Genomic DNA, 91,940 nt, shown 5'->3' on the forward strand with positions numbered 1-91,940 from the left:
TTAACTTAATTTGGCAACGGAGATAAGGAGATATTTATGCCAAAGATCTACGAGTACCTTGGGTTGATATTGTTTTTCTATAGCAATGAGCACGAACCCATTCATATCCATGCAAAGTATCAAAAGCCGAGATTCATATGCTCAGCGGTCGAATACAAAAGATCGTCATCAAAGATAAAGGGACTGGCCTAGACTCGAAAAAGCGCAAGGAATTCGAAGAGTTTGTAAATGCCTATGCTGAGGATATTGTGAACAAATGGGTAGATTACTTCGTGAAGAAAAAGCATATCAGCCCGCAGATTATTAACCAAAAGGTGAAAAATGTCCGAATTATCAGTGGTTGATACAAGACACCTTACTGGCCATATCCTGGAAATAACATTCAACGATGGCCATAGGTCTGTAGTCGATTTTGCTCCTTTCATTTTTAGTGTCGGGCATCCCGACTATGAACCGTACAAGAACGTCGATAAATTTCTTACTTTCGAAATTGAGGACGGCAATCTCAACTGGGACGACTATACGATGATCTTCCCTGTTGAAGACCTGTATTCAAATCGAATTGTTAGGGGTCGTTAAAGCGTTTTATAACAAGGTGTTGTAGCAATTTAGTCGTTACGCTCCTTTGGGGCTGCCGCACACGGCGCGGTAACCTCTTCGTTATCCTTCAAATAGTGACTCATTAGGAATTGAGGTTGTAGGTCGATTTAACAAAACTACAAACACCTTTGAACGACCAACAAATGAACAATTTAAATCATTGAAGCTGTTAGTTGATATATTAATAAAGGAGTTCTCTTTAAATTTAAATAAAGATGTTTACGCACATGGTGTAATTGCTAGGAAAAAGAAAGAAGAAGGAATTCAATTGCTTCAATACTTAAAAGTTGGGGTCGCTCCATGATAAAGAGTATCATTTGTATAAGTGCTGTTTTTTTTATTACATCTTGCGCCTTTAATCATGAAAGTAAAATTCAAATATTGACTTCAGAAAAAATTGTAGATATTACCAAGCAGGGATTTGAGCTTTGTGATAACTTTCAATTGACAGAAAGCGAAATTAATTTGTACTTCCAAACAGCCGAGGAAGTCAGTAATGAAGAGGCCCATGGAGCGTCAATTATTATGCCATGTAAATATTCAGGGGAATTAATAATAAATAAGAAAGTCTATTCATATGAAATTTTTGCTGGGGGCGCTGGTTATATTTTCGATGATAAAGGGTGGGTTCTAAAAAACTTCATTTGCAAAAATAATAATTGCTGTAGTAATTTTTCAAACCTGTGCTAATACGTTTAGAGGTTAACAACAAATGAATAAGGCACTTAAACGGAACTGAATCGGTGAGTTAGTTTTAACTTCACTATACAAGTCCGTTTAGTGCACTTCACTATATAACTTCGTTTGGTGCGGCGTTACCGAATAAATATTCTAACATTTTTTATGTCCAAAAACGAGCTGACCTGGCCGTTCATCCTCACTCATAGCTAACCGTCGGGTCTCTTATAAACTAACTCACTTTGATGCAAAAATCAGCGGCATAATGCAGCTGTTTTTTTATTGCTCCAATGAAACATGGACATGATTATTAGGTGGTTAGGCATCATTTACCTCAATCGCTACTTTCGAACTTTGTGCTATTGTTTCCAACTTTATTTCGCATCCTCAGCAGCGAAAGCAAAGACTATCTAGGCTCAAATGGTGCACTGTGCTAGGGTTAGTTTTTTATATTCGCCATGGAGGCTTGTTCAGTGCGTACACCTCGCAAACTTGCTGCCCACTACCGGGCCATCGTCAGCAGCATTGGCTTCTACCCTGCTATTATCATCACCTTGCTGTTGTGTTTAGCGATGCTTTTGACGAGCATCGAATATCATGAGCTGATGATGGCCTTAAAATCACAGTGGCCGATGTTGTTTGTTGCTGATTTAGACACCGCAAAAACGGTGCTTAACATTCTCGCCGGTGGTCTTATCTCGTTGACGGTGTTTAGTTTTTCTATGGTGATGGTGGTACTTAACAACGCCTCATCCACCCTCTCGCCTCGGGTATTGCCCGGACTCATTACCATGAAGTCGCACCAGTATGTGCTCGGGGTGTACTTAGGCAGTATTGTCTTTACCTTGGTCACCTTGATGAATATCCACGCCGAAAATGGCGATACCCAACCGCCGTCCCTGGGCACCTTTATAGCCTTGATGCTCGGGCTGTACGCCTTAGCGCTATTTGTATTTTTCATTCATTCTATTTCCCGCTCCATACAAGTGGACAATGTGCTCAATACGCTGTTTTCGCAAACTCAGCAACAACTGCAAGCCATCGCCCAAGCACAACAGCCCGACATCGCGAAAAAACGCTCTGACTATACCCAGTGGTATCGTATAAAAAGCCCTCAAGCCGGCTACTTTAAAGGTGTACATACACAGCAATTAAGTAAAATCTTGGCACAACATGACCTTGAACTGGTGGTTGAGATTGAGCCTGGCTTTTTTTGTGTTGAAGGCTTTCCCTACTTAGCGGTGAATAAAGATATCAGCGATGACAGTGAACTTTGTGAGCAAATTTGTAAGTGCAGTGTTTTTTATATCGAAGAGTATATTGGCGATCATTACAGTTATGGCATTCGCCAAATTGCTGAAATCGCCATTAAAGCGTTAAGCCCAGGGATAAACGACCCCGGCACCGCTGTTAAAGCGGTAGACATGTTGAGTATTTTAATTATCACTCGCCTGCGCATTGCCGATCACAATTACACCTTGGCGCACAGCGAGGAAGAAACGGCCCCTAGATTGTGGTTCTATGAGCCCAGTGTCGCTACTTTGTTAGAAGATAACTTTGACCCAATCCGCCACTATGGGCGCGAAGACACCACTATTTTGGTGAACCTTCTTGAGGCGCTAAAAAACATTCTGTTTGTGTGCGATGGTAATAAAGCTTACGTCGATGCTTTGTATCGCTATGTGCAAGCCACCGTATTCGATGCAGAGCACAACATCACTAACCCGTATGAACGAAAACGTATTGATGAGATGCTTGAACGTGTCAATGAAGTCGCCAAGCGGCGCGGTGATGATGTTCATTTAGCACTATCACCGCAGCAACAAAGCTAAAGCTGCCAAGCGTAGCTGATTTTGGTAAAAAATGTACGCTCAGTGCGTTGCAGCTCATCCAGTGAGTCATCTTGGTAGCCGCTATCGGAATAACCGAGATAGAATACCGACTGCGGATTCATTTTGTAGGAATACACCATTTGCGAGCCAAAATCGCGATTACGCTTATGCACTTGCGAGTAAAGGTAGGCTTGTTGGTTGCGGTCAATATCTTCAAACTGCCAGATGACCTTAAGCATGCTGCGAATATTGAATTTATAGTAAAGTCGCAGGTCCCACTGCTGAGCACGATAAACGGATTGCTCATCAACATCGAGCTCACCGTAATTGTAATTCACCTTAAGCTGCAAATGTTGGTTCACATCCCAGCTCAGGGAGTTTTCAATATCGGCTCCCTCACCAAGGCGAGCATTGCTGTAGTCGATACGTGAACCGTAATCGGCATAAAGCACATAGGTTAAATCTTGATGCGGGCGAATAGAGAACTGCACATACCCATTATTTTGGATAAAGTACTCGTCGTAATAAAGCTCTTCGCTATGCCACATACCGAGCTCGTAAGTAGAGACTAAGGGCCCTTCAGCATATAGATAGCCTTCAAATTCTTGCTCAAGTAAATCGCCATCTAAATCAAAGCTTTTGTCCCACTCTAAATCATATTGCCACTTAGTGATGCGGGCGCCATCGTCACCGTACCAAGTTTGCCCGCCACCGAGCACGTACTCGCGAAAATCAGCTTTAGGCTGATAGCCCATATCGGCGCGATAGTCTTCATCAATCTGTTGATACTCGCCGCGCAAGTTGTAATCACGCTTCGTGCGCTCAAGCGCTAAACTAATCGCCTTGCCGGACTGGTTGTCAGCAACGTCCCAGTTATCGACAAACAGCGCGCTATTATCGGTATCGGCATAAGACAGTCCGTAGTTAAAGGAGTCGCTGGCATTAAGGGCATAGGTGCCATCGAGGGCTGCGACGGTATTATGATAATCTCCCCCTTGGCGCTGCGTAAGCGTCACCCCTACCCCACTGCGCTGTCCCCAGTCATAACGGTAACGCGCCACCGCATTGGTGACATCATCTTGCAGTTGCGCCAGTGATGAGCCTTGATTACCCGGCAATAAAACAGAGGGGTTGGCATCATCGGCCACTAACGTGGCATAGGTATGCGCGCCCTGCTTGCCGGTGACTTTCACACCATAATCCGGCTCGGCGATGGTGCGGCTGTAAAATAACTCTTGCTGGTTGGTGCGGAAATACGAGGAACCATCCAAGAAAAACGGTCTTTTTTCGGCGTAATACAATGAAAAGTTGGTGTTTACATCGAGCTGCACAGCGTCAGCTTCTACCTGCGAAAAGTCCGGGTTAACCGTGGCATTAAGCAAGGTTTCATCATTGATACGCCAGCGTAAATCGGCGCCCACTTCAACATCAACATCGCCACTTTGCCAATCACCGGGGACGTGTTCTTTACTATCATGGCGGCTAGCACTGATATGCGGCGTGAACAACACATCACGATGCTCAGTGCGATTGGCAAGCCCAGTGAGTTTATCAAACTGACAAAAACTGCATTTTATATCAAGATCAAAGCCGACATTAGACAAGCGATAGAACACGTCTCGTGGGTAATTACGTGCAATGGAAATGCCCCAGGTGATGGGTTCATTTGTTTTTGGCAGGTTTAATACCGTCAGGGGTATTTTCATTTCTACCACATACCCATCGCTATGAATTTGCGCAGCACTGTACCAAATGGCATCCCAGCTGGGGTCTTCAACCCAGGTGTCAAAGTCGGTCGCGAGAATATCGCCTTGAGCACCATAAGCATTAACGAAAAACTCAAAGGCATTGCGTTCATCATTTAGGCTATCGATGATGATACCGACATTGTCGTCCTGCCATAACTCATCTCGGTCTCGCAAAGCTCCGCGAATAGCTTCGGGATTAGGATCCTTGGCATCGATGCCTAAATATAGGAATTGGCCATCATCGAATAAATAGGCGGTTGTATTGACTGGGGAGGCAGCGCGCTCAAGGGGCTCATTCTGAGTGTTAACAGCGATTTGCGTGGCATTTTTCCACACATGCTCGTCAAGATTGCCATCGAGTTTTACTTGCTCTTGCAGGTGTGCCAGTGCAAATTGTTTTGCTGGAGGGTATGCAACAACCGTTGCGCTGAAAAGGCTGCAACACGCAGCCAATAATAACACGAAGCGCGCCATAAACGTCCTTATTGGTACTCCACCACTGTCTGTGTGGTAATTTTACTTTATGTTAACAAACAAAAAACAAATTACCACCCCTGTGCGATGAACTTTGTACCTTTTTTAATTTATAGCGCGTGGACTGTCGTGTGCGGTTTTATAGCTTAACTAACGTGCCCTTAAGAGCCACACCGGCCATTAAAAAGCCAGCCCCACACTCAAATTGTTCACTGCTTTTAAATTCACGTTTTTTATAGTATGACTCTATACCCACGACGGCATTCATGCCTTCGCGCTGAGCGCGCTCTTGCAGTGCTTTAAGCGCACTGAGCATCACCCACTCACACGCTTCTTTGTCTGATTTATTAAAGGCATTGGTTTTCTTATTGGTCATAACCTCACCGAAGGTCTCTTTCGCCGCGCTGTGTGGTTGATCGGCAAAGTAAAGGGGCACATCCAATAGCGCATCCTTGGCTTTCGTGGTCGCTAACAAGTCGGCAATAGAGTACTTGCCGATATCATCTCGAGCCGCCGCATTGTGCGATGTTGCGGCCACAAGCGCTGCCATTAATAAATATTTTTTCATTTCTTATCCTCTGTTGTTATAGAACTTCCATGCCAACCCAAAGCCAAAGGCAACACTGTGGTTGCGCTCCACCAATGGGCTATCACGCCACTTTGCATCCTTGATGCGATAATACTTTACAAACCCGCCAAACCACCAGCGTCTTGAGTCATAACTTAGCCCCATAGACACTTCTTCACCGCCATATCCGTTACCACTGGTGTATTCGCTGCGCAGTGAATTAGCGGCCGCCGCTGGCACTGCATAAAAATAGTCGGCGTATTGTGAACTGGCATAATTAATTGCCACGCGGCTGGTTAACGTGATGCTTTGCGCTCCTTGTTGCCACAACCGCTGCCGCCACTGGGCATAAGGTCCCGCCTTAAAGCCAATATCATCAATGCGGGTGAAATCCGTTGCCAGTGCCTTACGAGTAAACACGCCAAGCTTAAAGTAACTAGGTTGGTTATAGTGGCCGACAACATAATAATCCAATGCTGGGCCCAACTCGAACACCCAGTCCAAATCATCCATGCCATCGCGGGCTTTACTCTCACCGCTGTCTACTGCAATTCCAGCGGTGGCAGAGATATCCAAATGCCAGTTATTATGCTGCCATAAGTAACCGGTGGCGCTGCGCCTATCAAGGTTTAAGCGTTCAGAGCGATAGCGCACATAAGGCACTGGCAACGTGTAGCTTTTTGACTCACGGGCACCGATATAAAGCGGAATATTAGCATGAAATACCCCCGCTCCAAGCTCAAGCTCTGCACTGACACTCGAAGCGCTGTACAGCGCTAAAACAAACGCAAAGCACCGCGTTATCACGCTCATGGCATGCGCTTAAAAATCAGGGATGTGTTAATGCCACCAAACGCAAAGTTATTACTCATGACATAGTCACACTGTAATTTGGTTGGCTGGCGCAGATAATCCAGCTGTGCACACTGTGGGTCAACACTCTCCAGGTTAACGGTGGGCGCAAACCACCCCTCACGCATCATTTCGATACTGGCCCACGCCTCGATGGCTCCACACGCACCTAACGTGTGGCCCAGGTAGCTTTTTAGCGAACTAATGGGTTTACGGCCAAGGGCATTAAAGGTGGCATGAGATTCGGCAATGTCACCACGATCGGTGGATGTGCCGTGAGCGTTAACATAGCCTATTTGTTCGCCATTGAGCTGGGCATCATCAAGGGCCATGGTAATTGCTGTTTGCATGGTATCGCTGGTCGGCTGGGTCACATGCTCACCGTCGGAATTACAACCAAAGCCGACAATTTCCGCATAAATCGTCGCGCCACGAGCTTTGGCGTGCTCGTACTCTTCTAAAATCAGTGTTCCCGCACCCTCACCTATCACTAGCCCATCGCGGTTTTTATCAAATGGCCGAGGCGTATGCTTAGGTGCGTCATTACGACAACTGGTGGCGTATAAGGTATCGAATACGGCGGCTTCGGTCACACAGAGCTCTTCGGCGCCACCGGCAACCATCGCTTTTTGTCGACCGAACTTAATGGCCTCATAGGCATAGCCAATGCCCTGTGAGCCCGAGGTACAGGCGGAGCTCGTGGTGATCACCCGGCCTTTGATACCAAAAAACACGCCAATATTAACCGGCGCCGTATGGGCCATCATCTGAATATAGCTGGTTGCCGTCACCCCACTCATCTGCCCCGATTTCATCATATCAGCGAAGGCAATAAGCGGCGGCGTTGAGCCGGTTGACGAACCATAGGCAATGCCGGTATCGCCATTGGTAAGCGCCGGGTGCTCAAGCAAGCCTGATTGCGCCAATGCCCGCTCGGTGGCCACCGTGGCCATCAATGCGACGCGGCCCATAGAGCGCACCATTTTACGTTTATAGTGGCTAGGGCGCTGAAAGTGCGTCACCGGCGCCGCTAATTTAGTATTCAAATCAGCTACATCTTGCCATTGCTCCATCACCTTAACGGCGTTGTCGCCCTTCTCTAGCGCACTACGCAGGCTCGGCCAGTCATCCCCTAGTGCCGTAATACAAGACATCCCTGTAACCACAACCCGTTTCATTACACTAACCCACCATTGACTGAAATAACTTGGCGGGTAATGTACGCCGCCGGATCAGAGGCTAAAAATGACACCGTTGCCGCGACCTCTTCAACATTGCCCATACGCCGCATCGGCACATGTTTTAATAGCTCCTTGGTATCGAGCTGCTCGGTCATTTCCGTGGCAATCAACCCGGGCGCGACACAGTTGACGGTGATTTTACGTTTTGCCAACTCCAGCGCTAATGCTTTTGTGGCACCGATGATCCCTGCTTTGGCGGCGCTGTAATTCACTTGTCCGCGATTGCCAGCAATGCCCGATACCGAAGCCAACGTAATAATACGCCCACCCTGACGGGCACTGACCATTGGCATGACCGCCGGGCGGACAACATTATAAAAACCATCTAAGCCAGTGCGAATAACCGTGTCCCATTCGTCGTCGGTCATCGCCGGAAAGGCGGTGTCGCGCGTGACTCCGGCATTACACACCACACCGTAATAAGCACCATGTTCGGCAATATCTTGCTCTATGCTTTGGCGTGCTGAGTCTCTATCAGTGACATCAAAACACAGGACTCGCGCACTGCGGCCCATAGCTTGGATTTGCTCACTGACTTTTTGCGCTTGGTCACGCTGGGTGCGACAATGCAAGATAATGTCAAACCCTTGCTCGGCAAGGGCCAGCGCGATGGCCTTGCCTATACCTCGGCTTGAACCGGTGACTAAAATCGCTCTACTCATTGGTTTTCCTTAATAAACTTCATCGGGTCGGCAGGCTGAAATACATTAATTTTGGCTTCGAGATAACGCTCGTTATCACATTCAATGGCGCAGTCGAAAACACTGAGCCCGGACTCGTCCTGCACCACTTGCGTGACATAAATATCCAGTGTGCTGCCAAGCTTAAAGACCGGCTTTAAACAGCGAATTTTTCGACTGCCTAATAAGAAGCCAATTTTAACACCACGCTGGTGCTGACAATCGTGAGCACCGGCATAGGCGGCGATACTCTGCGCCATATATTCGCTGCCGATATAACTTTGCACCCCATTGATATCACGCTGGTAAAAAGCACTGTCTGGGGTAATGGTCACTTGGCAATGGGCGCTGTCACTATCAAACGAAATCAGCTCATCAATCAACACCATGGGGGGGCGATGCGCCAGCAATTCGCTTATAGGTCGATGGTTGTTGGTCACGCTATTTCTCCAATAATGATACTGGCGTTATTGCCGCCAAAAGCAAAAGAGTTACTCATACATGTTTTCGGCCGTTCCCGAGTGGGTTGTTGTACAAGATTAATTGTCGCCAAGGAGGCATCAAGGGCGTAGCCGCTATGATATGGCAGCGTTAGGGTCTTCCCTAAACGTTGCTGCTCTATCAGCAACCAACATAATCCAGCCTCTATTGCGCCGGCGGCACCCAAGGTATGGCCGGTAAGATGCTTCGAGGAGCTCACCGGCGTTTGCGCGCCGATGACATCGGCAATGGCCCGTGCTTCCATGGCATCATTTTTTACCGTTGCAGTACCGTGGGCGTTGATGTAATCAATATCTGTGGCTGTCAAAGCCGCCTCGGCCAGCGCCTGGTGCATTGCCGCTATGGCACCTTGACCTTGCGGCTCGGGTGCAGACATATGGTACGCATCGGAGCTACTGCCACAGCCTAATAACGCACAGCGCGCTGAGCCAAAATCCTCTGAGCGAGTCATAATGAATAAACCCACACCTTCGCCAATATTAATGCCATCACGCTGCTGAGCAAACGGTTGGCAAATCCCGGCGCTGGTCGATGCCAGTGCTTTAAAGCCATTGACGGTCAATTGGCATAAACTGTCTGCGCCGCCACAAATGACCGCATCGGCCAGCCCTGCTTGTAACATTGCTTTGGCGCTGCTCAGTGCTTTACTGCTAGAACTACAGGCGGTAGAAATACTGTAGCATGGCCCCTCTAAGGCAAGCTTGTTGCGAATATACTGCGCGGGGGCATCCAATGATTGCTGGTGGTAGTGATAATGCTTCGGCCAGCTACCATGGCGGGCTTGCTGTGCTCGAGCACGCTCACCATCATAAATATCAGCGGTGCTGGTGCCGATGATTACGGCAATACGGTGCGCTGCTACGCGGCTGCGCAGCTTATCTAAGGTATTAGTTAATTGCGCCAAAGCAAGGTCAATCATGGCGTTATTGCGCCCGGTGCTATCAAGGGGCAAATTAGCGACCTGACCTAAGTAGGGAGTCATGCCCTCATTATCTAGCCCAGCGACTTGAGCCAAACCACTGCGCTGTTCGCCGCTCAGGGCATCGAGATGGGCGCTGGTATCCGCTCCTAATGCGCTGACAAGCGCGAGGTCGTTTAACCAGGCGTTCATAACCCCACCTCGGTAAATATAATTTGGTATTGGTGCATATAATTAGTTAACGTTGTTGTGGCGCCTTGGTACTCTATGCGCAGTAATAGCGTGTGTGCACGTTTAATTTCCCTCACTCGGGTCGCGCCGCGCTGGAATTCCTGTATTTGCGCCCCCCTTAACTGCGCCTTGAGTTGCTGCATGGGCCAATGCACCAACTGTACATCGGCCAAAATGTACTCCGGATCAATCGGCAGCGTGGCTAGCTGAGTGCTCACGCTGATTTTCTCATCATCACTATAGGCCATGGACAACAGCGGGATACCTGCCCCCGAGGTTAACACTAAGCGCAGCTCACCGCTTTGATTGACGGCCAGTTGGCTCAGTAGTGTAGCACTGCGATCAGCCCGAGAAAAAGTCAGCTTTTTTTGCCACTGTTGCTGATGTAATGACGGCGGGGCAACACCCATATCGAAGCTCACCCCAGCGGCCAAGTCAACGCTGTTGGCGTTGCGCTCTGGCACCGTAGTACAGGCCGATAACACGGTGACAATAATTATCCATACGGCCCGCATCATTGAGCTTCCATGTTACACAAGGTCGCAAGCACATCAAGACGACGCTCACTTTGTGCCACATAGGGATTAGTTTCATCCCAGGCATAGCCTGCCAAAATGGCGCTGATCATACGCCGCACATCACTGCGCTGCTGTGGGTAAAAAATAACATCCTGAAAGCGGCCATCGTACCAAGCGAGGACAAAGGTTTTAAAGCACTCAACCCCTTGTTTAAGTGGTTGGGCAAAGTCTTTGTCAAAATCCACTTTTTCGCCACGCAAAAAGCCATCGACAACCGGCGCTGCCAATGACGCCGATTTCAACGCAATCGTCACCCCGGATGAAAACACCGGATCAAGAAACTCCCCAGCATTCCCCAATAACGCATAGCGCTTGCCATATAAGCGACTGACATCCGCAGAATAGCCGCCTAAGCGCTGGGTATCAGTGATTGCCTGCGCCGAATCAAGCAACGCCGCTAGATTCGGCTCTTGGCCTACCAAGCGCCATAAGTTTTGTTGCTCACTGAGGGCCTCGTCGAAGTATTCGGGCTCACCCACCACTCCTAAGCTGGCGCTACCATCGGCAAAAGGGATAAGCCAATACCAGATGTCGCGATGCTGCGGGTGCACGGAAATTAAAATTTTGTTTCTATCAAAATTTGCGGCGCTGATATGGTCGTTGATATGACAGAAGTAGGCCGTTCTTGTGGGCAAACTAGAGCGGCGCTCTAGCTCAAGTAAGCGCGGCAACACCCGGCCAAAACCACTGGCGTCGAGCACAAATCGCGCTTGCAGCCGATAACTTTGCTGTTCGCTGGCCACGGACAGCTCGATATGCTCATAATGTTCTTGCAGCGCTTCAACTCGATGGCCGTAGCGAATCTCCACCCCCTGGGCCTGGGCGGTATCGGCGAGCAACTTGTCAAACGCTGCACGTTTGACTTGATAAGTAGTGCCACGCCCTGCAGAGAACTTGTCGGTAAAGTCGATAGCGGTATCCGTTCCTTGATAATGAAACGCGGCGCCATTTTTAAACTGAAAACCCAGCTCTTCGGCATGCTTGTCCACGACCTCGTCCATGCCGGCTTCGCTAAGGTAGGCCATGCATTGCGGCAGTAGGCTCTCGCCAATGGAAAAGCGCGGAAAATGCTGACCTTCAAGCACCACCACGTGCCAACCACGCTGGCGCAATAAGGCACTGACTAACGCCCCAGAGGGACCAGCACCGATGACCACAACGTCCGTCTGTTCAGTCTGATTTATCATTTTTATTCTCAATACTTAGTGGCGCTACCCAGTAAACAACAATAAGCCCGATCAGCACGGCAGCACCAAATTGGCTGATAGCGGGGGTATTCGAAAACACTAACATCGCGAATACCGCCAAGGACGACAACGCTGACAGGCTAATGGCAACAAAGGTGGTCGGCTGGCGCCCTGATTGCTGATAAAAAATAAAATAATCAACAGCTAACGCTAACACTAAGATAAGCCCCAAGGTATGAAATACCGACAGTGGCATAACGACCGCAATAAGGGTTACCACCAGCAACGCGCCGAGTGCCAACCAAGCAACCATGGCAGCCCCTCTGCGCAGGCCAAAAAACGCTATAAATACAATGGCTATGGCCAGGACTGCGAGCGCTAAAGCCCAATGAATACTGTGATGAAAGTGCGCTAACATGGCGCTCAGCTGGCCGGGCACATCCACCAACTGCATATCTTCAAACTCTGCCAGATAACCGCTCAGCGAGGCATGTTCAAGCGCGCTGACGGTGCTCAATGAATAAAAATATGGGCCTTGTTTGATAGGCGCAAGAAATACATCGGCCAGTGGCCCTTGAGCAAACTGCTCATAGCTCAACAGTGTATTGGCATCCGCTGGTAGCGCAGCGCCGCGTAATTGCGCCAAAAAGCTAAACCGGCCCTGCTGCTGCGCCTGGCGATAAAGAGTTAAAGCCTGTTGTTGGCTTTGCTGGCTAGGCAGGGCCACGCTGAGACCCTGAAATCGCCCTTGATGCAGTTGCACAAAACTGCGCACGCGCTCTTCGTTTATTAATAACTGCTCGATGCTTTCGCCTCGCACTAGCACCTGAAACGTTGGCCCATCACCATTTAAGTACAAGTGATGGCGCTTTTGCGCTTGCATAAGCTGCGCTGAGCTTGCATTAAAGCTGGCGATAGAATCGTTGACTTGTGGCCATTGCACACTCAGCAACAGGCCACTCACGCCCGCAAGAGTCAAAGCGATGGCACCTTTGCGCCGGCGCAGTCGAGCAAACAAGGTTAATGCGCAATCAGCAGTACTCAGTGCCAAGGGGCGTAATTGCGTAGGTCGCTGGGCGCGGATCACCACAAAGCGCACGAAAAACCAAGCGCCGCACAATCCAGCAACAATAAAAATAGCGACATCTTGCAATAAGCTCATCGGCGCGGTGAAAAAGCAGGCGTAGCCGAGTGCTGTCGAGCCAAGAGCCAGCAATAACCCACGTTTCAGTGCTACGCTGTAGCTATTGCTTTTTTTGGCTCTGTCGCTCAGCGCATGCAGCGCGTAATCGATGGCGACACCAATTAACGTCGTGGCGAACACTAAACTCAACACATGCAGTTGTTGGCGTAGCAATAAAAGCGCTAGCGCGCCTGCGAGCACTGCACTGCTTACGGTTAATAAACTCACCCACAGTGGCCAAACGCCGCGTATGGCGAGCAATACAAAAACAGCGAGTAACACCAGGCTCGCCAAGCCAAAGCGATTCATCTCCCATTGCGCTTGCTCCGCGTTTTCACTGTTGTGGAATAGCACTCCAGAGTATTCAATCTCGGTTTCTGGGTGGGCTTGGCGAAGCGCACGAACCGCGTTTACAAGCTCCGCTGCCAGGGCATTGTTTTGCCATATTGTTGCTGTCGTCACCTCACTGACCAGCAGCCAAACGGGAGGCTTATCTCCTTGACGCCATTGTAACTTACCATCGACGAGCCCTAATTGCTGACCTGTTGCAAAGGTGTCTAAAAAGCTAAAGGTTGCTAAGGATGGGTCATCACTGATACTGCTTGATAACCAAGGTGAGGCAGTCTGCGATAATTGCCGCTGAGCATAGTGACTAAAGGCCGTGGGTGAGCGCAGCGCTTGTTGATAGCCCTCGCTCATGAGCGCACCACGATAAGGCTGGTAGAACTCGGCGATACGCTTAAGTGTGGGTTGTACTTTAACCTTAAGCGACGGGTGTTGTTGCAGTTGCTGCGCCAGCTCATGATAAGCATTGACCGCCGTTTTGCCACTGAAGGAAAACACCAACTGGTTTTGCGCCGTACTTGATAGCTGCTGTTGCGCGTTATAAAACTGCGCATCGAGGGCTTGAGTGGGCTGGCGCTCCAATAAGGCCATCATATCAGCACTGATACGCACTTCTTTCAGTGTCCACACCGCTACTGTGCAAAGCAGCAGGAAGGTGGGCCAAAGCACGATGCCTACAGACCTTGCCCAGCTGCTCACTGCGTCGCTCCATCAGGGGTGAGGATGATTTCAGTGCGAGTACCTTTTTGCTCATACAAGCCAATAAAACGCACCTGCTGTTGGTTGTCTTGGCAGCTGACAAGATGCGTGAACAAGCTTTTTAACTCTTGGCTTTGCGCCAGCAGTTTAAGGCACGACCAAGACTTAGCGGCGATCCGCTCGGGCCGGGGCGCAGGTTCGCTAATAAAAAACTGCGCCAGTTGCTGCGGGTCCTGCTGTAATAGTGCCTGTAATAAGGAGCTATAAGCACCACTTTGCGCCTGTTTAACAAACTGATCCTCACCTTGGCGCTCGAACACGCCCTCACTATCAATACGCAGTACATTTTCTATCGGCGTTTGGGTGTGCCACCAAAGTTGCTGCGCCGTAAGGCGATAACTGCCGGTGCTGACAAAGGCGTTATCAAAGCCAGCGAAGTGCTTATGTTGCTCAAACTGCCCTTGCTGCGCCGCAGCCATAAAAGAGCACAGCATCATCAACCCCGATAGCCACTTAGTCACGATAGCACCTGCGCTAGCTTGTCACCGATAATGCGTGGCGACACAAATTGCATTTCTTGGGTGGCTCTATCGACCGCCACTTGCACGGTATAGGCCTTCGTGAGGCGCTTATTCGAGGCACTGTCGAAGATCACATAGTCAATTTTTAGCCGCGTTTCATATTCTTTTAGGTAAGCCTCTACGCGAATGCGCTGCGTAAAAGAGGCCGAGCCTACGTACTTAATACGCATATCGACAATAGGCCAATCATAACCAGAATCGCGCATTTGCAAATAGTCGTAATCGAATTTGCGCAACAACTCACAACGCGCAACCTCAAGGTAGCGGGCATAATTGCCATGCCAAACAATTTGCATTGGGTCGCAATCGTGAAATGGGATCTCAATATCAACGGCTGCGCTCAATAGCGTATTTTTATTATTCATAAAGGGTCCAACGCTGGTTTTGAATGTACTCGACGGTTTGCCGCAGGGTGCTCTCCAGTGGTCTGTCTTCTTCGAGATTAGCAAAATAACCACTGATGTCTTGATACATGCTAGCAATGTCAGCGCTGAGCGCGCTTTGTTGCAACTCGCCGCGCTGAATACGTAGCCGCAGACCTTGCACTGCGGCCAACAGCGTGCATGCTAATACTTGCTCGGTCAACTCCAACACCCGCAGGCAATCCCTAGCGGCGATGGTGCCCATACTCACCTTATCCTGATTGTGACATTCGGTGGAGCGGGAAAAAACACTCGCCGGCATGGTTAACTTCAACGCCTCTGCGGTAAACGCTGATGCGCCGATCTGCACTGCTTTAAAGCCGTGGTTAATATAGCGGCGCTGCTGTTGGGCATCACTGAGATTACTGGGCAAGCCGTTGTTATAACGGGTGTCCACCAAGGACGCTATTTGCCGGTCGGCAAGATCGGCTAAATTAGCCACCGCATTTTTCATGCTGTCCATGGCCATGGCGATATGGCCGCCATAGAAATGCCCGCCGTGCAGCACATGCTCCCCTTCACCATCAATTATGGGATTATCATTCGCAGAGTTCAGCTCATTTTCAATAAATTGTCGGAACCACGGCAAACTATCAGCCAACACGCCAATAATATGTGGCGCGCAGCGAATAGAGTATCTATCTTGCAAGCGGTCGGCATTGCGGGGGTGGCTATAGTGGTTAAGATCGTCACGGATCCATTTTGCCACTTGCTGTTGGCCGCTGTGCGGTTTCACCGAGAACAGAATCTCATCAAAGTGATGGCTATTGCCCTTGAGGGCGATAGAGCTCAAGGCGGTAATACGAGTGGCTAGCTTTACGGCATAACTGGCACGCTCAAAGGCAAGGCAGGCCACTGCGGTCATCACCGCTGTGCCATTCATCATCGCTAAGCCTTCTTTAGGACGTAGCGTAATCGCCGTTAAGCCGCTTTGTGCAAATGCCTCTTGGGCGCTCATTACTTGCTCGTTAAAGCGCACCTCACGCTCACCAACTAAAGCACCGGCCACGTAAGACAAAGGCGTTAAATCGCCACTGGCCCCCACCGACCCCTCTTGCGGGATAAGCGGTAAAATGTCGTGGTTAATCATATCACGCAGTAAGTGCAACAGCTCCCAGCTAACACCTGAGTAGCCTTGCGTCAGTGATGCTAAACGGGTCGCAAGAATCGCCCGTGTTTGCGCAGCACTGAAGTGTGCACCTAAGCCGCAGCCATGAAAGCGGGTTAAATGCAGCGGCAGCTCTTTCACCAAATCAAGAGGAATATCTACGGTCACCGAATCGCCATAACCGGTGGTCACCCCGTAAATCACCCCTTCTTTTTCCAGGAGTTGATCTAAAAACGCAACCCCTGCATCAATCTTGCGCTGCAGATGCGCTGAGGTGCTGATCTCTGCGTTCACTGAAGCATGGGCAAAGGCGACAATATCTTCAATGCGCAACGGCTTTTCGCCGAAATGAATCGTTTGACGGCTAGACACGAATTAGCTCTCCTTGTGGCGCGCGCTGTGCTCATCACGCTGCCAAAAATCAAAAAAATTAAACCATTGGTAAGGGTACTGCTGCACAACAGTCTCTAGCTCCTGCACGTAATCTTGGATTATTTTCTCCAGCGCCTGTTGCCTGCTCTTGCGCGGTAACGACAAGCCGTCGCTGTATTTGTTAAAGTGCACATCAAAGCCGCGTCCGTTGCGCATGCAAAATAGCCAATAAATGGGACACTCCAGTAACGCGGCTAAAATAAAAGGCCCTTGCGCAAACGGCGCGGGGCGGCCTAAAAAAGGACAATATTGCACGCGCCCGATTGCCGTGGTGCTGGTTCTATCACCGACGATAACCACAAACTCTCCCTGCTCGACCTTGGATTTTAGTAAAATCGCCAAGTCCGGACCGAGTTCACTCACCTGGATAAGGTTAACTGAGACATTGGGGTTAATGCGTTGCAAGGTGCGGTTAAACTCCACTGCATGATGGGTAAACACCAACACATTGATTACGCAGTGGCTATGGCGCATACCTAACGCCCGGCACACCTCCAAGTTTCCCAGGTGGGAGCCAATAAAAATAGCCCCTTGCTTATGCGCCACTAAATCATCAAACAAATGCTGATTACGGTAATTGATTTGCGCTGGGCTAATGCGACCTAACCAAGCATCTATTTTATCAAAGGCGCTATCGGCAAAGGTACAGAAATGTTTTAGCCCGGTGCCAAAACGCCACGGTGGCTGGTTGCTGTTGTACCCATGTAAATTCTGCCAGTACTGCTTTGTGGCTGCGCGCGCCTTGCCCCCGGTAAGGTAAAAGTAAAACACCACAGGAAAAAGAAACACCCACAGCACCTTGCGACCAAAGAGCTTGTAGACCGCCAATAAAAACTGCATGCCCCAATAACTGCCGCGTTCCTGCATTTTCGACCAATGTGTTTGGCTCATGAGTCTACCCTGGGTTTGCGCAGCAATAACTTAGGTAACCGAGGCAGCATGGCGAAAAATAATCGCGTATGCAGCCAGCTAATTTTGAGATTATCGTGCAGCGGCTGAAAGTGTGAAACGCCCTGCTCTGGATAGATCACCTGGGTATCGATAAACAGCGAAGGAACACCTCGCCAATACAGACGCACCATGACCTCAATATCAAAATCCATACGCGTCCCCAAGGCACGGCTATCAAACAAGGCGATACACGGGGCCAGTGGATAAACACGAAAGCCACACATGGAGTCTTTAATCGACAGGCTCAGGGTTTCTACCCACACCCAAAAGTGGGTGATATAGCGGCTTAAATAGCGATGCTTGGGCACCGACTCATCATACACCGGACGACCGCTGATAAGGCAATGGGGGTGAGCCTTGGCTTTAGCGATAAGCTTTTGCATATCGGCCAAACAATGTTGACCATCGGCGTCTACTTGCAAGGCATGAGTGTACCCTTGAGCATAGGCCCAGCGCAGTCCGGTTTGCACCGCCGCGCCTTTGCCACCATTAACCTGGTGCCTAAGTAAATGTAAACAATCAAAGCGCTCGTTTAACTGCTGCAAATAACGCTGTGCTGAAACTGCACTGCCATCATCCACCATCACAATATCCAGGCCCATAGGCTCAAGTTCAGCAATGACATCGGCAATCACCTGCGTATGGTTATAGTTGGGGATCACAATGCACAGTTTCATGCGTCACTCGCAAACACAATACGACCGCTGGCATGCTGGCCTTTGTGCGAATAATACCGAAAAGTGAACTTATGCTCGCTTTTTTTCTCAAGCGCTAGGGTCACTTCCAGCCCTGGGGTCATGACCACCTGAAACTTGAGGACTTCGACATTTTCAACCGCATTATGGTAGCCAAAATATTTGCGTCCATAGTGGATGGCCCAATCCAGTTGCACCACCCCGGCCAAAATCGGCGCATCGGGAAAGTGGCCCTTAAAGTAATCAAGCTGGGGCGCAAGCGATAAGGTTAGCAATACCTCATCCGCTTGCTCATCAACGCCAACAATATCGGGGTGAGTGACTTTAAAATCAGTCAAAATACGACTCCAGTTCACTGGGCACTAATTTGCCTTGTGAGTTGTAGGGTAAGCTTTGCAGATAGCGCCATTTACGCGGCAAACAGACCGCTTCGAATTCTAGACCAAGGTGCACTTTTAGGGTTTGGCTAATATGTTTACGCGGACATTGTTCGAACTGTTCTAGGCCCTCGCGAGTGAGCACCACAAGCGCGCCGAGGCGACCCGTACTTAACTGCATAATGGCCGCATGCTTGACCCAGGGGTGAGCTATTAGTCGGGCCTCCATACCCACTAGGTTCACCCGCTTTTCCGCCACTTTAACAGTGCGGTCGGCGCGCCCTAAAAGCATAAACTCGCCGTTGCTTAACAGCTGAACTTTGTCATCTAAGCGCATTGGCTCGTCTAATAATGGCGATTTTAGTGTTAGTTGTCCGTTGTGACGCCCCAAGGCAACACCTGGGAACGGCTGCCAAGGCACAGCGCCGCTGGTGCTGACTTGGCGATAAGCAATGCCACCAGTTTCTGTGCTGCCATACACTTGGATAATGGCGCGCTCGAACTGCTGATACAAGTGTGTTGCGTCGCTGTCCTCTAGCGGTCCACCGGAAGAAAATAGCAGTGCGAGATTGCTGCGCTTGCCACCGAGGACATTATCTTGCACTAACCGCGAATACTGCGCCGGGGAGGCAATCAGTACCCAGTTGTTAGGCGCTTGGGAATCAATATACTGCGCTAGGTGCTCAGGATAGTGGAACATTGGTCCGTGCCAGCAATGGCCGAAACGGGCGGGCCATAATACTTTAAAAAGTAAACCGTAAATATGCTGATGGGACACCATAGCCACAAACCGTGGTGAGTCAGTAGCAAGGCGAGCCATAAAGGTTTGCTCGAGTGTGTTGAGCTCGCGATTTATCGCTGTCCAAGTTTTGTATATGGCTTTCGCAGGCCCACTGCTTCCTGAGGTAAAGAAGATCAACCGACCGCTTATTTTATCATTCGGCCAATAGATATCGTCATTGCGCTGTTCGGCCAATGATGAGCTGGACGTATCGTCGAGCGCCTCATCAATATAGCTAAACCCGCCTTCAGAGGCTGCACTGTGTTCGCCGCAAAAAAATGCGCTTAACTGACGCATTTTCACCAGGGTCTGCGGTTGCGCATTAGGCGGTAAGATAATGTCTATGGGGGTTTGTGCTAACGCCATGAGGCGGATAAAAAATTCAACGCTGTCGCTGTGGTACAGCACCACCGCTGTGCTCATATCTAGCTTTTTATAATGTGCGCTAAACGCATTGATACGCTTAATCAGTGTATCAGCAGTGATGAAGGCGTTCTCGTCACTGGCACAATTTGGCGCCAATAGGTCGATTAATTTATTTAAGCTGTCCATTGCTCTTTAACCACATTCTATAAGCAAACTCACCGCCACCCAAAATGCCCATCGCCATATAGGCGACTAAGCCATTGTACACAGTCCAAAGCACCATATCTTCTAGTAGCACGGTGTAGGCAGCAAGAGCCGCATTGAGCACAAAGAAAACGGACCATATTTGCGTCACTCGATAGGTGTAACGCACGCCTTGGTCGCTTAATTGTGGCTCGCGCAGTCTTGCAAAGCGTTCTATCATGCTGGGTTTATGCACCAGTGTATAAGCGAACGCTGCCGCCATAACAAGATTAACAATCACCGGATACCATTGCAGTCGCTGAGGCTGTGCGCTCACTAAGGCACTGGCCACTAAAATAACGCCTGCCACGGAAGTGGGTAATAGCCAGCCACCCAGCACTTGAATACGCAAGCTCAAAGCGGCACGAATAATAAGCAAAGCCAATAACAGCCACATGATTTGTTGACTATATCCTTGGGATAAACCGAGATACACCAATACAGGGTAAGCCAGCAAACAAATAGACAGCAGCGTGTTAATAATTGCTTTGAGCATGAGGTGCCTTAAGCGACTAGTTTATGTACTTCGTCAACCACATCCGATACCGTGCGTACCTGCTTAAAGGCTTCAGGTTCGATCTTTTTACCGGTGATTTCACGCAGCTTCACGACTAAGTCGACGGCATCAATGCTATCGAGATCGAGATCTTCATACAAGCTGGCTTGCATGGAGATATCATCGGCTTCAATTTCAAAGTCGTTTTCTAAAATGCCACGTAATACGTCGTAAATTTCAGCAGCGGTTTTCATGTCTTCTTCACTCTTAGGTGTTGTTGCGGGATTGTTCGATAAACTCAGCGAGCGCATTAATTGAGGCAAAATGCGCTTTGGTTTGCTCTGAATTGGCATCAATTTTCACATTAAACTCTTTTTTAATCGCCAAGCCGAGCTCTAAAGCATCGATGCTATCTAGACCAAGGCCGTCAACAAACAAAGGTTCGCTGTCATCAATGTCATCAACGCTGACATCTTCCAGGTCTAAACTGTTTATAATTAGTTGTTTTAGTTGTAATTTTAACTCATTCATAATTTTTCTACTTGGTTATGAAAATAGGTTTGCAAATACCGAGTCAGCGCGCGCGATTGCACACTTACCGGTTGTTCATCTTGCAGCCGTGGCTGCGGCTGCTCTTGGGCAACTTGCAGATGCATGTGCGCTTTCACGGGCGCCACTCGATACCAAGGCACCCCTTTAGTTAAGGTGCTCGGCTGCATTGTAATTAACACCGCCCTTATGGGACATTGTGCTCGTAAAGCAATATTTGCCGCTCCACGCTTAAAACGGTTTAGGTTGCCACCTTGAGAGCGCGTACCTTCCGGAAATATAATGAGATTATTACCTTGTGCTAAAGAGCGCTCACAATCTTCGAGCAGACCTTGTGGGTCGGCATTACTTATATAGCCAGTGCTTTTTATCACCCCACGCATAAACGGGTTTTTAAATAAGTGGGCTTTAACAACACAATCAGCATTGGGAATGGCAGATATCAGCACCACTACGTCAATGAGGCTGGGGTGATTAGCCAACACCAACTCCCCTTTTAGCGTTTTCAGCACCTGTTTGTCATACACGTGAAAACCAATAACGCCCAAGGTATCCATCAATGCCACGAAGAAGCGAAAGCTATAATGCACCACTTTTCGAGCCCGAGCTTGACGCACATGTGGGTCGTGATAACACACACGCTGTAGCGGGAAGACCAATACACTGAGCACAACACCGCCAAGACCAAAGACACTGAAACAAAAACCAGTGCCCAGCACACGCCAACAATAGTTCAGTTTACTGAGCATAATGCCAACGCCACTTTCCTACATCTATCGACTGATTGTGGATTGCGGCGTGCGCAAACCGTAGCGCCGATAAAGACGGTTCTGGTTGAGCATCAAGCAACTCTTGAAGGTCATAGCCATGCCCATTGATATTTTTTTTCAGTACTAAGGCAACACAATGTTCCACCTGTTCTTCGTCAGCGTATTGGGCGTATATGTCAGGGAGTGCCCTATCCACATGAAGAAGTAAAACTCGCTCAGTATCACCACTGTGTAGCTGCAAGTAAGCTTCGATGAGCGCACTTGAGAAAGTGCTCCGACCACCTGCGATCGCACTTACTGCAGCGGTATTGTTTGTTAGTATTGATAACAAACCGGAAACTGCATTGTGTACGGAAAGACCAAATTGAGTTGGCGACAATGGCTGCTGTTCAACTAATTGCTCGAGTAAGTCAGACGTTTTATGTAAATCGCCATGACGCGAGGAGAACACAACAGGCATTGCGTGTGCATCTGTATTAACCATATTGGCACAGCTAAGCGCCATTTTCGCAAATAAGCTCAGACGCCGGCGCTGCATCGGCTTCACCCAGCTGACATCAATGTCGCTGTTGATTGTTGCCAAAGAAGCAATAACGTCTGTCATTGCTGGGTCTTTGACCTCAGCCGTCGGCGGCACATACATCGCTAACTTTTCAACAGCACACTTCATCGCTAAAGTCCGTTTTCCACAAGGGCGCAAATAGTACTGGATTGTTATTTAAATAGCAAAAAATGTAGCACTAATTAACTGCAGGTTAAGGGAGTGAAGTGTCCATGCGGTGCCACGGCTATTGCAGGTTCTCAACAAAGAAGTGAATGGCGAGTGCGCAACGCGCACTCTAGCTTTGGGCTTGGTTGCTTTAGATATACACGACGTCCTGTTTATCAATCATTCGCGGCTGCGCGTCGCCAACTAGCTCACCGCGTTGCAATTGCGCCATGAGCGCCTGACCTTGGGCTTGCTGCTGCTCGCTCAGTGGCACATATGGAAGTCTAAACACCGGTTTAACCGCTGCGGTCATCGCCAACGCGGTGTTGATGGCAACCGGGTTGGGTTCGCAAAACAGCCACTGCATGAGCGGCTTAAGCTCCTCATTGCGCTGCGGTTGTGGTGTGCGCATCAAATCGCAAAATAACTCAGGTATCAGGTTAGTTGTTACTGAAATCACACCGTGAGCATCAAACTCATGGATCGCATCATGCGCTTCGTCGTCATTGCCTGACCAGCAAGCAATGCCCTGGCGCTCGTAGGCGGCAATACGTTCATTACCACCGCACTCCTTAACGCCGACAAAGTTTTTATGCTCTGCAAGCGGAGTCATAATATCAGGAGTCAAATCCTGACCCGTACGCCCAGGTACGTTGTAAATAAACGCAGGGCCAATATCAAGAAGGCGGCTAAAGTGCTCCTTCAACCCCGCCTCAGAGGTACGCCCATAATAAGGATTAATCTGCAACGATGCATGCATCCCTGTTGCGAACCCATAGGTGGTTGCTTTAATCGCTTCGCGGGTGTTGTTACTGCCAGTGTTCCCCACTATCAATAACTTATCTGCAAACTGCGAAACACTGTGGGCAATAAGCATCAAGTGCTCTTCCCAATTCATCAGTTGACCTTCACCCGTAGTACCGCCGACCACAATACCATCAACGCCAGCGGCGATTTGTCTTTCAACTAGTTTATCGAAGGTGGATAGGCACACCTCACCCGATTGTGTATAAGGCGTTTTTATCGCCGTGATCACACGAGCTTGGCGTATTTTTTCCATTGAGCGCATAGAAATAATCTCATTTATTCTTTTATAGCAACATTTAATCATATCCATCGTCGCAATGGCAGATGTCTATGACTGATTGACGTGTTTATGCTAGCAAATTATACACCTTGCATCTGAATTGCATTTGAACCACAATAACTGTACATATATACAGTCACCTGAATTTACCAATGCATCTACTCGACTACCTTGAACAGTTCTACTACCGCGAAGAGTCATTGTGTCAGTTGCTCGGTGTAGAGCAAGAACAATTACAACACTGGCAACACTTACGCATATTTCCTCAGGCCAGCTATAGCCTTGAGAACAGTATTCAGTGCCACTCTTACCAAGGGATCTTTCCCTGCCAAGTATTTTGGCAGTATTATCCCGTAGCTATGCAAGATTGGGGCAGACAGCTGCAAAAGTCCGATATTGAAAGTGCTAGTACGGCATTTATTCTATTTGCTCAACGTGCGCAGGGGGCGTTACAAAACCTGCAACAAGACGGCGTATTTATTGATGAAAGTTATACCGAAGACTTTGACGAGCGGCTCACCCACCTTTGGCAACAATTTCTCACTGGCCAATTCGGTACACAAACTCGCAATGGGCAAATAGAAGAAATCATGCAAATGGATGCATTGCGTTATAGTATTGATACTATTACTGAAGGACTCACTGCTCAGGCTCTCGACAAAACCCAACGTCAACAGTTACACCCTATTATGAAACAGTTTTCCAAAGTGTTGATTCAGCCGCCAAGTCATGAATATGACCAGTCTTTGCGTGCTCGCTACCTGGATAAATTGACCATGAAGTACGATTTATCAGTAAAAATGTAGAGTGGCTGTGCGACATCACGTGGTTCGCCAACAAATAATAGTGTGAGGCCAGTACGCCTTTATATAACTTGGCGTGCTCAGCCCTATGTATTTGCCAATCAGGGCGCAAAATAACGCACCCGCCTCTACTAGCTCAGCACTTTAATACTAAACATCACTGTGCACGGCTTCTGACCTGCGCGTTGTAATAAACACGTCAAGCACATTCTTGCCAAGCAAATGAGAATTAGTTGCAACAAACATTAACAATGTGATATGTTATCACATAATTAAGGAGGTATTGCTATGAAACCTAATATTCACCCTCGCTACCAAAAAGTGGCCTTCCATGATACATCAGCTGATCAATACTTTGTGATTGGTTCAACCATTCATACAGACAGAACTGTAACCCTTGATGGCGTTTCCTACCCTTACGTCGCTATTGATATTTCTAGTGCGTCTCACCCCTTCTACACCGGCAAACAAAAAGCCGTAGGTAAAGATGGCCGTATTGCCCAATTTAACCGTCGTTTTAAAGGCTTAGGAGCAAGAAAATGAAAGTATTGAGCTCTTTAAAAAGCGCCAAGAGTCGCCCCGGTACACAAGTGGTAAAACGTCGCGGCCGCGTATTCGTTATTTGCAAAACCAACCCTCGCTTTAAAGCAGTGCAAGGAAAAGGCGGCAAAAACCGCAAATAATATAAAATTGGTGCGTAAATAACCAATTGACTGTTTACGTACCAGTCTAAACTTTACTGTTTGTGGCCCTATGCATACACTTAAACCTCTTCCGCTATTGCATGGTCACGATGAAGTATCTTCTGTTTACACTGCTCTGTTATATCGCCCTCGCCTTTATCAGCCCCCAAGTCGAGGCGCAAGCGGCATCACCAGCGCTAAAAGTCTACTTTGTGAATCCCGGTCATCAATTTAATAATGCCACGGGTTTATTTTGGCGTGATGTGAGCTCCGCCATGAACAGCGTCGCAGAGGATTTAAATATCGAATTGACGGTGAGTTACGCCAACCGAAACCACATCTTAATGAAGTCGCAGCTACGCCAAGCAATGAGCAGTGATGCCGACTACCTTGTTGTGGTTGACGAAAAAAAGGCGGTAACACAGTGGCTCAACGGCGCTCCCGAGATCACTAAGCCTATTTTGTTTATATTTAACGCCCCAGATGACGAGGTGTTAGAAACTAAACCACAATGGTTCATTGGTTATCTTGCCCCCAATAACTTCGACGCAGGCTATCAGTTGGCAAATGCTTTATACCACATTGCGAAGTCGCGCTTTGCTCATGGCACAACCCTCAACTTATTAGCTCTGCATGGAGATTACAGCACTGACTCGGCAATCAGCCGCAAGCATGGCTTAGAACTTTTCTTACGCCAGCACCACGATATTAAGTTAGTACACAGCGATGTCGCTAATTGGTCTCAAGAGGAAGGGTTTCGAAAAAGTATCCGAGCCTTAGCCCGGTTCAAAGAAATTAATATGGTGTGGGCGGCCAATGACCCCATCGCCAACGGTGTTGTGCGTGCTGCCCGTAATGCTCGGGGAGAGACGCAGCCTGTTATCGGCGGTATCAATTGGGACAAGGTCCCAAGCAATGTCAGTGCAGATGTATCTGTCGGCGGGCATGTACTGTTAGGAGCCGCTGCGCTTATTGCTCTTTACGACGCCCATATACTTGAGCGGCCCTTCGGCTCTGATGCCAATTACCCAATATTCGCCGCCAATGATCCGCAATTTACGCCCCTTATTAATGCGTTGCACAATAAGGGACTAGGGGATATCGACTTTACTCGGTTTAGCAAAACTGCAGCGCAACCGTTAGATTTCACTTTATCTAACCTCGCGCAATGCTTAGCATCGCGCTGCCCTTAAAAACGAGTATTAATCGTTAGCCGAACAATAGCTCCCAGAAGCCTGGCGGTTCATGCAGCTCATGATACTTTTTACGCAGCATATCGATGTCTTTGAGAGTTTCACGGGCAGCCTCAAGTTGCCCCTGAGCAAGTTGTTGTTCAGCCGAGGCTATACGCTCAAGCACCTTATCCAACCCCTGTTGTGATTGCTCTGCTGCTTTTGAGAAGCGCGCTCGTTTGGCCTCTTGTACACGCTCTTTCAGGTCCTTCAGAGCATTACTCATGATTGTCGGTTGCTGCGCCTTCATTGCTTGTTTGTAGCTATGGCCCATGTTTTTCATCACCGCTTCAAGGTCGATCTGCTGAGATTGAGCCTGGGACAAACATGGCAAAGTAAATAAAATAAGGGCGCCGAAGCGCTTTAGTAATGGCAACATAGTTACATCTCTTGTCTTTTGAGTCGCTATTGTACCGATGCATCGACAGGACACAAGCGCCCTCTCAATCCCCTTTACACTTCGCCTCAAGCACTGTCGGTTCACTGTCTGGCTGGGCGTAGTGTAAGCGCCCCAGAGCGTGACCCACATGATAGCCATCTAACCCCGCCACCGCGACCGTTTGCAAGCTGTTGAGGTCGATATGGCCATCTTCAAACAAGGCCGGCTTCTTAAGTACCACCTGTTCGATTTCACCGATCAACATGATGGTACCGTTGTACTCTATTGGCTGCTCGCTTAGCAGCTTAACGCTATAACAAAGCTGACTCTCGGCCACACTGGGCGCGGGGCAATCAGCAATAAATTCGGCAGTGAGGCCAGTGGCTGAGAACTCACTCTCACCTGCTGGGTATTTGGCCGATGTTTGATGCGCCTGCTGCCAAAAGGACTGGTGAACTTGGTTCAAGGTGTACCAACCGGTTTCCCGAATATTGGCCAGAGTGTGGCGCTCGACCACATCCGGGCGCATGATCATCCCCACCAGCGGGGGCTGCGCCCCTAGGTGTACCACTGAGCTGACAATGGCAAGATTATGCCGACCTTGATGATCTGCAGTGCCCACTAAATTGGCACTTTTATAGCCAGACAAAGAGTTAATAAAATGAGCGCGATACCGCGATGGCATCTGCTCAATGTCGTGTTTACTAAAATGCATAAAAACGCTCTTAATAATTAAAATTGAATAGCAGATTTGTCCCAGTCAAAGTAGCCACACTCAGGTAAGTCCTGCGTTTCCAAAGTGAGCTCGCGCAGCCGCTGAGCCACAAACGCAGGCGTAAACAACTTGTGTTCGGGAACATTTTTTTGAAAAGGTTTAGACAGTGGTGTATCCGTGGTGCCAGGATGAAACAGCACGAATTTTGCTTGTTTGTGGGTGCGTCGAACCTCCACAGAAGCGGTTTTCACTAACATATTCAGTGCTGCCTTGGAGGCTCGATAACTGTACCACCCTCCCAATCGGTTATCGCTAATGCTGCCAACTCGGGCGCTAAAAATGGTTACCACAGACGGTTCATTACGAGGGACTAATACCGGTGTATGCTTAAGCCACAACATGGGAACGAGGGTGTTGGCTCTTATCACTTCATTGAATTGCTGTTCATTAAAGGCCGATAAAGATTTTTCTGGAGCCACGCCTTGGCCATGCAAAACACCATTGCAGATGTAGATATAGTCAAATCGCTGCCCGTTGAGCTCCTTTACCCATTCATTAATAGCCTCATCATCATAGTCAACGAGGGAATGCGGGCTGCGCTCAAGTTGACTACGCGAAACCGATGTAACCTCCACCTGTTGCTGTTCAAGCTCCTCAATAAGGGCTTTCGCGATTGCGCTGGAAGCGCCGATGATCAACGCCTGTTTCATGACTTGGGATTGCGACATTGGTTATTCGCACACTGACTAGGCATTAATAACCGAGAAACAGGGAGGCGATAACGAGCGAAGAGTCGGTAAGCGATATCCGCAAACCATTTAATGACCGGCCAGCGTAAAACAGCCAGCCATCGCATCTTGCCGACTTGTCGCCACACTCGCACCGTGGCATCTAAACCGAGGTACAATTGCCCCTGTTCGTCCACGGCATGCAAAATACGATTAGCAGCGCTGAATTGCACCTGCGGATAAGCGGCCATGGTATGACTATCGTGAATATCTACGAGCTGAACTTCATCTCGTATATCCGCTTGTTTTAGTTTTCTCATTTCCGCCACACACAGTGGACATTGCGCATCATAGAATAAGGTGATCATACTTACCTCCGCAAACAAATACGCACCATAGATGGGAGAGGATCAAAAAAGCCCTTGGCCGGAGCTCAAGGGCTTGTGTGATGCGTTGGCATCTATCAGTTAACTAGCATTACGCAACGTCGTGGTTTCACCATCGGCGCGCTCACCATTAGGAGTTAATAAGTTCATATCGTAATCAAACTCATCAACACGAATAGCCAGCTCACGCTTGTTGTTATAGTCGATCAGTGAAGCGTACTGCTGCGCGTCAATAACGCTTGCCGCTAACGCATTGTCGAGAGTTTCGCTAAAGCGCACGCCCGAGCGGATCTGTTTCGACTTAATAGCCTTGCGCACTTTCGCTAGGCTGTCTAGGTTAGCCAGTTTTGCTTTGTAAGCTTGCTCATTAATATCATGGCCATCACCTGGCGTTGGCTTAACGAGATGCGTCAGTTGCGCTTTAATATTGGTATCAAGCTGTGCTTGTTTCGCCAGCTCACGTACCAACTCGTCGCCGATAGCAGGCATCTTGTAGCCATACTGCCATGTCAAAAAGCGCATGAACTTACGCGTACCTGACGCGGGGAAGTTATCCAAAAATGCATGCAATGCCTTTTCCGCCTGCTGCAACGCCCAACGAGTTGCATAGTGGAAGTAAGGAGCTGCTTGCTCTCTATCCTCAGCACTGACTTTTTGCTCATAGTATTTAATAGATGCCATAGCTGCATACATGTAGCTCATCACGTCACCTAAACGCGCTGACAACATTTCTGCTTGCTTAAGCTTGCCACCTAACACCAATAGCGAGAAATCTGCGTACACCGCTAAACGAGAGGATAGCTTATGTACCGCTTTTTCATATTCACGCACCTCTGGCAAGTTTGATTGACTTGACGCAGTGAACGGGAGCATGCCGTGCTTAAATGCCCGAAGTGCGTTTGCTGTGCTATAACCCACAGTTTTGCGCAAGATGCGATTGAACGTCGCGTCGGCATCTTTTTCCTGTGAGTGAATCGCCTCAACCATGTTTTGCAGGTACGGGTGACAACGCATTACACCTTGACCAAAGATCATCAGGTTGCGCGTCAAAATGTTTGCGCCTTCAACGGTGATAGCGATAGGCTGCGCCACAAAGCCGCTAGCTAGGGTGTTTTGCGGGCCGCGTTGAATCGCTTTACCAGCTTGGATATCCATTGCTGAGTTAAGCACATCGCGACCAATTTCAGTCATGTGGTATTTGGCAATAGCGGTTACCACTGATGGCTTCAAGCCCATGCCAAGTCCTTCGGTGGTAAGCACTCGCATAGCTTCTTGCAAGTAAGTTTTACCGGCAATATCCGCGAGTTTTTCCTGGATACCCTCAAATTGGCCAATAGCCAAGCCGAATTGCTCACGCACAGCGGCGTATTCTGCTGCGCCTTTAAAGGATACTTGTGATACCGATACGCCCAGTGCAGGTAGTGAAATACCGCGTCCTGCGCCTAAACAGCTCACCAGCATTTGCCAACCACGACCAATATTCTGTTGTCCGCCGATGATGAACTCCATCGGGATGAAGACTTTCTCGCCGCGTGTCGTGCCATTATAAAAACGCACGCCCATCGGGTCGTGACGGTTACCTAATTGCACGCCAGGATGGTCATGAGGAATAAGCGCACAAGTGATACCTAGGTTTTCTTTGCCACCGAGTAGCCCATCAGGGTCAACTACTTTGAACGCCAAACCCAGTACAGTCGCGATAGGAGCTAAGGTGATATAACGTTTGTCCCAAGTGACCTCAAGACCCAATACTTTCTTACCCTCAAACTCGCCTTCTTTAACCACACCAATGTCTGGGATACCACCGGCGTCAGAGCCGGCCTCAGGGCTAGTTAGCGCGAAGCAAGGAATGTCGCGGCCATCAGCTAGGCGCGGTAAATAGTGGTTTTGTTGCTCGTCAGTGCCGTAGTGAAGCAGTAACTCACCTGGGCCTAGAGAGTTAGGCACCATGACCGTCACTGCCACCGCCGAGGATTTCGTTGAGATTGTCGCAACGATAGTAGAGTTTGCATATGGGCTGAACTCTAAACCGCCAAACTTTTTCGGGATGATTAACGAGAAAAAGCGCTCTTTTTTAAGAAATTCAAGAATATGCTCAGGCAGATGATTACCCGATTGGATTTCGGTCTCATCAATCATCTCAAGCAATTGTGCCACTGGGCCGTCGAGGAATGCCTGCTCTTCGGCACTCAAGGTTGCCGCTGGCACATCGCGCAGGGCAGCAAAGTCAGGTTTACCCCGGTAAATCGAGCCCTCTAACCAAACATCACCAGCGTCTAGCGCCTCTTGCTCGGTAACAGAAATACTCGGAAGGATTTTTTTCAATTTAGTACGTAAGCTCATAACCAACTCATCAGACCAGTTAATTTACCCACTATTACGGCATAAAAATACAAACAGATCAATTGGTCCAACCAGTTTTTTAACAGAAATTTCAATTCCCGTTTAAGTTGGTGCAATTAACACATTGAAATTAAATAGCTTTAAGCGCACAGGTGTACGCTGAATTTTTTTGTTTTTTATCTTGGTATCGGCTGAGACAGAAAAGGCGGGCGAGCTGTAAATCAAAACAATGGCCAAAAGCTCGGGTAGTAAAGATAGGAAAAGGCACAGAGCCTGTGTTAGAAGGCACCGAATTTTACTGGGAGTAACTGTGCTAACACATCAGGTGCAATTGCCAGCTCAACGCCCCGCTTGCCTGCGCTGACATAAATACGCGGCTGTTGCAGTGCACTTTGATAAACAAAGGTCGGCAAGCGCTTTTTTTGCGCAAATGGGCTGACTCCCCCAAGCACATAGCCGGTAATGCGCTCAACTTCACTCGCACTGGCCATCGCCACCTTTTTACACCCCACTAATTTTGCCAGCGCTTTGGTATCGACCGTGCGATTGACTGTTGTAATGGCGACAACATAGTCATTATTAGCGGTTTTAAGAACCAAGGTTTTGAACACGCTTTCACAATCTAGAGAGAGCTTGGCAACGACTTCCTGGCCGTAATTGTCAGCCTGAGGGTCATGGTTAAAACTGAGCAACTCGTATGTGTGTTTGTGCTTTTCTAATAGAGTCACAGCGGGAGTCATAGTATGTCCGTATCTTTATCATCTGTAGCTTAGAGCATACTGCGGGGTTAGATCTTTGTCTATGTTTCAGAACCTAGCTAACTACTAGCTAACTATATGATAACAAGGCTCTTATGTTAATTCAGTGTAACTTTAATCCAAGTTTCATAAAAGCTTCGTTAGGATGTCATGAAATTACATATAAGGGGTTGTCTGCGTATTGATTAAGTGGGCCTCGAGGGATATGATAATAGCTATCATTTACACTTATACTTTTCGGTAATCTAATTATGAAAACATGGTCACACTCTATAAAACTCGCGGGCCTTGGCCTTGTTCTAGCCTCTGCCGTCGCCACTCAACCAGCCTTTGCAAACGGCCCGATCGGTGAGCACGTAAATCACCTACAGGAAAACTTAAAAGACTATTCAGAAGAAGTTGAATGGATGGTTGGCAAGGTTGATACCTTAGTCGGCAAATATGAACAGCAAGGCAAGAAGTCAGTAAACAGTGATGAGCTCATTGAATACTGGGAATCGGTTAAGTTCCACAGTGCTATTGAAACTAATTATGTGCCGGTTTATGCCTCGATTTGGCAAGGTTTGTATGGTGTAAAAATGGCCATTGATAATGGCGAACCTAGCAGCAACGTGCGTACCCAGCAACAAGCCATGAATGCAGCCTTGTGGCAGGGTCTTGGGGCTGTTAAACTTGCCGCGCAGTACCAACAAAAAGGCTTGCTTGAGAGCGTTAAAACCACAGCAACGGAGTCCATGACCCAAAGTGCCACCATTGTTGAAATCAAGCACAAATTGGACCGCGTCGTTGCCAAATACGCAGAGCGCCTTAACGAAGAAGCGACCAGCATTGTCCACGATACCTACTTGCACCTTTTTGAAGGCGTAGAGGGCACGCTGATTGAGCAAGACGCTAACCTCGTTGAAGTACTAGAAAAAGATTTTAACGTTACGCTGCCTAAAGCCATCGCCGATGATAAAGGCGTTGATGCGGTGCGCAATGTTGTCGTTGATATGCAAACAAAATTAGACCGCGCTAAGGCGTTGATTGAGAAAGCCGAAAAAGCACGTAAGGATGTATTTTAAGTGAAGCGTAGGACCTTTATTCAAGGCCTAGCTGCGTTAGGGGTGGCTGGTGCCTTGCCGCTGCCTCTGTCACGTGCATTTGCCGCGACCACAGCCAGTCCTGTTTCTGTTGATCAGTTACCGCGTTTAGAGGGGAAGCTGACGCTTTACCTCGGTCGCGGTGAAGGTGGCCTGTATGAAAACGTGTTACAAGCCATCCAAGACAAAAACCCCAAACTAGAGCTTGGGATCCGTCGTGGTCCGACTGCCGCTTTGGCTAATACTATTGTGGCCGAAGCTAAAATGGGCGTGCGGCGCGCCGATTTATTCTGGGCCGTCGACTCTGGCGCTATAGGTCTGGTCACCGATGCAGGCTTAGCTCACCCCCTACCTGATGATCTGTCTGCCCAGCTTCAGCCCCAGTTCCGCTACCCTGGTTGGGCTCCGGTGACTGGCAGGGTTCGCACTTTACCCTACAACACTGAGCGCCTCAGTGCTGAGCAGATCCCAACAGATATTATGGATATTGCCGAGAGTGATTTGAGCATCGGTTGGGCACCCGCTTACGCTTCGTTCCAATCATTTGTCACGGCCATGCGCCTCATAGAAGGTGATGACAAAACCGCTAAATGGTTAAAGAAGGTGCAAAAACGTGCCAAATCCTACGCTGGCGAGCTGGGCGTAGTGATGGCCGTTGAACGCGGTGAGGTAGATATTGGTTTTGCCAACCATTATTACACCTTAAGGTTGAAATCCGGTAAGCCCGATGCCAATTTAGCGTTAGCCTTTACCAATGATGATGCGGGCTGTTTAGTCAATGCCTCTGGTATCTTGGCTCTGAGCGAGGACCCATTAGCGGTGAACTTTATGCGCTACTTACTAAGCGCCGAAGTGCAAAGTTATCTCGCCCAAGAAGCCTATGAAATTCCACTTATAAGCGGTGTTTCGCAGCCACAAGGGCTGCCGCCACTGGCCAGTATTTCACCACCCAAAGTAGACTTAACGCAACTAGCAGATTTGCGACCGACTCTCGACTTAATGCGCGCCAGCGGTGTGTTGTAATGCGCCTACCTGCGTCTTACCCTCTAGCGCTGCTCGCGGCGCTAGTTGCTCTAACCCCTGTGTATGTGCTGCTGAGCTTAGCAAGTGACGCTAACACCCTATTTGACAGTCATAATCTCGAGATTCTCGGCAACACCTTAGCGCTCATGGCCTTGACCGTGTTGGGCTCTATCCTTATCGGCGTGCCCTTGGCGTTTATTAGCGCTTATGTGCATCTGCCACTGAAGAAGTTTTGGCTCGTACTTTTTGCCGCTCCCCTCGCTATCCCGAGTTATATCGGTGCATTTACCTTGTATGCCGCATTCGGTCCCGGTGGCGAAATAGAAGGGTTGTTTGGCCTGACCACCGCGCCTATGTATGGCCTCAGCGGCGCAGCGATAGTGATGACCCTTTATACCTTTCCTTTTGTGATGATGACCACCCGCTCGTCGCTATTAAGCTTAGATGCCAGTATGGTCAACGCTGCGCGCACTTTAGGAATGTCCATGACCGGCAGTATTTTTAAGGTGATTTTACCGCGCGTGGTCAATGGTATCGCCGCCGGCTCGCTACTGGTGGCACTGTATACCTTATCCGATTTTGGCACCCCAGCGATGATGCGCCTGGATACCTTCACCCGCGTTATCTACGTTGAATACAATGCCTTTGGCCTAAACCGAGCAGCAATGTTGTCATTACAGCTGATGTGCATTGTTGGCTTTTTATTGTTTTTAGAATCACAGATAAAAACCGCCACCGAGCGCCATGGTCGTGCGCTTATCCTGTTCCCCAGTCGCTTGCAGTTAATGGGTTTATTTACCATTTTCACACCTATTCTGATGCTTGCTATTGGTTTGCCTTTGGCTATTTTTATGCTTTGGCTCGCCCGTGATGGCGTTGCCGATTTTGACATCAATATCGCCTGGAACTCGGCGTATGCTTCGATTATAGCCGCGCTAACCGCCGTGATTGTCGCTATCCCCGTTGCCCATGCAGCACTGACCGGCAAGGCCGGGCGTATAATGGAGCGCGTCACCTACTTTGGTTTTGGTATTCCCGGAATTGTTATGGGCACAGCATTGGTTTATGGTGGCCTGCAATTACCCCTGCTCTATCAAACCCTCGCTTTATTAGTGATTGCCTATGTACTGCGCTTTCTACCTTTAGCCGTAGGTAGCATTCGTACCAGCACAGAACATTTGGATGGCAGTTTAGTCAAATCCGCACGGGTATTAGGTGCTTCTCCGAGGGAGGCCTTTATGCGCGTGACTTTGCCCCTGACTGCACGCGGCATTGTCGCTGGTGCTGCACTGGTATTTTTAGAGTCTATGCGCGAGCTCGAAGCAACTTTATTGCTTGGTCCAACTGGCTTTGAGACCCTGTCTACCTACCTATGGCGAGTGTATGAGGCCGGATATTTTGGTCGCGCAGCAATTCCTGGGCTACTTCTAGTAGTGATCTCCGCCGGTGGCCTCGCTATTATGCTTTCAGGCGAGAAGCGCAGCAGTTAAACGTGAAGAGGAAACCTAAACATGCTATCTGTAAGTAAGCTGTCTATCGATTACGGTAGCAATCGCGTTGTCAGTGAACTCGATCTGGCCCTTGATAAAAGCGAAATTTTGATGCTCGTAGGCCCCACAGGCTGTGGAAAAAGCACGATTTTACAGGCCCTCGCCGGGCTTATTCCCATCAGTGAGGGGCAAATCGATGTTGGCAAGTGGCGCGCTACCCCCACGCAAACGGTGCCTCCTGAAAAACGCAGCGTAGGTATGGTATTCCAAGACTTTGCGCTATTCCCACACTTAAATGTGCAGCAAAATATTTGCTTTCGTTTAAAAGACCACACCTTGGCCGATCATTGGATTGACTTACTTGGCCTAGAGGCATTTCGCGATAAAAAGCCAGCCACCCTCTCCGGCGGCCAAAAACAGCGTGTTGCCCTGGCCCGCACCTTGGCGCACCAGCCGGATTTTGTGCTACTGGATGAACCCTTATCAAATCTAGATGCAGCGCTCAAAGACACGCTGCGCTGGGATATTCGCAACGCTTTGAAAGAAGCCGGCGTGCCCGCTATTTGGGTAACCCACGACCAAGAAGAAGCACTCTCTGTGGGTGACCGCGTCGGGGTGCTCCGCGATGGTAAAATTCAACAGATTGATAGCCCAGAAAAATGCTTCAGCATGCCTAGCAATCGCTTTGTGGCACGATTTTTGGGCGAGGCAAGCTTTATTCGCGGACAACATCAACACCACCAAGCCAGTACCGCGATAGGAATAGCGCCAGTAGTAGGCATTGACGACGGCGCAACGGAAGTAGATGTGTTGCTGCGCCCAGACGATGTGTTATTAGCGCAAGATGCAAACAACAGCAATGGTGTTGTTACTTGGGTCAGGTTTGAAGGCGGCAGCAGACTGTGCGCGATTGAACTACCCTGCAAAACCACGGTGACCAGCCGCGTGAGCCATGAAATGCTAGTGCGCCCTGGCGATAAGGTGCATGTCTCCTTAAGCACCTCACACCCATTAGCCGCATTCACAATTCAGAGTAGCACCTAGTAACGGGATAAAGTTCGCTCTCACCGCTGGTTGTGTACTAAGGTTAGTGAAGGTATACGAGCAAGTGGGTGAGAGACAATGCTGAGTCGAAATATCCGCCTTGCCAGCTTAGCGGTCGTGGCAGTACTCCTTACGTGGCTGATTTCAGGTGAGTACGATTACTGGCAGCATCAACGTCAATGTGTAGCACGGTGCGAGCAACTGACGCGTAGCGCGCCATCCGTACACGAGGTGAGATACCAAGAAGATGTGCAGTTGTGTCGTTGTTCAGACGTTACAGAACAAGCATTGCTGCTCAATTAGATACAAAAAAAGCGCCTTAAGGCGCTTTTTTACTTTAACGAGCTCACCCTTACTTGGTTAAGTCATCAAAGAACTTTTTCACCCCGTCGAAGAAACCTTTCTCCTTCGGGCGGTACCTACTCCCTAAGTTTTAAAGCTCGCACCAAGGAAAGTGACCCTTCAAAAAGTTTAGTGCCAAACGTTTGCTCACTAATTACTCGTCCCTGATTCAATTTGCTATTGTTCATACTCTTCTTTTAATACGACTACAGGCCAGGTTATATACTCTGCCTCATCAACCAGCGGCCACGATTCAGAGGGTAACCACGGTCCGTGACAATCACCTTTAATCTGCAAAGAAGCCAATTGGACTTGGTCGCCATCAATTTCATAAGCAGTTAATACCCCACAATCCCCTAAACCACGATACTTATATGTGTTGACTATGCTTCCACCTGCCAAATCCCTGCGAATATTCCCCCACAGCAAAGATTGATGAAAGCGATAATAGGGTGCCGAATCCAACTTACCCGAGATAACCCTTTCTATGTGGCCCGAGGCCCTGTCAGCAGCTTTAAACTGTGGAAAGGCAAGTAAATTAAATTTACCCGAATTCTTTGTGGTTTCGAGATAGAGTAATTCCCCGAAGTTATTCCCCTCCATCGCACAGGTGACAATGGCCAAACGCCGCTCGTCCCACCAACGGTGAACTGAGTAACCATGAAGTAACTCAGCCTCAAGATAAGGTTCCATGTTTTCATCACATCTATCCGGCCACTGTATTAACCGCTTCCACTGCGCGCGTGTTTCCTGCCAGGACAGCTCTACGTCTTGCTCATTTGCTAATAGCGACTGCCCGAGCAGAACGTAAAAGAATAGACAACGAATTATGCTTTTCATACTTTTCCTTGTAACAATTCACAATCTTATAGGTGCACATTTATAGTGCGGCTCTACTTTAATTGTTACTCCTCTTCCTCTAATATCACTAAAGGCCAGCTTGCATAGTCGCTCTTTTTAATCAGCGGCCACAACTCTGGTGCTAGCCAAGCCTCGGTGCAATCTTCTTTGATACGTAAAGACGCCACCTGAGGCTGCCCCTCAACAATTTGGTAGGAGGTCAATATGCCGCAGCCTCCTATACCACGATAGCGGTTCTTATTGGTAATGGTGTAACCCGACATATCAGTTAAGATGCTGCCCCACACCAAAGGGCGCTGGAATTGGTAATAAGGTGCTGTCCCCAATTGCCCTGACAGCACTTTTGCAATCATGGACTCCGCTGACCCTGCGGAAATAAATTGTGGGAAGACAAGCAAGGTAAACTGATTGGACGCTTTCTCCGTCTCAAGATAAAATATGACGCCGAGATTATAGGTGCCTCTTGTACAGACAACCTGAACCAAACGTCGACCTTGAGACCAAGGATGAACCCAGAAGCCTTTAAAATGTTTGGAAAAACTTATGTGACTAACTCCTTCATCGCAAGCATCTGGCCATTGTATTATCTGCTTCCATTGTGCCCGAGTTTGCGGCTCAATAATAGCGCTAATGGGCTTATCATTTTTGTACGAGTCAGGCTGTTCGCTTGGTAGGGCTAAACAGCTTGAAATAAAAAAAGTATTCGATAGCAACAACGCCCATATACAGCATTTAAACATACTCTGTGACCCTTATTTAGTTTAGCGAATGGCAGTAATTGGCTGAGCGGCCAGCCGTAGTAAAAACTCTATTTTATTAGCGTACTCCGCTATTTCCTCCGCCTTATCTTGCCCATTTATAATACGCCTTGCGTTTTTGTAATCTGTTTTTGCAATATTGATATAGTGCGACAGACTTTTGCTGGTGAATGAACCGTGGCGCATACCATAGGAGATAACCTTATAGGCAATATCTTTTTGTAACGCTAAGTCAGGATCTATATACAACTTGTTATCATATCCAAGTGCTTTTCCTATTTCCAAGTAATTATCTTCCCATGTAAGCTGGCAGTAACCACGGCCATAATAAATATTATTATATTTCTTATTCTTTTTACCACGAATGCCATGGCTATCAATCACTTCAATTTCGATGCCATAAAGTTTACCTTGTCCCAAAAGATTCTCTCTACAAGGTATAAATGAGAATTCTGTTTCAATATAGACTGTAGCCAGCATATAAGCGGCCCATCGCAAATCGGTAACATCAGCGTCAGACTGCAAAGGGGCAAAAAAACCTAAAAGTCTTCACCTTTGCTAGTGGTCAAACCTAAATATTTTTGAAAAAAACTTTTGAAGTGTAAAGCAGTAATCGTTGCTATGCTTTCCTTAGGTACAATATCAGGGCCAAATAAAAAAGTGCGTAAGTCAGTTGGTTTTGATTTTTGTTCCGCCAGCAGCGCATTAAATGTTTTACCTCTCGGGTCGACTCTACCATCGGCGACTCCACCTTTAGGACATTCGTTTGAAATCGTTTTATGGCACTAATTAACTCAGGGGTCACATAACCATTTACAACTAACCGAGCAAATCGCTGGTTCTGGTAATTTTCTTGGTTATTTCTTACGATTGAACTTGGCACAACCGATGTATGTAGGGCCTTTAGTTGGTCGCAAACGCTTCTTGGTCCTCTTGGGCCTATACTGAAATCCTGTTGGATACCAAGCGCAGAAGCTCGGTTAAGATCACTCTTTTTCTTAAAATAGTCTTTAAGTAATTTTTGTACGAGTGCTACATCTATAGGTTTATTTATGGCTCTTTGGCCTACGGAATTTAAAACCTCTATCTGCTGCTTAAGCTTTTGCATCTATGTTCATCCTTGTCAACGTTGTTTGCTGGGTCTTCGGGAGCTTTCTCCATAAAGCATACTCACCGCAAGAGCGCTATAGTAAGATGATGTTAAAAACCTTGTCAAACGTTCAAGCAAATAAGCGAACGCTTTAATAGATTATCATCTTGTATAAACTCATAACCGCTCGCTATTCATTTTCTTTTATTAGGCTATTTTTCTTTAATTATCACAGACACTCTTGGGCGAGGTCGTTTTCATTGTTGTGCTTGCTTGTGATTATGCCCCATGGTTATAGCGGATTCAGTTATTTTTTGGCACACTTAAGGCTGTTTTCTTTATAAACAAAATAAGTTTTGCAGTGAAGAGCACATCGACAAGCTTTGTTTTTTATAAAACCAACAACGAATACAACTAATATATTCACCAGATACAAAAAAAGCGCCTTAAGGCGCTTTTTTACTTTGGCGAGCTCACCATTACTTGGTTAAGTCATCAAAGAACTTTTTCACCCCGTCGAAGAAACCTTTCTCCTTCGGGCGGTATTTTGAGCTGTCTTTACCCAAGCTGCTTTCTAACTGCTCAAGTAACTCGCGTTGCTCACTGTTAAGGTTCACTGGCGTTTCAATCACCACCTTACAGATTAAATCACCTACTGAACCGGAGCGCACTGACTTGACCCCTTTACCGCGCATACGGAACATCTTTCCAGTTTGCGACTCTGCTGGGATTTTCAGCTTAGCACGACCATCTAGCGTTGGTACTTCAATCTCGCCGCCTAACGCTGCTGTGGTAAAGCCGATGGGTACTTCACAGTACAGATTGTTGCCATCGCGAACAAAGATAGGGTGTTCGCGTACACTCACTTGTACATAGAGATCGCCTGCAGGCGCGCCATGAGCACCGGCCTCACCTTCGCCAGCAAGACGAATACGATCGCCAGTATCCACTCCCGGGGGAATTTTCACCGACAATGTTTTGGTGCGCTCTACACGGCCTTGACCATGACAACTATCGCAAGGGTCGGAAATGATTTGCCCCGTCCCCTGACAAGTTGGACACGTCTGTTGCACTGCGAAGAAACCTTGACGCATTTGTACCTGCCCTGCACCATGACACGTATGACAGGTTTTCGGTTTTGAGCCTGGTTTGGCACCTGAGCCATCACAAGGCTCACAGGCCACCCAAGTAGGCACTTTGATTTCGACGTCTTTACCACGCACTGCCTCTTCTAGGCTTAAGTCCATGTTGTAACGTAAATCGGCGCCACGTTGTTGGCGTGACTGACGACGACCGCCGCCAAAGATGTCTCCAAAGACATCCCCGAAGATGTCACCAAAATCGCCTGCGCCACCGCCAAAGCCGCCGTGGCCGCCACCGCCGCCTTGTTCAAATGCTGCATGGCCGAACTGATCATAGGTTTGGCGCTTTTGCTCATCACCGAGGACTTCATAGGCTTCTTTGACTTCTTTGAACTTATTTTCAAGCTCTTTATCGCCGGCAGTACGATCCGGGTGATATTTCATCGCCAGGCGCTTATAAGCCTTTTTAATATCTCGGTCACTGGCGTCCTTTGCTACGCCAAGGACTTCGTAATAATCGCGTTTTGACATATCTACCACTACTGTTAATAAATGCAGCAAGGCTGCAAAGTGAAAAAGGGTTTACCGTTGAGCCTTAGCCATGGCAACCCTCATTCCTAAAATCTACATACACTAAGGGCGCGTCAAGCGATTTCGCCAGCGCGCCCTTACAAAGTTCAAGACTTATTTATTCTCGTCTTTCACTTCTTCAAACTCAGCGTCAACAACATCGTCGTCTTGCTTTGCTTGTGATTGCTGCTGTGCACCGGCATCAGCGCCACCTTGCTGTTGGGCTTTCGCTTGCGCGATTTCCATTAGCTTTTGTGACTTCTCGGCAAGCGCTTGGGTTTTCGCATCGATTTCTTCTTTGCTTTCACCCTTAATCGCAGTTTCAAGTTCCGTTAGCGCACTTTCGATAGCTGTTTTATCTTCTGCCGGTAAGTCATCACCCGCTTCCTCGATTTGCTTACGCGTACCGTGTACTAAAGCATCTGCTTGGTTACGTGCAGTTACTAACTCTTCGAACTTTTTATCTTCTTCAGCGTTTGCCTCGGCATCACGTACCATTTTTTCTACTTCATCATCGCTTAGACCTGAAGAAGCTTGGATAGTGATTTTTTGCTCTTTACCTGTGTCTTTATCTTTTGCTGACACATGTAAGATACCATCAGCATCAACATCGAAAGTGACTTCGATTTGCGGCTCGCCGCGACGCGCTGGACGAATACCCTCAAGGTTGAACTGACCAAGCGACTTGTTGTCGGCAGAGCGCTTACGTTCACCTTGCAGCACATGAATCGTTACTGCATTTTGGTTATCTTCCGCTGTTGAGAACGTTTGCGACTTCTTCGTTGGAATGGTCGTGTTTTTCTCGATCAACGCGGTCATCACTTGGCCCATGGTTTCGATACCAAGAGACAGTGGGATAACATCAAGCAGAAGTACGTCTTTTACGTCACCAGCAAGAACACCACCTTGCACTGCCGCACCCATAGCTACTGCTTCATCTGGGTTTACGTCTTTGCGAGGTTCTTTGCCGAAGAACTCAGTAACCGTTTTCTGCACTAATGGCATACGTGTTTGACCACCTACTAGGATAATGTCATTCACATCACCGACCGATAAATCGGCATCCGCAAGTGCTTTTTTCAGTGGCTCGATAGACTTGGTAACAAGGTCTTCAACCAATGACTCAAGTTTAGCGCGAGTCAGCTTCACGTTCATGTGCTTAGGACCGCTAGCATCGGCCGTAACATAAGGTAGGTTCACCTCAGTTTGCTGTGCACTTGAAAGCTCAATTTTAGCTTTCTCGGCGGCTTCTTTAACACGCTGCATCGCTAACGGATCGTTATTAAGCTCAATACCTTGCTCTTTTTTGAACTCTTCTACTAAGTAGTTGATAACGCGGTTATCAAAGTCCTCACCACCTAGGTGCGTGTCACCATTGGTTGCCAGTACTTCAAAGGTGTGCTCGCCTTCTACTTCGTCGATTTCAATGATAGAGATATCGAAAGTACCACCACCGAGGTCATACACAGCAACCACGTTGTCGCCTTTTTTCTTATCCATACCATAAGCAAGCGCAGCGGCCGTTGGCTCGTTAATGATACGCTTAACTTCTAGACCCGCGATACGACCTGCGTCTTTTGTTGCTTGACGCTGTGAATCGTTGAAGTATGCAGGCACAGTGATTACAGCCCCTGTTACTTCTTCACCTAGGTAATCCTCGGCGGTCTTTTTCATTTTCTTCAAGACTTCAGCAGAAATCTGAGGAGCAGCACGCTTTTCGCCTTTTGCTTCGACCCAGGCATCGCCATTGTCTGCTTTAACAATCTTAAACGGCATGATGCCGATATCGCGTTGTACTTCTTCGTCTTCAAAACGACGACCAATTAAACGCTTGATTGCAAATAGTGTGTTAGTCGGGTTGGTTACCGCTTGGCGTTTCGCCGGCTGACCTACTAGCGTTTCACCGTCTTCAGTGAATGCGATAATAGAAGGAGTCGTGCGATCGCCCTCGGCGTTCTCAATTACGCGTGGCTTATCACCGTCAAGTACTGCTACACACGAGTTAGTAGTACCTAAGTCGATTCCAATAATCTTACCCATGAATCTTCTCCAACTTCAAAATTCTGTTAACGTGTTCGATGACTACTAGATAGGGGCCGCTTTTGTTAATTCAAGCGTCATAATTAAAAAAATTTCGTTTTTTTGTCATTTTTTTCAATTTTCCCCCTCGCCAAGGAAGAATTTGCCGTTAAACTGGTCTGACAAGTTTGATTAAGGTGAGACAGATGACCTTTGATACCCTATTGGCCAGCGTGACTGGCGAGAACCAACAAACGCTCGAATTTCCTGCTTCATGGACACAAGGGCGCACAGCTTTTGGCGGCTTGTCTTGCGCATTAGCCTTGCAATCCATGCTGAAACATTGCGATAGCGACCGTATTTTACGATCGTTTAGTGCGCAATTTATTGGCCCCATTGCTCCAGACACGCCCTTTACCCTGACCTTCCACCATTTACGCGAAGGCAAAAGCTCTAACCAATACAGCGCAACCATTGAGCAGCATGGACAAGTGTGCTTATCTGTCCAAGGATTATTCGCCAAAGACCGCGCCTCCGAGGTTGAAGTGCCAGTGGCCGCTGTCACCGTCCCAAAAGCCGCCGATGCAGAAAACTGCTTACCCTATGTAGAGAATGTCATGCCGGCTTTTTTTCAGCATGTGGACTTAAACCTAACCGAGGGCAATATGCCTTACAGCGGCGCCGAGTGCACTGACTTAACAGGCTGGATGCGCTTTAAAGGACAACAGCAGCAATACGACTGGACCCATGTCATTGCCCTGATTGACAGCTGGCCACCATCGCAATTACAAGCATTTAAGCAACCGGCACCAGCAAGTAGCATGAGTTGGCATGTAGAATGTTTAACGCTACCTCAATTAGCAGCGTCACAATGGCTAGGCTTGCATGTGCACACCACCGCCGCACATAACGGCTACGCTTATGAAGACGCCACTGTTTACTCTGAGTCAGGGCAGGTGCTTGCGCGCTCTAAACAAACTGTGGCCTTATTTGCTTGATTGGCGCTGAGCATACGATGACGCGCTGGCAAGCAATGCCTTGTAGCGCGGTGTTTTTTTAAGCTCTGCAAGACCTTGGTTGAAGCGCTCGCGCAGCTGTGAATCAGTAAATACCACGTGTCGGGGAGAAGGAGGCCAAAGCGCATGGATGGTAACTGGCTTTGTCTGTCGCCCCTGGTTCATTGCAAAGGTGTGCAAGTAATACTGAAAAATGCGCTTCTCCAGCACAATCACATCCACCCACCCCTTCATGAGGTGGTCTATTTGCGCATACTGATTGACTACCTCATCATAACTCAAGGCCTTAGTAATGGCCTTGGCATAGTCAGGTCCAAGGTAGTTTTTTGCATTCTGAAACGCAAGAATGCTTTTACCATGTAAATCACTGAACTGCTCAATGCTGAAGTTATGCTCAGCTAAGCTAATAGCTACATTCTCAAAATACAATAAGGGCTCACTGTAGTAGCCTTCGAGCCCTGACTCTCTCGGAATATTAATCGCGCCGCTAATTTTACCTTGGCGTAACTGCGCCTCAGCACGGCGATTGCTTAAAAAGTGCAATGTTAATGGCCCAAGCTGCGCTTTTTCCAAAGCATGTTTGATAATGTCAATCTCAATCCCATGGTGTCCATCTTTAAATACATAAGGTGGGATGTAGGCACTAGCGGAGAGCTCCACAGCGTCATCGTCGAGGTTATTGGCAGCATTTGCCGTGCACATAAACAACATACACAGCATTAGCTTACTGACAGCTAGCCAGTTATTTGTTGCCAGACCCCTTACCATAACCCGTCCTTAGTCACTAGGAATTACATAAAATAAGCGCTATGCTCTAACATTAGCAGTTAACTGGATAAAGTTTGAGAAAACATGCAACTGGCCTGCCCGCAATGTGATCTAGTGGTCGATGTGCCGCGACTCCGAGCCAAACAAGTTGCCCAGTGCCCTCACTGTCACTCGAGCTTAAATGCAAGCAACGTCAATAACGACCCTAAAGTTGTAGCCCTCACCCTGAGTGCCATTATTTTATTATTGAGCTCAGTGTTTTACCCTTTTATTTCGTTCTCCAGTCGAGGCATCACGCAAACCATGACTTTGCCTGATGCTGGACGCATGCTCTTTAACTACGACAGCACCCTGTTGGGGATATTTATTGATATCAGTATCATTATCTTACCCTTGGTGATGTTGTTGTTACTGCTGCCTTTGCACTTAGGTTTTTTGCGCACCTTGCCAAAGCATTGGGGACGTAAGCTGCTGAAATTGACCCTGGCATTGGATACCTGGGTGATGTCGGAGATTTTCCTCGTCGGCGTATTGGTCAGTATGGTCAAGATAATGTCTATGGCTGACATTACCTTTGGCATTAGCTTTTGGGCCTATGGCGGGTTTGTGCTGACATATATAGGTGCTCTATCTTACGTCAACCGTCCTCGACTGTGGCGACAGATTGCCCCTCATAAAGAGGTCGCCGTCCCACAAGGAGTGAGGGCAATTGATGTCAATCTACGAGCCTGCCATGTTTGCCAGCAACTTACCTACGACAAACTATGCCCACGCTGTCATAGCACTACGCATTATCGCAACATGCAAAGTGTACAAAAAGCCGCTGCCTGGCTGGTGACTTCGGTACTGTTGTACATTCCTGCCAATGTACTACCTATCATGTATACCACCAGCTTGGGTGACAGAGAGCCATCAACGCTAATTGGCGGCGTAATACTGTTATGGCAAAGTGGTTCATACCCCATTGCTTCGATTATCTTCCTTGCCAGTGTGGTGGTGCCATTTGCTAAAGCATTAGTGCTTGCGACCTTATGCGTGATGGTTTATCGCCAAGCCAGTCGCCGCTCTATGGTGTACACTCGGCTATATCAGGTTACTGAATTTATTGGCAAATGGTCGATGATTGATGTATTTGTTGTTGCTATCTTGGTAGCCTTGGTACAGCTAGGCAACCTGATGTTGGTCGAACCCGGGTTGGGCGCGTTATGTTTCGCAGCGATGGTTATTTGCCAAATGATGGCGGCCCATGCTTTTGATCCACGTTTGATTTGGGATCCCCCTGAAAAAGTGAAGAGAGTCGTGAATGAGTAATACTGCGCGCATTAAAACGGCGCCTAAACTGTCCCCTATTTGGCTGATCCCTATCATCGCCCTGTTTGTTGGTGCATGGATGTTACTGCAACACCAACTCTCACAAGGGCAAACTATTTACATCAAAATGCCCCATGCTGAGGGCATCGTTGCGGGTAAAACAGAAATCAAAGTTCGCAGTGTAAAGATAGGCACTGTCGATGCAATTCGATTGGCGTCAAGCCGCGACCATGTCATCGCCCGAGCTCAAGTAGATAACCACTACGATAACTTACTCACTGAAGATGCAAAAATATGGGTGGTCAAACCGCGCGTGGATGAAAGTGGCGTCACCGGCTTTAGTACTTTATTTTCGGGTGTTTATTTAGAATTCGCCCCCGGGGAGAGCAAACAGCTTACCGAGCGCTTTGAATTGCAAGAAGAGCCTGCGCTGATAGCCAATGATGTCAAAGGCGGGCGTTACAAGTTAATCAGCCGAGATGCTGAAGTGCTTGAAGTGGGCACAGGGGTGTACTTCAAAGGGTATAAAATCGGCCAAATCGAAACTGCCAATTTTGATTGGCAACAACAAGTGATGCGTTACGGTTTATTTATTAATGCGCCGTACGAAAATCTAGTGACGTTGAACACGGTCTTTTGGGTTAATTCAGGACTCGAATTTGACCTATCCGCTGATGGCATCAACGTCAAAACAGGGTCAATCGCGAAAATGCTAAAGGGAGGTATTTCGCTGGCCACCCCGGAGGGCGATCCTCCAGGAGCCATCGCCAAGCAAGATCATACCTTTAGCCTAAGTGACAGCTATAAAGCCGCATTAGAACAGCGATTTTATGATTACCAGCACTACCTCATTGAGTTTGAGCAGTCTATTCGCGGCCTACGAGAGGGCGCGCCGGTCGAATACAGGGGCATGCGCATAGGCACTGTCGAGCAAGTCCCTGCTGAGGTTATGATTAATGGTCGCCCTGCTCACTTTAGCAATACCAGCAATGCCGTTCCGGTACTTATACGTATCGAGTATGGACGCCTGTACCGCGACTCAGCACAAGCGAGGGAGTTTTGGCAATCCCATGTTGATGAGCTCCTGCAACAAGGCCTTAAAGCTTCTTTGAAGCCTGGCAACCTGCTTACTGGCGCCGTTTACGTTGATTTTGATATCTACCCTGATAGTGAATTGGTCGGCTTAACACAACGCGGCGACTACACTGTTTTCCCCAGTACCTCCAGCGGCATCACGGTGCTAGCCAACCAAGTTAATGACGTACTCAATAAGGTGAAAGGCCTTCGTATAGAGGAAAGTTTGGCTCAGTTTGAAAGCACCATGGCCCGTTATGAAACGCTTGCTGTGGATATGCGCCGATTCATGAGCGACCCGAGTATGAAAGCGCTGCCCAAAGAGTTTACCCAAGATATGGCAGATATTAGCCAAAGTATGCGCCAATTTGAGCAAAGTATGGAGCAATTTGAGGTCACCATGGCGAGCTTCCAAAATGGTTCGAAAATGTATCAACAAATGCAGTCTTCACTTGAGCAAATGCAGCGCCTAATGGATGAACTGCAGCCCCTATCGAAAGGGTTAAAGGAGCAACCTAATATGCTGATCTTTGATAAAGAGCTACCTGCTGATCCGCTGCCAAGGAGTGATAACTAATGCTTCGACTTATTTTATTACTGATGCTGCCATTACTGATACTAGGCTGCGCAGGAGACTCGCGAACTAGCAATATCCGTTACTACCAGTTAGATAGCGCGCTGTTTAATAACAATCTGCTACGCACCGATGAGCAGACCCAGCACCTATTGCGTTTAAGCCCTATCAGTTTACGCGGTAACCTTAATAACCGCGCCATGGTAGTACGACGCTCACCGCAAGAAATATACAGTGCTAATTACCATTTTTGGGCCGATAGCCCAGCACTCATGCTCGAAAGTAGCGCCCAGTTGCAGCTAATGGCTACATTAGAGCAAGTGCTGGTCGTCAAAGGGGCTGATGTCTATGCCGAGCAGCTGCAGTCATCGTTTTATCAACTCGATATCGACATCGACCATTTTAACGGCGGCCTCGATAACAATGCAGAAATAGCTGGCTTGTGGCGTTTATCTCGAGTTGATGAGAAAGGTAAATTAAACGTACTCAGTATGGCGCGCTTTAGCCAGAGCGAGCCGCTGGCACAAGATGGCTACGCTGCTTTGGCATCCGCCCTGAGTAAAGCATGGCAAGCCAGCTTGAAAGAGATTGCTAACGCCCTTCCTCAGCACTTTAATCAAGACTAAATCAAACACATAAAAAAGGCTCCCATGGGAGCCTTTTCTGCACGTTATTATCCAGTCAACTACTGCTGCCAGCTGATTTGCTTTTGGAAGTCAGCCACCGATTCCACCTTGGTTTGCTCAGGTAAATCAGCGAAGTCCTTGTCGGCAAATTTACTGCCACGAAGCTGCACGTTGAGCCTTGCGGCTTCTGGGTTCATCATCGTTTGCTGGTAGAATGCTTGAATGTCTGCAAGCGTCAGTTGCTCGACCGCCGCAATCAGTTGGCTACGGCTGTTGAAATCAAACTGTTCGCGATACCAATCGGTAATAAGGCGTCCAAGTTCATCTTTTAGATTTTTTGGCTGCTCTTTGAGCGCCACGAGAGTGGCATTTTTGAGCTGCGCAAACGTCGCCTCATCCATCTCATTAAGCTCTTGTTGATATTGTTGCTTGAAGCTATCAAAACGGGCCTGCATAGCCTTCGGGCCTTTGACCGGAGTTTGAATAAACAACCCTATGGCGGCATAGTCCTCAAGTGGACGAGCAATAGCACCGACGGCGTAAGCAAGCTGCTCTTCGGTGCGCAGTTTATCAAAGGCCACTGTGCGGAAATGCCCTTGTAATACCGCCGCTGCTGCTTTTTGCGCATAACCTGGGGTTGGGTGATAAACCATGTCAATAATAGCGACATCAGCCACCTCTATGTCTTTATGAACAACATAGGTTTCGCCCTGCTTAGGTTGCCAAGACTGAGAACGCGTATACGGGCTATCTTCTTTTTGCGCCGGCAGCGCCTGAGTAATGTTTTTGGCAATAACGTCAATACTGCTTTGATCATAGTTACCAAAAGCAAATACCCGCACCGTGTTATGCGCCAACACTTGGTTCATCAATTGCTCTAAGTCCGCCACCGTAAGTGATTGCGCTTTGGCAATTAGTGCCTCGGTGTCGTAACTGCCAGAGCGAACTAGATTCGAGTACTCATCAAATGCTTGGTAAAAAGGAAATTGCTGCTGCGCATTGTTTAGTGCCCGTACATAGCGGTCTACGGCTTGGTTAAATGCTTGTTCATCGACCTCAACCTGCAAGTTGCTTAACGCTTCACTCAATAACTCTGGCTGTTTATCGGTGAACCCGCCGACAGTGAGGGTAAACCCGTTACCAGGGTCCATGCCTACCGACATGCCAGCAATAGAGGCCTCGGTTGCCAACGCGGTTTGCGACAAATTGTATAAATCGGCCCACAAATTCATTAACACCTTCGCAGCCATGTTGTTTTGTGGCGCTGGTGAATTAACATACACCTCGACCAACCCCTTAGGCTGCTCAGCAAAATGTTGGCTCGGCTGCTGCCAAATCTTTATACCGTTTTTATCGTAGCTCACAACCGGTTTAGTTTGCGCTGCGTAGCCTCGGGTTTTGATATCAAAATGCTGTGGCAGCAGACGATTAACGCTGGGTAAAGACAAAGCAAACTCGCTTGCTTGCTGCCAACTTGCTTGCTCTTCGCTGCTGATATCTTCAATGCGGTATTCGCCGTCGTAGAAGTGCAGTTGACTATCGGTTTGCTCTTGCTGAGAAATATACCAAACTCGCAAGGTCTCGCCATTCAGCTGTGCCAGCACATCCTGCACTGCCTGCGGATTAAACTCACCATAATAGTAAGGCGCGTTAATTGCGTTGGTGAGCGGATAATCCTGCATGCTTTGCGTTAACGAAGAAACATAACTAAATTCATCGCTTTTCTCTAAGAACTGAAACTGGTTATTCAGCGACGTTCGAATTTCGTCGAAGTACTTCTCATCAACACCATTTTCCTTGATAAGCTCAATGTATCGCATAACCGTGGCGACGATTTGTTCACGGTTTTGCATCCCCGCATCCGTCAGTTCAATATCCACTGACAACGCGCCATAATTGCCGTACATGTTCGCTGATGCATTGGCACTTAATTGTGAGACCCAACCCTTGTCACGCAGTATTTGCGCTGGAGAGCCTGGCATTTCATTGCTAAGTAAATAGGCCACAAAGCGATTCGGCTTAAGGGCAAACTTATCCATGTTATTTTTAATCGTGAAATCAAGCTTCAGCTGTTTCACATCTTCATTGGGCTTGTAGTAAATACGTTTGCCGCCTGCCTTATCAAAATCCAGTTCAGCATTCACTTGTGGCTCATCAATGTTTTTATTTTCGATATTGGCGAAATATTGCTTCGCTAGCTGGCGCATTTCATTGAGTGGGCGATTGGAGATCATCGCCACTTTCATTATATTCGCGGAGTAATACTGGTTATAGAAGTCAACTGTTTCTTGGTGTAATGAGCTCCCTTCTTTATCGCCCAGCGTCTCTAAATTACCAATAAGGAAGCGGTTTGCCGGGTGCTCACCCATCATTTTGCGCGCGAGTTTAAACTGGCCGAAAAAGTCCATTTCTCGGCGCATCGACCACTCAGCATTGACCGCATTTTTCTCTTTATCAGTGTACTCAGGGTACAGCTTTGGCGATTTAAAAAAGTCACTGAAACGGTCAAGCCCCTCTGCGTAGGCATCGTTATTCACTTTGAACATGTAGTTGGTGATATCGAGCCAGGTATAAGCGTTATGAGCACCGCCGTTTTTGGTCATAAAGTCACTGTAGCCCTTGGTATCAGGGTAGCGTTCAGTGCCTAAAAACAGCATATGTTCGAGATAATGCGCCATGCCTTGTTGCGACATGGGGTCGTGCAAAAGCCCGACGCCCACGCTTAACGCCGCCGCAGATTTCTCAGCACTGGGGTCTGAAACCAGCACCACATCAATGCCATTGTCCAACGTCAGTGTCTCATAGGCCCGCTTGTCGTTAGGGCTCACAACTAAGTTTTCCGGGATCAATTGCTGAGCCAGTTCGCTTTGTAAGGGCGCCGATGTACTTTTACAACCAGCCAGTACGGCGAGGCTCAGGGCACTCAGTGCTAATGTCTTTTTCATGAATTTGTCTCTTATCAGTGGACGTTTTCTTTTATGATCAAAAATCACTGATGAAAATGCAATGAAAAAGCTATCAAGTTTGTAACAATGTATGAAAACACTGACTATCTTTGCTGGCACTCGAATAATAAGAGTAATTCAGGTATTGTCTGGGATGTGTATAAATAATAACGAGTAATGGGAGATTAACGTGCACCAATGGCTTATTTTGGCAATGTTCGCGCAAGTACTGTTAACCCTTGTGGTGATGGTAATAATGGGGCGACGTCGTTTTGCTGCCGCACGCAACAAACAAATTAAAATGCAGCAATTTGCCACTATGGATCTCGACAACGCCCCGGAATCAGTGCAAGTGGCTGGGCGTAACTTTATTAATCAATTCGAAATCCCAGTTTTATTTTATGTTGCTGTGCTCACTGCATTAATTACACAAACCACCGGCTACGCTTTCACCGCCTTGGCTTGGGGGTTTGTACTACTGCGCCTTGCGCATACTGTGGTACATATTAGTAGTAACCACCTAAAAACACGTTACTACCTCTTTTTGTTTGGTTGCATCACCGTGCTGGCGATGTGGATCATGTTAGTGTTGCGCATGCTTTAGTACCCGCCCAAGAAACGGCGCGCTATCGATACTATAGCACGCCGACTAGGCTTGTCTTACGCACGGCGCCAGCGAGTCAATAAGCTCAGGGGTAACAACCACCAAAATGCACCTGAGCTTGAATCATCACCTGACTCGACAGGTTCATCAATTAATGTATTTTCAACCGGAGTCAGGTTTGCCGCCGAATTGGGGTCATCATCAATGACAATAACGTCGTTAACAATAACTAGATTGTTTGCCGTTAGCTCAGCGCCTTGCTGGCATTCGTCAGTACTGTAATCAACGACCGGCGTGCTGGAACACGTAGGCAGTGCATTAATGGCTTTAACAACCTCCATCCCCTCACCTATGACCTGACCAAACACCGTAAATCCACCGTTTTGCAGATCTAAGTTACTACTGTTATCGGCGACATTGAAAAACCACTGACTTGACGCGCTGTTAGCGTTGCCACTGCGTTTAGCCATGGCGATGGTGCCAGCAACATTAGATAGCACAGGCTCATTATCTACCGTCCCCTGGGATTCAATGGCCACGGCTCCGCCATCGTAAATAAACCCGCCGCCCTGAACAATAAAATCCTGCTCGGAGCGATGCAGATAACTAAACTGATAATCGCCACGCTCAACATAACCTAGAAAATTAGCCACTGTTTTTGGTGCATGCTGATCAAAGAGGTTAATTTGAATGCTACCTTGGGAGGTTTGCATTTCAACGATAGTCGCGTGAACAGGTTTCGCAAGAGTAAGCCCCGCTGCGACCAGACCAAAGCCAATAAGTTTATTCATGGGATTTCCTATATTGTTGTTTTAAGCCACTTTACATTGACTCAGGCCATGCTTCCATGAGGCACAGTGAATAACAACAAATTGATACCTGGGGGTAAAACCCAGTTACAAATTGGTTAACAACATATAACTATAAAGTATCTTTTTGAGATTTTTTAAAACAGATTCGACTTATCAAACTATCAAGAGTTCTCTACTATGTGCATATCATTTGAGCAGCTAAAAACAACAACTATGGATAACAGCAACAACCTCATTTGCGACTTTGGTGTCCACAAGGGCGAGTCGTACCGCCAAGTGCCTGCATCGTTTTTAAACTGGATGGTTGGTGTCAATCATCATCAAGCACCCGTAGCACGTGCTGAGTTACGCCGTCGTGAACAAGCGGCACTGACCAGCGTCTCGTCTTATGCAAGCCAGCACAGTGAGTTAACTGGCTGATCTGTTGCGGCTGAGCCCGGTTGCTTCAACAAATATCTTAACTGGGGGATAAACAGGCAGATTTGCACTGTCCGTCTCAGACTAGTGAAATTGTCATAAAATTTAATTAAAATCAGGCGCAATGATAATCGCCGATAGGAATCCCCTGTGCGCCTAATTACTCTTTCAGTGCTTACACTGCTCAGTGCATGCTCTGCTTCCACGCCGACACCCGAGCTACACTCCAACTCCGCACAAGCGCACTATATTAGTGTGTTTCATACTAACGATCATCATGGCCGTTTTTGGCAAAACGATAAAGGTGAATACGGTATGGCCGCGCGCGCAACATTACTAAAACAATTGCGCGCACAAGCTAAACAACGAGGCGATACCGTGCTGTTGCTCTCAGGGGGGGATATCAATACTGGTATTCCTGAGTCTGACTTACAACAAGCGGAACCTGATTTTAAAGCTATGACATTGTTAGGCTACGATGCCATGGCCATTGGCAATCATGAGTTTGATAACCCATTAGCGGTATTAGACAAGCAGCAGCGTTGGGCCGACTTTCCGTTGCTGAGCGCAAATATTATCGATAAACGCAATGGCGAGCCTGCTTACACTCCTTATACGCTGTTACAAAGAGATAATCTAAATATCGCTATTTTAGGCCTGACCACCACCGACACAGCGAAGATTGCGAACCCTGATTTTATCGGTAATTTTGATTTTATTGAGCCCGCAACCGCGACCAAAAACATACTTCCTAAAATTGAGCGTCGCAACCCTGATATCGTTATTGCCGTCACGCACATGGGCCACTACAGCAATGCTCAACACGGCATTAACGCGCCCGGCGATGTAACCTTGGCTCGCAACTTACCCAAAGGGGCGGTGGATATGATCATCGGCGGCCATTCCCAAGAACCAGTGTGCATGACGGCACAGAACAGCAACAATGATGATTACCGCCCAGGCATGCCCTGCCAGCCAGATAATCAAAACGGTATTTGGATCATGCAAGCCCATGAATGGGGCAAGTATGTGGGTCATGCCCGATTTAAACTGCTAGATGAAGAGTTGACTCTTGAAAGCTACGAGCTGATCCCAGTAAACCTTAAAGATGCGACCGGTGAATGGGTCGGTGATTACATCAACAAAGACCAAGAAATGCTCGACTTTTTAACTCCTTATCAGCAAAAAGGCCAAGAAAAGTTAAGCGTGACTTTAGGGCATACCGAAGTTCACCTTCAAGGCGACAGAAACAAAGTTCGCTTTGGACAGACGAATTTAGGACAGCTGATCACCCAAGCTCAAATGAATCATGTCGATGCTGATTTTGCAGTCATTAGTGGCGGCGGTATTCGTGACTCAATCAGCCAAGGAGATATCGATTACAAAGATATTCTCCGTGTACACCCGTTTAAAAACCGCATTGGCTACATTGAATTTAGTGGTCGTGAGGCTTTTGCATACATCAGTAAAGTCGCATCATACCCTGTCGATTCTGGCGCCTATGCCCACTTCAACCAAGTGGCGCCGGTGTGCGAGGGGGATGAATTGGTATCAGTGCGCATTGACGGTCAGCCGTTACAGCTAGATAAGACCTATCGTATGAGTATCAATAGCTACAATGCGGCAGGTGGCGATGGCTATCCGCGTTTAAACACCGACACCCGCTTCGTTGACACTGGCGACTCAGATGCCAGTATTTTGAGCAACTATGTAAGCAAGCACAGCCCAATTAAGGCAATGAAAGTGCCTCATCCGGTTACTTGCCAATAACCTCAAAATCATCGTCATTGATGGCCCTAAGCCCATAGTGATGGACACGCGAGCGTGACCCTTCACCATGGGCTTTAGGCGGAAAATAAGGTTCTTTATCTTGCGAGTCTGCTGCAAACACTTCATCCAGTGCAGCACGAATTTCACTCAGCGTTTTCTCTAAACTATTGCCAAAGTTGGGGCGCTTTCTAATCGTGTGTCCTAAATCGATAAGGCGGCCAAAATACTTATGAGCCAAATCCAATAGCTCTTGTGGCACCTCTTTATTTTGATTTAACGTCACCTCAGGGTATTCAATGCCAAATTCCAACAGCGCCAGATAAAAACAAAGGGGCTTGTTCGCTAATTGCACCTGCCTGCCCTGCTCACCATAGCGTAAGCTTTTATCCGCTAAATCAATAAGTAGGCGCTTGCGCTCAAGTATCGGCGTACCCGCTTCTCGCGCTTTATCTAATTTGCTTTGGAGGGTTTTAAACCACGCTCGCATGGCGACAGACAGCAGCAGCACGATGAGTATAGGCCAAGGGCTCAATAGCTGGGCTAGAGGCATCACCGCTGGTGACAGCGTCACGGTGAACGTTTCCCCACCTGTGCGAACGAGGTTGAAGCTCTCAAGATTGCTTGTCTCATTCCCGATCGTAGTACCCGCTATTGCATGCACTTGAATTGCGTAACCTTGTGATGCGAGGTGAGTGTTGAGCTGCTTGAGATAATGCACCACGCGCTTGCGATCGCCCGGTACCTCCAACAACCTATTGGGTAGTCCAATGTATTGAGCATCCAGGGCGATGCGTGTTTTGACCTGGGCTATCGCTTGTTGCTGTTGATGATGCCAGCTATTCAATGCCCCCACTGCGTAACTGCAGTAAGCGATAATCATAGCCAAACATGCAAATAATACCGTGGCGATATTGGCATTAAAGTGCCGAACCCAGCTGTGCACATGCTTTAGCAACGCAATTTTAATCGCTCTCACAGCGGCTCTCCTTGAAATGTTGCGGGTGCCGAATCACTGCATTGCCAATAAGGTTTGGCTTGTTTAAAGTATTGTGCCGATTGCTCTTCTGCTTGACTTAAAATAGCGCCCTGAATAGCGCAGGCTAAGTCAGGATTGTCACTGGCTTGGCGTAAAAACCAATGGCTACCACTGATATTGTCACTGATTGCGGTTATATAGTTTGCAGAAAAGCGCTCGTTATCTGCTTGTTGCCAATAGGAACTAATGATATCCACTTCACCTAGCGCTAACTTATCTCGCAACGCACTGTGCGAGTTCACAAAAGTGATATTCAGGCTATTCATATTAATATCAAGCTCCTTGAACACTTGCTTGGGCATAATGTGACCGGAGCGACTGGTGGGATATTCAATTAAGCCAATGCGCTTATCAAGAAAGTAGCTTTTCTCTAAACGCGGTTTTTCTTTACTCGCAATAAAGTAGGCCGTGTATGAAGGATAACCGACAAGGGGCGAGTAGCCATAGGTTTCATGGGCGGTAAAGGCACTGAAGAGGTTTTCCTTCGCAAGGATTAAATCCGCTAGACCTTTTCCCAGCACATTCACCTCAAACTCAGAAGAGCCTCCCCAAAAAGCTTGGACAGCGCCGTATTGCTTAGACACAGTGGTGTCCTTACATAGCGATTGAGCCAATCGTTTGACGACATTTTCGCTTGGGGCAAACAACGTAAGCTGCGTTTTATTTCCCGGCTGGGTGGTATTACAACTGTAGTGAGTCTCTATAACATTACCCAGTTGCGTGGTTGCCAAGGTAAAACGCATTGTTCCGATAAGGTAACTAGTTAACGCCAGTACCATTAATGTAACCAGGATAAGCGCAGTGTCACGTCTGTTAAATATGCTTGTCACGGGCTTTTGTGCTGCTTTTATTGAATTCAATTACTATTTCAACAATTATAATTACTTATTGCAATAGGTAATTTTATTTATAAACCATAAGCATTTGTTTTATATACTTTATTAACAAGTAATTATGAATCCCATCAAGTCCTGTTTTTTCGCTTAAAAATCCGGACAATTTGCCTTCACTTAAGCAAGCCAGTAACGTGACAACAACAATGAGTTTACAGTTCAATTATACGCATCTGAGCAAATTGACGCTTATTTGCACCCTCGCTTTTGTTAGTTTTTTCGCAACGAAAGTGAGCGCTTGGGGCGCCAACGGTCATCGTATTGTAGGAGCCATTGCTGAGCACCATTTGGATGCTGATGCAAAGCAACAGGTGTCTACCATTTTAGCGGGCCACAGTATGGCCAGAGTCAGTACTTGGGCTGATGAAATGCGCTCTTCCCCCGATACATTCTGGCAAAAGCAGGCCAGCCCTTGGCATTACATCACTATCGACTCCGTTGAGGAATTTACGCACCAGCACTTCTCAGCAAAAGAACACAAGCATGATGTAAAAGACGCCTACACAGCCATCCTAACAGCTATGAAGGCACTGCGCTCGCCAAAAACAAGCCAACAACAGCAGCAATTCTATTTGCGTTTTTTAATTCATATTATTGGCGATATTCATCAACCTATGCATGTCGGTAATGCCGAGGACCGAGGCGGTAACCGCATCGATGTCACCTTCTTTCGTGAGCAAACCAATTTACATCGTTTATGGGATACCGACCTTGTTGAGAGCCAAAAGTTGTCATATTCCGAATACGCAGACTTCCTATGCTGCGTTGATATCAAGGCAATAAATAAAGACCTGGATATTAAAAAGTGGCTCATTGAGTCTCACCAATTAGCGCAAGACATTTACGCCAATACCGGTGAGCAAGTCAGCTACGACTACTTATTTACCTATCGTCCAGTGATGGAGCAACAACTGCAACGTGCGGGTGTACGCCTAGCAGCCGTGCTTAACGCGCTATACGGACAACAATAGACCGAATTAATAACAATAAAAATAATCACTCGATTACACACTGTTTAACCAATGAAACAAAACACGGGAAACAACATAATGAAAAACGTTCGCTTAACGAAAGTGGCCGGCGCGCTCGTACTCGCTTTGGGCGTGTCAGCAAACGCTTTCGCAGCCGATACTTCATCATCAATGCGCGGTAAGATCACCACGCCTAAAGGCGATGCTGCACCTAACGTGCAAATCTCAGTGATTCACGAGCCTACCGGCACGGTGAGCACCTTTACGACTAACGATTCTGGCGCGTTCATCGCCAAGGGTTTGCGTGTAGGTGGTCCATACCGCATCCTCATTGACTCAGATAAATACAGTGATGCAGAGCTGGAGAACATCTACCTTGAACTAGGTGAAACTCGCCGAGTGACTTCTCAGCTTGAGCCTATCAACGTTGAGCGTATCGAAGTATCAGGCTACCGTATTTTGCAAAAAGCAGGCGGTTCAAGCAGCGTATTTGGCCAAGACACAATTGCTAACACTCCGAGCTTTAATAACGATATCAAAGATATTGCTCGTTTGAACCCGTTAGCAAGCATTAATGGTAGCGGCGAGCTAACCATTGCCGGTAGCAACCCAAGAAGTAACAGCTTAACTGTTGATGGCATCGGCCAAAATGACGATTTCGGCTTGAACTATGGCGGTTACCCCACTGAGCAGCCACCTGTTGCGCTAGACGCTATTGAACAAGTGTCGGTGGATACCTCACCGTTTTCAGCGAAAAAAGGTAACTTTGGCGGTGGTGTTATCAACGCGGTAACTAAATCGGGAAGCAATGAGTTTGAATTCACCGGTTTCTATGAATTCACTAACCCAAGTCTTGCTGGAGAAGTAGAGAGTATTTCTCAGGTATACGCAGATGGAAGACCGGCACTCGACGAGAATGGTCGCCGCACCTTCGAAACAACCAAGTCAGACCCGATTCAATCTGAAAAGCGTTTCGGGATCAGCACCGGTGGCGCCATCATCGAAGACGAATTATTCTTCTTTGTGAACTACAACAGCTGGGCCAGTGAACTGGAAATGGACTATGGTTTTGAAGGCTCAGGTGCAACGCACGAGTACGATACCACAGAGCAAAGCTTTAATGAGTTCCTTTCTGTACTAGACAGCACCTACGGTCTGAGTGATGAGCTTGGTGGCGACCCGGAAGATACCAACGACAGCTTACTGGTAAAACTAAGCTGGAACGTGGCTGAAGATCACCGCGCTGACTTCACCTACCAATGGCAAGATGACGCCGACGAGCGAAACTACGGTACCGGCGGCGATACAGTAATGTTGGCCTCGAGCCGTTATACCTACGAAACCAAGTTTAACAACTTTGCCGCTAAGCTATACTCAGATTGGTCAGGTAATCTCTCAACCGAAATTGGCATTGCCTATAAAGATGTCAGTAGCGACAGCCTCACCAACTCAAGCATTGGTAGTGTTAAGGTAGAAGAATACTATCGCGGCCCAGCCTATCAGTTCGGCACCGATGAATATCGTCATAAAAACCAATCGGAAACGGAAAACCTCACCCTGACCTTCGATGGTACTTACTTCTGGGGTGACCACGAAATCAATTTTGGTGCTCAGTATGAGTCACTGCGCCTATACAACCTATTCGCAGCGGGTTCATTAGGTGTGTGGGAATTTGATAAACTCGAACATTTCCAAAACCGCCAAGTCGGTTACTACGACGGTGACTATGACTTCGATTATAGCAATGCCTACACTAATAACGCCGATGACACGGCTTATGACGCACGCCGTAATCAGTTTGCTGTGTATGTTGAAGACAAATTCTACCCCACTGATGAGTTGGAACTTACTGTCGGTCTTCGTTATGAGCGCTTATCATCAGATGATAAGCCCACGCTAAACGAAAACTTCCTAGCCACTTATGGGTACTCAAACCAAGAGAACCTTGATGGCTTAGACATCATTCTGCCGCGCGTTGGCTTTAAATACTACGCCTCCGAGAACCTCACCATCAATGGTGGCGTAGGTCGCTTCCAAGGCGGTATTCCAAACGTGTGGTATAACAATCCATACCAAAACGATGGTCTAACTTATGTAGCAGCCACATCGCAAGCGATTGCTGATTACTATTCACAAGACGGTGTTGAAGCGGATATCACCCGAGTACCTGAAGCAATCCAAGCTTCTATGACTCAAGGCGCAGGAAGCACTAACTACACCGACCCTAACTTTGAATTACCGTCTTCAATTCGTGCTCAACTTGGCTTTGAATATGAGTTTGATTCAGAGCTACTAGGTGATGGCTTTAGCTGGACCGGTGAAGCGGTTTATCACAAAAAGGAAAACGAAGCAGTATGGCACAATACCGCTTTGGTTCCAGTGGGTGAATCAGCTGATGGTCGGGTGATTTACGAGAGCCGTTACGATGGTGAGCGTGAAGAAAATTACGACATCATGATGACCAATGCTGACCAAAACGGTCGCTCAGTGATCCTAGCCACGGCACTTGCTAAAGAGTGGGACAACGGTCTGTATGCGTCTGTGAGCTACGCGCACCAAGATATCACTGAAGTAGCGCCTGGTTCATCATCACGCGCCATCAGTAACTATAAGCATGCGCTAGTCGAGAGCCGCAATATTGATACTGTGGGCCGTGGTCACTATGAAGTAGAGCACAGCTTTAAAATTAACCTTCGCTACAAGACCGAGTTCTTTGAAGGCTATGAATCACAGTTCAACATGTTCTTCGAGCGTCGTTCGGGTCGTCCTTACAGCCACTCAATGGGCTTCTACAATGATTACGACTTCGGCGATATCGGTAGCGAGTTCCAAAGCCACTCAGCCTACCTAGCCTATATTCCATCAGGCGCTGATGACGCAGCGGTCAACTGGGATGAGTCACAGGTGACGTGGAATGAGCTAGAAACTTTGCTTAATCAAGCAGGCATTTCTGAACGTGGTGAGATCATTGGCCGTAACACCGGCACACAACCTTGGGTAACCACCATGGATGTAAGCTTCAAGCAAGAAATCCCTGGGTTTGCCGAAGGCCACAAAGGCCAGCTTTACGTGATGGTTGAGAACTTCGCCAACTTACTTAATGATGATTGGGGCGTAGAAAAGCGCCTAAGCTATTCAGACCAAGCAGTTTATGACTTTGGTGGCTTAGATAAAGAAGGCCGCATCATCATTGACCGTCGCCACAATGGCTTCGACACTCGTAACTACAACTCTATTTCACAGAGTTCGTCGGGTTGGCAAGCTAAGATTGGTGTACGCTACACTTTCTAATTAGTTAGAAAATCGCAACCTCAAGCCCACCTCCTCGGTGGGCTTTTTTATACCTTGACTTCCCTCCTCCCTAGGGTTATTCGTGATCATTATACCCCTGACACTCTGGTGTGCTTTTATGCAACCGCCTCTCCCGACGATATATACCTGCCGCTGCTGGTTAATACTGCAACTTACAGTTTATAAACAAAGTTCAATCTAAAGCGGACAAATGGCCTTTAATTTGCTGAAAAAGAGTGACTAAGCTGGCTATGATGGGTACAATTCACCCACTTTCAACAGCCACTAAGCTAAGCGCATCAGAGTGTGTCGATATACTGGCATCTATGAGTCGATGAACTAGGCTTAGCTGTTAATATATTTAAAGCAAGTAACAATAAGAGTCACGCCGTTGAGCGAGTTAAGGGCTTATTTTTGCAATAAAATGTGCAATTTTAGCTTTTCGCAATACCACGGTAACAATAATAGTTTTTAATATCTTACGATAATTAATGACCGTCTAACTAATGACACTTAAACACGGGAAAACAACATGAAAATGCAACTTAGGAAATCGGCACTGTCGATGGCCATTGCCGCTACTGTGGGCATGTCTTCAGGTGCTTTTGCTAACGAAACCGCATCCTCAGTCAAAGGTCAAATCACTGGACCAAACGGCAACCCGGCTGCAGGCACTGAAGTGACCATTATTCACTTGCCGACAGGCTCTGCAAAGACCGCTGTAGTCAATGATGCTGGCTACTTTAGCGCCAAAGGCTTGCGCGTTGGCGGCCCATACAATGTACTGATCGACTCAGATAAATTTGAAGACCAAGTCGTTGAAAATGTTTATCTATCACTGGGTAAAGAGTACCCAGTAACAGTGCAACTTCAAGCGAAAGGCGATATCGAGCAAATCGTAGTCACCGGCCGTCCTATTAGTTCATTTTCAGGTGGCACCGGCCCGGCCGCGACTTTTACTCAAGCAGATTTAGAATCAGCACCAGCCATTAACCGTGATATTAAAGATATTGTCCGTGCCGACCCACGTATTTATGTGGACGATAGCCGCGACGCGATTCACTGTGGTGGCGCTAACCCGCGCTTTAACAGCTTAACCCTTGATGGCGTTCGTATGAACGACAACTTTGGTTTGAATTCAAATGGTTACCCAACGGTGCGCCAGCCGTTCTCGTTTGACGCGCTAGAGCAAGTCGCCGTTGAAATGGCCCCGTTTGACGTTCAGTACGGCAGTTTTACCTCTTGTAACATCAACGCAGTTACTAAATCTGGTACCAATGAGTTGCACGGTGGCGTATTCTTTGATTACACCAATGACTCGATGAAAGGCGACAGCATCGACGAAATCGATGGCGACATTGATAACGGCAACTACACCGAAAAACGCTACGGCTTTAATGTGGGCATGCCACTGATTGAAGATAAGCTATTCTTGTTCACCTCTTACGAGAAGTTGGAAGGGGTAAAACAGTTCGATTACGGTCCTATCGACAATGGTAATATCAGCCAATCAGATATCGACCGCATTCGCCAAATCACCAGCGATGTTTATAACTACGATATCGGCGGAACGCCAGGCAGCATGCCTATCGAAGATGAAAAGCTGTTGGTAAAACTAGACTGGAACATTAACGAAGATCACCGCGCCAGTGTAGTGTATAACTACAACGATGGTTTTGATCTTTCACAGTCCGATGCTGACAACGACGAATTGGCATTTTCTAGTCACTTCTACGAGCGTGGCGCAGAGTTCTACTCTATCGTCGGTTCACTTTACTCAGACTGGTCGGCCAACTTCTCAACTGAAGTGCGTATCGGCAAGTCAGACCTAGATGCTCGCCAAGAGTCACTTGATGCGGCTAGCGGTTTCGGTGAATTCCAAATCAGCTACGGCCCCAATGACGACACTGTATACATCGGCCCGGATGATTCACGTCAGTCAAACGACCTTAACTGGGATAACCTGACTGCGAAAATCTCAGGTACTTATTACCTTGACCAGCACACTATTACTGCCGGTTATGAGTATGAAGATTTGAACGTGTTCAACCTTTTCGTACAGCACACCGAAGGTGAGTTCCGCTTCGACTCAATCGAAGATTATGAGCAAGGTATCGCTGATCGCGTTTATTATTATAACGCAGCAGGCAGCAACAATCCGAACGACTTAGCGGCAGAATTCTCATACCAAGTGCATACTCTATACGTTCAAGACGAATATAGTTTCACTGATATCGATGCGACCTTGTTGTTTGGTTTACGCTATGACAAATACCAAAGTGACGACTATCCAAACTTTAATGCGCAATTTGAAAATCGCTATGGTTTCTCTAACCAGCAAAACCTAGATGGCGTCGACTTGTTGCAACCGCGTGTTGGCTTTAACTGGTTCGTAGACGATGCCCTTGAGATTCGCGCTGGTTTCGGTCTTTACTCAGGTGGTAACCCGAACGTATGGGCTTCAAGTGCTTACCAAAACGACGGTGTAACACAAATTCAGTTGAGCGCATCTGGTGTAGATCTGTTCAATACTGCAATGACCAATGGTGACACTCCGGGTTACGGCGTACCACAGTCACTGTTTGATGAAATCGCGGCAACCACACCAGGCGCAGGTGATTCAGCAACTCACTCTATCGACCCTGATTTTGAAATCCCGTCAGAGTGGAAGTACTCAGTCGGTGCTACGTACACCTTCGAAAATGACTATGTTGTTAACCTAGATGTATTGCACACGCAAAAACAAGATTCAGCGTACCTACAAGACATCGCTTTACGTGATAGCGGCGAAACAACCTTTGATGGTCGTCCTATCTTCGAAAGCATTGAAGGTCGTAACCAAGAGTACATGCTCACCAATGTGGACGGCGATGATGGCGAATCAACCATTATCTCGGCAGCACTAAGCAAGTCCTACGATAACGGCATCGACTTCACTGTGGCCTATGCATTTACTGATTCAGAAGATGTAAACCCAATGAATAGCTCAGTGGCGGCATCGAACTACAGTAACTTCGCAACCACCAATCCGGGTATGCCAGGACCGGCCACTTCAGATTACGAAGTACCGCACCGCTTTACGTTGCGCCTTGGCTACACCCAAGAGTTCTTCGATGGTTACGAAACTCGCTTCAACCTACTCGGTCAAGCAAGCGAAGGCTTACCTTACAGCTACGTATTTGATACCGCAGACAGCCAGTTCGGCGATTTCAACAACTATGGTTATGGTTCACGCCAATTACTGTACGTACCGTTGGAAAACGATCCAAACGTTGTTTATGACATGAGTGCCGAAGACCTCGCTGCGTTCAATGCATTCATCGAAGAAGAAGGCTTGAAGCGTGGCTCAGTGACCGATCGTAACTCTGAAAATGCCGAGTGGTACGTGAAGTTTGATTTGAAAGTAACGCAACAGCTGCCTGGCTTCGCAGAAGGCCACAACGGTGAAGTGTTCTTTGTCATCGACAACCTAACTAACCTGTTAAACGACGACTGGGGCACTTACAAAAAAGGCTCATTCGTAGGCAACCGTATGGTTGATATGAATATCGACAGCAATGGTCGTTATGTTTATACCGGCTTTAACGATGGCAACCAAGACACGTCTGTACAACGCGATGCGTCACTGTGGGAAATGCGCATCGGTGTTCGCTATACATTCTAATAATTAGTAAACACGATAATAGAAGGCTCACATAAAGTGGGCCTTTTTTATGCCTGACGACTGGCACTCGCCTCTGCAGCGCGGTTTAATTTCTGCAAACAACCTTTCAACAAGGCCTGTTCCTTTGCGCTCAGCTCGGCTATCAAGCCCTGTTGCCACTGCAAAGCCCTCGCCTCTAACTTATCCATCAATGACTCGCCCAAAGGCGTTAAGCGCACTTGTTTGGCGCGCTTATCCTCAGCACAAGGCTGCACCTCAACCCACAATTGTGCGTGCAAACCATTAATTGCCCGCGATGCCGTTGATTTGTCTAATAACGCATAGTCGCATAGTTGGCGTGACGTTAGGCCTGATTTCTGTTGTCTTAAATGACACATAATGCGCCATTGGGGAGTTGATAATGAATCTTGATAAACAGAGGCAAAAGCAGCGCTGACTTTAGCCCCAGACAAGGTAAGCAGATAGGGGATGAAGTTATTTAAATCAAATGGCATCGACTTTACACGTAAAATTTATGTTACACCCGCCCTGTGCGTGATGTTTGAAATTACTCTCACATGAGAGTATGTTGACTAACAATACAACAGGAGCCTACTAATGAGCAAACATACACTGCAATACATGACCGGCTTTGGCAATGAGTTTGACACCGAAGCCCTTGCCGATGCCTTGCCAATTGGTCAATTCAGCCCACAGAAGGTCAACTATGGCCTTTACGCTGAACAATTCTCGACAACCGCGTTTACCGCGCCGCGCGCCGACAATCGTCGCTCTTGGCTATATCGTATTCGCCCATCGGTGGTTCAAGGAGATTATCAACCCCTGGACAATGGCTTACTGCGCAGTGCCCCCATCACCGAAGTGCCGACTCCACCGACTATGCTGCGTTGGGATCCAATCGATATTCCCGTTGAGCATACCGACTTTATTGATGGTTTGGTGACCATGGCAGCTAACGGTAGCGTCAATGGTCAAGCCGGGATTGGTATTCATATCTATGTGGCCAATACCTCGATGCATGAGCGCTACTTTTATAACGCCGATGGCGAGATGCTGTTTGTGCCGCAACAAGGCGGCCTGCAACTGCGTACAGAATGCGGCATCATCGAAATTGTCCCAGGGGAAATCGCGGTGATCCCTCGCGGAATGAAGTTCCTTGTCGAATTAATGGATGGCCCCGTGCGCGGTTATATCTGCGAAAACTACGGCCACCCCTATATTCTCCCCGAGCGCGGTCCAGTGGGCGCCAATGGCTATGCCAATGACCGCGACTTCCAATACCCTGTCGCTGCATTTGAAGACAAAGAAGGTGACTTTGAATTGGTGGCCAAATTTAGCGGCCAACTGTATCGAGCAGATATCACTCATTCACCACTGGATGTGGTGGCTTGGACCGGTAACAGCGCGCCATACAAATATGACCTGTCACGTTTTAATGTCATGAACACGGTCAGTTTCGATCACCCAGATCCATCCATTTTCACGGTATTGACCTCTCCTTCAGGCACCCCTGGAGTGGCCAATGTTGACTTCGTTATTTTCCCTGAGCGATGGATGGTCGCCGAGCACACCTTTAGACCACCCTATTACCACCGTAATGTCATGAGTGAATTTATGGGTCTGATTAAAGGCACCTATGACGCGAAAGAAGCGGGCTTTGTGCCAGGTGGCTCGAGCCTACACAATTGCATGTCACCACACGGCCCAGAAGCTGAAGTGTTCGACAAGGCAAGCCAGGGCGAGCTTGAGCCGGTTCGCTATGAAAACACCTTAGCCTTTATGTTTGAATCCCGCTATATCATTGCCCCCACAAAGTACGCGTTAACTGGCAAAGAGCGCCAAAGCAACTATCTTGATTGCTGGAAAGGGATAAAAAAACACTTTAACGGAGAGAAATAATGAAGCTATACAGTTATTTTCGCTCATCGGCGGCTTATCGCGTGCGCATTGCACTAAATTTAAAGGAGCTGGAGCATGACATTGTACCGGTCAATTTGCTCAAATCCGAGCAGCGTGGCGAGCCCTATCTCAGTAAAAACCCCCAAGGCTTGCTACCTGCCATTGAAACCGAGCAAGGCGTACTTAGTCAATCACTGGCTATTTTAGAGTGGTTGGACGAAATAGCCCCGCAGGCGCCGCTGGTTAGTGGTGATGCCTGGGAAAAAGCACAAATTCGCGCTCTGGCATATGCCATTGCCGTCGATATTCACCCCATCAACAATCTGCGTGTGCTAAAGTATTTAACAGCAGAGCTCAATGTCAGTGATGAGCAGAAAACCAAGTGGTATCAAGACTGGATAGTGACCGGCTTTGACAGCCTTGAAAGTCAGCTCGGCGAGGGTCCATTTTGCTTTGGCAGTGCGCCAACACTTGCCGACATCTGCCTGGTACCTCAAGTGTTTAACGCGCTGCGGTTTAAGGTCGATATGGACCGTTACCCCAAAATCATGGCTGTCTATGAGCACTGTAATACGCTCAAAGCCTTTGCTGATGCAGCGCCGCAGCAACAGGTGGATGCCACCTAAACACGCAAAGCAACAGGTATCACAATTGTGTCTGTTGCTTTGACATAACGATTACACCTCGGAGAAACCGATATGCGCACAGCGCTTGTGGTATTGATAACACTGATGTTCGCCCCGCAAGGGGTGGCCGATACCAAGAAAACCAAAACGCGTGTTTGGGTCGATGCGCAGCACACATCGGTGTGTTGGTATGAAGAGCGTCGTTACAGTGAAGGGGCGGTAATTGATATGTTTGGGGCGCCGAAAATCTGTGCCCGTAAACACCCAAACCAGGATAACGGCGCGCTTATCTGGCGAGCTGTAGACAAACAGGGCCACCCTGTTTATCCCGAGCAGCAAGGCAAAATCCGCGTACACTAACTAATGCTATAAGGTGATTGAGCCCAATGATCTGGGCCCAGTCACTTTGTGCTTTTAAGATGACTCTTCGTTGCGCTGCGGAGCCATTACACGCAATGATGAAGGCTGAATTTCAATGACCAACTCATCTGCCTGACGAGTTTCACCATCAATGACGTAATCAATAGGCTCATTGGCTGTAACACGCACTTTACGGGCATTGGTATGGTGCGCATTCACGTCAAGTTGAGTTTGAGTCACACTGTTAAACGCAAGCTCAGCAATACTAAGTACGTTAACGCTGGAGTCTTTGGCCGGTTCGAGCCAATTGACATCTAATAAACCATCGTCATGCTCAGGTTGCCCTCGCCCTTGCGCTAACAAAGTGAAAATAGGCGCTGCGTTGGCAATAATCATACTGTTTGTATGCACGGACTGAGGGGCCATATCATCCAATGTTAACTCGTAATCTTTGGCCTTATGCTCGCCAAGCGCTTGCCAGAAGCCTTGCAAATAGGCGAACTGGCCGCTGCTATTTTTAGCGTCGCGATGAGCGCTTTCAATCATTTTTTGCTCAAACCCTAGGCCGATGAGTAGCAGCGTTAACTCATCATTACAGCGCGCTGTGTCTATGGCCTGAACATCTCCACTGATCAACACATCAAGGGCCTTATCAACCCCAAAGGCTTTAGACTCAATCCCCATAATCACATGCGCTAAGGCGTTGGCTGTGCCCATGGGAATAATTCCTAGGACGATATCGCTATTACAGATCACAGAGGCAACTTCGGTGACCGTGCCATCGCCCCCGCAAGCGATGATCATATCAGGATGATCGGCCAACGCTTGCTCGGCTAGCATCGCCGCATTAACCTCCTCTGTGGTGGTTTTCACCGACATGTCAAAATAGCCATTGAGGCGTGACATGATCTCGTGCTTTTTTTCACCCCATAACTTACGTCCAGAGACTGGATTAGCAATTAAGCACACTTTATTGCGTACTTCGAGTTCACCACTGCTGTGCATTTTCTTCAGGGCCTTGCGCTGGAAGCGATTGAGGTTGGCCGTCTCACGGGTCTCCTGAATTCGCGACAATACTTCGTCTAGGTCCGCCTCAGGCTCTTTAGCCAGTAAGTAAGCAGCCATCACTAACACCGAGCGCCCGCGTCCAAGGGCACAATGTACAACCACATTGCGGTTGCGTTTGCGGTGGTGATGAATCCAGTTGATGGCTTGGCGCAGTTGCGCACGGTTTGGCGCCGCATGATCCAACACAGGGATATTTAAATAGCTGATGTTTTCACCGATAAGCGACCAGTCCAAGCCATCAAACTCGCAGGTAGCATCTAGTATGGCAGTGACATTTTCATGCTTAAGGGTTTCCACATCGGAAGGAAACAGTCGGCAGGCAAGAAATAAGCCTGGCTCAACCTCTTGAATAGGTGGCACTTTATCTGTGCGCCGTTGCCAAGAGTTATATAGTTGCGCACCCAATAAGAAGGGAATAAAAGCCCAACGAATATACCAAGGAATACTGCCATCTTGACGCTTTCTAAAAATGCGCCCTAAATTGGCGATATAGGCCAAGGAAACCAGTAGTAACGACAGTGCGCTCCAGTAGAAAAAGATTGCGAAATAAGGAATTTTAATAACTACGGCAATGGCACAAAGCGCCACGGCCATCAATAAGTAAGCAACAGCAGCGTACATCAACCACTCCTTGTATAGTGTTATAGTAAAACCATATCACGATCATCAGTAAGCGCAAGCGCTAAAAGCCTCTCTTTAAATATCCATGTGTACCGCTTTAATACAACGAAGTTATTGATGTCGTTGCTAATTATCAGCCCAATTAATTGTTAAAATAGTGTTATGTGCTAGTCTGGCAAGAGTCTATGCATCCAATTAGGCTTACTAATCGTTAAGGGGATAACGTCGTGCAAAAAGAACATCATTTAGCTTGGTTGACAGCGGTGGCGCAAGGTGATCAACGCGCTTTTGAACACCTCTACAAAGACACCAGCGGTCTCATCAACGCTATTTGCCGTAAAATGTTGAATAGCCCAGCCTTAGCTGATGAAGCGCTGCAAGAGGCCTATGTGCGTATCTGGCACAATGCCAGCGATTATCAAACAGATAAGGGAGAAGTGCTCAGTTGGATGGTGAGCATTGCGCGATACCGCTGCTTAGACATGCTGCGTTATCAAAAGGTCCGCCAAGAGGAAGAGTATGAAGAAACTCATGGCAGTGAGCAACCCATCATGGCTGAAGAAAACTCACAGTTGGCGCACTGTATCGAGGCGCTTGCTCCAGAGCAACGTCATGCGATTCATTTAGCTTACTTTCGCGGCTTTAGCCATGGCGAAGTCGTTTCCCACTTGGGCGACCCACTTGGCACAGTTAAAAGCTGGATCCGTCGAGGGTTATCGCAATTAAAGAGGTGCTTAGGAATATGAACTATGACAACCACAACCTCATTGACCATTTAGCCGCCGAGTACGTGCTCGGAACGCTCAAGGGTCCCGCACGTAAACGCTTTGCGCGTTTATTGATGACCTCAGAGTATGCGCGCCATGCAACAAATCAGTGGGAGCAGCACCTCAACACACTCGGTACGCAGTTGCCCCATGATGCGCCCAATCCACAGGTATGGCAAAAGATTCAAGCTCGTATCAACAACACACAGAATGTCACCGCAATCAGCCACGGCAAATCAGTGACTAAAACATCAACGCCTTGGTTCTGGCCAACAATCAGCGCCGCCAGCCTTGCAGCCTGTGTATTGCTCACAATACTGCTGATGTTGCCTTCAGAGCCGGTGGACCAGCGCTTTGTCAGTGATCAGTTTGCGCTTGTAAAAGATCAGCAGCAACAACCACTTTGGCTTATTGATGCTACTGACAACGCTCTGCTGGTTAAAGCCAATGAGCAGCTAAAAGCAAGACAAGATAAAGACTACGAGCTATGGATGATTGTAAAAACTCAAGAAGCGCCAATTTCCTTAGGTTTGTTACCCAAATCAGGGCAGGCATCGCTCCCTATCCCCAAAGATTTCGCCGATGGCAATATCAACCTGCTCGCTGTCAGCTTGGAGCCACTCGGTGGCTCTCCCACTGGCACGCCCACCGAAGTGCTATATACGGCTGAGTTAGTCGACATTTAAAGCAAACCATTTTGTTAGGGCCCGTACGGGCCCTTTTTTATGCGCCTAATCAATTGAAAATATAGATTTTTTAAAAAATTTTTAGCTTTTTTAATTTTTTTTGCATCCAAAGTCCTTTTTGCCCCGTTACGGCCATGAACTCAGCAAAAAGGAGAATCCCATGCGGACTCATGCTAAACACTTATCACTTTCTATCGTCGCCGGTGCTCTCGGTATTCTTAGTGCCCTTCCCGCTCATGCCTCAAGTCATCGAGAAGCACCTAATATCGCGCGAATGCCTACGGTCGATTCCACCGACTTTTATGCCTTCAATAGTTACGAGGCACAACGGGGGGGCTATGTAACCGTTATTGCTAACTACATTCCGCTACAAGACCCCTATGGTGGCCCTAATTACTTCGCGATGCACCCAGATGCCAAATACGCCATTCACATCGACAATGACGGCGATGCTATCGAAGATTTAACCTATGTCTTCGATTTTAGTTCGGCACTCGCCGGTGGCGATGGCATTGCACTCAATGTGGGTCCTGAAGGCAATACGAAAAGTATCGCCGTCCCGCTAAAAAACGTGGGGCCAATCAGTGCCAGCGATCAAAGCGCAGCTAACTTCTCTGAAAGCTACACCCTAAGTGTCGTGCAAGGCCCAATGGCCTCAGGTACAGGCATCCCCGTGACTAACCCAATGACCAGCACAGAAAATTTTGCCAAGCCATTGGATTATATCGGTAATAAAACGTTTACCAGCCCTGCTGCCTATCAGCAATACAGTGACCAATTTGTCTATGAAGTGGCTCTACCTAATTGTGGCTCACCGGCAAAAGTGTTTGTTGGTCAACGCAAAGACCCCTTTGTCGTCAACCTTGGCAAGACCTTTGATTTGGTCAACTATGTGCCCGTAGAAGGCGATAGTGCTCCTGGTGCCAATGACGGTGAAGGATTCCCAGGTGGTATTACTCAGGACACCGCTAATGACGACTTAGCAACCAAAAACGTGACCGCTCTAGCGCTCGAATTACCTAAAGAATGTGTTACCGGTGAAGGCAACGGCACCATTGGTACATGGACTACAGCGTGGATGCCACAAGCGCGTATTCTTAATCCGCGAGCAAATTTTGCCAAGCCTGCAGTCAATGGCGGAACATTAGTGCAGGTTTCACGTCTTGGTAACCCTCTGGTTAATGAGCTGGTCATTGGCCTGAAAGATAAAGACACCTTCTCCAGTGCTCATCCAAAAGATGATGGTCAATTTGCTGACTATGTGACCCATCCTAGCTTACCAGAACTACTCAATATTCTTTTCAAAGATGCGGTCAACCAAACACTAGGCACCAATATTGAAACCTTGGCGCCAACTAACTTTCCGCGCATCGATTTGGTTACTGCCTTCCTAACCGGGTTTGAGGGCGTCAACCAGTTAGCAACCGTGACACCTTCTGAGATGTTACGCCTAAACACTGCGATTACAGCCACACCACAAGAGCAGCAGTCTACCTTTGGTGTTGTTGGCGATGATTTAGCGGGTTTCCCCAATGGCCGTCGCCCTGGTGATGATGTTGTCGATATCGCCTTACGCGTAGTGATGGGCCGTTTATGTTACCCCATCCCCGTTGCCGGTAACGACACTGATTTAGGACTTTGCAGCTCTGACGATGCAAGCGTTGGTAATGTCCCGTTCACCGATGGCGCGCCCATTAGTGCACAGGACACCAACGCACAATTTCCTTATTTAGCGACCCCGTTACCGGGTTCGCAGTAATAAGAGGTGATCATCATGCGTAACTTAATCCAATTAGCAGTTGCTACCACCCTAGCGCTGACTCTCAGTGGTTGTGGCAGCGATAACGATGGTACAGACAAAAAGCAGCCAATGCCAAGCAATAGCGCGCCCAGTGTCGCGGATGCAAGCTTTACGACGCAAGCTGACACCGAGTTGAACGGACAACTGCAAGCGTCCGATGCTGATGGTGATACCTTAACTTTCACCTTAGATATGGCGCCGACCAATGGCACTGTCACCGTCAACGCTGATGGCAGTTTCAGCTATCAACCAATGCTTGAGTACACCGGCAGCGATAGCTTTAGTTTTACTGTCGACGATGGCAAGAACATGGCCGTTGCAGCGACAGCGCAAATAACTGTCGACGCTTTACAGGTCAGCTTTTCAAGCTACAGCCGAGCGGCATTTACCGCTGCCAGTGACGCCATGCCGGCCCGTGTAAATGGCCGCATATTTAGCAACGATGTCGACACCACCGAGTTCTATCAAGACTTAGTCGACGCTAGCAATTAGGCAATACGGACCTGCCTTGTTAAACCTAGGCCATGGAAGGCCTTTTTTAAGGAGCTGTTATGAAACTCGCCACCCTTAGCTTTTTATTCGCAGCGACAGTGTCGATGCCCTGCACTGCCCATTTGGAACATATACATGAACCTAAAAGCCAGGAAACACGCTTGAACGACCTTAGTTTCGATGAGTTAGTGGAGCATATCGCTGGCAATAAGTTTGTGACCCCACAGCCATTTACCCATAAAGCACTGAGTAAAGAGTTAGCTAAGCGCACAAGCGATGACCGACCTATCAGTCATTTTTGGCGCGCCAGCATGTTGCAACGTGCCCACCACTTTCAGCCGGCTTTAAGTACACTTGAGCATTACCTAACATTACGACCTAGCGATGCGAATGCGCTACTATTAAAAGCGAATATTGAAACCGTACTTGGCTCTTTTGATAAGGCGCTTGCAACCTGTTTATCACTGGCCACTAAGCACAGTGTTGATTTGGCTATGGTGTGCACCCTTGATGTAAAAATGCAAAGTGAACCGCTGCAGCCAATTATTACTCGCCTTGCTCACTCGCCGCTGCGCGAGGGCAACTCTGAACTAGCTTATTTTACGCAAGAGCTCTTTGCCACCGCGCTGTATTTTGATGGCCAATACCTGGCAGCAAAACAAGCACTCACCCCCATGATGGGCGCAAAACTTAGTTCCAGCACTTGGCTACTTTTTGCCGACACACTGTTGGCGCTGGGTCAAGCACAGCAGTTTGTTGAGCAGTTTTCTCGCCTTAAGTTGAACATCGACGACATTCCCGATGCCTTAATTGTGCGCCTAGCACATGCAGCTCCAAAACAGTGGCTCGCACGTGCGCAACAACGCATGGCTCACCGACTAGCGGATGATGCCAATAACTATGCCGATGCTCTGGCCTATTATTTCTACCATGTCGTCGATGATCCCATCACTGCGCTGCACTGGGCCAAGCAGCAAACCCATATCAGTGCATTGAAGGTCGACACAATGTTATATGAGCAAATTCAAAGCGAGCTGCGTGCGCAAACCATTAATTAAGCTTGAAGCGCCCGCTACTGGTTTGCAGCTCATAAGCTAGACGTTGGAGTTCTTCGCTGGCCGCTTTAACCTGCTCAGCAGTAGCGACATTATCGTTGGCGGCATCATTAATGCGCGTCATACTTTTAGAGATATCTTGAGCGGTGTAGCTCTGCTCATTGGCGGCCGTGGCGATCACCTCAACATGGCCTGCCACTGTTTTCAACTGCTCTAGTGTTTGCTGCAGTGCTTGCGTGCTTTTGATAGATTTATCAGCTGTATCACTGGCGTATTGGCTACTTCGAGCCATCGACTCGCGAGCGTGCTTAGCATCCTTTTGTAGCATGCCAATCATCGACTCTATGTCTTTCGTAGAGCTCTGCGTTTTTTGTGCCAGTTGCCTCACTTCATCGGCTACCACGGCAAATCCACGCCCCTGATCGCCAGCCCGCGCCGCTTCAATTGCGGCATTTAATGCCAACAAATTTGTTTGCTCAGCGATAGAGTTAATCACATCGAGCACCGATCCTATTTCTTGGCTACGTTCACTCAGGCTATTAATGGTATTCTCACCACGACCAATTTCTTCACATAACTGTTGCAGAGCACCCGAAGTTTGATTAATAGAATCATTGGTCTGTTGCGATGTGCCTTCTAAACCATGTGTTAAATCAGCAACGTTACGAGCACTTTTTGCCACTTCATCAATGGTGGCCGACATCTCTTGCATGGCTGTGGAAATACTAATGATATTTTCCATTTGTGTGCGATTATTCTCCAGCTCTTGCTCGGTACTGGCTGATGTTTGCTCAACTGTAGAGCCCAAGGTGTCAACGGTATCGCTGAGCTGACCGACTAACTGCCGCAGATTGGAATTCATCGCTCGCATGGAGTTGTATACATTTTTGCCCTCGCCTCGTGCGCTTAGTTCGCAGCTTAAATCACCATGGGAGATACGCTCACTGATGTCTTGCATCTCCTCAGGCTCGCCGCCAAGGGGAGTGATGATCATTCTTACCACCCACCATGTTGCCAGTAATATTGCCGCAATAACCAAGACCAGCAATACCGTCATACTGGATATCAGCTTATCAACACTACTGAATACCTCTTGTTGATCGATTTCTACCACCATCGCCCAACGCGTGTCGCCAATATCAAGCGGCTCATAAGAACTCAACACTGGATTACCGTTATAATCGATGATCACTTCGGTGTTACTGCGACCAGCTAAGGCTTCGGTGACCGCTTTGGTTTTAATCCCATTATCAGCAATGGTGCCGGCAAAGCTGGCTTTGACTGAGCGTCCCTGAGCATCTAAGAACGAATCTGAACGCATACGATAATCTTGACCAACTAAATAGCTCTCACCACTGCGCCCCATTCCCTCGCGCGTGTTCATGACCTCGTTGATAGCATCAATGGATAACTGCAACGCAAGCACCGCCTGAACTTCACCACCAGCAACAACGGGCGCACCGACAAATGCAGCGGGGGCGCCGCCGCTGGGTGCATAGGGCTGAAAATCGCTGAATGTGTATTCGCCTGTTTCCATCACTTGACGATACAGTTGGGCAAGCCCCGAGTCACTGTAAGGGCCACTGACGAGGTTGCTTTGATAATCCGCCTCTTTAGTGACCGAGTAGCTCACCACCCCTGTGTCATCAATAAGAAATAAATCGTAGTAGCCTCGGCGCTCAATGTAATCAGCGAAGCGGCTCTGGTTTTGGTGCGCACTTCTAACCCAGTCCGACTCACTCATGCGTGCTGACCAATCGTTGGCTGCTCTGAGGGTATCCACTTCAATGCGCTCGAAGTACTGTTTAATTTGTAATTTTTTGATAGTTTCGATGGAGCGTAATTGGTTGTAGGCCTGCTCGCGCAGTGCCTCACTGCTGATGTAGCCACTGATTAGGGTGATAACCAGAGCTGGGATCAGTCCCACCAATAAAAAAGCGATAAGTAATCTAAATTTCAAAGGCATAACCGTTCTCCCTCACGCTGCAACTCCCTCAGTATAGTTAAAATAGGGACTGTGGCTAATTACAACTAGGAAAAAACGCTTACACAGCATTACCGCGATATGATTTATAGTCATACCCGCTATTGTTGCTGCCAAAAGTATCAAAGATATGCTGGTGATAAAGTGTGTACGAGTAATGGCACCTCGAGCTGGTGCCATTATAGCTTAAGGTGCGAGATTACGAGGCTTTAGAGAAGCTTATAAGCAAGTTCTCAACGGCGCAGGCATTATTACTTATAGCGGTGTTAACCATGCGAGTCTGCTCGTCTGCATTCAGAGTAAAGTGCCAATACTGGCCATCGGCAAATTGCTGCGCTAGGGCTTTTTTAGTGTTGGTCATACACATTGCTTGAGTCAGACTGCGAAGCTTAGCATCGTACATAATATCGTTGAACCTAATATCCGGTAACGCTTGGTTGGCAAGCTGAGGGCTACTGACTTGCTCAGTATTCTCAGCCAGCTGCCAGTGCCCATCTTTTAGTTTTAAGCGCACACCCGCAGGGTAAAAGCTGTAGCGAAAGGCATTTTCTGCCGTGGGAGTTATCTTTACCACACCTGCAGCACCGAGTACTGCAGCGCCGCTGCCTGAGGCCGATGACAGCGTGACCAGTGCCGTGGTCTCATCCACACCATAGCCATGATGTTGACCAATGTGTTGCACTAAAGAGTGCAGACGCACACTACGATTACGCTCACTAAAGTGGGTATCCAATACTCCATAGGTAAAGCTTCCCAATCCCCCTTTTTGCTCATACGTCACGCCACGTCGTTGCTGCACTCGCGTTGAGGGAGCAGAATGGGGTTTGGCGCCCGCACTAAGAGCGCCTATCGAACTACCGCTGGTGATCATAGCCACCGCACCGTGCTCATTACTGCCGCCACTTTGTACCGCCGTTCCAGCACTGGTGCCAACAATAACAGGGCGCGCCTTTAGCGCGGCTGTCCAAGGATAGGGGGCGCCATCGTCTGCAAAGAGTATCTTGCGCGTTAAGCTCTGATCGCCGCCATTGAACATCACCGCTGTCGCACTTTGGATTTTTTCCACTAAGCTGGCAACTCCGGCTTCGCACAATGCATGCTCTTGGGCGATGCGCTCTGGGTAGATTCGTGAGCGCGCAAAACTGAGCGCTTTCGCGCGCAGAGCAGGTAAGGCCTCGCAGCGATTCTCGGTAATGGCCTGCGCCAACGCTGGCGTCAATGCCAACCACTGCGTTTCGACCCCATCAAATTGCAGTAGTTGCTCATAAAAGTCAGCAGACTCATAAGGGTCTCTGCTTGATGCGGTAATAGCCAATATCTTTGCAGGTTGCTTCTGTTGTTGCGCTGCCGCCAGCGTGGCTTTTTCAATGAAGGCAACAATATCTTTGGCCGCCTGCGAACGAGTGCGAGTTTTATCTACACGCTCTACCAAACGCTGGCGTTTATCTCCTTGATAGACTTCGAGGTTATCAAGGATGAAGTAATAGAGCTCATCGGCGATTAACGCCACTTGCTCATCCACCGCATGCCATTGGTCGAGTAGCGCTTGCCGACTCATTTTTTGCTCACTGGTGATGGCTTTTAGCGCGTTGATGGTGCGCATCTTTTGTTGTTGGTATTGCTCTGGCCAGTGCTTTTCTAGCCTGTCGATAGCTTGTTCATCGAGCTGATAAAGGTTACTACGCTTGCCCTGCAAATTCGTTTTATCAAGGCAATGCTTAGCACTGAGCGACGAACAAGTGTGCAAAGCACCGCCAATCAATATGTGCGTCTGGGCATGTGCAAGTGGTAACACGAATAGAGAAATAAAAAACAAGATAGGGCAAAAGAGGCGATTATGAGTCGAAAATGCGCGAATAGCGCCTAAATCCTTAATCATGGTCATAAGTTTCCAAGGCTGATTTAAATGTAAAACAATTGTTGCTTTAGCAATAATTGGGTGTTATAACGAAAAGGACTCAAAAATCGAGTACAAGCTAACCCGTTTAGTTTGCGTTGTCAAAAACCTATGAGGAATGCGAGAAAATGTTGAAAAAAGCCCCGGTGCTTGCTGCATATTTCTACTCGCCCCATTACCTGTCGGAGTGGTTTGACGAGTAGCCCACCCGTTGTCTTTACAACGCGGTGGTTAAGTACGTCTTAGCCATCTCACCCTAACTCTATCTACGAATAATAAAATTCTGTGCATGAAAGCGCGCACTCACTGAGCGTGTGCATGACGCGCACAGTAACATCGACAGGTGAAATATGTTTCGCAAGTTATCTTTAGCTGCGGCCGTGACTGCGGCTGTATGCCCTTCGCTATCGGCGGCTGAAAAGCCCCAAGCCCCTGCTGAGCAAAATATTGAGCGCATCGACGTCACCGGCTCCCGCTTAAAAGGCGTGGATTTGGAAGGCGCACAACCGCTTACTGTGTTGGACCAAGATGATATCGCTCGCTCCGGTGCCGATAGTATCCACGACCTACTGAAAGACATCTCCCAGCTACGTGGGGGGGACTGGCACGTTTTCCACATCTCAAAGTGGCGGTACTTCCAACTCCACTCCTGCTGGGCAATCAGCAGCGAGCCTGCGCGGGATGGGCCCGTCCTCGACACTGACACTGGTTAATGGCCGACGCATTGCGCCGAGCTCATTTGCTGCGGGCACGGAAAACTTTGTTGACGTTAACGCAATTCCGCTCGCGGCCATTGAACGTATTGAAATTCTTGCCACCGGTGCCTCGGCCATTTACGGCGCAGACGCTGTTGCCGGCGTTATCAACTACATCCTTAAAGATGATTTTGAAGGGTTTGAAGTCAATGCCTCATACGGCGACAGTTTGGCACAAAGTGATGAAAGTAAAACGCAAATTAATTTGCTTTGGGGCACGCAACTTGGCAAAGGCAACCTCAGTGTATTCGCCGATTATTTTCACCGTAATGCCTTCAAAGCGACGGATCGCGACTACACCAAAGACCCTCTCCTAGTCAGTGGCTATTCTTATTTACCCAAGCTCGAGAACACGCCAAACATTTATTATTACTCGCAGCGAGATGGCTTAGAACTGCCTGCCCCTGGATGTAAAACCGAGTTAGTAGAGACCGAATATGGCGAGCAAATATGTGCCTACTACGGCAATGAGGACGACTACCTCGATAGCCCATTTGAGAGCCTCGCCACCGGATTTACCTTTACGCAAGCCGTTGGCGATCTTAATTGGAAAACAGATTTTTTCTACAGCCATACGCAATCAACAGCTTACTCTTCGCCAGCGCCTATCAATCAAATTGATGACAGCGAAGGCCCTTATGCCCTTGAGCAAAGCCTGTTTATTTTTGACCAAGCAGATGGCTCAAACCCGCTTTTAGAGCAGCTCTATATCGACCCCTTTGACACCGTAAATAATCGCCAAGTTTATGGTTTTGCCTTTGATGCCCGTTTTAGCGACCCGCATACCATTGAAGTAGAGTCGGATAACATGCGCTTGGTGAGTGAACTTGAAGGCAGCCTCGGTGAGTGGTTTTGGCAAAGTGGTGTTACCCTGTCGCGCTCAAAGTCAGAGCAAGTTGCCATTGCTGGCGTCTATAATCGCTTCAAGTTTCACGCTGCATTAACCGGTGAGCTGTGCAGTGACGGACAAATTGCAAGCTACGATGGCACTACTTTAAACTGCGCAGGCGACGCGACATTACGCCCGTTTTATAACCCGTTTTTGCTCGGCGATAGCACCAATGATGCGACTTTGGCGTTAACACAACAACAACCCTCTCGCTCAGGTAAAAGCTCGGTTTATGCTTGGGATGCCAATATTAACGGTGAATTACTGCTGCTTGATGCGGGCGCAGTGAATGCAGCTTTTGGTGTTGAAGTTCGCCGCGAGGAGCTTGAAGACATCCCCTCTTTAGACTCACAAGCTCAGGCGCAAAATGACTATTTAGTGGATGTATTCGGTTTTGGCTCTAGCCTGGCCGAGGCCGACCGCACTCAGTGGGGCGCCTATGCAGAGTTCAATATTCCACTAAGCACAGAGCTTGAGCTGCAAGCCGCCGGGCGTTACGATCATTTCGATGATTTCGGCAGTACCTTTAACCCCAAGCTTGGTTTCACCTACCGCCCCACCGACACTATGGTGCTACGGGGCTCATGGTCTACCTCCTTCCGCGCTCCGTCATTGACTCAGGCTGGCGTAAAGCTGCGCACGACCACCTCAACCTTTGATTGTGGCGCCAACCAAGCGGTAGCCGATTTATATTGTATGGGCGATGGCACCGAAGTAACGGTCAATTCGCTTGAACTTGGCAACCCGGCATTAAAAGCGGAAGAGTCGCAGGCATTAAGCTTAGGTTTTGCATGGAGCCCAAGTGCCCAAACCAACCTCACCATTGATTACTGGCAGTTCAATCACGAAAAAGTCATCGATACCAATATGACGGCGGTACTCGACAGAGCACTAAGCGATGCAGCCCTACGTCATTGCAACTTGGTACCACAAGGGCAGCAAGGCATTGCCTACGATCAACAGCTGTGTGAGGTGACTGACGAACAAGGGCTCAACATTGAGCAACAGGGCGCTGATCTCTCTGAGATTCTTGACAATTATATTGCCGCTTTTGACCCCCGTGACAGTGAGTTATACCTGCCTTTATCTCGCGATCACGTGATCCCCTTAGAAAATACCGGCAGCCAAGATTTACAAGGCCTGGATATCAAATTTGATCATCGCTTTGCACTGGCCCAAGGAGATTTAACGCTGCGTTTTGACGCCACTCATTATCTCGAATATGAACGTAACCGCCCAGGCTCCGATGCCATTGAATCTTTAGTGGGTAGTTATCGTTACCCCGAGAATGTAGGCCGCGTCAGCTTAGCTTGGGATAGCGACAATTACTATATCGTTATAGGGGCCAACTATACTGACAGCTACAGCGACGATATCGATGGCCTGAGGGGTCGTGAAATTGACGAGTTGGAGGCGCTTGGCGCGCTCGATGCGCAAGGTGAGCGAGAGGTCGACTCATGGTTAGTATGGGATCTCTCTGCTGGCTATGAGCTGAGCAACGCACTCACCCTGCGCGTTAATATCGACAACCTCACAGATGAAGAGCCGCCCACAGCATATGGCTCTGCCCGAGGTTTTGATGCAATAAATCATAACGCCCTGGGCGCCACCTATCGTGTGGGCATGACCTACCGCTTTTAATGGTCAGCGCCCAAAACTTAATAAGGGGCCGTGCGCCCCTTTGTCCTTTTATAAGTGAAGACTCATGACTAATCACACGCGTTTTTCTTTGCCCAGTGCCAGCGTTATTTTGATGTCGGTGGCCTTACTTGCCTATGCCAGTACCTGGTTTGTGCAACCTGGCTGGTTTGCTATGGACGCTCAGCAAACTACGGTCAGCTTGGCGCAATTTCAACAACAACAAACGCAGCTGCAATTGCCGTTATTTGCAAGTAACGGCGAAGTCGGCTTTGTGAATGTACTATTCGAAGGGCTCGTTGCTGGTGATAAATTTGGCGCTACCATTGGCGTCATGGCATTTATTCTTATTACCGGCGGGGCGTTTTCGGTTCTGATGCACACCGGCGCTATAAACCGCGCTGTTTTAGCACTGATCGGCCGCACCCAAAAGCTACAATGGCTATTTATTCCTGTGCTGTTTACATTATTTTCTCTTGGCGGCGCCATATTTGGCATGGGTGAAGAGGCAATCGCCTTTTGCGTCGTGCTGCTGCCAATTATGAAGCAGCTGGGCTACAACGCTCAAACCACAGTGTTAGTGACTTATGTGGCAACACAAATCGGGTTTGCGAGCTCATGGATGAACCCATTTAGTATCGCCATTGCTCAGTCTATTGCTGAACTCGGCGTGTTCTCCGGTGCCCCCTTGCGGATGTTCGCTTGGGGGTGTTTTACACTGCTGGGCATGACCTACACCTATCGCTATGCAAAACACAGTCGCGCATTACCCGCTGAACCTGCGCCGAGCACAAGTTATGAGCCTCTTTGTCGAGCTGATAAAACGCTATTATTGCTGTTTGTCGGTGTCATTGCCTGGGTAGTTTGGGGAGTGACCTTGCACCAGTATTACATTCCGCAACTTGCTGGCCAATTTTTTACTTTGGCGGTGTTAAGCGCCATTGTTGCCAAGTTCATGTATCGCACCTCGTTTTCGCGCAGTGCAGAGATGTTCACCCAAGGAGCACAAGAGCTGCTACCGGCCGCCTTATTGGTCGCCTTAGCCAAAGGTATCGTGCTCTTACTCGGTGGCAATGAGCTCAGTGAGCCTTCGGTGTTAAACACGCTTTTGTATTACAGCGCCACCCTCCTACACGGCATGCCCGAAGCGCTGGCAGCATGGAGTATGTTGGTGTTTCAAAGCTTATTTAACTTTTTTGTCTCCTCAGGTTCGGGGCAAGCTGCGATCACCATGCCGATTATGGCCCCTTTGGGCGACTTGCTTAATGTTGGTCGGCAAACCGTGGTACTCGCCTTCCAGCTCGGTGACGGCCTGACCAATATCATTATCCCCACCTCAGCAAGCCTGATTGGTTGTTTGGGCGTGGTGAAGTTAGAGTGGGGCCAATGGTTTCTATTTATTTGGCGTCTGCAGCTTGCGCTATTTGCCCTCGCCAGCGCTTTTGTTATCGGCGCTCAATTTATGCAATACAGTTAAGTCATTATGATCACATTTATTAACAACGTTACTACTTACAACCCCGACCCTATGGGGCAACAAACTATCGCCCTGGGCGGCGAGTATATTCTCGGTATAGACCCTGATCTCACGTTCACCAGCTCCCTGAAGCAAACAGTCATAGATGGCAGCACGCTGATTGCCGTGCCCGGCTTTGTTGATTCATTAGTGCATATTTGTGGCGGTGGCGGTGAAGACGGTTTCGCCAGTCGCACGCCGGAGATGATGCTAAGTGATGCGATAACCGCCGGGATCACCACGGTTGTTGGCGCCCTTGGCACTGATTCAATCGGCCGCACACACAGTAATTTACTGGCTAAGGCTAAAGGACTCAAAGAAGAAGGGCTCAATGCCTTTTGCTATACCGGTGCGTATCATCTGCCAGCGCCCTCGCTCACCGGCAGTATTGAAAAAGACATTATGTTCATTGATGAAGTCATCGGTGTCGGTGAAGTCGCTATTAGCGATCATCGCGGCTCTCAGCTGAATGCGAAGCAGCTTAGTGAGCTGGCAGCACATGCTCGGGTTGCAGGTATGCTAAGTAATAAGCGCGGCACGATTAGTATTCATGTCGGCCCCAGTGACAGTCATTTAGCGCTCCTGCATGAGGTGGCTGCCCACTATGATGTGCCATTAAACCGCTTCTATCCTACCCATATGAACCGCAACCAGCAGCTGCTTGACGCCGGTATCGCCTTTGCCAATGCCGGTGGCTGGATAGATTTCACCACCAGCACCACCGACTATGACTTAGCACATGGCGAAGTCAGTGCGGCGCGCGCTTTGGCACAATGCTTAGCCAAGGGTGTTGAAAAAACCCGTTTAACGATGAGTTCTGATGGCCACGCTAGCTTGCCAGTGTTTGATGAGAATAACCATTTGATGGGTCTTGAGGTCGGGCATGAGCGCTCGTTATTACTGGCATTTATTGAAGCAGTCAAAGAGCATAAGGTGGCGTTTGCCGATGCGTTAAGAGCGATAACCAGCAACCCTGCAAACGCACTGGGTATACAAAAAGGTACGCTGGCAGCGGGGACGTGTGCTGATTTAGTGTTACTTGATAGCACTTCACTGTTGCCACGGTGGGTGTTCGTGCGCGGTCAATGCATGATGGCCGATGGTGAGCTGATACGCAAAGGCCGTTTTGAATAGCCAAAGAAGCGCTTATCAACAATGAAAAAAGCGCCGAAAGGCGCTTTTTTTGGTCACTGGCAGAAGTGGAGCCTTACTTGTTCATTGCTTGAAGCAAGAACGCTGAGATTTTAGCCCCTTCGCGCAAGGTCGTCTCTGAGCTGCTTTTGCCTTCCAATGAACTGTCAGTGAAAGGAGCGATTTCCATCATGTCGGCACCCGTTATTGGAAACTCATCAGCCAGTGCGCCAAGAATAGTGAGTGCTTGTTGTGGATTTAAGCCGTCGTCTTCGGGTGTGCCGGTGGCCGAGGCAAACTCAGCGTCCAAAGCGTCAATATCAAAGCTTACATACAGCTCGTCAACACCATCATTGCGCAGTTGCTGAAGTACTTCGGCAATAACGGCTTCACAACCACGTTCATTGATTTCGTGGGCCCAGTGTTGCTTCACACCAAAGGTAGACTCCCAATGCTCTTTCGGCTTACCGCTTGAGCGAATACCAAACTGGATTAAATGCGCAGGGCTCGGCAAGAATTCTAGAATATGCGTACACCAAGAGCCAAAGCATAAGTCAATGCCCAAACGCTCCACGAGCAAATCGGTGTGCGCATCAAAATGGATGATAGCCACTTTCTTGCCCTGCTCGCGCTTGGCTTTAAGATACGCTTTCGTCAGTGGGTAACTGATTGAATGGTCACCACCGATACCAAAAATGCCTTTTTCGGGGAAGTTTGCATAAAAATCAGTGCATACATCTTCGGTGATGGATAGCGGGCTAACATGGTAGTCGCTCTGCTCGTTTGCGTACAAGGCTTTTTGACAGTTGCTGATAGTGCCTTCGTTGAGGTACTTATCATGCAATAAGTGTGGGATCACACGAACATCACCGATATCGAACGCTTTCGCTTGTGGTTGCTGTTCAATTAATGTACTGCGAAGGAATAACGGGCCCCAGTTCGCACCACGTAAAATACCGCCACCACAGTCAGAGCTGATCCCCAGCATAACTGCTTTGTGCTCGCTAGTGGGTAAATCTTGAAGGGATGATTTCCACAGTGGTTCAATGTTTTCAGTTTGACCGTAGAGCTTGTGATGCAGGGCCGCTTTGCGCTCTTTGGCGGTGTTAACAGTAAATACACCGTTACCTGGCGGGCACAAGCAGTGCTCAACTTTTTCTTGAAAATCTTGCCACTTAGCAGTCATGCTCTCTCCTCAATAGTTATGCAATTATATGGTGCTTGCAGAAAAATCGTGTTGCTGTACGTTGTTATCTTATTCTGTGTAATCTGTACCTCGACACCAAGTTACCTGTAAAACATAACATCATGTTTTTAAAAGGCTTATTTAGTATCTATATACACCTTAGCACCCAAGGTAAACGATTAATATACAAGCTGAGTGAAGAAGTCAAACTGACGTGGAGGGGCCGCAAACAAAGGCGTGACTGGCTATGCATAAAAGCTGCATAAGCCAGCCAGAAAGTTACTCGTAGCTACGCGGACGCTTGGTTTTAATAATAGCGATATAGCCGTGCCAACTGGCGTAACTGAGCAGTGGCATAATGACTATAAAACCCGCAGTGCCGGTGATGAAGCCAAGCAAAACCAAAGAGACAATACAGGCGCACCACACCACCATTGCACCCACATTGTTTCGCACTGCATTCATTGAGCTCACCACCGCAGTCATAATATCAACGCGACGTTCCATCATAATTTGCGGAGTAAAGGCAGAGATGGCGAATACACTTACCAGCAGCACGCCGCCAATAATAGAGCCTAAGGTTAGAAACGCGCTCAGCTCTTCCAATGTAGGGTTAACGGTGTTGGGATAAAGCGCATGCACCAAAGCGGCCAAGCGCATCCACACTATCATGACGACCATCAAGAGTACGGCAAAACCCCACTCCCCTGCGGGGTTACGAAACATAGATTTGAGGCTATGGCGAAATGTTGGGGTGTGCCCTTTTTCCAACTCCCACGCCACGTCGTAGAGGCCGGCCGCAAAGGCTGGTCCAACGAGGGCAAAGGCGACAGCAGCAGGCAAAATGACCAAATGCGACTGACTAGAATAAACAAAAAACAACAGCGCAGCGGGGATAGCGGTAAACACTAAACCATAGACTAGGCTCAACAGCGGTGCCCGAGCCATATCTTTAAACGCCAACGCTAACCAATGTAAAGGAGCAAAGACGCTCACTTTGTTACACTCAAAGCAACGAGCAAATTCACTGCGGCTCGAAGCACTAGAAGAAAGCCCCATAATTTATCTCCTATGATACATTCAATTAACATCTAGTTGAGATCTACTCAGTTCGCAAGCTAGGGGATCACTTGTATCGGACATTTGTCCTTATTGGCATGGACCGCAACACCGCAGCATGGCACCTTTAAAGGCACTATTATGCGTAAGATAAATCAGAGGCTTACATGAAAAAAATGTTTCACCTTGGCATCACTAAAGAAGACATTGCAGGGGCAACCTTGGCCATTATCCCCGGCGCTCCTGAGCGTGCAGGCGTTATAGCAGAGCAGCTTGAGCAATCACGCTGTCTTGCCAAGCATCGCGAATTTCACGTTTATTTAGGTCAGTTAGCGGGTCAATCTGTGGTGGTGTGCTCAACCGGTATTGGTGGACCTTCTACGTCCATCGCCGTTGAGGAACTCGCGCAGCTAGGCGTAGATACCTTTTTACGAGTGGGGACCACAGGAGCCATTCAGCCGCACATAGCCGTGGGAGATTTATTGATCACCCAGGCCTCTGTGCGTTTAGATGGGGCGTCGCACCACTTTGCGCCAGCCAACTACCCCGCAGTGGCCAACTTTGAAGCCACCGCCGCCCTAGTGAAAGCATGTCAGGATAGCGATATCACTCATCACGTTGGCATTACCGCATCCAGTGATACCTTTTACCCTGGGCAAGAGCGTTATGACACCCACAGTGGTTATGTTCCCACCCACCTTCAAGGGTCCATGCAGCAGTGGCAAGCGCTTAACGTGATGAATTATGAAATGGAGTCTGCCACCTTACTGACCATGTGCAGCGCATTAGGGCTGCGCTCAGCGTGCATCGCCGGAGTATTAGTCAACCGCTGTGAAAACGAGATACCCGACGTGGATATCTCGGCTGTTGAACAAAGTGCGATAGATCAGGTTATTGCGGGAGCACAGCTGCTGCTTAGTAATTCGTAATTAAATTGCGCGTGCGGAGCAAGTTGAGCCAACACTGTTTTGCTTGCTCCAAGGTGTGATTTGCCCGCCTGCTGCTCCAATAAAGTCACCGCTGTAATAGCGCTAAAATCGACTTCTTGATTGGCCAACACAATTTGGCTTAGCGCCGCTTGCATGGGTGAAAAGCTAGGATTAAACGCGGCATTCTCCATATAACGGCCAAAATAACTCGCGCCTTCATATTCAATGGCTACCGCCGCTTTCCCACCACTGTAAGGGGCATAGCTTTGCGCAAAATGGTGGTGTAATGAGCGGCTCTCATCATGATGGCTAGCAGCATTACCCAGCAAGGGCTGCTCTACCCCCAAATCAACTGGACCAAAGGCTTGAGGCAACAACTCGTTCAAGGTCGTTGACTTATCACCTATGATTATAGCGATGTTCTTCGCACCTTTGAACTCATTAATAAATTGACGGCAATGCCCGCATGGTGCGGCGCTGATATAGATGTGCTCAATCTCTGTTGCGCCGTGTAGCCAGGCATTATGCAATGCGCACTGCTCTGCATGGGTGGATACCTCTAACCCCAAGCCTGCTAGCTCAACATTTACACCGACTGCATAAAACACGTCACCTTGGCTATTTTTTGCCTTAACAAGCGCGGCGACATGAAATGACGAAATGGGCGCCACCGCCCATGTTTGGGTTTGCGCTAGCAGCCAATTGATGGTGTCTTTAAAAGAGGAGCCCAGCGCCTGCTGAAGTTCTTTGAATTGCTGCTCAGAGGCGATACCGCCTTGGCGTTTTAGTTCTGCGAGTAACCCTGTAACCTGCATGTTCAGGCCTGTTGTTATTTTTTGGGCTTGGGATACTAACCTAGCACGAAAGTGGGCGCAACCAATTACGTGCCTGCTCCTGGCAATCAAAGTTTCTCACCCTGACCCCAAGCTCTCGTACTTTTTGCGTCACCAGTTCATGCATAAAACCCTGATAACTAACCACCCGAGCAATACTCAACTGGCCGAGCAATGGCGCTAGCTTGTTGCACACATCAATGAACTCATCCTTAGCATAAGCATGTTCAAATTCGCGTACATCAATTAACACCGCTTTCGCATTGTAACTATTGGCGAATTCAATAATGGCATTGGCGTTATTTAAAACATCAATTGATTGCGCTTTACCGCGCATGGTTGCGCAGACAATATTTTCTTCAGCGCAATAACTTAAACTCGCAACAACAGAGTTAGCCATGTCGTTCTCTCTAATAAATACAGATACAACAAAGGCACAAGTTCGTTTGCACTAGGAGGGCAAAAGTGGAAGCGGCTCAGCCATCATAGCCAATGTATTGACCTTAGACCTGGAGCTTTGCGTGGAAACTCTTTCGAGCACCGTGCCTTTATTCTGAGCAGGCCATAATACGTAAATTAGAGCTTTTATTCAACTAAACTGAATAATCGCCACTCTGCGCTGCGATCCGCTTTGACCCCGTTATTATCGCTAACACCGAAATTCGTTTTACTGTTTGCAGACGCCTCAACTTTTCCTCATAGAGACCTATCATCCATACAACCAATTAGATCCAAGCTTAATAAAATGATGAATAGACGTTTCATGCTTTCCTAGGTAGATGATGCTTCACTATGGAGCACATTAAGCTTGGCTAAAAATAGCGAAAGATTCAGCACCAGACACGCTTTATTCGTCTCATACATCATTGATTTATGTTAGGTCACTTTCAACGCAACCGCCCAATCTGCCCATGAAATGCTTCGACCAGGGAATGCAACTTTTGAAAATGGCCAATCTTTTTTTAACCAATCAAAGACCGTGTGGTAAAGCGCTATGTCTAGAGCAATAGCATCGTCTCTAACCCACAAATATACTTCACAATCATATTTGGGTGACTGGCTAGGGTCTATGTAAACAGAACCGAGGCATGTATCTTTTGAGTTATTGAACACTGAATAAGCAAACGCTACTCGCGATTCAAACTCTCGTTTATGAACCTTCAGGCTTTCAGTGTTCTCTTCGAGAGTCATCGATGGTTTAGGCCATTCGGACTCTGGCCCGAAAACCCCTTGCAGCCTTTGCTGACTGGACACCACAGCGTCAAAGTCTAATTCAGCAACCGCCTCTTCAAGCACTCTTAAATGAAAAGATTCAGTGTCAAAACGCTTAGGCGCCTCGAAATTATCAGGAATAAAGGGCTCAAACATACTTAGAACAATTCATGGCTTTTTTTTAAGCCGCATTAAGGGGAGCCGGCACGCAATAAAAAAGCTGGAACACAGCGCCATAAACACTATTTTGGCTCTGGTAATACTGGCGGAGTACTATCCATATAGGTTAAGAAGTGTGCCCAAACCTCATGTGTCCTTTGCCTAGTTAGCTTAGTTTCACATGAAATAGCCATAACATCACGAATTGTACCTTCACGCCATTTTGTGTAGATAGAGCCACAATGGGAATCAACATAGATTTGCCAGTCATTTTGAGCAACTTTTATAGCTTCAACTAACTCAGAATCATAAGAATTGTGATCAATACTTGCGTCCAGATACTTCGATAACTCTGCTTTTGCTGAGTTCAGTTCAATTATCGCGCAATCATTAATTTGCCGGGTGCTAACCGCATTATCACAATCGTAAACTGCTTCCTCAGCCATAGCGGTAGCTGTGAATGCAAAAGCAGGTAGAGCCAATAACATACGTTTTTTCATAATATTCCTCGAAAGCACATAACACCTGCATAAGGGGCTGATAATAGTGCACTAAGATGTGTAGTGAAGCGAAACCGAGCAAACTGTTACGAAACCAATTTTAAAACCCTTATTAGGTATTTAAACTAGTTAACAAACTAAGCACCAATCAAAAACGGTACATGGTTTAATTTTATGATGTTCATCTAGTTCATATTTGATTTTGAACTGCAAGCATCAATAAAATCTTGAGGTTCAATCACTATTACTTGTCTATTTTTTCCAACTTTTTTCTTTATCGCTTTACGGTCAAAAACAATGGTACAACCTGCATAATTCGTCGCCTCAACCTTAGATAAATTTTGATCCATTTTGTCAGTGAACAGTGATGATTGTTCATATTCCCATATACTATTTTCATTCGCTTTAATTGGTTTCATTTCCAAAAAATGAGTGCCGTACTCGTTAACGAAAGTAAGCTTCACCGTAATAACGTCGTTGGTTTCATTTATAATATTCCCCCAGTAAACATTTGAACAGGCACTGAGCAGGGTAGTCGTCAGTACTACCAGTAAATATTTATAGGTTTTTATTAGTCTTTCCATAGGATTTCAGAACTCCATATTAAGCGTTTTATATCTATCAGGTGTAGATGATTCTAAGGAGCTACAACGCCAACCACAGCGGAAAAACGGAGCAAAGCCCATTTGCGGCAAAGTGAGCGCAGCGAACCGCAAATGGGCGACGTGTAGTTTTTTCAGCTGCTGGTTATTGTTAAATGGAATTCGCACAGCAATCGCGTCAACTTAGTTACGTCTCCAGTGAACAAGGCGCCCTAGTTGATTAACGACCAACTCACCAGAGGTAATTGAATGAACCCGTATAACAGATTTCTTTTCATCAGTTTCTGCATTTAAAACGCTAATTTTCAGGTCATTACATGAAAATTTCAACTTACTTGGATTCGTGAAGCCGTCGCTATAAATTTCAAACGAGTTATCTCGTGAAAATTTCCAGCGCATATCTCCGATTCCTGTCGTTGATCGCTTTCCATCTGTACCATGCTGCCACCAAGAAGCTTTCCAATTACCATAAATTTTAGAATCGCAATTATCAGAAACTTCCAACGACTGTGTTTCTTCTGTATGTTCTATAGTAACCACTTCAGGCTCAATTTCTTCTTTTCTTAAAATAATTTCTTCTTGAGATTTCGCTGCCTCACAGGGAGTGGATTGATAAGCAATGTTTCCTGCATCATCAACACACTTATAAACGCCCGCATAAACACCTTGCGAACTACAAAGAAGCATCATACTTAATACAAACTTCTCACCGCCTTTTAACCTAAAAATAATATTTTCTTTCATCTTCATCCATAATCCATGAGTGTCATATATGTTATCTATCTGAATCCTGAATCCATGAGTGTCATATATGTTATCTATCTGAATCCTGGCCAGCGTGAAACTCTCGACTGGAACCCCGGACGGTCATCTTAAGAAGAATGCCTGATTTTCCCATTGAGTCAACTCGTGTAAGGCAAGTGAGTTAGCCAAAATCAGGAGAACGTTTGCCAAAGCCAGGGAAGCAACTGGTATCACTCGAAGCAACGCCCTAGCACCACTGCGTTTCGCGCTGTTACGAAGAGCATTTCTCTGTGGTGACGACAATCATGGTAGTAGCTTTGAACATCGTAGAGGCTGGATCGAGGTATTAATGTGGGTGTCCTATTAGTATTATGCACGACTAGCTATTGAGCTAAGTAACTCTGAATGTTCTTCATCTGTTGCGGTGCGCTCCCGAACCAATAAAGGTACAAGCACGATCGCAGCGGCAATAAATTTAGTCATATCTG

85 protein-coding genes, 1 pseudogene and 1 riboswitch are annotated in these 91,940 nt (G+C 47.9%); of the genes and pseudogenes, 34 read left to right on the forward strand and 52 right to left on the reverse strand.

Features of this window, described 5'->3' with window-relative positions:
* The first annotated feature begins 137 nt into the window (after positions 1 to 137).
* From EXT46_RS09460 to EXT46_RS09480, 3 genes are all read left to right on the forward strand, one after another.
* Positions 138 to 344: a hypothetical protein gene (locus EXT46_RS09460; RefSeq protein WP_205988237.1), complete on the forward strand. Its 207-nt coding sequence runs from the start codon at positions 138 to 140 to the stop codon at positions 342 to 344.
* Positions 345 to 900: 556 nt separating this feature from the next.
* Entirely contained in the window at positions 901 to 1,290 is a 390-nt protein-coding gene (locus EXT46_RS09475; protein WP_130146888.1) for a hypothetical protein, read from the forward strand.
* Between the two features lie 461 nt (positions 1,291 to 1,751).
* Positions 1,752 to 3,110 carry a DUF2254 domain-containing protein gene (locus tag EXT46_RS09480; protein WP_130146890.1) on the forward strand — a complete coding sequence of 453 codons (1,359 nt, stop codon included), beginning with the start codon at positions 1,752 to 1,754 and terminating at the stop codon, positions 3,108 to 3,110.
* Here EXT46_RS09480 and EXT46_RS09485 read toward each other — a convergent pair.
* The 23 genes from EXT46_RS09485 to dapA all read right to left on the reverse strand — a co-directional run bounded on the left by EXT46_RS09485 (position 3,107) and on the right by dapA (position 23,865).
* Entirely contained in the window at positions 3,107 to 5,332 is a 2,226-nt protein-coding gene (locus EXT46_RS09485; RefSeq protein ID WP_130146892.1) for a carbohydrate binding family 9 domain-containing protein, read from the reverse strand. The two genes, EXT46_RS09480 and EXT46_RS09485, sit on opposite strands and share 4 nt — an antisense overlap.
* A 139-nt stretch (positions 5,333 to 5,471) precedes the next feature.
* Positions 5,472 to 5,900, reverse strand: coding sequence for an excinuclease ABC subunit A (locus EXT46_RS09490; protein WP_130146894.1), 429 nt, complete (start codon positions 5,898 to 5,900; stop codon positions 5,472 to 5,474).
* A 3-nt stretch (positions 5,901 to 5,903) separates the two neighbouring features.
* Positions 5,904 to 6,713: a MipA/OmpV family protein gene (locus tag EXT46_RS09495; protein ID WP_130146896.1), complete on the reverse strand. Its 810-nt coding sequence runs from the start codon at positions 6,711 to 6,713 to the stop codon at positions 5,904 to 5,906.
* On the reverse strand, positions 6,710 to 7,930 hold the full coding sequence (locus tag EXT46_RS09500) for a beta-ketoacyl-ACP synthase (protein ID WP_130146898.1): 1,221 nt from the start codon (positions 7,928 to 7,930) through the stop codon (positions 6,710 to 6,712). The genes EXT46_RS09495 and EXT46_RS09500 overlap by 4 nt, the downstream gene beginning before the upstream one ends.
* Positions 7,930 to 8,655, reverse strand: a complete 726-nt coding sequence (locus EXT46_RS09505; RefSeq protein WP_130146900.1) for a 3-ketoacyl-ACP reductase FabG2 — start codon at positions 8,653 to 8,655, stop codon at positions 7,930 to 7,932. The genes EXT46_RS09500 and EXT46_RS09505 overlap by 1 nt, the downstream gene beginning before the upstream one ends.
* On the reverse strand, positions 8,652 to 9,113 hold the full coding sequence (locus tag EXT46_RS09510) for a hotdog family protein (protein WP_130146902.1): 462 nt from the start codon (positions 9,111 to 9,113) through the stop codon (positions 8,652 to 8,654). Before EXT46_RS09510 ends, EXT46_RS09505 begins: the two co-directional genes overlap by 4 nt.
* Entirely contained in the window at positions 9,110 to 10,285 is a 1,176-nt protein-coding gene (locus EXT46_RS09515; protein ID WP_130146904.1) for a beta-ketoacyl-ACP synthase, read from the reverse strand. Before EXT46_RS09515 ends, EXT46_RS09510 begins: the two co-directional genes overlap by 4 nt.
* Entirely contained in the window at positions 10,282 to 10,842 is a 561-nt protein-coding gene (locus EXT46_RS09520; RefSeq protein ID WP_130146906.1) for a DUF3261 domain-containing protein, read from the reverse strand. Before EXT46_RS09520 ends, EXT46_RS09515 begins: the two co-directional genes overlap by 4 nt.
* Entirely contained in the window at positions 10,839 to 12,089 is a 1,251-nt protein-coding gene (locus EXT46_RS09525) for an NAD(P)/FAD-dependent oxidoreductase (RefSeq protein WP_130146908.1), read from the reverse strand. The genes EXT46_RS09520 and EXT46_RS09525 overlap by 4 nt, the downstream gene beginning before the upstream one ends.
* A complete protein-coding gene (locus tag EXT46_RS09530) occupies positions 12,073 to 14,316 on the reverse strand; it encodes an MMPL family transporter (RefSeq protein WP_130146910.1) in 2,244 nt (747 codons plus the stop codon). Before EXT46_RS09530 ends, EXT46_RS09525 begins: the two co-directional genes overlap by 17 nt.
* Complete coding sequence (locus EXT46_RS09535; RefSeq protein ID WP_130146912.1) at positions 14,313 to 14,837, reverse strand: hypothetical protein; 525 nt, start codon at positions 14,835 to 14,837, stop codon at positions 14,313 to 14,315. Before EXT46_RS09535 ends, EXT46_RS09530 begins: the two co-directional genes overlap by 4 nt.
* On the reverse strand, positions 14,834 to 15,262 hold the full coding sequence (locus EXT46_RS09540; RefSeq protein ID WP_053909352.1) for a thioesterase family protein: 429 nt from the start codon (positions 15,260 to 15,262) through the stop codon (positions 14,834 to 14,836). Before EXT46_RS09540 ends, EXT46_RS09535 begins: the two co-directional genes overlap by 4 nt.
* Positions 15,255 to 16,799, reverse strand: a complete 1,545-nt coding sequence (locus EXT46_RS09545; RefSeq protein WP_130146914.1) for an aromatic amino acid ammonia-lyase — start codon at positions 16,797 to 16,799, stop codon at positions 15,255 to 15,257. The genes EXT46_RS09540 and EXT46_RS09545 overlap by 8 nt, the downstream gene beginning before the upstream one ends.
* Positions 16,800 to 16,802: 3 nt before the next feature.
* Complete coding sequence (locus EXT46_RS09550; RefSeq protein ID WP_130146916.1) at positions 16,803 to 17,750, reverse strand: acyltransferase; 948 nt, start codon at positions 17,748 to 17,750, stop codon at positions 16,803 to 16,805.
* Entirely contained in the window at positions 17,747 to 18,487 is a 741-nt protein-coding gene (locus EXT46_RS09555; RefSeq protein WP_130146918.1) for a glycosyltransferase family 2 protein, read from the reverse strand. The genes EXT46_RS09550 and EXT46_RS09555 overlap by 4 nt, the downstream gene beginning before the upstream one ends.
* Positions 18,484 to 18,843: a thioester dehydrase gene (locus EXT46_RS09560; protein ID WP_045979919.1), complete on the reverse strand. Its 360-nt coding sequence runs from the start codon at positions 18,841 to 18,843 to the stop codon at positions 18,484 to 18,486. The genes EXT46_RS09555 and EXT46_RS09560 overlap by 4 nt, the downstream gene beginning before the upstream one ends.
* Entirely contained in the window at positions 18,836 to 20,215 is a 1,380-nt protein-coding gene (locus tag EXT46_RS09565) for an AMP-binding protein (RefSeq protein ID WP_130146920.1), read from the reverse strand. Before EXT46_RS09565 ends, EXT46_RS09560 begins: the two co-directional genes overlap by 8 nt.
* Complete coding sequence (locus tag EXT46_RS09570; protein WP_130146922.1) at positions 20,199 to 20,768, reverse strand: hypothetical protein; 570 nt, start codon at positions 20,766 to 20,768, stop codon at positions 20,199 to 20,201. The genes EXT46_RS09565 and EXT46_RS09570 overlap by 17 nt, the downstream gene beginning before the upstream one ends.
* A gap of 8 nt (positions 20,769 to 20,776) precedes the next feature.
* Entirely contained in the window at positions 20,777 to 21,022 is a 246-nt protein-coding gene (locus tag EXT46_RS09575; RefSeq protein ID WP_022945170.1) for an acyl carrier protein, read from the reverse strand.
* Between the two features lie 13 nt (positions 21,023 to 21,035).
* Positions 21,036 to 21,299: a phosphopantetheine-binding protein gene (locus EXT46_RS09580; RefSeq protein ID WP_022945171.1), complete on the reverse strand. Its 264-nt coding sequence runs from the start codon at positions 21,297 to 21,299 to the stop codon at positions 21,036 to 21,038.
* Positions 21,296 to 22,066, reverse strand: coding sequence for a lysophospholipid acyltransferase family protein (locus tag EXT46_RS09585; protein ID WP_130146924.1), 771 nt, complete (start codon positions 22,064 to 22,066; stop codon positions 21,296 to 21,298). Before EXT46_RS09585 ends, EXT46_RS09580 begins: the two co-directional genes overlap by 4 nt.
* Positions 22,056 to 22,757, reverse strand: a complete 702-nt coding sequence (locus EXT46_RS09590) for a beta-ketoacyl synthase chain length factor (RefSeq protein WP_130146926.1) — start codon at positions 22,755 to 22,757, stop codon at positions 22,056 to 22,058. Before EXT46_RS09590 ends, EXT46_RS09585 begins: the two co-directional genes overlap by 11 nt.
* Positions 22,758 to 22,947: 190 nt before the next feature.
* On the reverse strand, positions 22,948 to 23,865 hold the full coding sequence (dapA, locus tag EXT46_RS09595; RefSeq protein ID WP_130146928.1) for a 4-hydroxy-tetrahydrodipicolinate synthase: 918 nt from the start codon (positions 23,863 to 23,865) through the stop codon (positions 22,948 to 22,950).
* A gap of 170 nt (positions 23,866 to 24,035) precedes the next feature.
* On the opposite strand from dapA, the gene EXT46_RS09600 reads away from it, so the two are divergent.
* From EXT46_RS09600 to EXT46_RS09615, 4 genes are all read left to right on the forward strand, one after another.
* Positions 24,036 to 24,689, forward strand: a complete 654-nt coding sequence (locus EXT46_RS09600; RefSeq protein WP_053909342.1) for a DUF6058 family natural product biosynthesis protein — start codon at positions 24,036 to 24,038, stop codon at positions 24,687 to 24,689.
* Positions 24,690 to 24,974: 285 nt separating this feature from the next.
* Positions 24,975 to 25,229, forward strand: a complete 255-nt coding sequence (locus tag EXT46_RS09605) for a type B 50S ribosomal protein L31 (RefSeq protein WP_022945176.1) — start codon at positions 24,975 to 24,977, stop codon at positions 25,227 to 25,229.
* Positions 25,226 to 25,369 carry a type B 50S ribosomal protein L36 gene (gene ykgO / locus EXT46_RS09610; RefSeq protein ID WP_130146930.1) on the forward strand — a complete coding sequence of 48 codons (144 nt, stop codon included), beginning with the start codon at positions 25,226 to 25,228 and terminating at the stop codon, positions 25,367 to 25,369. Before EXT46_RS09605 ends, ykgO begins: the two co-directional genes overlap by 4 nt.
* A gap of 110 nt (positions 25,370 to 25,479) precedes the next feature.
* Entirely contained in the window at positions 25,480 to 26,562 is a 1,083-nt protein-coding gene (locus EXT46_RS09615) for a substrate-binding domain-containing protein (protein ID WP_165381098.1), read from the forward strand.
* Positions 26,563 to 26,578: 16 nt separating this feature from the next.
* On the opposite strand, the gene EXT46_RS09620 is transcribed toward EXT46_RS09615, so the two are convergent.
* The 6 genes from EXT46_RS09620 to ybaK all read right to left on the reverse strand — a co-directional run bounded on the left by EXT46_RS09620 (position 26,579) and on the right by ybaK (position 31,892).
* Entirely contained in the window at positions 26,579 to 26,980 is a 402-nt protein-coding gene (locus tag EXT46_RS09620) for a cytochrome b562 (RefSeq protein ID WP_130146934.1), read from the reverse strand.
* Between the two features lie 64 nt (positions 26,981 to 27,044).
* Complete coding sequence (locus EXT46_RS09625) at positions 27,045 to 27,695, reverse strand: flavin reductase (protein ID WP_130146936.1); 651 nt, start codon at positions 27,693 to 27,695, stop codon at positions 27,045 to 27,047.
* Between the two features lie 17 nt (positions 27,696 to 27,712).
* Entirely contained in the window at positions 27,713 to 28,423 is a 711-nt protein-coding gene (locus EXT46_RS09630) for an SDR family NAD(P)-dependent oxidoreductase (RefSeq protein ID WP_130146938.1), read from the reverse strand.
* Positions 28,402 to 28,791, reverse strand: a complete 390-nt coding sequence (locus tag EXT46_RS09635; protein WP_130146940.1) for a DUF393 domain-containing protein — start codon at positions 28,789 to 28,791, stop codon at positions 28,402 to 28,404. The genes EXT46_RS09630 and EXT46_RS09635 overlap by 22 nt, the downstream gene beginning before the upstream one ends.
* A 99-nt stretch (positions 28,792 to 28,890) precedes the next feature.
* Entirely contained in the window at positions 28,891 to 31,152 is a 2,262-nt protein-coding gene (locus EXT46_RS09640) for an acyl-CoA dehydrogenase (RefSeq protein WP_022945183.1), read from the reverse strand.
* A gap of 278 nt (positions 31,153 to 31,430) precedes the next feature.
* Complete coding sequence (ybaK, locus tag EXT46_RS09645) at positions 31,431 to 31,892, reverse strand: Cys-tRNA(Pro) deacylase (RefSeq protein WP_130146942.1); 462 nt, start codon at positions 31,890 to 31,892, stop codon at positions 31,431 to 31,433.
* A 269-nt stretch (positions 31,893 to 32,161) separates the two neighbouring features.
* Here ybaK and EXT46_RS09650 point away from each other — a divergent pair, with 269 nt between their 5' ends.
* The 5 genes from EXT46_RS09650 (at position 32,162) to EXT46_RS09670 (ending at position 36,852) form a co-directional block, all read left to right on the forward strand.
* On the forward strand, positions 32,162 to 32,974 hold the full coding sequence (locus tag EXT46_RS09650; protein ID WP_130146944.1) for a hypothetical protein: 813 nt from the start codon (positions 32,162 to 32,164) through the stop codon (positions 32,972 to 32,974).
* Entirely contained in the window at positions 32,975 to 34,015 is a 1,041-nt protein-coding gene (locus EXT46_RS09655) for an ABC transporter substrate-binding protein (RefSeq protein ID WP_053909333.1), read from the forward strand.
* Positions 34,015 to 35,505, forward strand: coding sequence for an iron ABC transporter permease (locus tag EXT46_RS09660; RefSeq protein WP_045979906.1), 1,491 nt, complete (start codon positions 34,015 to 34,017; stop codon positions 35,503 to 35,505). The genes EXT46_RS09655 and EXT46_RS09660 overlap by 1 nt, the downstream gene beginning before the upstream one ends.
* A 21-nt stretch (positions 35,506 to 35,526) precedes the next feature.
* Positions 35,527 to 36,549, forward strand: coding sequence for an ABC transporter ATP-binding protein (locus EXT46_RS09665; RefSeq protein WP_130146946.1), 1,023 nt, complete (start codon positions 35,527 to 35,529; stop codon positions 36,547 to 36,549).
* 78 nt (positions 36,550 to 36,627) lie between these two features.
* On the forward strand, positions 36,628 to 36,852 hold the full coding sequence (locus EXT46_RS09670) for a hypothetical protein (protein WP_022945189.1): 225 nt from the start codon (positions 36,628 to 36,630) through the stop codon (positions 36,850 to 36,852).
* 216 nt (positions 36,853 to 37,068) lie between these two features.
* Here the strand turns inward: EXT46_RS09670 and EXT46_RS09675 are convergent, their stop codons facing one another.
* From EXT46_RS09675 to dnaK, 6 genes are all read right to left on the reverse strand, one after another.
* Complete coding sequence (locus EXT46_RS09675; protein ID WP_130146948.1) at positions 37,069 to 37,731, reverse strand: DUF1176 domain-containing protein; 663 nt, start codon at positions 37,729 to 37,731, stop codon at positions 37,069 to 37,071.
* 65 nt (positions 37,732 to 37,796) lie between these two features.
* Entirely contained in the window at positions 37,797 to 38,492 is a 696-nt protein-coding gene (locus tag EXT46_RS09680) for a hypothetical protein (protein WP_130146950.1), read from the reverse strand.
* A 21-nt stretch (positions 38,493 to 38,513) separates the two neighbouring features.
* Positions 38,514 to 39,035 carry a hypothetical protein gene (locus tag EXT46_RS09685; RefSeq protein ID WP_130146952.1) on the reverse strand — a complete coding sequence of 174 codons (522 nt, stop codon included), beginning with the start codon at positions 39,033 to 39,035 and terminating at the stop codon, positions 38,514 to 38,516.
* Positions 39,036 to 39,129: 94 nt separating this feature from the next.
* Complete coding sequence (locus tag EXT46_RS09690; protein ID WP_130146954.1) at positions 39,130 to 39,618, reverse strand: hypothetical protein; 489 nt, start codon at positions 39,616 to 39,618, stop codon at positions 39,130 to 39,132.
* 461 nt (positions 39,619 to 40,079) lie between these two features.
* Positions 40,080 to 41,213 carry a molecular chaperone DnaJ gene (dnaJ, locus tag EXT46_RS09695; protein WP_022945190.1) on the reverse strand — a complete coding sequence of 378 codons (1,134 nt, stop codon included), beginning with the start codon at positions 41,211 to 41,213 and terminating at the stop codon, positions 40,080 to 40,082.
* A gap of 153 nt (positions 41,214 to 41,366) precedes the next feature.
* Positions 41,367 to 43,292 (reverse strand): molecular chaperone DnaK, encoded by a 1,926-nt coding sequence (gene dnaK / locus EXT46_RS09700; RefSeq protein ID WP_022945191.1) that lies wholly within the window; start codon positions 43,290 to 43,292, stop codon positions 41,367 to 41,369.
* Positions 43,293 to 43,477: 185 nt separating this feature from the next.
* On the opposite strand from dnaK, the gene EXT46_RS09705 reads away from it, so the two are divergent.
* A complete protein-coding gene (locus tag EXT46_RS09705) occupies positions 43,478 to 44,269 on the forward strand; it encodes a thioesterase family protein (RefSeq protein ID WP_053909331.1) in 792 nt (263 codons plus the stop codon).
* Here EXT46_RS09705 and EXT46_RS09710 read toward each other — a convergent pair.
* The gene (locus EXT46_RS09710) at positions 44,258 to 45,055 is read right to left on the reverse strand and encodes a transporter substrate-binding domain-containing protein (RefSeq protein ID WP_130146956.1); all 798 of its coding nucleotides are present in this window, start codon (positions 45,053 to 45,055) and stop codon (positions 44,258 to 44,260) included. The two genes, EXT46_RS09705 and EXT46_RS09710, sit on opposite strands and share 12 nt — an antisense overlap.
* An 84-nt stretch (positions 45,056 to 45,139) precedes the next feature.
* Here EXT46_RS09710 and EXT46_RS09715 point away from each other — a divergent pair, with 84 nt between their 5' ends.
* The 3 genes from EXT46_RS09715 to EXT46_RS09725 are packed head-to-tail and all read left to right on the forward strand — an operon-like array spanning position 45,140 to position 48,640.
* Positions 45,140 to 46,366 carry a PqiA/YebS family transporter subunit gene (locus tag EXT46_RS09715; protein WP_130146958.1) on the forward strand — a complete coding sequence of 409 codons (1,227 nt, stop codon included), beginning with the start codon at positions 45,140 to 45,142 and terminating at the stop codon, positions 46,364 to 46,366.
* Positions 46,359 to 48,017, forward strand: coding sequence for an intermembrane transport protein PqiB (gene pqiB / locus EXT46_RS09720; protein ID WP_130146960.1), 1,659 nt, complete (start codon positions 46,359 to 46,361; stop codon positions 48,015 to 48,017). The genes EXT46_RS09715 and pqiB overlap by 8 nt, the downstream gene beginning before the upstream one ends.
* Positions 48,017 to 48,640 carry a PqiC family protein gene (locus EXT46_RS09725; protein WP_130146962.1) on the forward strand — a complete coding sequence of 208 codons (624 nt, stop codon included), beginning with the start codon at positions 48,017 to 48,019 and terminating at the stop codon, positions 48,638 to 48,640. Before pqiB ends, EXT46_RS09725 begins: the two co-directional genes overlap by 1 nt.
* Positions 48,641 to 48,699: 59 nt before the next feature.
* On the opposite strand, the gene EXT46_RS09730 is transcribed toward EXT46_RS09725, so the two are convergent.
* Entirely contained in the window at positions 48,700 to 51,585 is a 2,886-nt protein-coding gene (locus EXT46_RS09730) for an insulinase family protein (protein WP_130146964.1), read from the reverse strand.
* A 190-nt stretch (positions 51,586 to 51,775) separates the two neighbouring features.
* Between EXT46_RS09730 and EXT46_RS09735 the strand changes: the two genes are divergently transcribed.
* Positions 51,776 to 52,189: an MAPEG family protein gene (locus tag EXT46_RS09735; RefSeq protein ID WP_022945198.1), complete on the forward strand. Its 414-nt coding sequence runs from the start codon at positions 51,776 to 51,778 to the stop codon at positions 52,187 to 52,189.
* A 56-nt stretch (positions 52,190 to 52,245) separates the two neighbouring features.
* On the opposite strand, the gene EXT46_RS09740 is transcribed toward EXT46_RS09735, so the two are convergent.
* Complete coding sequence (locus tag EXT46_RS09740) at positions 52,246 to 52,980, reverse strand: peptidylprolyl isomerase (RefSeq protein ID WP_130146966.1); 735 nt, start codon at positions 52,978 to 52,980, stop codon at positions 52,246 to 52,248.
* A gap of 198 nt (positions 52,981 to 53,178) precedes the next feature.
* On the opposite strand from EXT46_RS09740, the gene EXT46_RS09745 reads away from it, so the two are divergent.
* Positions 53,179 to 53,421 (forward strand): hypothetical protein, encoded by a 243-nt coding sequence (locus tag EXT46_RS09745; RefSeq protein ID WP_346428464.1) that lies wholly within the window; start codon positions 53,179 to 53,181, stop codon positions 53,419 to 53,421.
* A 147-nt stretch (positions 53,422 to 53,568) separates the two neighbouring features.
* Positions 53,569 to 55,188 (forward strand): bifunctional UDP-sugar hydrolase/5'-nucleotidase UshA, encoded by a 1,620-nt coding sequence (gene ushA, locus EXT46_RS09750; protein WP_130146968.1) that lies wholly within the window; start codon positions 53,569 to 53,571, stop codon positions 55,186 to 55,188.
* Here the strand turns inward: ushA and EXT46_RS09755 are convergent.
* Together EXT46_RS09755 and EXT46_RS09760 are read right to left on the reverse strand one after the other, a co-directional pair.
* Complete coding sequence (locus EXT46_RS09755) at positions 55,175 to 56,164, reverse strand: hypothetical protein (RefSeq protein ID WP_130146970.1); 990 nt, start codon at positions 56,162 to 56,164, stop codon at positions 55,175 to 55,177. The genes ushA and EXT46_RS09755 overlap by 14 nt on opposite strands.
* Entirely contained in the window at positions 56,161 to 57,003 is an 843-nt protein-coding gene (locus EXT46_RS09760) for a PhnD/SsuA/transferrin family substrate-binding protein (RefSeq protein ID WP_130146972.1), read from the reverse strand. Before EXT46_RS09760 ends, EXT46_RS09755 begins: the two co-directional genes overlap by 4 nt.
* A 260-nt stretch (positions 57,004 to 57,263) precedes the next feature.
* Between EXT46_RS09760 and EXT46_RS09765 the strand changes: the two genes are divergently transcribed.
* From EXT46_RS09765 to EXT46_RS09775, 3 genes are all read left to right on the forward strand, one after another.
* Positions 57,264 to 58,088, forward strand: coding sequence for a S1/P1 nuclease (locus EXT46_RS09765; protein WP_130146974.1), 825 nt, complete (start codon positions 57,264 to 57,266; stop codon positions 58,086 to 58,088).
* Positions 58,089 to 58,166: 78 nt separating this feature from the next.
* Positions 58,167 to 61,379, forward strand: coding sequence for a TonB-dependent receptor (locus tag EXT46_RS09770; protein WP_130146976.1), 3,213 nt, complete (start codon positions 58,167 to 58,169; stop codon positions 61,377 to 61,379).
* A gap of 532 nt (positions 61,380 to 61,911) precedes the next feature.
* Positions 61,912 to 65,043, forward strand: a complete 3,132-nt coding sequence (locus EXT46_RS09775) for a carboxypeptidase regulatory-like domain-containing protein (protein WP_130146978.1) — start codon at positions 61,912 to 61,914, stop codon at positions 65,041 to 65,043.
* A 47-nt stretch (positions 65,044 to 65,090) separates the two neighbouring features.
* On the opposite strand, the gene EXT46_RS09780 is transcribed toward EXT46_RS09775, so the two are convergent.
* Complete coding sequence (locus EXT46_RS09780) at positions 65,091 to 65,537, reverse strand: MarR family transcriptional regulator (protein WP_130146980.1); 447 nt, start codon at positions 65,535 to 65,537, stop codon at positions 65,091 to 65,093.
* Positions 65,538 to 65,640: 103 nt separating this feature from the next.
* On the opposite strand from EXT46_RS09780, the gene hmgA reads away from it, so the two are divergent.
* The 3 genes from hmgA (at position 65,641) to EXT46_RS09795 (ending at position 67,928) form a co-directional block, all read left to right on the forward strand.
* Positions 65,641 to 66,942 (forward strand): homogentisate 1,2-dioxygenase, encoded by a 1,302-nt coding sequence (gene hmgA, locus EXT46_RS09785; RefSeq protein ID WP_130146982.1) that lies wholly within the window; start codon positions 65,641 to 65,643, stop codon positions 66,940 to 66,942.
* The gene (maiA, locus tag EXT46_RS09790) at positions 66,942 to 67,568 is read left to right on the forward strand and encodes a maleylacetoacetate isomerase (protein ID WP_130146984.1); all 627 of its coding nucleotides are present in this window, start codon (positions 66,942 to 66,944) and stop codon (positions 67,566 to 67,568) included. The genes hmgA and maiA overlap by 1 nt, the downstream gene beginning before the upstream one ends.
* 72 nt (positions 67,569 to 67,640) lie before the next feature.
* Entirely contained in the window at positions 67,641 to 67,928 is a 288-nt protein-coding gene (locus EXT46_RS09795) for a DUF1496 domain-containing protein (RefSeq protein WP_053909315.1), read from the forward strand.
* Between the two features lie 54 nt (positions 67,929 to 67,982).
* On the opposite strand, the gene EXT46_RS09800 is transcribed toward EXT46_RS09795, so the two are convergent.
* Complete coding sequence (locus EXT46_RS09800) at positions 67,983 to 69,617, reverse strand: diacylglycerol kinase family protein (protein ID WP_022945211.1); 1,635 nt, start codon at positions 69,615 to 69,617, stop codon at positions 67,983 to 67,985.
* Positions 69,618 to 69,844: 227 nt separating this feature from the next.
* On the opposite strand from EXT46_RS09800, the gene EXT46_RS09805 reads away from it, so the two are divergent.
* From EXT46_RS09805 to EXT46_RS09825, 5 genes are all read left to right on the forward strand, one after another.
* Positions 69,845 to 70,363, forward strand: a complete 519-nt coding sequence (locus EXT46_RS09805; protein WP_022945212.1) for a sigma-70 family RNA polymerase sigma factor — start codon at positions 69,845 to 69,847, stop codon at positions 70,361 to 70,363.
* Positions 70,360 to 71,070 carry an anti-sigma factor gene (locus EXT46_RS09810; RefSeq protein ID WP_053909313.1) on the forward strand — a complete coding sequence of 237 codons (711 nt, stop codon included), beginning with the start codon at positions 70,360 to 70,362 and terminating at the stop codon, positions 71,068 to 71,070. The genes EXT46_RS09805 and EXT46_RS09810 overlap by 4 nt, the downstream gene beginning before the upstream one ends.
* 160 nt (positions 71,071 to 71,230) lie before the next feature.
* Entirely contained in the window at positions 71,231 to 72,829 is a 1,599-nt protein-coding gene (locus tag EXT46_RS09815) for a DUF4331 domain-containing protein (RefSeq protein ID WP_130146986.1), read from the forward strand.
* A gap of 15 nt (positions 72,830 to 72,844) precedes the next feature.
* Positions 72,845 to 73,363 carry an Ig-like domain-containing protein gene (locus EXT46_RS09820; protein WP_045979888.1) on the forward strand — a complete coding sequence of 173 codons (519 nt, stop codon included), beginning with the start codon at positions 72,845 to 72,847 and terminating at the stop codon, positions 73,361 to 73,363.
* A 59-nt stretch (positions 73,364 to 73,422) separates the two neighbouring features.
* Positions 73,423 to 74,421, forward strand: coding sequence for a hypothetical protein (locus EXT46_RS09825; protein WP_130146988.1), 999 nt, complete (start codon positions 73,423 to 73,425; stop codon positions 74,419 to 74,421).
* Here the strand turns inward: EXT46_RS09825 and EXT46_RS09830 are convergent.
* Positions 74,414 to 76,384 carry a methyl-accepting chemotaxis protein gene (locus tag EXT46_RS09830; protein WP_130146990.1) on the reverse strand — a complete coding sequence of 657 codons (1,971 nt, stop codon included), beginning with the start codon at positions 76,382 to 76,384 and terminating at the stop codon, positions 74,414 to 74,416. The genes EXT46_RS09825 and EXT46_RS09830 overlap by 8 nt on opposite strands.
* Before the next feature lie 217 nt (positions 76,385 to 76,601).
* Positions 76,602 to 78,287 carry a cyanophycinase gene (locus EXT46_RS09835; RefSeq protein ID WP_130146992.1) on the reverse strand — a complete coding sequence of 562 codons (1,686 nt, stop codon included), beginning with the start codon at positions 78,285 to 78,287 and terminating at the stop codon, positions 76,602 to 76,604.
* 362 nt (positions 78,288 to 78,649) lie between these two features.
* Here EXT46_RS09835 and EXT46_RS09840 point away from each other — a divergent pair.
* From EXT46_RS09840 to iadA, 3 genes and pseudogenes are all read left to right on the forward strand, one after another.
* Positions 78,650 to 81,584: pseudogene (locus EXT46_RS09840) on the forward strand (TonB-dependent receptor).
* A 64-nt stretch (positions 81,585 to 81,648) separates the two neighbouring features.
* Positions 81,649 to 83,058 carry a putative basic amino acid antiporter YfcC gene (gene yfcC, locus EXT46_RS09845; protein ID WP_130146994.1) on the forward strand — a complete coding sequence of 470 codons (1,410 nt, stop codon included), beginning with the start codon at positions 81,649 to 81,651 and terminating at the stop codon, positions 83,056 to 83,058.
* Between the two features lie 6 nt (positions 83,059 to 83,064).
* Positions 83,065 to 84,231, forward strand: a complete 1,167-nt coding sequence (iadA, locus tag EXT46_RS09850; RefSeq protein WP_130146996.1) for a beta-aspartyl-peptidase — start codon at positions 83,065 to 83,067, stop codon at positions 84,229 to 84,231.
* 73 nt (positions 84,232 to 84,304) lie between these two features.
* On the opposite strand, the gene EXT46_RS09855 is transcribed toward iadA, so the two are convergent.
* Together EXT46_RS09855 and EXT46_RS09860 are read right to left on the reverse strand one after the other, a co-directional pair.
* Positions 84,305 to 85,414 carry an arginase family protein gene (locus EXT46_RS09855; RefSeq protein ID WP_045979883.1) on the reverse strand — a complete coding sequence of 370 codons (1,110 nt, stop codon included), beginning with the start codon at positions 85,412 to 85,414 and terminating at the stop codon, positions 84,305 to 84,307.
* Between the two features lie 279 nt (positions 85,415 to 85,693).
* On the reverse strand, positions 85,694 to 86,473 hold the full coding sequence (locus EXT46_RS09860; protein ID WP_022944402.1) for a DUF2189 domain-containing protein: 780 nt from the start codon (positions 86,471 to 86,473) through the stop codon (positions 85,694 to 85,696).
* Between the two features lie 167 nt (positions 86,474 to 86,640).
* On the opposite strand from EXT46_RS09860, the gene udp reads away from it, so the two are divergent.
* Entirely contained in the window at positions 86,641 to 87,402 is a 762-nt protein-coding gene (gene udp, locus EXT46_RS09865; protein ID WP_053909303.1) for a uridine phosphorylase, read from the forward strand.
* Here the strand turns inward: udp and cdd are convergent.
* The 6 genes from cdd to EXT46_RS09895 form a co-directional block, all read right to left on the reverse strand.
* On the reverse strand, positions 87,360 to 88,217 hold the full coding sequence (gene cdd, locus EXT46_RS09870) for a cytidine deaminase (protein ID WP_130146998.1): 858 nt from the start codon (positions 88,215 to 88,217) through the stop codon (positions 87,360 to 87,362). The two genes, udp and cdd, sit on opposite strands and share 43 nt — an antisense overlap.
* Before the next feature lie 40 nt (positions 88,218 to 88,257).
* Positions 88,258 to 88,635 (reverse strand): hypothetical protein, encoded by a 378-nt coding sequence (locus EXT46_RS09875; RefSeq protein WP_130147000.1) that lies wholly within the window; start codon positions 88,633 to 88,635, stop codon positions 88,258 to 88,260.
* A 67-nt stretch (positions 88,636 to 88,702) separates the two neighbouring features.
* Positions 88,703 to 88,792: riboswitch (cyclic di-GMP riboswitch) on the reverse strand.
* A 319-nt stretch (positions 88,793 to 89,111) separates the two neighbouring features.
* Positions 89,112 to 89,603: a hypothetical protein gene (locus tag EXT46_RS09880; RefSeq protein WP_130147002.1), complete on the reverse strand. Its 492-nt coding sequence runs from the start codon at positions 89,601 to 89,603 to the stop codon at positions 89,112 to 89,114.
* Between the two features lie 86 nt (positions 89,604 to 89,689).
* The gene (locus EXT46_RS09885) at positions 89,690 to 90,106 is read right to left on the reverse strand and encodes a lysozyme inhibitor LprI family protein (protein WP_130147004.1); all 417 of its coding nucleotides are present in this window, start codon (positions 90,104 to 90,106) and stop codon (positions 89,690 to 89,692) included.
* 185 nt (positions 90,107 to 90,291) lie between these two features.
* On the reverse strand, positions 90,292 to 90,690 hold the full coding sequence (locus tag EXT46_RS09890) for a hypothetical protein (RefSeq protein WP_130147006.1): 399 nt from the start codon (positions 90,688 to 90,690) through the stop codon (positions 90,292 to 90,294).
* Positions 90,691 to 90,891: 201 nt separating this feature from the next.
* Positions 90,892 to 91,452, reverse strand: a complete 561-nt coding sequence (locus EXT46_RS09895; protein ID WP_165381102.1) for a DUF4124 domain-containing protein — start codon at positions 91,450 to 91,452, stop codon at positions 90,892 to 90,894.
* Positions 91,453 to 91,940 lie beyond the last annotated feature (488 nt).

The sequence above is a fragment of the Pseudoalteromonas sp. CO325X genome (genome assembly GCF_004208955.1).
Taxonomy (GTDB): Bacteria; Pseudomonadota; Gammaproteobacteria; order Enterobacterales; family Alteromonadaceae; genus Pseudoalteromonas; species Pseudoalteromonas ruthenica.

Bases quoted from the DNA above. Each gene is read 5' to 3' on its own strand.
- EXT46_RS09460 (WP_205988237.1), top strand. From the start codon at position 138: ATGCTCAGCGGTCGAATACAAAAGATCGTCATCAAAGATAAAGGGACT.
- EXT46_RS09475 (WP_130146888.1), top strand. From the start codon at position 901: ATGATAAAGAGTATCATTTGTATAAGTGCTGTTTTTTTTATTACATCT.
- EXT46_RS09485 (WP_130146892.1), bottom strand. From the start codon at position 5,332: ATGGCGCGCTTCGTGTTATTATTGGCTGCGTGTTGCAGCCTTTTCAGC.
- EXT46_RS09490 (WP_130146894.1), bottom strand. From the start codon at position 5,900: ATGAAAAAATATTTATTAATGGCAGCGCTTGTGGCCGCAACATCGCAC.
- EXT46_RS09495 (WP_130146896.1), bottom strand. From the start codon at position 6,713: ATGAGCGTGATAACGCGGTGCTTTGCGTTTGTTTTAGCGCTGTACAGC.
- EXT46_RS09500 (WP_130146898.1), bottom strand. From the start codon at position 7,930: ATGAAACGGGTTGTGGTTACAGGGATGTCTTGTATTACGGCACTAGGG.
- EXT46_RS09505 (WP_130146900.1), bottom strand. From the start codon at position 8,655: ATGAGTAGAGCGATTTTAGTCACCGGTTCAAGCCGAGGTATAGGCAAG.
- EXT46_RS09515 (WP_130146904.1), bottom strand. From the start codon at position 10,285: ATGAACGCCTGGTTAAACGACCTCGCGCTTGTCAGCGCATTAGGAGCG.
- EXT46_RS09520 (WP_130146906.1), bottom strand. From the start codon at position 10,842: ATGATGCGGGCCGTATGGATAATTATTGTCACCGTGTTATCGGCCTGT.
- EXT46_RS09525 (WP_130146908.1), bottom strand. From the start codon at position 12,089: ATGATAAATCAGACTGAACAGACGGACGTTGTGGTCATCGGTGCTGGT.
- EXT46_RS09540 (WP_053909352.1), bottom strand. From the start codon at position 15,262: ATGAATAATAAAAATACGCTATTGAGCGCAGCCGTTGATATTGAGATC.
- EXT46_RS09550 (WP_130146916.1), bottom strand. From the start codon at position 17,750: ATGAGCCAAACACATTGGTCGAAAATGCAGGAACGCGGCAGTTATTGG.
- EXT46_RS09555 (WP_130146918.1), bottom strand. From the start codon at position 18,487: ATGAAACTGTGCATTGTGATCCCCAACTATAACCATACGCAGGTGATT.
- EXT46_RS09565 (WP_130146920.1), bottom strand. From the start codon at position 20,215: ATGGACAGCTTAAATAAATTAATCGACCTATTGGCGCCAAATTGTGCC.
- EXT46_RS09570 (WP_130146922.1), bottom strand. From the start codon at position 20,768: ATGCTCAAAGCAATTATTAACACGCTGCTGTCTATTTGTTTGCTGGCT.
- EXT46_RS09575 (WP_022945170.1), bottom strand. From the start codon at position 21,022: ATGAAAACCGCTGCTGAAATTTACGACGTATTACGTGGCATTTTAGAA.
- EXT46_RS09580 (WP_022945171.1), bottom strand. From the start codon at position 21,299: ATGAATGAGTTAAAATTACAACTAAAACAACTAATTATAAACAGTTTA.
- EXT46_RS09585 (WP_130146924.1), bottom strand. From the start codon at position 22,066: ATGCTCAGTAAACTGAACTATTGTTGGCGTGTGCTGGGCACTGGTTTT.
- EXT46_RS09590 (WP_130146926.1), bottom strand. From the start codon at position 22,757: ATGAAGTGTGCTGTTGAAAAGTTAGCGATGTATGTGCCGCCGACGGCT.
- dapA (WP_130146928.1), bottom strand. From the start codon at position 23,865: ATGCGCTCAATGGAAAAAATACGCCAAGCTCGTGTGATCACGGCGATA.
- EXT46_RS09600 (WP_053909342.1), top strand. From the start codon at position 24,036: ATGCATCTACTCGACTACCTTGAACAGTTCTACTACCGCGAAGAGTCA.
- EXT46_RS09605 (WP_022945176.1), top strand. From the start codon at position 24,975: ATGAAACCTAATATTCACCCTCGCTACCAAAAAGTGGCCTTCCATGAT.
- ykgO (WP_130146930.1), top strand. From the start codon at position 25,226: ATGAAAGTATTGAGCTCTTTAAAAAGCGCCAAGAGTCGCCCCGGTACA.
- EXT46_RS09615 (WP_165381098.1), top strand. From the start codon at position 25,480: ATGAAGTATCTTCTGTTTACACTGCTCTGTTATATCGCCCTCGCCTTT.
- EXT46_RS09620 (WP_130146934.1), bottom strand. From the start codon at position 26,980: ATGTTGCCATTACTAAAGCGCTTCGGCGCCCTTATTTTATTTACTTTG.
- EXT46_RS09625 (WP_130146936.1), bottom strand. From the start codon at position 27,695: ATGCATTTTAGTAAACACGACATTGAGCAGATGCCATCGCGGTATCGC.
- EXT46_RS09630 (WP_130146938.1), bottom strand. From the start codon at position 28,423: ATGTCGCAATCCCAAGTCATGAAACAGGCGTTGATCATCGGCGCTTCC.
- EXT46_RS09635 (WP_130146940.1), bottom strand. From the start codon at position 28,791: ATGATCACCTTATTCTATGATGCGCAATGTCCACTGTGTGTGGCGGAA.
- EXT46_RS09640 (WP_022945183.1), bottom strand. From the start codon at position 31,152: ATGAGCTTACGTACTAAATTGAAAAAAATCCTTCCGAGTATTTCTGTT.
- ybaK (WP_130146942.1), bottom strand. From the start codon at position 31,892: ATGACTCCCGCTGTGACTCTATTAGAAAAGCACAAACACACATACGAG.
- EXT46_RS09650 (WP_130146944.1), top strand. From the start codon at position 32,162: ATGAAAACATGGTCACACTCTATAAAACTCGCGGGCCTTGGCCTTGTT.
- EXT46_RS09660 (WP_045979906.1), top strand. From the start codon at position 34,015: ATGCGCCTACCTGCGTCTTACCCTCTAGCGCTGCTCGCGGCGCTAGTT.
- EXT46_RS09665 (WP_130146946.1), top strand. From the start codon at position 35,527: ATGCTATCTGTAAGTAAGCTGTCTATCGATTACGGTAGCAATCGCGTT.
- EXT46_RS09670 (WP_022945189.1), top strand. From the start codon at position 36,628: ATGCTGAGTCGAAATATCCGCCTTGCCAGCTTAGCGGTCGTGGCAGTA.
- EXT46_RS09675 (WP_130146948.1), bottom strand. From the start codon at position 37,731: ATGAAAAGCATAATTCGTTGTCTATTCTTTTACGTTCTGCTCGGGCAG.
- EXT46_RS09680 (WP_130146950.1), bottom strand. From the start codon at position 38,492: ATGTTTAAATGCTGTATATGGGCGTTGTTGCTATCGAATACTTTTTTT.
- EXT46_RS09690 (WP_130146954.1), bottom strand. From the start codon at position 39,618: ATGCAAAAGCTTAAGCAGCAGATAGAGGTTTTAAATTCCGTAGGCCAA.
- dnaJ (WP_022945190.1), bottom strand. From the start codon at position 41,213: ATGTCAAAACGCGATTATTACGAAGTCCTTGGCGTAGCAAAGGACGCC.
- dnaK (WP_022945191.1), bottom strand. From the start codon at position 43,292: ATGGGTAAGATTATTGGAATCGACTTAGGTACTACTAACTCGTGTGTA.
- EXT46_RS09705 (WP_053909331.1), top strand. From the start codon at position 43,478: ATGACCTTTGATACCCTATTGGCCAGCGTGACTGGCGAGAACCAACAA.
- EXT46_RS09710 (WP_130146956.1), bottom strand. From the start codon at position 45,055: ATGGTAAGGGGTCTGGCAACAAATAACTGGCTAGCTGTCAGTAAGCTA.
- EXT46_RS09715 (WP_130146958.1), top strand. From the start codon at position 45,140: ATGCAACTGGCCTGCCCGCAATGTGATCTAGTGGTCGATGTGCCGCGA.
- pqiB (WP_130146960.1), top strand. From the start codon at position 46,359: ATGAGTAATACTGCGCGCATTAAAACGGCGCCTAAACTGTCCCCTATT.
- EXT46_RS09725 (WP_130146962.1), top strand. From the start codon at position 48,017: ATGCTTCGACTTATTTTATTACTGATGCTGCCATTACTGATACTAGGC.
- EXT46_RS09730 (WP_130146964.1), bottom strand. From the start codon at position 51,585: ATGAAAAAGACATTAGCACTGAGTGCCCTGAGCCTCGCCGTACTGGCT.
- EXT46_RS09740 (WP_130146966.1), bottom strand. From the start codon at position 52,980: ATGAATAAACTTATTGGCTTTGGTCTGGTCGCAGCGGGGCTTACTCTT.
- EXT46_RS09745 (WP_346428464.1), top strand. From the start codon at position 53,179: ATGTGCATATCATTTGAGCAGCTAAAAACAACAACTATGGATAACAGC.
- EXT46_RS09760 (WP_130146972.1), bottom strand. From the start codon at position 57,003: ATGGTACTGGCGTTAACTAGTTACCTTATCGGAACAATGCGTTTTACC.
- EXT46_RS09765 (WP_130146974.1), top strand. From the start codon at position 57,264: ATGAGTTTACAGTTCAATTATACGCATCTGAGCAAATTGACGCTTATT.
- EXT46_RS09770 (WP_130146976.1), top strand. From the start codon at position 58,167: ATGAAAAACGTTCGCTTAACGAAAGTGGCCGGCGCGCTCGTACTCGCT.
- EXT46_RS09775 (WP_130146978.1), top strand. From the start codon at position 61,912: ATGAAAATGCAACTTAGGAAATCGGCACTGTCGATGGCCATTGCCGCT.
- EXT46_RS09780 (WP_130146980.1), bottom strand. From the start codon at position 65,537: ATGCCATTTGATTTAAATAACTTCATCCCCTATCTGCTTACCTTGTCT.
- hmgA (WP_130146982.1), top strand. From the start codon at position 65,641: ATGAGCAAACATACACTGCAATACATGACCGGCTTTGGCAATGAGTTT.
- maiA (WP_130146984.1), top strand. From the start codon at position 66,942: ATGAAGCTATACAGTTATTTTCGCTCATCGGCGGCTTATCGCGTGCGC.
- EXT46_RS09795 (WP_053909315.1), top strand. From the start codon at position 67,641: ATGCGCACAGCGCTTGTGGTATTGATAACACTGATGTTCGCCCCGCAA.
- EXT46_RS09800 (WP_022945211.1), bottom strand. From the start codon at position 69,617: ATGTACGCTGCTGTTGCTTACTTATTGATGGCCGTGGCGCTTTGTGCC.
- EXT46_RS09810 (WP_053909313.1), top strand. From the start codon at position 70,360: ATGAACTATGACAACCACAACCTCATTGACCATTTAGCCGCCGAGTAC.
- EXT46_RS09815 (WP_130146986.1), top strand. From the start codon at position 71,231: ATGCGGACTCATGCTAAACACTTATCACTTTCTATCGTCGCCGGTGCT.
- EXT46_RS09820 (WP_045979888.1), top strand. From the start codon at position 72,845: ATGCGTAACTTAATCCAATTAGCAGTTGCTACCACCCTAGCGCTGACT.
- EXT46_RS09825 (WP_130146988.1), top strand. From the start codon at position 73,423: ATGAAACTCGCCACCCTTAGCTTTTTATTCGCAGCGACAGTGTCGATG.
- EXT46_RS09830 (WP_130146990.1), bottom strand. From the start codon at position 76,384: ATGCCTTTGAAATTTAGATTACTTATCGCTTTTTTATTGGTGGGACTG.
- EXT46_RS09835 (WP_130146992.1), bottom strand. From the start codon at position 78,287: ATGACCATGATTAAGGATTTAGGCGCTATTCGCGCATTTTCGACTCAT.
- yfcC (WP_130146994.1), top strand. From the start codon at position 81,649: ATGACTAATCACACGCGTTTTTCTTTGCCCAGTGCCAGCGTTATTTTG.
- iadA (WP_130146996.1), top strand. From the start codon at position 83,065: ATGATCACATTTATTAACAACGTTACTACTTACAACCCCGACCCTATG.
- EXT46_RS09855 (WP_045979883.1), bottom strand. From the start codon at position 85,414: ATGACTGCTAAGTGGCAAGATTTTCAAGAAAAAGTTGAGCACTGCTTG.
- EXT46_RS09860 (WP_022944402.1), bottom strand. From the start codon at position 86,473: ATGGGGCTTTCTTCTAGTGCTTCGAGCCGCAGTGAATTTGCTCGTTGC.
- udp (WP_053909303.1), top strand. From the start codon at position 86,641: ATGAAAAAAATGTTTCACCTTGGCATCACTAAAGAAGACATTGCAGGG.
- cdd (WP_130146998.1), bottom strand. From the start codon at position 88,217: ATGCAGGTTACAGGGTTACTCGCAGAACTAAAACGCCAAGGCGGTATC.
- EXT46_RS09875 (WP_130147000.1), bottom strand. From the start codon at position 88,635: ATGGCTAACTCTGTTGTTGCGAGTTTAAGTTATTGCGCTGAAGAAAAT.
- EXT46_RS09880 (WP_130147002.1), bottom strand. From the start codon at position 89,603: ATGTTTGAGCCCTTTATTCCTGATAATTTCGAGGCGCCTAAGCGTTTT.
- EXT46_RS09885 (WP_130147004.1), bottom strand. From the start codon at position 90,106: ATGAAAAAACGTATGTTATTGGCTCTACCTGCTTTTGCATTCACAGCT.
- EXT46_RS09890 (WP_130147006.1), bottom strand. From the start codon at position 90,690: ATGGAAAGACTAATAAAAACCTATAAATATTTACTGGTAGTACTGACG.
- EXT46_RS09895 (WP_165381102.1), bottom strand. From the start codon at position 91,452: ATGAAAGAAAATATTATTTTTAGGTTAAAAGGCGGTGAGAAGTTTGTA.